We start from the raw sequence: 115,343 nt of genomic DNA, 5'->3' as shown, positions 1-115,343 counted from the left end.
TTAGTTAACTCTCGCTGGTGTTGGCTAAAGATTACGTCAATACCTTTTAAGTCAAAGTGCTTGTTATGATGGAGACGACCGTTTAACTTAAATAAGGCTATCAACATCAATAAAGCTTGCTCAACCTCGCTGCACCTTTTCCAAATCGTTTCAAAAATCGATAGGGTAGTAGCTTCAAAGTCCCGAGTAAAGGCTTGGGCATCAGGGATTTTGCCAGTTTTTAGCTCTCGATAAAGCAAAGAACCAGCAATCTGGAGCAGAGCCGGATGTCCACCAGCAATCTCTCGGATCAGCCCCCGTAAGGTTGGGGTAATTGGAATACCAGCCATTAATTGATCAATGTCAGAGTCAGTCAATGGCTTCAGGGATTGGAACAGATAATGGTTGTACCAGGGAGAACTATGGGGATTGAGAGCAGGACCAAGTTCACTGAGACGCCGGAGTGAGGCCACAATCATGGATAGATATTTCCTCTCCCGAGAGTGATAGGCAATACTGCGACACTCCGTGACAAAGGTTTCCATGTCAGCATGACTATAGTGCTGGTTTTCCAGCAGTGCCCAATCATAGTCATCCACTAGCAACAGTAAGAATTTGTGGCGTTTGCCAAGCTGCTTTAATACTTGGCGCATGCCCCTGCTGGTTGCTTTTCCCTGGTCCAGCAATGTCTGGATCTGTTCCTGGAGGTCTGGCTCACTGTGTAATTCCTCTTGGAGCAGATTAAAGACTTCTTTCCAAAACCTTGGAGCTGTAAAGGGTTGGATACTCTGGCAACTCAGGAGCACGATCACAGCCTGGGATGGGTCTTGTCCATAGTGTTGCCAAACTTGGGGGGAAGCCAGGAGTTCCAGGAAAGAGGTCTTGCCCATGGCTGGCCCTCCCCAAAGGGCTAGGTTACTACGGTTATAGATTTGATCAAAGGCCGCCTGAATTTCTGATCGTCGTCCCACAAAACGCTCTAGGGAAACTGGCTGACCGTAGGTAAAAGGATTTTGCATCATCTTGGCTTCCATATTCAATTTTCAATTTGCATTAATAGGACTCACAAAGTTTAGTTGCTTTTGCCCCCCTAACCCCCCAAATCTGGGCAGGGCTGTTTCAAACTTTAGTAAGTTAACGATTATTGGAGATAGGGGGATAGGGGGATAGGGGGATAGGGAAATAAACTAAAATTTACCGAAAAATGCCCAAATTTAGTCATTAAAATCTGACGAATTAACCGCCTTCAATCAACTCAAATCACTAACAATTTGTTAACGGCCTTGGTGTAAGGGAACGATAAATTTGCCCAAAATCCCGAGTATTAGTCCAAAATTCTCCCCATCTCCCCATCTCCCCATCTCCCCATCTCTTTTTTGCGAGAATGAAACAGCCCTGCCCAAATCTGGGGGGGACAAAGTCACGAAAGTCCCCCAAGTTTGGGGGATTTAGGGGGCAATGGGTAAGTCCTAATTAATTAATCAAAGAATTATTTCGGGCTTCAATGCTCCCCTTTATTGGTTCAAAGTCGTCACAAAATGCACCCATTGATTACCTAATATCGATAACTTGTGAACGTTTGGGGCAAAACTTGTGAACCCTATAGGTCTCTATGACTTTGTAGGTAAAATTTTGTAATAGTTATAAAACTACTATAACACTACAGTGATGTATGTACTTAGTTTGTGACACTAACCTTAATGGTTTGGTGACTGGAATCACGTAACCATTCAGCTATCAGCTATCAGCTCTCAGCTATCAGCTCTCAGCTCTCAGCTAATGCGCTACTTGAGGTGCTTTTGAATAAAACAGGTACGCATTGGTTTAATCTCTGTTACGTCAGCTGACCGCTGAACACTGACCGCTGAATGCTTACGGAATCACAGTAGCAGTTAGCTCCTATAAGGTAACCATTCAGCTATCAGCTGTTTAGGAATCAAGGCTTTTGGTGGGTTACTCCTGTTATTAAAAGTGTGGGTTTTATTATAAACAATAAATCGAATTTTGATAGTACCCATGAGGGTACTTGTGTTATGGTATTTTTCTGATCTGAACAGAGGGATGAGGTGAAAACGGCTGTAAGTTTTTTTGTACTGGTGCCAGATCTCAGCAAAATGCGATCGCACGCTAGCCCGAAGAGGGGGATGATCAGGGCAAGCCCGCCCCTAACCCACCCTACGCCACTTGGTATGCTAGTAAACAACTAACTATTTTCCCGACTCCCGACTCCCGATTCCCCACTCCCGATTCCCTACCCCCTACTCCCTACTCCCTACTCCCTTTCTTATATGACCTCTGCTAAATCTCTTGTGCTTCTGTGGTATCGTTGTCTAGGAATTTTCCTGGCTGTGAGTTTTGCGATCGCACTGCCTGGCTGTAGCATCAGCCAATTTGAAACCAAGGCAGCTGACGTTCCCCACATAGTCCAGAGTATTCTCAGTGACATAAATACCTTTAACTATGCCCTCAACCAAAGTGCTATCAATATTTTTGGTCTTACCTTTCAGGGTTTAGTAGACACTGATGGCATCACCGGGGAAATAATCCCGGGTTTAGCGGAATCCTGGCAGATTTCCGAGGATAAACTTAAAATCCTATTTACCTTGAGGGAGGGGCTAAAGTGGTCCGATGGTGAGCCTTTAACCACTGATGATGTGGTCTTTACCTACAATGACATCTACCTCAACCCAGAAATTCCCACTGATTCTAGAGATATCCTCCGGGTTGGCAAGAGTCGAGCGTTACCAAAGGTCAGGAAGATAGACCAGCGTCGGGTGGAATTTTCTGTCCCTGAACCCTTTGCTCCCTTTCTCCGCAGTACTGGCTTACCAATCTTACCCGCTCATGTGCTCAAAGAATCGGTAAAAACCAAAGATTCAGAAGGGAATCCTACGTTTTTGACCATGTGGGGAGTAGATACAGACCCAGAAGATATTATTGTCAACGGTCCTTACAAACTTAAACTCTACCGCACCAGTCAGCGGGTGGTTTACGACCGTAATCCCTACTACTGGAAAAAAGATGAACAGGGAAACCAGCAACCTTATATTGAGCGGGTGATCTGGGAAATTGTAGAATCAACGGATTCATCCTTTCTTCAGTTTCGTTCCGGCGGATTAGATTCTCTTGGTGTATCCGCTCAATTCTATTCCCTGCTCAAGCAAGAGGAAAAAAAGGGTAACTTTACCATCCACATCGGTGGTCCTACCCTCAGTTCCAGTTTTATCTCCTTCAATCTCAATACTGGTAGCCGGGATGGACAGCCTTTAGTAGACCCGATTAAGTCCCGTTGGTTTAATACCCTCGAATTTAGACAAGCTGTTGCCTATGGCATAGACCGGCAAAGCATGCTGAATAATTTGTATCGGGGGTTAGGTGCGCCGCAATATTCTAATATACCCGTGCAAAGCCCCTATTATCTGTCACCAGAACAGGGGTTACCAGTGTATGACTATAATCCCGAAAAAGCCAAAAAATTACTGTTAAAGGCGGGCTTTAACTACAATGACGAAGGGGAACTGCTCGATAGCCAAGGAAATCGAGTCCGTTTCACCTTAATGACTAATGCTGGGAATAAGCTGCGAGAAGCCATGGGAGCACAGATTAAGCAAGACCTCAGTAAAATTGGCATTCAAGTGGATTTTACTCCCATTGCCTTCAATACCCTAGTAGACAAACTCAGCAATAGCTTAGATTGGGAATGCCATCTGCTTGGTTTTAGTGGCGGTGGCTTTGAACCCAATAATAGTTCTAATGTCTGGTCTGTGGATGGGCTATTGCACAGCTTTAATCAAAAACCGTCCCCTGGTCAATCCCCCATTCAAGGTCGTAAAATCGCCGATTGGGAGCAAAAAATAAGTGACCTTTATATCCAAGGCGCTCAAGAATTAGATGAAAACAATCGCAAAAAGATTTATCAAAAAGCCCAACGGATTAATTTAGAAAACTTGCCTTATATTTATCTGATTAATCCTCTCTCCATGAACGCAGTTCGTAACTCCATAGAAGGCATTGAATATTCCGCTCTAGGAGGCGCATTCTGGAATATTGATGAACTGAAAATTTCAGAATGAATGGGGAGATAGGGAACAGGGAACAGGGAATAGGGAACAGGGAACAGGGAATAGGGAACGGGGAACAGGGAACAGGGAACAGGGAACAGGGAACAGGGAACAGTAGAAAAGAAATACGAGGAGTTTTTGATGTTATGATCAATAAGGATTAGAATTCATGATATATTTAGAAATACTATATAGCGTTTATTGCATGTATAAGGTAAAACTATAAACCTCAAAGTCCCCCTTATTAAGGGGGATTTAGGGGGATCCATTTGCACCTCATGGAAAAGAGAATTGCTATAAATCGTAGCTAAACATTAAACCTTAAATTTGAAACATTAAACCATTAAAACTTCTTCCCGATTCCCGATTCCCGATTCCCGATTCCCGATTCCCGATTCCCGATTCCCGATTCCCGATTCCCGATTCCCGATTCCCGATTCCCTACTCCCTACTCCCTACTCCCTATTCCCTATTCCCTGTTCCCTTAAAAAAGAAAATGACTCAACCCGAAGCATTAAAATCTCTACTGGAAGCGGTTGCGGCTGGTGACCTTAGCCCAACTGTTGCTTTAGATAAACTGAAGGATTTTACCTACGAAGAAGTGGGTGATTTTGCCAAAATTGACCACCACCGCACCTTAAGAACAGGATTTCCTGAGGTAATTTGGGGAGAGGGCAAAACCCCTGACCAAATTGCTCAGATTATGGCAGTAATGCGCCAGCGGAATCCGGTAGTAATGGCCACACGGATTACACCAGAGGTGGCAACGGAGCTAGAGTCAAAAGTCCCAGAGTTACAGTATTATTCCACAGCTCGGATTTGTGCGATCGCACCATCCCAGCTCGAACCTAAGTATGCCGGTATCATTAGTCTAATTTCTGCAGGCACATCGGATTTACCAGTAGCTCAGGAAGCCGCAATAACCGCTGAATTATGTGGGTTTCAGGTCAAGCGCCTTTGGGATGTGGGGGTAGCTGGTATCCACCGCTTGCTGAATAATCGACAGGTGATTGTCGAGGCCGATGTCTTAATTGTCGTAGCTGGAATGGAAGGAGCATTACCCAGTGTGGTAGCTGGCATGGCCGATTGTCCAGTGATTGCCGTTCCTACTAGTGTCGGCTATGGAGCCAGTTTTGGTGGTATGGCACCCCTGTTAACCATGTTGAATTCTTGCGCACCAGGGATAGGAGTAGTTAATATTGATAATGGCTTTGGTGCTGCTGTCTTAGCTGGACAGATTCTTAGGACTGGTCAGAAGTTGCAGGGTTGATAGAACAAGGGAATAGGGAATAGGGAACAGGGAACAGTAGCAAAGAGCTCAGAGGATTGGGTGCATCTCATTAAAGCTGTTTGACCCGGTGGTGCGTTACGGGACTGATTAAATAGGGATCCGTGTAGGAATTCTGAGAATTTTTGATCCTAAGTTCCCTTTGCCCTACTCCCTACTCCCTACTCCCTACTCCCTAATCCCTGTTCCTTTTGTTAAGAAAAATTACAAAATCCCTACCCCATGAGTAAACGATAAAACTCACCCTGATAAGTAATTGGAGGGAAAAGTTTGAGACCTTGATTCCTTCCACTAGTGTTTCAAAGAGGTGATTATGAATTTTAAACTAAGTACGGCAACTCTTTGTATCAGTGGTGCAGTTTTTGCTATGAGTCTGGTAAATCCCACCTTGGCAAAAATCCCAGACTTTCTTGGCAATGGGGCTAATCGCAACTCCGCCACAGTCCCTGAACTAGAACAGAAAAGTAGCTTTGACCAAACATCCTCACCGGACTTGGTAGCTCAAGCGGTTGCAATTAGTCTGACTGGTACCTGGCGAGCCAATGATGGTGGCACCTACTATATTCGGCAAGTAGGTAATGAACTCTGGTGGTATGGTCAAAGTTCTAATAATGGCCGAACTTTCAGCAATGTCTTCCATGGCTACATTGGTAAGAATGAAGTTGCTGGTAACTGGGCAGATGTACCTAGGGGTCGGACTCGCAGCTCTGGCGAAATGGTAGTCAGAATCGATTCAAACCGCAGGCTAACAGCAGTTCGGAGAACAGGTGGCTTCGGTGGTAGTGTTTGGACTCGCTAGGTAAGCATTCATCCGTCAGCTATCAGCTATCAGCTAATGCGCTACGCGCATTAGCTGAATACTTACTGGCTAGTTATAGGAAATAGAAAAAAGTATGCTACAGATCAGATTAATTGTCGGGACAGACAAATTCAGATCAGGAAATCTAAAATCTTTGGAAACGTAGCACCAATTTAACTATTTCATAGTAGTCTGATTAAAGACTCAAATTTTCGAGGCATGAAACCATGATAATATAGGGTTTTCAAGCCTTTTCAGGTTATCATAGTAATGAGCGACACAGAATTTTTTCCCGACTCCCGACTCCCGACTCCCAACTCCCGACTCCCGACTTCCATCAACCCAGGAGCAAAGTACCTCACACAATTGAGAACTGCACTATACTGAAAATAGTGCCACAAGAGTTAAATCCAGTCATAAACGTTTCCCAAAATCGTTGTTGTCATCAGAGTAGGAACTACGAGAAAAATGAGCAAAAATCTACTTAAAGATACTGATTTAATCGAAAACAACTTAATTAATCTGCCCGAGCCCCCGCCCTCCTCTCCCCCTTCTTCCTACACTCCTCCCCCTGCCCAGACTCTACCCATACTATTCCCCCTATTCCCGATTCCCTGTTCAACACTTCTGAAATAATTACTGATTGAATTACTAACTTAGTTCCAATGCCAAGCAATCCCTTCATTGTCGGGAAGCCAGTCCCCCCAGAGCGTTTTGTTGGACGAACTGCTTTGATTGAAACCGCTTTCGATCAAATATCCCATCGCAGTAACCTATCAGTGTGGGGAGGTCCGGGCATTGGAAAGTCTTCCTTTCTGGAATTACTCACTTGGCCGGAAATCTGGCGAATACATCAGACCGACCCATCGCAAGCAGTGATTGTGTTGTTAAATTGCCTCAGTATCCATCCCTTCACTGGGTCTGGCTTCTGGGGAAAAGTCTTGAGCTTGATTAAAACTAAACTGGACAGCAATCCTGGGCTGCAAGCAGATATTGATGGATTCCTGCAAGACGGAAAAAGCACTGCTGAAAATTTTCGAAAAGTCTTGGGTAAGCTGGGAGCACACAATAAATTCCTAGTATTGCTAGCGGATGATTATCGGAGTGGGAGAGTTTGAGAGGGCGAAGAATACCCCGACCTAAGAGGACGGGGATGAATTCACCCTCTCAAGTGGCGTAAGCCACAATCCATTAACTAGGTAGTGTCCCAGTTTTTCCCAGCGACTCTAAATACTCTGACAGGCTTAAACCTGATTTAGCTGCCAATCTCTTTAATCCGTTCCAAGCTGTGTTTGTCGCCTTAATAGTGTGTGTTGTTTTGGGTGAGCCGTGAAGACAGGGGCGTCCTACTTTTATTGGTTTTTGTCTTACCATTCTCTTGTCAGATCAATTTCGGTAATATATAATCAAGATAGCACCGAAAAAAAAGGTCGATACTATGCAATTGGGTTACGTCTATAAACTAATCCCAAGCTCTCAGCAAGAAGCTACAATGAACCGATGGCTAGATATGCTATTGGCTCAGTACAACTACTTGTTAAGAGATAGAAATGAGTCCTACGAGCAGGTTAAATCACCAAAACTTGGTAATTACTGCGATTTGAAGACTCATGGAGAGGCGTGCCCATTGTCCTGTTCGGTAAACAAGTCAAGCTCGATAGGTTATCCCTGGAAAAAGAGTCAAAAGAATCCTCGCCGGAGTGCTTACGAGGTTCAAAGTTCAAGTCTCCCCTCCCTCAAAAAACAACGACCTTGGTACAAAGCGATCAATTCGACTGTTCTACAGCAAATGTTAAGACAGTTGGATGTAGCCTTTTCAAAGTTTTTCAAGGGAGAAGCCAAATATCCAAGACCTAAAAGGCGATCTCGTTTCCGGAGCCTCAAGTATGCTCCAGGCCAGGTAAAACTAGATGGTAATCGAATCTATTTACCAGGAATAGGGTGGATGCGATTCCATAATTCCCGTCCCATCCCGGATGGTTTTACCATGAAATCTGTAACCGTTCGTCGTCAATCACGGGGATGGTTTGTTAGCATTCAGATCGAGGATAAATCGGTACCAGTTCCACCAGTAAAAACTAAACACGAGATTAGACCTGATCGTGTTAAAGGATGCGATCTAGGAATCAGAAAACTCCTTAGTATTTCTGATGGAGAGATAGTTCAAAACCCAGCCAATAGTAAGAAGTCCAAACGCCAAACCAGACGTTTAAGACTAAGACAACGAGCTGCGAGTCGAAAGAAGAAGGGTTCAAACAATCGCAAAAAAGCCTTTTCCAAAGTAGCCTCGTTGCACGAACGGGTTACCAATAAACGTTCTGCATACCATTGGGAAACAGCAAAAAATCTAAGTAATGGAGCAGATGCTCTGGTGTTTGAGGACTTGAACATCAAAGGGATGAAGTCTCGCTGTAAACCCAAGCCCAAGGATTTGGGTGGTTACGACCGTAATGGACAATCAGCCAAGAAAGGTCTTAATCGTGTAATTTCCGACGCTGCCTGGGGTGAATTAGTCAAAAAGGTTGAAGTCGTGGCTGCAAAGTCAGGCATTCCAGTCATCAAGATTAACCCCAAACATACATCTCAGCGATGTCCAAAGTGTCACCACACTAGCGCAGACAATCGAAAAGGAGAAAAATTTGTTTGCACTGAGTGTGGGTACCACGATGACGCTGACATAAATGGTGCAGTAAACATCAAAATGCGGGGTCTTAAGAAACTGGGAATTAACCCCACCCAGCTACCTTCGGTGCGAAGGAAAGTCACGCCCATGGATATAACAGCCGTATAGGTTGTGCCTGGGAATCCCCATCCCTGCGACAGGTGGGGTAGTTCAATTAAAGGTGCTCCTAGCCAAAAAGTTGGCTTGCTCAGTGAACGAAGTGCCACAAAGTTAATTACTAGACCTCTTGCAAAAGTATTTTTCTGATAGTGTTTGCGTCAATTCTTCTCCACTGTTCCCTGTTCCCTGTTCCCTGTTCCCGACAACTGCCGCGAAGTCTACTGAACCAGCTCAGGGGTCTTTGACCTATGACTCAGAGGCAATCGATGCTATCTTAGCATTAACATCAGGTCATCCCTATTTCACTCAGGTCCTATGTCATGCACTGTTTGCTCAAGCTAGAACTGAACAAAAGTGGCAGGTAACTCGTGATGATGTGACTAGAATTGTTGATGATGCCATTGAAATTGGTGAGGGAGGATTAACCTGGTTTCGGGATGGATTACCGATTCCGGAACGAGTGATATTTTCGGCAGTAGCAGAGGCTCAAAAAAAAGCTGAAAGAAATTATACTCAGGTTGTGCAAGACCCGTTGAGTTTACTGGAAGAGTATGGCGTTACCATCACCGAGTCTTTGACTCAAGCTAGGGAAAAACTAGTTGAATCAGGTTTCTTGGGGGTTGTAGACATAACTGATCAAGTTTCATCCTATAAAGAAAAATCCTACAAGGTAAAAATAGAATTAGTCCGCCGCTGGTTAATCCAACGTTACCCATTGCGGCGAGAGATATTTGAATTGGAAGACCTCGATCCAGAGGCTAAGGCTAGTTATCAACAAGCAATTGAACAAACTGATCAGGGGGATGTATGGCAGAAAGTAAAACCCTATGAACAGATTTTGAAAGCCAATCCCAATCACTTTCGTGCTTTATTCGAGATCGCAAGGATATATTTGGAAGGTGACGTATTTGATAAAGCAGTAGAATACTATCAGCAAGCATACCTAGTTGATCCAGTCCGGAATCAGGATGGATTAGTGCGATCGCATTTAGGTTATGGACAACACCTCATGGAAGTAGGGGAAGTTATCCTAGCCAGGCGGCAATTTGACCAAGTGCTAAGGATAGAGCCAGAAAATCAACAAGCTTATCAATTCTATAACCAATTAAACAATCCTTTCGTTGTAGGCGCACCAGTTCCCCCAGACCGTTTTGTGGGACGACAATCAGAAATTCTGGCTGGTTTTAATCAAATCTCGAACCGCAGTAACTTAGCGATTTGGGGTGGTCCAGGCATGGGTAAGACCTCTTTCCTGGAACTCCTAGCTTCCCCAGACGTTTGGAAAGAGTATGGACAAGACCCATCACAGGCAGTGATGGTGTTACTCAGTTGCGAAAGTATCCAACCGTTTACAGCTTCCGGGTTTTGGCAAGAAGTCCTAACTGAGCTGATCTATAAATTGGATAGTGAGCCAGACCTTCAGACTGAAATTGAGACATTGCTCGACCACGGAAAAGCAACTGCCAGGGCTATGCCCCAAGTATTGCGCAAGCTTGGGAAACACAACAAGTTCTTGGTGTTGCTAGTGGATGACTATGATGCGGCTTTGCGGGAAAACCCACACTATACTCAAGCTGACATGGAAGCCTTTCTAAGTGAGTGTCGTAGTATTGCCTATCACTCTCGGGAGAGGAGATATTTATCAATGATTGTCACCTCACTCCGCCGTCTCAATGAACTTGGGCCGAGTCTAACCCCAGATAAATCCCCGTGGTACAATCACTATCTGTTTCGGTCCCTGAAGCCATTAACGGAAACTGAAGTGGAGCAATTGATGGCAAGTATTCCCATCACACCAGCATTACGGAATGTCATTAAAGACAGGGCTGGTGGACATCCGGCGCTGCTACAAATTGCTGGTTCTTTGCTATTTAGAGCATTAAGAACTGGGAAGTTACCCGATACTGAAACTTTTATCAAGGAGTTTGAAAGTCAAACTAGACATATTTTCCAAAATATTTGGCAACGGTGCAGCGATGTCGAGCAAGGGCTGTTGATACTGATGGCTTGGTCGAAGTTAAAAGGTGGTCTTGAGCAAAAGATTACTATTGACTTAAGTGACATTGACTTAACTAAAATTGACGTAATCTTTAGCCAACATCAACGAGAGTTAACAAACCTAGTAGAACAAGGCGTCATTATTGATCAAGATCAGGAGCAGTTAGGTAACGGTAGATATTCCTTTGCTTCCTTAGGGATGGAGCAGTGGGTAATTCAGGAAATTCAGACTAGTGATCAAGCATTAGTACAAAAATGGCAGACTATTTTGCTTAAGCTAATGAACCCCTGAGGAGCTCATATAGCGCAGGGAGTAGAGAGTAGGGAGATGGGGAGATAGGGAGATGGGGAGATGCGGAGATGGGGGGATCGGGAGTCAGATCAGTTTTCCCGATTCCTGATTCCCAATTTCCAATTCTAAATTCTAAATTCTAAATTCTAAATTCTAAATTCTAAATTCTAAATTCTAAATTCTAAATTCTAAATTCTAAATTCTAAATTCTAAATTCTAAATTCTAAATTCTAAATTCTAAATTCTGACGCTAAGCGTAGCGCTATATCAACCGAGCCAGAGTTCCCTCCATGACAGCGGTGGTTTGACCAGAGACAGTGAATACCAAAGCTTCGCGATAGACTCGCTGGGCAGCATGGTGTTTGTAGTTAGCAGCACCACTAGACACAGTCACCGCTGCTTGAGCACATCGTCCTGCTAAGTTAATTGCCCAAGTCCTCAGTTGTAGTCGTTGTTCAAAGGTCTGGGAATCGGCTTTTACTGCTTGGATCATAGCTGTCTGGCAGCGAATCAATTCCCCATTGAGGGATTCAAAAGCATTGAATAGAAAATCCAGTTGCTTGGTTTTGGCAGCCGCTTCTACAATGTCGAGTCCAGCTTGGGCACATCCTAGGGCCAAAAAACCAGCAGACAAAACTTTTTTCTGGTCATTTCCGTGAATTGCACCTGCTTTAGCAATCGAGACCACACCTTCTTCGGGTAAGAACCAATCCGTAAGGGTAGCACTAACCGTATTGGTGGATTGCATCGCCGCCAATGCCATGGGTTTGCTAAAGGTAATAGTACCACCTGCATCTTGGGAAGTTGGAGTCAATGGCACCGTACCGTAAACTTCTCGACCATCAGGCAATACTGCACCAATGACAAACTCTTGAAACAAGCTAAACCCAGTAACCCAAGGCACTTTTCCGCTGATCTGATATCCACCATCTACCGGAATAGCTTTCACCGGTGGGTTACCTGTTCGTCGCACTTGGGAAAAGCCGATACCAACTAGCACTTGACCCTTGGCTAATTTGGGAAGATACTGCTGCTTCAACGATTCATTCTCAGAGAAGGCGATCATTGCTCCAGCACTCTGGTGTTGCATTTGCAAGAATGCCAAAGCACCGGAATACCGTGCTACCAGTTGCTGAAAGTATGGAAAGGTGGTGCTACTGACTTCGACACCTCCCCAGGATTTGGGAATCCGTAGCCCTAGCAAAGTGCGAACGCTCATCCCCTTGAGAGCCTCTCGTAACACCTCAGGAGCACTATCAATCTCATTAGCCAAGGGAGCAACGGATTCCCTTAGGTAAGACTCTGCTGTCTCTAATAGGCTTTGTTGGTCATTATCGGGATACTTTTTGATTACCTGCATCAACCTTTCTAGTTAATCTAAATCTATAGCGGTTTCTAACCTAAAGAGGTACACAGGATTTTTTCCCAGATCCGCTTGCTACATAAATTTTAATCCCGATACTTTTACCATTCGCGACTGCATCAAGACAATGATCAAAAATATATTTGAAGATATCCTCTTATCCAAAACTACTTCTTCCCTCCCCACACTCCCCCCTCTCCCCACACTCCCCACACTCCCCACACTCCCCACACTCCCCACACTCCCCACACTCCCCACACTCCCCACACTCCTCCCTCTTCAAGCAGTTGCGCTGGTGCTATCTTGTCTATTGACCCTTACAGGTTGCCATCCGAACCAGTTTAAGACTCAAGCAGCTCAGGTCTCTCAACTAGTGTTAGCTACTCCTAGTGACCCAGCTACCTTTAACACTATTGTTAATACCTCTCCCTTTGGTGTATTTGGTTACATCTACGAAGGATTGTTGAGTGAGAATGGCATGACAGGGGAGTTGGAACCAGCACTAGCTGAATCTTGGGACATTTCCTCAGACCGACAGCAGATCACCTTCACCCTGCGGGATGGGCTAAAGTGGTCTGATGGGGAACCCCTGACGGTGGATGATGTGATCTTTACCTATCAGCAGCTTTACCTGAATCCCAAGATTCCCACAGTTTCCCGAGATTTCCTCAAGATTGGTAGTACTGGTAAGTACCCATCGGTGCGCAAACTAGATCAGCAGCGAGTTGAGTTTACCTTACCACAACCCTTTGCGCCATTTGTGAGATCCGCAGGAACCCTAGCCATTCTACCGGCTCATGCGTTACGAGAGTCTGTGCAAGCCACTGATGGTAATGGCAATCCCCAGTTTCTTTCAACTTGGGGCACTAACACCAATCCCCAAGACATTGTTAGCAATGGTCCGTATCGACTACAAAAGTATACCCCTGCTGAGCGAGTCATCCTACAACGCAACCCTTATTACTGGCGTGCTGATGCTCAGGGAAATCCCCAACCCTACATTCAACGGATTGTCTTACAAGTTATCCCATCCTCTGATAACCAGTTACTCAGATTTCGCTCTGGGGAGTTGGATAGCCTCAGAGTGAATCCCGAGGCGTTTGGGTTACTCAAACGAGAGGAAAAGCGGGGGAAATACACCATTTACAATGGCGGACCGATGCCTAGCATTAGGTTTGTCGGTTTTAATCTCAACAAAGCTCGCAATGCTCAGGGAAAACCTTTCGTAGACCCAATCAAGTCTCGTTGGTTCAATACCTTGGCCTTTCGACAAGCGGTAGCCTATGCTATTGACCGGGAAAGAATGAAAACTAATATTTATCGGGGACTGGGTGAAGTACAACATTCTCCCATTGCTGTCCAAAGTCCCTATTACCTGTCCCCAGAAGATGGGTTAAAAGTCTACAACTATCAACCCCAGAAAGCAAAACAATTACTATTAGAGGCTGGTTTCAGGTATAACTCCCAAAATCAGCTGCTGGATTGGGATGGCAACCGGGTACAATTCACTTTGCTGGTGAAATCAGACGATAAATCCCGAGTAGACGCAGCAGTTCAGATTAAACAAGACTTGAGCCAAATTGGGATAGAAGCAGATTTGCAGGTACTCAGCTTTAACCTTGTGCTCAGAAAGCTCCTATCGACTCGAGATTGGGAGTGTTATGTGGGTGCCTTTGGAGCAGGAGTGAGTGAGCCTCACAGTGTATTTGTTTTCTGGTATAGTGGAGGCTCGTTTCATCAATTTAATCAAGGTCCTCAACCCGGACAACCACCACTAGAAGGATGGGAAGTGTCTGACTGGGAGCAAGAGATTGACCGTCTGTTCAATGCTGGGATAAAAGAACTTGATCAGAGCAAACGCAAAGCCATTTATGATCAATTCCAGGAAATCGTTGCCGAGGAGTTGCCCGTGTTTTTCCTGGTCAATTCACTAGACTTTCAGGCAGTACGCGATCGCATCGAGAATATCAAATTTTCTGGCTTAGGGGGACCGTTATGGAACATTGATGAGCTGAGAATTGCGGAAAACTAATCAAGTCTTGGGTCTTGGGGGATGGGGAGTGTAGAGAGTGTGGGGGGTGTGGGGAGATGGGGAGATGGGGAGATGGGGAGATGGGGAGATGGGGAGATGGGAAGTGTGAACGCTAATAATTGGTAGAAAAAATAGCTGGAATTACCCTTAATTTGATGATATTAATTTTGATAATTGCCAAAAAAAGTGCCTATAGAGCATAGAAAGAAAGGGGTTGATAAAAAATGCGATGCTAAGCATTGAGCCCCTACGGAATTGACCGTTCGCGCAGCGTCGGGTTTTTCCCGAAAGGTCACGCTAAATGCGATCGCATCAGTTATTTGACTAGGTGATAGCGATCGCTATCCCATCCTGTAGGCGCGAGTATAGCGAACGCGCCCCGCGTGACCAAAGGTCGCGTAGCGTGGCCTACGGCCAATCGCTTTCTTTGTTAACTTAGAGTAGGTTAAGTCGGACTAGAGGAAGTAAAGAACCATGAATGATCATAATCAGATTCAGGACAACCAGTCAACTGACCAGTCAGACGAAAAATTATTCCGACAATGGTATCGCTTTATTGAGGATCATGGATTCACCTGGAAAGGAATTCTTTCTCGATATAAGGGTAACGGAATTCTTGATAAAGTCCTTGATTCCACAAGAAGATTTACTCCTCTGGCAGATGCATCTCAACTTGAGCATTATCTATGTTTTATTAACCAAGACGACCCCTCGGAAGTCCAAGAAAATACGTGGATTATTGAGAAATGCGGTCCAGGTATCTCTCACCCCATCGATCTGAGTTCAACCACGATGTTTTCATCTAAATCCTCTGGTGTAATGAGCAGACCTCTTAGGAAAGACCAGGCCAACTTCACCGAAATTTACCTGTTCCAAGGGAACCGTCGTATCAGCGTGGTAATTGGCTATTTCCCCGATCGCTCCAAGGAGTCAGAGAATCGATGTGTACTCTCCGGGATTTCCTTGTTTCGCGAAGTGAAACTTGACGTTGTCCCATTTCCCTGGTCTAATCAGAGACCAGAGGTAAGTAATCGGGATTATCCGAGCATTAAGGCCATAGATACCCTGGTATTACGATCAGGCACATTTGATGAAATTCCCCTGCCAGATTACCCTGCCCATTGGCCGAAAGACGGTCGATTAATATTTGATTTTCCCGACGGGATTTCCATAAACGTGCCAGAAACCCTTGAGCCTGGTCACGATAGCACTCTCATCGTCAGTTGGAGATACAGCCCTGATAGAATCAAGAGAGGGGTTGCTCACTTCACGGATGATACCCGCGCAGCTGATTTGATTACCCAGGAATGCCTGATTGTCTAACAATAGGGTGGGCAATGTCTAGCAAGCCTTAGTACTAGGATTGACATTAGACTTACTAAAAAGATTACCGCAACATGACAGTACCCACCAATAATCCCAAGGAATTTAGACAATTTGAATATTGTGGATGGCAACAGTCAGTAGACCAATATCATTCCTCTTTTTCGTCTCTAACTAGCCAAACTATCGAGTCTCTGCTTGATAGTGTAAATGCGGGAAGGGATATGGAATTACTTGATATTGCCACTGGTCCTGGCTATGTGGCTGCCCAGGCCCAGAAGCGAGGATGTAAGGTAACGGGGGTAGATTTATCAGACGCTATGGTTGCCAAAGCCAAGCAACTCAATCCCCAGATTGACCTACGGTCACGCTACGCGATCGAATTTTTTCAGGGTGAAGCGGAATCGTTACCCTTTCCCGAATCTCAATATCAAGCAGCCGTAATGAACTTTGGAATTTTGCATTTGGCTGAACCAGAAAAAGCATTGGGTGAAGCATTTCGGGTAATTGCTAGCCAGGCCAGGTTTGGGTTTACTGTGTGGAGTAAGCCAGAAAAATCGATAGCGTTGAAGATTATGAATAAGGCGATTGAGACCTATAAAAATACAGATATTACTCTTCCAGAAGGGCCGCCATTTTTTCTGTTTAGTGAACAGGATTATTGCTTCAAGTGTTTGCAACATTTAGGATTTAAGAATCCTTCTGTGCAGGAAATTCCTCTACTCTGGGAACTTAGCAGTGCCGATGAACTTTTTGATGCTTTTTATAAAGGCACCGCCAGAACAGGTGGGATACTGCGCGCTCAAACTAGTAAATCCCTTGACAATATACGGGCAGCAATTCACCAGGACACTGCAAGCTATAGGCAAAATAATCGACTGCTTCTGCCTATGTCAGCCATAGTTGTATCTGCTCAGAAACCTTGAACTCTTCCCCAACTGAAGTAATACCAATTCTTCAAAGTAGGACTATAGATCCAGGTAGGGAGATAGGGCCCGGGCGTGGGGAGTCTCGGCCCCGGGCGCAGGGAGCGTGGGAGGTGATCCCAGGTCTGGGAGGTGTGGGGATAATACAGAATTTTATTGCTGATCAAACTCTGATTAATTGCCAATTAACTGGGAAATCATTTATTCTGACTCCTGACTCGAAGCTCCTGACTCCTGGATAAAGTTGGTTATGTCGAACTCAAGCTAAGTAGGATTTTTTAGTGCATCGGTGCGAACAAACACGCTAGTAGTCTGCTTACCGCGCCTTACTTTTATCTCTAGTACCTTATTTACTCCACTATTTTCAACAAGGCGCTGTAGTTGTGTAGCATTAGTAACAGGTGTTCCATCAATTTGAACAATTATATCCCCACGACGCATACCAGCATCAGCGGCTGGTGTATCCGGCATTACTTGAACTACCAAGACACCATTGATTTCTGGTAATAGGAAAACAGAATTGGGGTCATTGTTGTTCTCTTGTGCTAGTTCCGGGGTTAGGGTTGTCATCCGAACGCCGATATATGGATGGACAACTTTTTGTCCTTGGGCTAGTTTGTTGGAAATCTCTTTGACTTTGTTGATGGGAATAGCAAAACCAATTCCCATGGCATTAGCCCGAATAGCAGTGTTGATGCCAATTACTTCCCCTGTCGCATTCAACAACGGACCACCAGAGTTTCCAGGATTAATAGCTGCATCGGTTTGAATAAAGTCTAGTCGCTTGTCAGGAATACCTGCCTGAGCACTGGAGCGTCCTATGGTGCTGACAATTCCCAAAGTCACTGTATTATCTAGCCCTAGGGGGTTACCAACAGCAATAGCCCAATCTCCAACCTGAACTTGGCTCGAATCCCCTAGAGAGGCAATCGGTAAGGAAGTACCGTCAATTTTGACAACAGCTAAGTCGGTGAATTCATCCACACCCTTGACTTTACCATTAAACTTGCGCCCATCCTTGAGGGTAACGGTTACTTTATCTGCATCTTCCACAACATGGGCATTGGTCAGTAGGATACCACTATTGTCAATAATAAAGCCAGAGCCTTGACCTTGTAAACGTCTTTCTTGGGGAATTTGGGTTGAAAAGTCATCACCGAAAAAGCGCCGGAAAAAGGGGTCATCAAAAAAGGGATCCACACGCCTGGACACTGTCCGTTCGGTGTCAATACGCACCACTGCTGCTCCCACCCGATTCACCGCTGCTGTTACAAAACTGCTATTAGTAGTTTGCTGTGGATTCAGCAGTTGTTGGGCGATCAGTGGGGGAGTTACTGAGTCTGTGCTGGGTACAGGAGCAGCCTTGGAGGGAGATACACGATAAACGCCAACTGTCAATAAGACTCCAAGTAAGATAGCCAAGAGATAGTTACTAATTGAGCGAAGCCAAATCGAAAATTTAGTTGATGACATAGTATTATCGTATTCTTCTGGTTAATTTTGGGGAATATTATTGCTAAGCCAATCCCACCACCTTTAAGCATGGGATTTACTTGGCGGCTAGTGGTTACTAGTCAGTTGTTGCTGACCCTTAGCATTAACCCCTAACTCAAGTCTAGCTTCCCTGAGATTCCTCCCACCCACAGCCAGGAGTGGGTTTCGAGGCAGATTTTTAGGATTGTAGATTAGTTGCTACAAGCATCTAATCGCTCTTTTAAGAGTTATTCCTATGACGTTGGTACTACCTGGGCTAGTTCCAGAAGATTGAGAGAGCTTGACCTCAAGGGGTGATCAGCCCAAGAGACCCGAACAAGTTAGGCTAAGAATTATCAATAATGATATACCCAGGAAGTTGGTTAACCTTGGACTAATAAAACTAATAAAACCGCTATGATCTCGAAAGATAGGGAATATGCCCTGACTCAAGAGCTGAATCACAACCATAGTCAACATACTCATGGTCACGTCCATGATGAAGAATCTCTGAGGCGAATTATCAATCGCCTGTCTCGAATCGAGGGGCATATTCGAGGGATTAAGACTATGGTGCAAGAAAGTCGCCCCTGTCCTGATGTTTTGGTACAGATTGCTGCAGTTCGAGGGGCTTTGGATAAAGTGGCACGAATTATCCTGGATGAACATTTAAGCGAGTGTATCGGTCGAGCCGCTGAGCAGGGCAACATTGAGGTAGAAATTGAGGAGTTGAAGGCGGCTTTAGATCAATTTTTACGTTAGGAGTCAGAGGCTCTATGCTGCTCTACAAACTGACGTAGCCTCAGCAAACTTAAGGTTTGACCCCAATTCAATGGTAACAAAGACACCCCTTCGAGGCGAGATTGTACCCAACCATCTCCCCAATACCATTCATGATAACCATCAATTCCCTGACTCAAGAGCAGTCTTAAACAGTTCGACTGAACAAGCTCAACGTTGTGTTGTACTGCTACTGGCCCGATGGAAGAAGTAAAGGTCAATCCTAAATCTAGCTGTTCGGGTAACTCGGAAGATAAATTCTCCGGCCACAACCACTGGTGCAGTTGCTCCGTATAGAGCAGACTGTCCCGGATAACAGTGTGTGGTGCTTCGACTTCAATCCTCAGATGACTTTTTTGAAAGATTCCTAGCATTTTGGTTAGATCGTCCTTATTCGTAGGAAATATTTGTGATTAGTGTGAATGAACAGATGGGATAAATCCCGTCTGTTGTTTTCATCCCTAGGCTAAAGGGATAGGGCAAGCAAGGGGCTCGATACTTTCTCGATAATTTGTAAAATAAACATTAATTATATTAAGAAGTGTAAGAGTTTTCTATGGCTGACCAGTTAATTCGCGCCACAGCAGCTTCAGGGGGTATTCGCGCAGTTGGTGTGATTACTACACGCCTGACGGAAGAAGCTAGACAACGTCACCAACTATCCTATGTGGCAACGGCTGCCCTAGGTCGTACCATGTCTGCAGGTCTTCTGCTCGCTTCTAGTATGAAGCGAGCCGAGTCGAGGGTCAATATTCGGATCAACGGCAATGGTCCACTGGGTGGAATTCTGGTAGATGCAGGATTAGATGGTAAAGTTCGGGGTTATGTAGACAACCCAGAGGTGGAACTGCCACCGAATAAGCAGGGAAAATTAGATGTGGGTGGTGCTGTTGGTAGGGATGGTTTCCTATACGTGGTTCGGGATGTGGGTTATGGCTATCCCTATTCCAGTACAGTAGAGTTGGTTTCTGGTGAAATAGGTGATGACATCGCTAACTATCTGCTAAATTCGGAACAAACCCCGTCAGCGCTGGTAGTTGGTGTATTTGTAGGTGCTCAAGGGGTAACTGCAGCTGGGGGGATTTTAATCCAAGTTATGCCTAAGGCAGCAACGGATGAGGCATTAGTTCAAACCTTGGAATCTCGCATTACTAAACTATCAGGTTTTACACCGCTACTGCAAGCTAACCAGACCTTACCAGAGATTTTTGAACAGTTGCTGGGGGATATGGAGCTAGTGATTTTTCCAGAAACCCAGATGCTCCATTTTAACTGTGGTTGCTCCTTTGACCGGATGTTGGGGGCTCTGAAAATGCTCGGAAAAGAGGAACTTCAGGATATGATTGAAAAAGACGGTGGCGCTGAGGCAACTTGTCATTTTTGCTCAGAGGTCTATCATGCCAATCCCGATCAACTTTCTCAATTGATAAAAGAATTGTAAATTGAGTAGCTACTGTACTTCCTACTGTAACTGGAAGATGAGAATCCTGACTTGTAAAGGATTGCAAGAAATATGGATCAGCATATAAACTCAACCAGAATTATAAGAACACTACTATAAGATAGGGTGTAGACTCTATATGTGTAAGGTGGGTAAAATCTCAACAACTGAGGTTGCTGTAAACAACCTGCTGTCTTCCGGTGTAGGGAGTGTGGAAGTGAATTATGACCAGAAATAGAGAATTTCCAGACCGTTGGCCAACGTCAAATGGTTCAAGTTCAGGTAAGTTTAATGGATGGCAACCTAACCATAGCGAACCGGTTACTCAACCGAGCGTAAACTATCCTGACCTAGGAAACCCATCGACACAGCCCCCCCAGCAATCTGAAAAATTTGGGGTTGGTCAACCAGTAGCTAACTCTGGATTAAACAAATCACAAACTCCCCCGAGACAAGCTCGCTCAGGAAAAACTACTGGAGTAAAAAACCTCTTGCCTCACAGTTGGCAGTTTTGGTCAGCTTTAGTTGTGTTGCTTTTCGGTAGTGCTGGATTTGCTTCAGCAATGATGTTGTTGAGGTTGCCAGCTGTACCAAACTGCCGTGCTGTGTTTTGGCCAACGGCTTCAGCATCGATGCGCCTATCTTGTGCTCAGGTGGCAGCAAATCAGGAAACTGTCCCCCAGTTGCTAAAAGCGATCGCATTAGTCGATGCCCTGCCCGAAGATCACCCGTTACGCCCACAAGTTAACCAATATATAGAAGAGTGGTCACAGGCAATCCTGGAGATTGGGGAAGCTAAGTTTCAAGCTGGTCAGTTCAATGAAGCTCTTAAGATTGCTAAACGTATTCCTTCAAAATCTGTAGCTGGGGCGATAGTACAAAAACGGGTAAAACGTTGGCAGAAAATCTGGTCAAGGGCAGAGGGAGTTTATGAGCAAGCAGAAAAACAGTTGAGGTTATCAAACTGGAACTTAGCATTTCGCGAAGCAGTACGATTGACCTATGTGGACAATGACTACTGGGCTACGGCTAAGTATAACCAGCTAACGGATAAGATTAAAATGGGACGGGAAGACTCGGCTAAGCTGGATAAGGCTTATGAGCTGAGTAGAAGTGGCAATATAGAGAAGATTCTGAAAGCTATTGAAAAAGCTAAGGAAATCACAGAGCAAAGTTATGCCTACAAAGAAGCTCAGGATTTAATAAAAGACTCTGGCAACAAGCTGGTGGAGATTGCTCAGAACAAGCTAGAGCAAGGTAAATGGTCCGAAGTTCTTGACATTGCCTATAAACTTCCGGAAACCATTAAAGTACCTGAACTCAAATCGGATTTAATTGACCTAGCTCATGCCCTATCTCGTGCTGAGTCCGGTACAACCTGGGATTTAGAAGAAGCGATCGCATCTGCCCAAAAGCTCGGATCAGAACGTCCCCTATATAAGAAAGGGCAGCAATTAATTAGCCGTTGGCAACGAGAAGTAGAAGATGTGGCGCGACTAGAGCGAGCCCGAACCTATGCTACCTCGGGTTTAGCCAGTGACTTAAGACTGGCAGTGGCTGAAGTGGAACAGATCCCTCGTGGTAATCCCCGCTATCAGGAAGCACGGGACGAAATTCGAGATTGGACTCGTCAAATTCAGCTGATCGAAGACAGACCATTCCTGGAGCGGGCAACACAACTGGCTAGTTATGGGAGCATCGATTCTTTGCAAGCTGCTGTTCAAGAAGCCCGTAAAATTTCCCGAGGTCGTAGTCTTTACCAGGAAGCTCAAACTAAAATTAATCAGTGGTCTAGAAGTATCCAGCAGCAAGAAGACCAACCTTATTTAGACCAAGCACGCACTCTGGCAATCCGGGGTGATCTATATGCTGCCGTGGCAACTGCCGAACAAATTAAGGCAGGTCGGGCTCTGTACAATGAAGCCCAAAGCAAAGTCAGAAGCTGGAAGTTAGAACTTGAGGGTCAGCAGCGTTTACGGGAAGCTTACCAAATTGCTGAGGCTGGAACTCCACAAGCCCTAAGAAAAGCGATTCGAGTAGCTAGGCAAGTGCCAACCTCAACCAAATCCCGTAGCGAAGCGAGAACAGTAGTCAATCGCTGGAGTTACAAAATCCTATCCATAGCCAGAAGTCGTTCTGCCTATAACCTCTCTGAAGCAATTGCGATCGCAAACATCGTTCCGTCTGGTACTCGCCCTTACCAGGAAGCGCAACGGCAAATGCAATCATGGCGGAAGATTTTAGCCCCACCTCCTCCACCTCCTGTACCCGTAAGACGACCAAGACCGGTTCCGGTTCCATCTACCCCACAAGTGGTGATCCCGAAACCAGTTCCCTCTCCACCATCAGTGGTAAAACCACCATCACCACCAGCCCGCTCCTTCCCAATTGTGGTTCCACCACCGGAAGTTACCTCACCGTCGGGTATCGTAAAACCACCGACTCAGCTAGAGCCGCCTAGGTTTAATCCCCCCGCTGGTAGGAAGATTGAGTTAATTGATACTGACTCTTAAGAGTTTTCGAGGGTACTACAACCGGCTAGGATAAAACCTGTGGAAATTGGACATTAAAAATTCTTAATATTAAATGGAATAAATTCCATTTAATATAGAATACTTTAACTTGTCATCAACCCTCAAATCCCGTCTTGACCAGTTCATTCACGCTCCCCAAACTGAATTCACCCTCATTCTGCTAATTCTACTTTCGGTAGTTCTAGTGGTTTTTGAAGCAAGTCTGGAGGGTGCAAGTTTCATTCATGGAGTGGTCTATGTAAGCGAAGAGCTACTCACGGGTATATTTATCATAGAACTAACGATCCGCTACCTAGTGGCAAGAAACAAACGTCGGTTCTTGCGTCACTACTGGCTGGATATTATTGCTGTGCTGCCTTTGTTACGGGCATTCCGCTTATTGCGAGTGTTACGGATGTTAAGGCTGCTCAGAGTCGGAATTTTGGTAAACCGTAACCTCAACCGCATCTCTTCCTCACTCGCTGCCAGTATTAGTGCTCAGATTGGAGTTTTTCTGATTATCGGCTTAATTACATTAGTCGGTGCTTTAGGGATTTATCTACTGGAGGGAGGACAGAATGAGTCATTTGCTTCCCTAAGAGACTCTTTATGGTGGAGTTTTTTTACCCTAATCTCAGGAGAACCTATTGGTGGTCAACCCCAGACTGATGCTGGACGTCTGATTACCCTCATGGTAGTAATTGGGGGGTTAACCATGTTTGCCGTCTTCACCGGTGTAGTGTCAGCCGTGATGGTGCAACGACTTAGAACAGTCATGGAGGTGAAATACTTGGAACTAGATGAACTGCGCAATCACATTGTTATCTGCGGCTGGAACCGAGGTGGTCACCTACTAATTGAGGAACTCCAGGCAGACTCTGAGCTCAAGCACTATCCAATGGTGGTTGTGGCAGAGTTTACCGACACACCAGAGTCGGAACTCAAGGGAGTTAACCGTTCCCAAATATATTTCTATATTGGTGATTACACGACTATTGATGTCCTCGAAAGTGTGGGGATCTATCATGCCTCACGGGCAATCCTCCTGGCTGATTCTACCCATCCTCGAAGTGACCAAGACCGGGATGCACGGACAGTCCTAGCGGCCTTGACCATTGAAAAACTCCAACCCGGAATCTACACTTGTGCTCAACTCCTTGACCGGAAAAACAATGTCCAACTGCGAGTAGCTGGCGTTGAAGATGTCGTTGTTGTTGATGAACTAGCCAGTCACTTAATTGCTACCTCAGCTCGGAACCTAGGGGCTGTGGACGTGCTGTCAGAGTTGCTAACTGTGCAAGTGGGAAACCAATTCTACAAAATTGTTTTACCACAGAGGTGGGTTGACATTTCGTTCTGGGAAGCTGCTCAGCGGTTGAAAGAGGAGTTTGATACAACTTTGATCGCCATAGAGCGCAATAGCAATGGAGATCGGGAAACCCTAATTAATCCCCCCAAAGATCAAACACTACTGTCTGGGGATCACTTAGTGATTATTGCTCGTAGTTTGCCGAAAATTGGGGTTCCAGTCCGGTGAAGTCTCAACTTTGCGGCAGGTTCTTATGGTGCGATCGCACGTTCGGATCGCCCTAGGGTTCACCATGAGTGGGAATTTTCAAACTAAATAGCCATAATTAATGACCAATGACTAATGTAACAAACTACCCAAAACTTCAGAGCTGCTTCGCTAAACTAACACCTAAAAACCAATTTCCAGGTGCTTGCACATCCTCACTATACAAAAATTGTTCGAAGATTTGTTTGAACTCATCTTTATAAATAGAACTATCAAGATTGAGCTCGAGAGTTTCAAAAGCTTCCTCTATATGAGTTGTATCGATTTGGTAAGCTTGATAAAATAGTCTAAGTTCATCTATCACAATTTTGCCATCTTCATTGCCATCAATGAGCTTGATAAAGGCTTCAGAAAAATCATAATCCAAACGCTTATCGAGGCATTCTAACCATTCACTGAGTTCAATCTGACCATTCCCATTTAAATCAACCTAAGTACAGGACAAAAAATGTAAAGATTGCCGAAAGTCGGCACTGGTTCCGCCGAGTGAGAAGCGAAAAGTTTTGACATTAGTTGTTTACAGAGCATATCGAATTGTGAATAACTGCGACCAAGATATGCCCACCTCCAAAATGCCTAACTTCACCGCAGGCACAATCTTTGTGGTAAAATGAACTCGTACACAGTTGTGTACTAACCAGTAGACATCAAGGGTTCTTTGAAGGTTTTTGCGAGATTAACCCATAGGTGTTGGTTTTACGCCGAAAGGCGCTCGTTACGATGTCCCCCAGAAGCATTGAAATTTGCAACCCCTTTGGTGGACGTCCCGGTCGCCCCGTGCGGATCACCTCATGGCAGATCTCAAACAGCAGGTTGCCATATCGTCGTTCTCCATCGGTTAAGAGATTGAGGCTTCCGGTTTGGTCAATCACCAACGCTCACGACTTTCAACCCCTGCTCAAATAACTGTTGGTCTTTCGGTCCACAGTGCAATTCCCATAGAAATCGACTGCCTCGCTCCATCAAGACCATTGTCCATCCGTGGTGATTCTGAAGCAGGTAGGTTTTTATCTACAATCGTCAACAGCTCATCTCCTTCTATCTCCTGATGAATAAACTGATGGAGCAGGGCATAAAGCATCAGGGTAGGTTTGAGACCCGCTAAACGTCTTTTCCAATCAATTACACTATTTTTTGACACACTGAAGGTTATAGCTGTGGCATTCAGCCCCATATTGACCCTTATGGCTTTAAGAATCACGGATTACCGACTCAGGGGAGTGGTCAGACCCGCCAGTGGCGGCTGCTATGGTCTCGCTGAAATAGATGTCACACTCTCGGCAATGATAAATCGTACGGAAACCATGGTTTTGAGTACTATAGCGGTGGTGAGGGTACACATCCTCACTCCCACATCCAGGACATGGGTAGGAAAATAGTTCGATCATACAACCACCATTGAGGAAAGGCTTCTATTAACTCCAGCATGCCCCTATTTCATGACCTGCAAGGCAAATCTCCTTCACATTCGACGGAACCAGTACCATTACGTCACATTTTCCAACTCTGCGGACAGCGCAGCGAGATCAAGTCCGAACTTTGGTCTACTCCTCCTGTTAATCAGCTAGTCTTTATCGGTTATCATTTAGATACCGATAAACTTCGCCAAAAGTTAAATAACTGCTTGGCTACTTCTGTTACTGTTTAATTTCATCTAATTCAAATTCATGACCTTAGGTAAGTCCGAACCCAACCAGATTGATAAAATTGATCGCAAATTACCAAAACTAAATACCACCCAACAACCTCTCGTTTCTGAAGAAGAGATGCGCCAAGCGGTACGGACTTTACTGTTAGGATTGGGAGAAGACCCAGACCGCGAAGGCTTGAAAGATACTCCTAAAAGAGTGGTCAAAGCCTTGAAATTTCTGACTTCTGGCTATCATCAATCTTTAGACGAACTCCTCAACGGGGCAGTATTTCACGAAAATACCAATGAAATGGTCTTAGTTCGGGACATTGACCTATTTAGCTCCTGCGAACACCATATCTTACCTATTCTCGGTCACGCTCACGTCGCTTATATTCCCGACGGTAAGGTAATCGGACTGTCAAAAATTGCTCGTATTTGTGAAATGTACGGACGACGTTTGCAGGTACAGGAAAGATTAACTGCCCAAATTGCCGATGCCCTTCAAGGATTATTAAAACCAAAAGGGGTGGCGGTAGTAGTGGAAGCAAGCCATATGTGTATGGTAATGCGAGGAGTCCAAAAACCTGGTTCTTGGACTGCCACTAGTGCGGTTAGAGGTGTATTTGCAAATGATCCAAAAACCCGTCAGGAGTTTATGAGTTTAATTCACCACAACCCTTCAATGCATTAATTAATTCGCGTGGCAGCATGAGAGATGGGTATAAAGCTCATCTCTTTTTTTGATACAATGATTATCGTCATAAAAAAAAACTGCTTATGATTATTGCTGTCGCCAGTCCTCCAGGTGGCGGTAAAACCCACTGGATTCGTCAACAAATAGTCCAAAGCAATAAACCTGTAGGTTATTTCAGTCCTCAAACCGATTCCGTACCCATTGATGCAATATATCTCCAAAGTGAATACCCTCAACTAAAACTTTATCAGACAGGGGAAGAAGCGGAATTACACAAAACCATTACTTATCTAGAGATTCCCTGGTATTTGGATTTAGCCGGAATTGAACCTTTACTGCAAACTTTTAACCCCCATCGAGTAGCCATAATCCCCGGCGATACAGATAGTACAGAGTTAAATACTTGGGCGGATGAAGTTATTCCAGGAAATAACATCACTAAGCCAACCACAGCTTTGCAGATTCATCGGGGGGTTTTGACGGGGGAAATTTTAGATTTTGATAGTTTAGCTACTTTTTGGCTGGAACTTACTCAAGGTGCTTACGGTGAGGTAGCTCGGGTAAAAGGACTTTTCGACCTAATGGATGGACAAATTTATTATGGTGACTTCATACTAGGGGAATCCGAATTAGCATTTACACCTTTAAAATTACCCCGTTGGTTAAATGGTAAACCAGATCGTTTTAGTGGTTTTGAAATAGTAGGTAGTAATTTAGATAAAGCTGAAATTGTTCAAACTGTCCAAGATTGCTGTCTTCCCGAATCGGCAATTGATTATTACCAACAACAAGTAAAAGAGTCTTTAGAAAGTGAAGTAGAGGTAGAAGTGGTATGAAAATAGCAGTGATATCTTGTATCCATGGTAATTATGCAGCTTTAGATGCAGTTTTACTGGATATTGACGAACAAAAAGCAGAAAAGATTTATTGTCTGGGGGATTTAGTGGGTTATGGTCCCTATCCTAATGCAGTGGTGGAACAAATTCGTTCTTTAGATATTCCCACTGTACAGGGTTGTTGGGATGAAGATATTGTAGAAGGACTAAATGCTTGTGAATGTAGTTATCCTTCCCTGTTGGCGGAAAAAAGAGGTAAAATCGCCCACGAATGGACAAATAAGCACGTCAATCCCGAAGTTAGGGAATATTTAGCCCAACTACCCCATACCTACAAAGAAGATAATCTCTGTTTCGTACATGGTAGTCCTAATAGCAACCACGAATATTTGTTACCCGAAATGGATGCTTTCACTGCTTTAGAAAGAGTTCTCTCCAGCGATGCAGATATATTATTTTGCGGACATACCCACTTTCCCTATGTCCGCACCCTAGATTCTGGACAATTACAGGTTAAAGTTCGTCAACCCAGTAGAAACGAACAACCAACCATAAGTTTTAATAGTCCCCTGAAGCGAATTATCAATGTCGGTTCGGTAGGCGAACCCCGTCATGGTCGTCCCAATGCTACCTATGTTATCTATGATACGGAAACACAAGCAGTAAACTTGCGGGAAGTGGAGTATGACTATCAAACAACCTGCGCTGCCATCTTAGATGCTGGTTTACCACCGATTTTCGCTTGGCGTTTGGCTAGAGGTTTGGAATTTGCTGAAAAAGCCGACGATCCGACTCATGTGTGTGAGAGGTAAATTAAATTACTTAAATATTTAAATTGAAAATCAATGTGGGCAATTTTAAGCGGAATTGAAGGAAATATCGCAGCTTACGAAGCAGTGTTGGCAGATATCAAACGCCAGCGCTTTAAGGTGGAAGCATTGTATATTCTGGGCGATATCGTAGCAGCTAACCAAGATAGCGAACAAGTAATTAAACGAATTCAGAATCCTTTACCTAGAGAATTAGAACCCCAAGTATGCGTAGGCTGGTGGGAAGAACAATGCTTTACTTTACACGGTTTGGGTTCGACACCAGAACCGACAGAATTAATCGAGCGCTTTGGTAAAGAAACTGCTAAACTTCTTTGGGATTCGGTATCTCGCGAAACCGTACAGTGGTTACGCAACTGTCATTTTGGCTTCTTTGAATTAGATTGTTTGTTAATTCACGGTAGCACTGTTAGCGTCAGCGATGAGTTAACCCCCGAAACCCTACCCTGGAAAATGCTAGACCGCTTGCAAAGAGTCCAGGCAAATTATCTCTTTTGTGGTCGTTCGGGTCAAGTATTTGAATATCAACTACAAGGAGGTTCAGTAAATAGTTCGGTGATGACTTTAGATCGCCAGCAACCCGTGCAAACTATTACTACACCAAAAAGAAGAGTTGTTGGTGTAGGAAATGTAGGCAAAGAACCAGGAAAGGCTACTTATACGCTTTATAGTCCAAATACCGATTTTCTAGAGTTTAAAACAGTTTTTTATGGTAAGAAAAAGGGATATGGTAATTAGTTTAAGGTTGCTAAAGGTATTGTTAAGTGCAAAAACAGGTAGTCGGAGACAACTTTATGGTAAATGGGTCATCTCATGGCGTTGCTGATTTAGGGGGCTGTAATAAAATCAGATAATCGCGCATTCATTCCTTAATTCAGCAACGCCCAAACGTCGCTGATAATTGCTATAGTAAAAAATATTAGTGCTTAATTGGTGACGGCTTAGCAGCTACCTTGATTTGGAATTTTGAAATCAGCCATGAGAGCAACCAAGGCATGTGACGTTTGATCAGGACAATCAGCTTGGCATAGTTTGTTATTACCTGTTCCCGTTGTCGTCGGGAAATAGCTTTAACAATTTGTTTGGCAGTTTGATCAGCAGAAATCAGAAGCCTGGGGGAAATAGGATCCTGCCAGTCTGAATGCCAAATTCCCTGATTGTCTAGCTGACGAATTTCAGTGGCAACGTATCCTGGACAAATGTGTGTGACCGACACCCCATGGGGAGCCAACTCCTGAGACAACGACTCACACAAAGCCCGGATAGCAAATTTACTCATACTATAAGGAGAATCGCCACTCAAGGCAACGTAACTTTTTACGCTACTAATAATGACCAGTCTTCCTTGAGTTTTCTTGAGGTCATCTAAGGTCGCGTAGATGGTACTCAGTACCCCAAAAACATTGGTTTCCCACAGACGTCGATAGTCATTCACCCTGAGGTTTTCCACATTACCCTTCAAAGACCAGCCAGCATTAGCAACAACGATATCAATTTTGCCGAACTTACTACGGGCAAAGGTTGCCGCTTGATCAAGCTCACCATCCTTCGTCACATCACAGGGGATAGCAAGTACACGTTGACCATTAGGATCAATTTGTGAAGCTATGGCTTCTAATCGTTCTGCTCGCCGAGCTAGGAGTACCACATTGGCTCCTTCACGGGCTAATTCATGAGCAAGAGCTGCTCCAATGCCAGAGGAAGCTCCTGTGATTAGTGCCACTTGATCCTTAAAGTTGCTCATCTATTGCTTGCTGAAAGTTAATTTCAATATTTTGAGCTGGATTGTATTAAATAATAAAATTTTACTGTATAATATTAAATCCTAAGATAAACACTCGCCTAGTTGAGCTTCAATCGGGTCGCGAACAATCTAACGATATCAGCCCCAAGTTACCGTCCCTAGTATAAGGTCTAATGAATTTCCCTGCTTTTAAGGGTTAAATAAGTTAAATATACCATTTATCCCTAAGTCCTAAAAAATTTAGTGCCAAGGACTTGACACATTTGTAATATACATGTAGTATAAAAGTAAGGTTAAAGAGAAAACATCGCGCTACAAGGAGGGATGCCCAATGATTCATGTTCGGTTTGAAGGTCGTTCCTACGACATTGCTGAAGGTCAGCTGGGTATAGCCAAAAGTATGAACGATATTGCTGTTAAACAGCAACTCGCGAAGTACTTTGATGTAGCCCCAGAGCGCTTTACCTCTTATGTCATTGACCGCAGTACCAACCGCAATCTGATTATCAGACCTGAAGCGGTTTATGGTTAAGGTTTATGGTTAAAAGGTGTTAGGTTAAACCTTTTGTCCTGTGCCCTGATCTCAAGAAGCCTACAAAGCTTTTGTTATAGCAGTCGCCAGGGCAGGCGCGGACATGACAAAAGTCTCAAACCTAAGTAAGCGCAAGAGTTTGACTTCTGACTTCTGACTTCTGACTTCTGACTTCTGCTATAACTTGCACAGGAGCAATTGTTCCAAATTTCCCCCCGCGCCCTAACCGCTGAAGCTTACATACTACCGACTACGAATCGGAAGGTTATAGGTTCGAATCCTATCAGCGGCGCTATTTGCCGCTGTAGCTCAAATGGATAGAGCATCATTTTATTAAAAGCTTTACTGACTTGCGCGGGGACCCTAATTCTAGTGGAAATCAGCTGCTATAACCAAACAACTTTAAAATTAACTGAGTCACTTTCGCGCCCTGACCCGGAAAGCTTTCATACTCGCCAAATGGAAAGGCACTTGACTCTAAATCGAGAATATACGGGTTCAAATCCCGTGTGTGATACAACAGCTTTCTGAACTTGCGCGAATTGATTCAATCTTTTATAGCAAAGGGAACAGGGAATAGGGAACAGGGAGTAGGGAGTAGGGAGTAGGAAGTAGGGAGTACGGATTAGGAAACAAAATTATCACAATTCATTCATTTAGGATTCCTAAATTACTAAATCATGACACATCTAATTAGTTATTAATTCTTGTTTTTTATTAGCTTAATATCCCCGATTAATGAGTTAAAGAAGCTAGTATTAGCTACCATTGTTATAATTATTATTGGCCTTATTTATTCTTGACTGGATGTAACTATGTCTGTTAATAATTTATCTTTATCGAGTATTTGAATTTGAGAAGCCGAAACAAGGCTACTAAACTAGTGGATAATATTTACAATATTTAAGGTTGATTTTTAGTAAACCTTCAACCTTAAACCAAACAACCTTCAACCTTAAACCAAACAACCTTCAACCTTAAACCAAACAACCTTCAACCTTAAACCAAACAACCTTCAACCTTAAACCAAACAACCAAACAACCAAGTAACTTATAAATTTATCAAGAAATTACATAGGACCATAGGAGGTGAATCCTATGAAAACTGAAGAGCGTGACCTGCGTTTAGAATTACTAAACAGTTTATTGACTACACCCCATCGTAAGCTGGAGCAAGTAACAGAATTGCACCAACTGATGGTAGAAATTGACCCAATTTTTTATGGTCACTTAGCCGTTTGGTACGAAAATCACGGGGATGTCCGTGACCACAAAGAAGTGTTTTTAGGTCATTTGTTGACTAGCAATTTGACTGAACACCGAGATGCTGGCTTTGTGATGCTGCAAAAATTCCCACCCTACCAGGTGGCACGAGTAGTGGATTTTATGAAGCAGCAGCGCAATAAGGTGCCTCGTTCGGCTCGGACAGCAGTGCGGCGCTACCTTAAAACACGGGAAAAGACTCCAGCATTGTTTGACCGAGCAGCATTGCGGGGTCGAAAGGCGATGAAGCATCTCTATGCTAGTTTACATATTAAGCCTAGCCCTAGAGCAGATGCAGTCTTATTTAAGGATCATCCTCCAGAAGGTTCTTTAGCTTGGATACTCAAGCAGTTAGCGAAAACGGAAACTGCTGCTGAACAGGCGCAATTGATTGTTGAACATAAGATTCCCTACACCATCGCCATTGGTGCTGTGCGCTCTGTCACTCCTACGGTGTTGGTAGCACTAATCAATTCCATGACACCCCAAGAGGTAATTAATAATCTCAAATCCCTCCAAGGGCGGGGTGCGATGGAACACCCACAGGTCAAGGAGTTGATTGAGGCAAAGCTAGAACAGGCACAGACAAGCGATCGCGTTTCTGCGTTCAAGGCACAAGTTGCTGCTGAAGCTGCTCAGTTAGATACTCAAACTCTTGCTAAGTTAGAACAAGTTACCAATCAGCAAGTAAAGCGCAAGGGTACCATTACCAAGCCCACTGCTCTACTAGTGGACAAGTCCGGTTCAATGGACAAAGCCATTGAAGTTGGTAAGCGGCTGGCAGCCCTAATCTCTGGTATTACTGAAGCTGAGCTGTTTGTCTATGCCTTCGATAATATGCCTTACCCAGTTAAGGCTCAAGGAAAAGAGTTGAGTGACTGGGAACGTGCCTTCAGGCACATCAAAGCAGGGGGTGGAACTAGCATTGGTTGTGGTTTAGAAGTAATGCGCTCTCGAAAGCAGGCGGTTGACCAGATTATCTTGGTTACCGATGAAGGTGAAAACACAGCACCTTACTTTGGTAAAGTTTACAAGACCTACTCTCGTGAATTGGGATTGATGCCCAATGTGATTATTGTCCGAGTTGGTTACTCCTACGACTGGGTGGAAACTACACTGAAGCAGCAAGAGGTGCCAGTAGAAACCTTTACCTTTGCTGGAGATTACTATTCTCTACCAAACCTGGTTCCACTGATGACTCGTCCGTCACGGCTAGAGTTACTGATGGAGATTCTGGAGACACCGCTACCGGTGCGAAATGATAAGTAGTCGTGATTAAATGATAAGTAGTCGTGATTATTTGAATAAATTTTAACGACTTGTGTGCCCTAACAGCCAGAGCTTACATACATTAGTACGAGAGGAATAGTACCGTTACTCTAACGTAGCGGGCGTGAAGCGAGGAAGGCGCAAAGAACCCGGAATGTGGGCTTAGAAGTAGCCATCATTTAAAGAGTGTGTAGTAACTCACCGGCGGAGTTCCTTCTAAGTGACGAACGCTTTGGCTCTGGCGACTTGCACATTGCGATGCAGCGCCCCCAAAGGGGGTTTCCCCCATGAGCGACTGCATCAATACAATATGTATACAATAGAGCAGGATCTTGATACTCCCATCGCTAAATCAAGCGATTATAGCGTTCGCGTAGCGGCTCCAAAGGAGCTGGGATTCTTAAGAGTAAAAACTCTTAACGGCTGAACCAAACAGCCTCTAGACTCTCCGATCAAATCATTGAGCTTACTTGTATTTTGGTCTACGCTTCTAGCAGGGGCTTTTCAGCTTGCGCGCAAACCGGCACCTAAAAGGCGCATTAATATTCCTTAATCCTAGCATAGATTATCAAAAAGCGCAACAGATCCAGTCTCCAATTCCCCTCCCGCGCATGAAGCGCGGGTATAACGGTAGTCCCCTTGGAGTTGAATGATGGCAAATATCCTCGACCTCATCAATCAAATTGCTGCAAAGGAAGCGCAACTGAGTGACAATCAATTCCTCGCTCCCTGTGTACGTGGGGGACGGGTAAGAACTCGTGTTGCTGGAATGATTTATACATTTTCCCCTAAGCCTCGTAACTTTGAAGGATGGGGTATTTTTCAGCCAGTCAACGAGAAAGTGGCAACTGTGGTGGAAGAGCCAGATGTGTTTCAACTTGATGAGTATTGGCAACTGCTCCAACCGTTGCGTTTACGACTAGCTTATCAATTGTCGGGAAAGACCTGGCTAGGATATCCGGTGAATGAATCCGATGCTCGTCAGCGCTTTGGCACGGTTAAACCTATTCCTATCCATCTGGTAGAGGGCGGGGTAGCCTTTGAACAAGTGGTAGCTCGTGGGGATGGTAAGGCTTGGTGGTTTCAGCAGCTTGACCGTAAGGGAGATCCTTTACTAGCAGAACAACTTAGAGAGCAGTTAAAGCAAATAACACCACCTGAAGAACTGGATGTAAAGGGGCTGACACCAGAAATGAGAATAGTTTATGACTTGGTAACACAACAGACTAAAGATTTTAAAGGTAAAGCTCTGCATCAACGGGATCACAGAAGGCTGGAACAAGCTTTGGAAATGGGTGGGGGAGCACTGCAACAGTTCCATGACCGGGGAGAATTCTGGCAGGTGCGCTGGAGCACTGCTGACGGTAAACACCACATATCAGCGATATCTAAACAGGATCTGACTGTAATCAGTTCTGGGATTTGTCTGAGTGGACGCGATCGCGATTTTGATTTACAGTCCTTGGTTGGGGTGATTGAGGCACGAGATAATTGGGATTAGGATGATGTCAATTTTTTTCCACGAACAACTCTACCGTACCTCCGAAGTCATGGCCCAGTTACGTGACTACCCCGTGACCGTGTGTGGTGCGGGAGCACTTGGAGCCAATATTACCGAAAATTTAGCTCGTTCAGGGTTTGGAAAGCTAAAGGTGATTGATTGCGATCGCATTGAAGAGCGCAATCTTTCTACCCAACCCTACTACCGCTCTGATATTGGTGCCCATAAAGCCAAAATCCTCGCCCATTCCCTCTACCAAGCGGTTGGGGTAAAATTGGAGGCTAAGGTCAAGGAATTAACCACAGCTAATACCAAACAATTACTGACTAATTCTACTTTAGTCATTGACACCTTTGATAACAGTGTCGCTCGTCAAGCCGTAAAAGATTACTGTGATAATTCCCAAACCCCTTGTCTTCATGTTGGGTTAGCAGAAGACTACAGTGAGATAATTTGGAATGAAAATTATCGAGTACCTTCTCCAGTTAATGATGATGTTTGTGATTATCCATTAGCTCGGAATTTAGTGCTGATGACTACAGCAGTTGCTACTGAAGTCATCATTGAATTTATTAGCACAACCAAAAAACTAGATTTCACCTTCACCTTGAGAGATTTAACTATCAAGGCCATAGATCGCAGTTCTTAATTGGGTGATGGACTTTCATTCTAGGGAGTAGGGAGTAGGGAGTAGGGAGTAGAGGGAGTAGAGGGAGTAGAGGGAGAGGGTTTTAGCACTGCATCGCTTAAAACCCTCTTTGCTATTGCCTATTGCCTATTGCCTCTTGCCTTTTGCCTCTTGCCTCTTGCCTTAAAAGGATAAGTAATATCCATAAAATGTTGCTGAGAATTGCTATATCTCTATTAATTCTTTATCCATCAATTTAGGATTAGTATCAACTAACTGTCTTTCAATTTCATCCCGGACAATTTGACGATATTCAAGAAAGTGTTCGTTGTGAGCGCATAGAGTAAGGTAATGTTCCCACACACCTGGATTATGCCTGAAAATACCAAATAAATGATGCCAGAATTTCCAGCGAGTACTGCGCTTAAACCCTTGCCGCCAAACTACAGTCGCCAGAGCTTTCAAATCTACCAAATCCGGCATTTTGAATGGGGCTTTGCATTTAGGGGGGCCAAGCTTTAAAAAACATTGATAGGCACGGTCTATATACCGTTCAGGTTCGTATAGCGTCCAGAATGCTTCGATGTATTCTTGAGCAATCTCCTCAATGGGACGAGTAGGAACAAAGTTCATTAGGGTGGTTTGATTGATATCTTTTTTAGTGTTATCTCGCAAACGCCCTTCTTTTTCTAAACGATTCCACAGAGCAGTATTGGGTAAAGCCTGTAACATACCAAACATGGCTGTAGGGATAGCAGCCTGTTCAACAAAACTAATAATACGGGAACCGGCTCCTTGTTTCTCTCCATCAAAACCAATAATAAACCCTGCCATTGGTCGCAATCCCGCACGAATTATTTTGTCTACACCATCCGTTAGAGAGCTGCGAGTGTTTTGGAATTTCTTAGTTAGTTTAAGGCTTTCTTCGTCTGGTGTTTCAATCCCTAAAAATACAGCATCAAAGTTAGACTCCACCATCAAGTCCATCAATTCGGAATCCGCAGCTAGGTCTACAGATGCTTCAGTATTAAATCGGAAGGGATACTGATGCTCTTTCTGCCATACTTTTAGCTCTTTCAGAAGTAGTTTAACGTTACGCTTATTCCCAATAAAGTTGTCATCCACCATAAAGATACCACGCCGCCAGCCTAATTCATAGAGATAATCCAATTCCTTGAGAAGCTGGGCTGGTTCCTTTGTTCTAGATTTGCGGCCATAGAGAACAATGATGTCACAGAACTCGCACTGAAAAGGACATCCCCGCGAAAACTGTACTGACATTGAATCATAGGCATCAAGCTCTAACAAATCATAGCGGGGAATCGGGGTTTGAGTGACATCGGGTTTCTCTGTAGTGCGAAACGTTCCACTAGTTTCCCCTCGCTTTAAAGCTTCTACAAACATAGGTAGGGTGATTTCTCCTTCATCTAGGATTAGAAAATCCACCCCTGCCTTCTTTGCTTCTTCGGGTAAAGAGGTAGGATAAGGTCCCCCAAATGCCACTAATTTACCACGTCGTTTGGCTTCCTTAATTTGGTTTAGGGCATCGGTTTTTTGGACAATCATCGCTGAGATTATCACCAGATCTGCCCATTCAAATTCTGCTTCGGTTACGTCTCGGATATTGCGGTCAACAAGTTTAAATTCCCAGTCTTGAGGTAATAATGCAGCAACAGTAATTAGACCTAAGGGTGGCAATAAAACTTTGCGATTAACTAATTCAAGGATTTTGTCATAAGACCAAAAGGTTTTCGGAAATAGCGGATACAGTAATAAAACTCGCATTTAGAGAAATCCTCACACACGTGGCCATAGAGCCTATAGCGATCTTACATCTTAATTAAGTAAGCTATCAGCTTATGCGCTACGCGCACGCTACGCGAACAGCCATCAGCTATCAGCTTATGGGTTAGGTCACAGCGTCGTTCGCACAGCGTGGCCATTCGCGTAGCGTGGCCTAAAGGCCAAGGCCAAAGCCTGTGCCACGCTACTTGAGGTGCTTTTGAATAAAATGACCATGATAGTTGACCACTGACTACTGACTGCTGACTGCTGACCGCTGACCTAGGGTTTTAATGACGGCTCCAATTATTCACTACACCCCAAACCCAGTGCCAAGCTCTGGCTCCACACCCTTACGAGCTAAAAAGGCTGCTTGTTACCCCCTGAGGCTTAATTACTGACTCTGGTTAGTCTCCTGGTAACTCAGCCAAGAAAGTTTTACGATTCCCAAATTCCGCAATAAATTGCTCCTGCGGTTCTGCTCAGAGTTTTTCCCGTCAGAGGGGTTCTGATCAAAGCGGTTGATGTATGTGAGGATGCGATCGCATTCTGTGGTGCTAACTATACTACAACCCTGGCTCAGTAAATCATCCACTGAAGTAAATCTACCCTTAGGAGTATACCAACTTGACCCCAATTTGGCAGTCTGACCGTTGGGATAATTCCAAGATGACCCCAATTTGGCAGTCTGACCGTTGGGATAATTCCAAGATGACCCCAATTTCGCTGTTTCCCCATTTGGCCAGTTTAAAAAAGAGCTCTGACCTTGCCTAGGAAGTTTACAGGGAACTTGCCGTAAACTTTTAATCGTACCTACAAAATTTCTTCCCTCTTCTGTCATGCTGGCTAGTTCTGCCATTACAGTTAGGTTGAAGCAATCTTCAGAAGAATTTAGTCGTGACTCAATACTTGATGAAGGTAAGTTACTATTTCCACAGTACTTAGATTCTAGGGTAGCTAGATTATCCCTATCTAAGTTTTCGCGAATCGCCAAGCGACGGACAGCACGAATCTCCCTACATTGATTAGATTCAGCAGATACGTTATTAGTTCCTAAGCCAATAGTGCATAAGGTTAAGAGTGATAATAACACTCGAATCGGATATTTCATGGAGATGAATCTTCCTGAACACATCAATAGTCTGAACAGCCAAGATTATCAAAGACCCTGACTTCTCACTGGCTAGTAGAGACGTTGGATGATATCAAAAGTTTCACCATTGAAATAATCTTGGTCGCGATTCAATTTTAAGGATTGAGCTGTCAGTTATTAGCTATCAAAAGTTATGTTTAGGGACTTATAGCAGTTCTCAATAAATCTAGTCTAGGGTTTTAAGTAGGTGGGCTTAATTATTCAGTAAACCCTACACCCAGTGGCTAGGAACTCAAACCCTTAGGAGCTAAAAAGCTGCTTGTTACCCCCTGAGGCTTAATCAGCTACTCTAGTCAGCCTGTCAAGAATTTGCATGATTGACAAATCCCGCAAGAAATTGTCTCTGGTCTCGGTTTCATAGCGGTTCTGGTCATAGCGGTTCCGGTTATAGCTGTTCCGGTCAGAGCGGTTGATGTGTGTGAGGATGCGATCGCATTCTGTGGTGCCAACTATACTACAACCCTGGCTCAGTAAACTATCCACTGAAGTAGTCTTACCCTTAGGGCTATACCAACGTGACCCCAATTGGGCAGTCTGACCGTTAGGATACTTCCACGAACCTGATGACCCGAATTTGGCAGTCTTTCCGTTGGGATACTTCAATTGTGACCCGACTTTAGCAGTCGTTCCGTTAGTATACTTCCATTTTGACCCGAATTTGGCAGTCGTTCCGTTGGGATACTTCCATTTTGACCCTGATTTGGCAGTTTCCCCATTTGGCCACTCTAACGAAGACCTCTGACCTTGGCTAGGACCATTGCATATAACTTGCTGTAAACTTTCAATCGTACCCAAAAAGCTTCTTCCCTCTTGTGTCATGCTGGCTAGTTTTGCCATGGCGGTCAGGTCGAAGCAATCTTGAGAGGAATTTCGTGGTGACTGAATACTTGATGAACGTCGGTTACTCTGTCCACAGTACTTATATTCTAGGGTAGCTAGATTATCCCTATCTAAGTTTTCGCGAATCGCCAAGCGACGTACAGCACGAATCTCCCTACATTGATTAGATTCAGCAGATACGTTATTAGTCCCTAAGCTAATAGTACATAGGGTTAAGAGTGATAATAACACTCGAATCGGATATTTCATGGAGATCAATCTTCCTGAACACATCAATAGTATGAACAGCCAAGATTATCAAAGACCCTGACTTCTCACTGGCTAGTAGAGACGTTGGATGATATCAAAAGTTTCAGGGTTGAAATAATCTTGGTAGCGATTCTAAGGTATAGCAGTCGCTAGGGTAGTTAGGAGATGACAAAAGTCTCAAACCTAAGTAAGCGCAAGAGTTTGACTTCTGACTTCTGACTTCTGACTTCTGACTTCTGACTTCTGACTTCTGCTATAAGCATGGAGCTCTCAGAAAATGCTGTTGCATAAAAAATTACCAAAAGGCTGAGAAGTATATAGCCATGTGTCCAACACTGAACTTTTGCGAGAGGTCAAGGGTACTAAGTATGATGCTAGTATCAAGTGTTAATTCAAATGTTAGGTGCGCTCTTACCATTAAGAATTAAATTCGCCACGGGTCGCAGCTGAAGTTAGCACACATCATCCTCTCATAGTTCATTACCAGGACTTATGCCAAATTGGTTACAAATGCAAATGCACTTATATAGTATGGTGTGTTATCAACGCACCCTAGCGGCAGAGTTTATGGGTAAGTCCTGAGTAATTGACACAATTGACCGATTATTGCGGTAATCTGGAGTGACACGAAACATGCTGAAAACTATACTTATCAACTCTCAAACCAACGAGTTACAGGAAAAAACCCTGAAACCGGAAATTGGGATTCAAGGTGAGTATCTGATTGGTCGTCACCCGAGTTGTGACCTAGTTCTGGATAGTCCTGTAGTGAGTCGTGTACATGCCAGAATCCTATGCCAAGGGGGACAGTATTACTTTGCTGACCTTGGTAGCACCGATGGCTCTCGGATCAATAATGAGGAGATGGATGTTAACCAGAACTGGCTCCTGAGGGAAGAGGATATTATCCGCATCGGTGACTTTGTGCTGCTGGTCAAAACACTACAGCAGTATGATTATAAGCAGCAACAAAACCTAGTGGTAGATGGCAATAGCACTGGGATGAAGCGGTGGACTAAGGGTGAGATTACTGTCCGCTGTGTGCAGATCATTGATCAAACCCATGATGTCAAGACCTTTCGCTTTGTGGCGGATCCGCCAATGTTGTTCAGCTACAAGCCAGGTCAGTTTGTCACTCTGGATTTGGAGATTGATGGCAAGCCAGTGAAGCGTTCCTACTCCATCTCTTCGGCCCCCTCACGTCCTTATACTTTGGAAATTACCGTCAAGCGAGTGCCAGCACCAGCCGATGCTCCTGATGTACCAGCCGGTTTGGTGTCTAACTGGTTGCACGACAACATCAAAGTTGGGTCCGAGGTGAGATTAAATGGCCCAATGGGGAAATTTACCTGTGCTGACCATTCTGCTAATAAACTGCTGTTCATTTCAGCAGGTAGCGGGATTACTCCGATGATGTCGATGTCTGAGTGGCTTTGTGATATTGGGGCTGATGTGGATGTGGTCTTTGTTCACAGCGCTCGTAGCCTAAAAGATATCATCTTTCGTCAGAAATTAGAGTTGATGGCGGCTTTGCACCCCAACTTTAAGCCAGCTATTACCACCACTCGTCCAGAACTTGACCAAGCTTGGTGGGGTTATACCGGAAGACTTAATCAAGCCATGGTGCAACAGATGGCTCCTGATTTTCGCGATCGCATTATTTATGTCTGTGGTCCGAATCCCTTTATGGCAGGGGTGAAAGCCATGCTAGCCGGTCTAGACTTCCCGATGGAGAACTACTATGAAGAGAGTTTTGGTGGCAAAAAGTTGTCAAAAAAGACAGCAACAGCAACAACAACTCCTACACCAGTCACAGCCGAAGCTCGTCCTAAACTACATTTAGTGAAATCACCATCAACCTGTTCAGAACCAACTGTAGTCTTTGCTAAGTCTGGGAAAGAAGTCACCTGTGATGCAGAGGATGTGATCCTAGATGTGGCGGAACAAGAAGGGGTGGCATTACCGAGCGGTTGCCGCATGGGAGCCTGTGGTGCTTGTAAGCAAAAGCTTCTAAAAGGGAAAGTCGAGTATGACGAGGAACCTGATGCTCTCCAAGAGGATGAACGGAACGAAGGTATGATTTTGACTTGTGTGGCTCATCCTGTAGGACAAGTGGTAGTTAGCGCATGAGCTATAGCAGTTCTCAATTGCTGTGAGGTACTTTCGTTCTAGGTTTTAGGGAGTCGGGAGTCGGGAGTCGGGAGTCGGGAGTACCTTATACATTATCTGTTTTTTTACAACAGTCATCTTTTCCCTTTTTGTTACATAAGGTTAATTCTTTATTGGCGCACTTTGCATGTAGTTTGGCGCAACTTGCTAGTGAAATTTACCGTTTCCTTAGTATAAGATCAAACTGAATCGACATTCAAGCGTGAATTGTCGTCGTCAAATCACAAAAATTAGTTTGAAGCCAAAATGAGTAAGACAATTTTAATCACAGGAGCAAGCAGCGGTATTGGAAAAGCAACTGCAAAATTGTTCCAGGAAAAGGGTTGGAACGTGGTTGCGACCATGAGAACTCCAGAAAAGGAAACAGAACTAACCACCCTTGATAATGTGTTGGTGACAAGACTAGATGTTTTAGACCAAGATTCAATTACAAAAGCCGTTGAGTTAGGCATTGAAAAATTCGGCAAAATAGATGTTTTGGTAAATAATGCTGGTTATGGTGCTTTTGGTACTTTAGAAGCAACCCCCAGGGAAAAGATAACAAGACAATTTGATGTTAATGTTATTGGGCTTTTAGATGTAACCAAAGCAATCCTACCCCATTTTATACAAAATAAAGATGGTATTTTAATTAATATTTCATCGATTGGTGGCAAAAGGAGTTTTCCATTATTTTCATTATATAACGGGACTAAATTTGCTGTTGAGGGGATTTCCGAAGGTCTGAGTTTTGAAATGGAAGCAATTGGCTGCAAAGTGAAAATTGTTGAACCAGGAGTGATTAAAACCGATTTTGCTGGTCGTTCCTTTGACTTTAACAACGATGAAAGCCTAACTGAGTATCAAGAATTAATTGGTAAGGTGTTCAAATCTATGGAATCTTTACTTGAGAATGCCTCCGAGTCTAGCGTTGTCGCTAACGTGATTTATGAAGCAGCAACAGATGGCACTGATAAATTGCGATATACTGCTGGCGAAGATGCCAGGATGATGGTGGCTAATCGAAAAGAATTGGATGATAAGACGTTTATCCAAGGTATTAAAGAGCAATTTGGCATCTAGTTCAAATAGATGGTTTATCCTGAAAAATTTACGAAATAGTCTGTAATGGCCTTGCTTAATAATAGAAGGGTTAAGCAAAAAAGTGATTTCAGTAATTTCTTCAGTAAAACATACATCTTCTAAGCGTGAACTAATTGTTTTTACCCAAACTATAGGGAATACAGAGAATGTTTAAAGGTATTTGATTAGTTGTCTCTAGCTATGATAAATAACGGCCTCTAATCCCCTAACCACAATCAATTCAGCGGGTGCATCTCATTTTTGCTGTTTGACACCGTGGTGCGTTACGGGCAGCAACATAACCAAAGGCTAGAGGCGGAAAATGAGGCCCCCCTAACGCACCCTACCCAACTTTTTTACAAATATGAGATGCACCCAATTCAGCCGTTTATTCTCACCGCCACTTTTTTTGGTGCAAGATCTGAGTTTTACCCAATTAGTATAACAGTAGCGCTAGATACACATAAGTTTTCCTGTGCTGCAACTAAGGCAAACGGTTGTGATAAAATCATATTGGCTTAATAAAAAAAAAAGGAAGTATTTGATGAAACGTCTTTTTTCCTTGCTGCTGTCAGGAATCCTGATGGTCTCTAGCACGCTATTGTTGGGTATCGCCGTCGCTGAGGGCGTTGCCCCCGGTCAAGCACAAGCACTGGTTGAAGAAAGTCAGACTGAAGAAAGTCTGGCTCAGTGTTTTTACAGTCGAGTGAGTAAGGGTAAAGATGTGAAAGAATGTGACTCGGCTTTAGAAAAAAAGCGGAACAAACTCAAATCTGTTGAATGTCAAAAATCTGTTGAATGTCAAAAATCTGTTGAATTTCAAAAAGCTCGCTGTTCTAAACTCCAAAAGATGGTGGAAACAAACAAGCCTGAATATCTGAGGCTTTATGACGTGAGGGATTGCAATTTATTGATAGAAGACAGTCCGTTTTGGACTAGTATTTACTATGGCGATGATGACTCTCCTTGTCAATACGATTCGCTTTATAATGAGTACGTCTGCGAATAATTGTTCGTCCGATCGCACTACTGTCTGTGTATCAGATAAAACCTAATTTGTGGGCAGATTATCTCAGTCAAGAGCTTAAATATATCTCGTTAAATCTAAAATTAATTTAGCTTTTTAATTCATTAGATTTTTCGACCTCAGAGTTAGAATAAGTTTGGCTTACTCCCTTGAAAGTTTTCATGGAACAGCCAAAATTTATTAGTGGGTTGTCGGGAACTTTGGACAAGGTAACTTCGGCTCAGGGTAAAAGAATTGACCCAAACAGGATCAGAAACGGGTTACCAATCGGTAACCCATCAGTTACCTATCGGTTGGGATCATGCCACCTTCAGCAATGACTCCTTCAAGCGAGTTTGGTCAAACCCGCGCTGATGAAGCAGTACCCAGGATTCAATCAAATCAGGACCATTGACATCCCCAGTTAGTGCAGCACGAAGCGATCGCATAACCAATCCTTTCTTGACCTTTTGCGCTTTTGTGACTTGGTTAATAATCTGCTTAGCTTCCTCTGGACTCAGCTGTTGGTAATTACCGAGTTGCTCAAGAATAGCTTGCACCACCTCACTAGCACCAGCTTTTTTGAGCTGCTCTACTGCCTGCTCAGTGTACTCAACCGACTCAGTAAAGAACATCCGAGTCATATCTACTGCTTCTGGCAAGCGAGTCAAACTTGGCCCAATCATAGCAGTCAACTGTTCCAGCCAAGGGCGATTTTCCACAGGATCACAGTTGTGCCCAGCACTTTCCCAGTAGGGAATCAGCAAGTCCACTAACTCAGATGCACTCATCTGGTGGATATATTGACTATTAATCCAATCCAGCTTAGCCCAGTCAAACTTTGCCCCAGCTGGGTTCACCCGTTCAAAACCGAACTTTTGAGCGGCTTGAGCCAAAGTAAAGATTTCCTGAGTAGAGTCAGGGGGAGACCATCCCAGCAATGTCATATAATTAACCATCGCCTCAGGGGTAAAGCCCATGGCTTTGAAGTCAAAAATAGAGGTTACACCATCGCGCTTGGATAGCTTCCGTCCCTCATGGTTAAGAATCAGAGGTGTATGGGAAAATTCTGGCACTACACTCCCTAGGGCTTCATAGAGCAAAATCTGTTTAGCAGTATTAGCAATATGGTCTTCACCGCGAATGACATGGGTAATATGCATATCAATGTCATCCACCACCACAGCTAGGTTGTAGAGAGGCTGACCGATACCATTATCTTGAGATGCCCTAGCAATGACCATATCACCTCCAAGGTCACTGCCTTTCCAGGTGACTTTACCTCGGACGAGATCATTCCAAACAATCTCCCGGTCATTATCAATCATAAAGCGGATCACCGGCTTGCGCCCTTCCGCCTCAAATGCTGCTTGTTGTTCTGGTGTCAAATTGCGATGGCGATTGTCATAGCGGGGTGCTTCTTTTCTAGCCTTTTGAGCTTCCCGCAGTTGTTCTAGTTCCTCAGCTGTGGTGTAGCAGCGATAAGCCAATCCCTGGTCTAAGAGTTGTTGAATAGCAGCACTATAAAGGTCAAGACGTTGGGATTGGAAAAATGGTCCTTCGTCCCACTCCAGTCCCAGCCAACTTAAACCATCGAGGATGTTTTGGGTATATTCCTCTCGCGATCGCGTTTGATCGGTGTCTTCAATGCGCAGAATAAACTTACCGCTGTGGCGACGGGCAAATAGCCAGTTAAATACAGCGGTTCTAGCGGTACCAATGTGTAAATTTCCGGTTGGACTTGGGGCAATACGGACTCTAACTGTCACAGCTGATTGCTAAGAACCTAATTACTATTGTCTTTTCGTCTCTATTGTACCTGCAACAATCAACTACCCTAACTAGATCATCTTTAGGATCATCTTTATGAGCAGTCGATAGTATCCTACATTTTTTCTACGGGACTGACGGGGCTCGAACCCGCAACTTCCGCCGTGACAGGGCGGTGCTCTAACCAATTGAACTACAGTCCCAATCTCCGAGCCATTTACTATTATTATGTATGACTGGTGTATTTGTCAAGGCTTTTTTTTAAAAAAACCGAAAAATACTTTGAGCAGTCACCTTAGACCTCTGAGCTCTCAGCCGATTTGCCTTGAGCTTACCCTCGACCAATGACCGAAGGCTCAGTTTATGGCTGGAACCAGTATAACCTATCCCAGCGCTAACGCAATAGGGTGGGCTAATCACGCACCCTAGGGCTCACTATTTTTTTTTCAAAACCATAAACCTTATATACTGCTATTGCCGAATCACCGTTCTGTGTTGGTGTTAGAGACTTTTGAGATTAAGATTGCCTCTGAAGCCGTTCTGCTGAATGGATAAAATCGTTCCAGGCTAAGAATTAATAGGAGCATCAAAACCTGTACTGGCCAAGGTGCCATAGCAAAACCAAATATTAGACAGACAATGGTACTGCCTACTCCCAATAGGCGAGGGATTTCGTGAGAGACTCTCAACGATATCAAGATGCTCCCTAGGGCAGTTACCAGAAGAATTAGAAAAAGTGGAAGCATATTAATCACCTCTTATAAAAGAAATTCTAGACCTCTAAATTCCAGACCTCTAAAAATTCTAGAGAGGGCTCCCCTCCATCCAATGATGGCGAAAGCCCCCTTTAGATTTAATTTAGCATCTAGCTATACATTGTGTGTGTAAGCTAGAGCACAAAAGCTAATAACTTAAAAAATCGTTGCATAACTTCATGCTAAGTTTTGAAAGTTAATAGTGTTGGGCAAAGTGTTGGGCAAAGTGTTGGGCAAAGTGTTGGACAAAAAGTTGACTAGCCACTGCTTGAGGTGATATGTAGCGCGGCAGTCATCTTCATTGTAGCGCTGGATAATTTCGAGAATAGAGTGATTGCCTGTTTTTAACCACTGGTCATACAAACACACACATTCGGAGCCAGTCATATCCGGATCGCGCCACTCAAACCCCAACCATCTAGCCAGATTTTTCAGAGAATAACTCTCCACTGGCATGGTCACAGTATCAATAACTATTTGATGAACATCCACGAAACGATCTAGCAGGGGTCTAACTATATGTCGTGGAGTTTGGTAAAGGGTTGCTAAGCGCTTGACCGTATCAACTTCATACTTGGAAAAATGGAAGATTGGGGCATCTGGATAACGCTCAACTAAGTCTAGAAATTGTAGCCAGATGAATCCTTCTTGCCAAGAATGTTCTGCGAATAGGTTATGGAAGGTCTCAGTTTCAGTGCGTCGATCAATCACCAACACCCCTAGCAAATACTCCAGGGGCAAATCAGGCTGTGCTTCAATATCAAAATAAAGCTCAACAGATGCTGTTGGTAAAGAGTTTTGATTCGGGAGGTCTGCCGAGATTTTGGCATTACCATTCCCTCGCTCTAGTTGTTGGTATTCAAGTATACTAAAGTAGTGTTTGGGATAGAGCAGCACCCGGTTTTGTACCTGAGATTGGGCTTGCTGCACCAGCTGGAAAGCTACTAAGCTACCAAAGCTTGGCTCTAATTCACTAATTGTGGACGTGGCTAAGGATTCGATTGTGGTTACTCCCAAAGCCTTCAAATCCCGATAGCGGCTGGGTGTTACTCCAGGCAATAGGGAAATGTGCTCTACAGATTTAGCGATCGCATAACAACTGTGATACCAACAGCAAAGACTACACCGCTGACGGGAAATGAACACCTCTGGTTCTTGTCGCTGCAATAGAGTCTCAATACATTCCGATAGCAGTTGTTCCATCAGTGGTACCCATCGTTCTATTACCACGGTGTAGGACTTTTGGTTACGCAAAATTAATGAGGCAGTGGTCGGCCACTGTCCTTGTACTGCTGCTAACAGCTGAGCACGAAAAGCGGTAAGGATTTTATACTCTGGCTTGGGCCGTTTGCTGAGCTTAATGGTGGTGGGAACATAGATCCAATCACCAAAATTAGAACGTCCCGGCTGTTTGACCAGCAAATCAGGAAAACATAGCAATGTCACCCCGTCACCAGTTGGCATCAACAGTACCCCTCCAGAAATGTACTCTGTCCCTTGTTGCATTAGTTTCAAGGTGGCCTGTGCAGCAGCGTGCCAATCTGTTCTGGGGTAGCGGGGTGAGTGGTGGGGCACAGTAGCCAGAATCTGTTGTTTATGGTCTCGGCTTTTCTGTTGCAGTTTCAGCCGAAAATCTGAGGGTGGGTCTTGCTCTGTGGGATCTCCATAAATGTCCAAAAAAGCCCGACGCCGACAGCGTTTGTAATCTAAAAGTAATGCGTCCGTCAGCAGCATAATTATAGTTTCAGGTGACATACTCCCACACTCACCTTGTCAGGTTGATTGTGGGCTTCTTACCAACACCAGCCATCGCTATCGGGCTTTGCCCGACGCTACGCGAACGGTTACTCGGTAAGCTTTATTAACGATACGGGATGCCCCTCCGCACCGGAACAATTAAAAAAAGTTCTTTTTTTTACTTAGCAGGTGGCGGTTAGCTCTTAATTTGTTTTCCCTACTATTTATAGTATAACGTTTTTCAGGCTGTTTATCAGAGTTCCTGTCCGCGATTCATCCCTGGAGACGAAACCTTAGGATAGTGGAGCCTTAATCAAAAAGTTTTAACCCTTTTCGCATAACCGACTAACCATAAAGGCGACCCTATCCTTACGGTAACTTTAAACACTCATGGCGTAGCATTGAGGTGTGGGGCATAAGAGCGGAGGAAGCTAACCCCTCATGGCTAGTGATACTCGCCGCTCCGGTAAGATGTCACCAGCCATGCAGGATGAATCAATCCGGTCAACCCGGATTGATTGATCAATCCAGGGTTTATCCCGCTTTTATTAATTTATGTAAATTTACCGAAACATTGACTGAGCAACCAGGGATTACTTAACAATTATTTACATAAAGGCTTGATTTAATTTTACCGAATCCCACCGCCCAAAAGTCTAGTAATCACGGGCTTTGGCTTTCTAATCAAGGGGAATCAAAGCAAGACTGGCAACGGAATCGACTCTGGCAAAAAAAACTAATTATGACACCGCGCTGGTAAAATCTTTATAAAAGATTAAATCTTTAAGAGATCACTGTAAGAGTCTATCAAAAACAGGAGAACACAAATTGACTTACTCAATCTTGCTTGCTGCTGCATCTGCCGTTCCCAACACCCTGGAATGGAGTCCGACAGTCGGAATCATCATGATTATCTGCAATGTCCTAGCGATTGCATTAGGAAAAGCTACTATCCAGAATCCTAGCGCAGGGCCAGCGTTGCCTATGCCTGAGTTCTTCGGTGGCATGGGTTTTCCCGCATTACTAGCAACCACTAGCCTCGGTCACATCATAGGACTAGGCACTATCTTAGGATTGGCTAACATGGGGATTATCTAGAGCTTAGGAGCTCTAGGGTATAGGGCGAACTGGGATAGTGATGATGGTCAGGTTGATCCAGGGCTGATAATTCACAGCAGATTCTCACCCAGTCACTCGGTCATGCAGTAATCCTAGACACGATTACCCTATACCCGATCTTCTAACAGGTATCCCTGCTTGGCCAATAGTGCTGTACCATAAGCAGCCGCTGTGTGAATAGATGGCAACATCGGTACCATGAGCTGACGCTCTCGAATCCTTGTCCAGGTAGGATTTTTGGCACCACCACCAGCAGTATAGACACAGGTTTTGGGACTTGCTCCGAGCTGTTGTAACAAACGATACCCCCTAGCTTCAATTCGGGCTATGCTTTCAAGGATTCCTTGGAGAAATTCCACGGAATTATCGGGTTTGGGTTCCAATCTTGGGGGGAGATCCGGGTCATTAATGGGAAAGCGATCGCCTGGTCTAAGTAAGGGATAATAATCCAGGGGACTTTCTTGCTCGGGGTCGATTTGAGAGCTGAGACTTTCTAATTCTCTGTCACTGAAAAAGTGTCGTAGTACTGCTCCACCGGTGTTGGATGCGCCACCGGTAAGCCATAAATTTCCCAATCGATGACTGTAAATGCCAAATTTGGCCTCTTCTACACGAGTGGTACTCAATAGTTTAAGTACCAAGGTAGACCCAAGGGAGGTTACCGCTTCACCTGGTTGTTTGGCACCACTAGCGATAAATGCGGCAATACTATCGGTGGTACCTGTACAAACTAGACAATCTGGTGATAATCCCAAGCCGTGAGCTACCTCAGGGGTTACAACTCCAACTGGTGTACCGGGAGCCAAGACATTGGGTAGCATAGATGACACCGGTAGCTGTTTGATCCAGTCGGGATAGCAAAGATTTTCAGGATTATAACCAAGCTTTAAGGCATTGTGATAGTCACTAATGCCTAATTTGCCATGCAATAGAAAGGCTAACCAGTCCGCTTGATGGAGAAAGTATAGGGGATTAGTTTCAGCACAGCTTTTGCTGATTAGCTCTGTACAGTGATACCACCAGAGAAGTTTGGCAAGGCTGGAGGTAGCACTTAAAACGACATGGTTGGGAGGAGCAATGGTTCTAAGTTGTTCCATCACAGCTACTCCTCGTGGATCGTTGTAAAGGATTGGTGCATCTACTGGTTGACCGATGCGATCGCATAACAAAACTGTTGCGGAAGTGCCATTAATTGCGATCGCATTAATTTCACCCTTGATTGACTGGGGAATTTGCTCAATCAGGGAAAATAATACCTTCTGCCACTGTGTTGCGGTATCAATGGTGATGGCTTGGAGTGGAAACGGATATTGAGTCTCGGCAAAGATAGTACCAACAGAGTCTATCACTACTGCCCGTGCGCCAGAGGTTCCGAAATCGATGCCTAGATAGACAGTCATTAGGGATTATGGATTATGGATTATGGATTAGATTATGATGCAACCGTCAACATTCAACCTACCCTAAACCGAGCGCCAAGGGAACATTCAAGCTACCCAGGGTAAACGCATCTAATTTTATGAGTCCTATATATTTCTTTTTATTAAATAAGCACTATATGTTAAAAATGCCTTGTTAACAAGGACAATCAGCCAGGGTTTATTGAGAACTATCCCAGCAATTCTCATTGACCGGTTATATGTATTTCCATAGTTGGGAACATCTGCTCACTTTCATGCTCCAGGGATTGGAGTTAGAACTCCCTCCCAACACTAGTTGATATTTCATACTGAGACTTGCTCGAACTATCCCCGGTTTATTGACAAGATGCGTTTCCCCTGTTAACCTTTATACCTGAAAATCTAAGTAGGTGGATTTAATGATCCCTAAAATAGCGATTGATATTCAAAATGATGAAAACAACTTGAATACAGGCTTCCAGCTTCATTCTCGGATTCTGAGTTTTAAGGTTTATTTATGCCCACCTACTTAATTGCTGGAGAGGTCTAATCTACTCAACTATCATTTTTATTGGAACACAGCAAGGTGGAGACTGCTTTAACACGTAATCCAAATCTAGATCTAACTACACTCTTGTCCCCTAACCTGAAGGGTAAGAAAGACCCCACAGATCCCCTGATTGGGCCCCGTCCAGATTGGTGGTGGACTGGGCTGCGACCTACAGAAGTCCTACATGCCATGCCGATCCCAAATCTAGCCACCTGCACGCGCCGCGAGATTCTGGACTACTTCGATAATGGCTGGCTGATGACCGAAGTTTTGTTGTCAGCACTACAGGGAGAACGGGCATTCCTCGACCCACCCTACCACCAACTTCGTCATCCTCTAATCTTCTATCTATGCCATCCAGCCGTGCTTTACATCAACAAGCTTCGGCTAGCTGGACTAATCCATGAGTCGATTGATCCATACTTCGAGCAATTGTTTGAAACTGGCGTTGACGAGATGTCCTGGGACGATATGTCCAAGACTGAAATGGATTGGCCGTCAGTCCGTGAAGTAGTGGAGTACAGACGGAGTACCTACAAGATTGTCCGAGAATTGATTGAAACCTTGCCCGCCCTGGAAGACGGCCATCCACCTATCACTATGGACAATCCCGCATGGGCACTATTCCTAGGATTTGAACACGAACGCATCCACATCGAAACCGACAGTGTCTTGCTACAAGAGTTGCCACTGTCGGTTTTGCGTCAGCCAGAAGCATGGCCAAACCTGCATCCTTCAGCATTTGCAGAGAGTCAGACCGTTGAGAACGAGTTAATCGCCGTTTCCAGCAAGACCGTGACCTTGGGTAAGCCTTGGGAAGAACCCTCCTTTGGTTGGGACAACGAGTATGGTTCACGGCAGGTAAGGGTTCGGAGTTTTCAAGCCAGTCGATACTTAGTCACCAATCGTGAATTCTACGAGTTTGTTGTCGCTGGCGGATACCAGCAACCGAAATACTGGACAGAAGAGGGCTGGGCCTGGAAGCAAAATCGCAATACTAAATGGCCGACCTTCTGGGTGGCTGATGGGCCAGCAGGACTGCACCAGTATCGACTGCGGACGCTGTTTGAGGTGGTGGATCTACCTTGGTCTTGGCCGGTTGCTGTCAACTGGTATGAAGCGAAAGCCTACTGTGCTTGGAAGACTGAGCAGGATAACAGCCCCATCCCTTACAGACTTTTAACGGAAGCCGAACATCATTGCTTGGGCGGGGGCAAGGAGCCAGTTAATTTGAATCTAACTTGGGGATCTCAAACCCCAGTGAATGCTCTACTGCCTAACGAAGCTGGATTTTACGATGTTTTTGGCAATGTCTGGCATTGGTGTGAGGATGATTTCAATCCTTTGGAAGGGTTCCGGGTCCACCGGCTCTATGATGACTTTAGTACCCCTTGTTTCGACGGTGAACATAAGATGATTCTCGGCGGGTCTTTCATAAGTACTGGTGATGAAGCGACCCGGTGGGCAAGGTTTCACTTCCGGCCTCACTTCTTCCAGCACGCAGGATTTAGGCTAGTTCGATCTGATGATGGTGACGCCACCTGCGATGCAGTACTTATTAGTAGCCAAAGCAGTGGGGTTAAAGCCTATGAAGGTGATAAAATTCTAGCAGAAAACCTGATGCTGCATTATGGGTCGGCTGATGAAGCAATGCCCTACAACTTCGGACCGAAGGATGCCGTGGGATTTCCTCAAAGCATTGCCACACTAACCTTGGAGACAGCCGAACACCTGGGAATCAAGACCAATCGGGCTTTGGATGTTGGCTGCTCCGTTGGCGGCTCAACCTTCGAGCTGGCCCGGGGATTCGAGTCAGTGTTAGGGATCGACCTCAGTGCCACCTTTATTGAAGCTGCCGAGACGCTACGTCGCAAAGGCAGACTGGTTTATCGTCGCCGCGATGAAGGGGAAAACACGAGCCAAGCTGAAGTTTGCTTGCCAGAAAACCTGGATCGCAGTCGGGTGACCTTCCGCCGTGCGGATGCCTGTGCGTTGCCCCCTGAACTCGTTGGGTTCGATGTGGTGTTAGCGGCTAATCTGATTTGTCGTCTACCGAGTCCTAGAGCATTTCTCAGTCGGTTGTGCGGCGCACGCGGGCTAGTAAGGTCAGGTGGACTACTGGTACTAGCAACACCGTTCACCTGGGATGAGCGTTTCACGCCACGGGATGCTTGGCTGGGCGGGCATGATGGCAAGGCTTCCTTTGCTACATTACAAGCAGAGCTAAACCGAGATTTTGAATTGCTCGAAACACAGGATATGCCCTTCCTGATCCGGGAACACGCTCGTAAGTTCCAGTATGTTATCACCTTAGTCAGTTTGTGGAAACGGCGTGACAGTTAAAAAATCTCGGAACGTTGGGTCTTCGGTACTTACTGTTATAAATTGATAGTCTAGCACAGTAAGTACCGAAGACAAAAAAAATTTAGAGGATCTTATAAAAATGAACAAATTCAAAGCGATAATCGACAGGGCTAGCAATGAGGCAGATGAGGAACTTAAAACCCTACAGGATCTTGAAATCTTTGTTCTAGATAATTCTGTTCGTGAAACTACTGTGGGAACTGCTCGTGGTCATGTTCTTGAAGATAAAATCAACATCTTAAAGGCTATTGCTGAAACTGAACTCAATGAAGTGATTCTTGGCACTTATGGAGCTAACAGAAACGTTGATGACCAAATTCCAAAACATTGGATTGAGTTGGGGGGATCCTTAGATAATATGTGGGGATTTAGCGAAGCTTACAGTGCTTTAGATAAATATGGAGTTCCCATTGATGAGCCAGCAGATGGATTGTTGGAAATGGTCAACGATCATAAGATGAGTAATGCTATTATCGAAATAGATTTATGTAGTCCTGCCATCAATTATGAGCAGTTCGATCTCAACCAGTTCATTTTAAACCAAGTGGAGTGGGCTAATAAAAATTTGATTCCACGTGGTGAAAAAAAACTCCCTCCACGCATTCTTGTAAATTTAAGAGATTTCGCAAATTTTGAAACCGATACAGAGGGTTTGACCAGAGCTCTACATCTGATTGAATCCTTGGGCAATCTGCCCAGTAATCAGCGTCCCTTTGGACTGATGATTGAGGAACCAACCGGTTTTTTGCTTCCAGAAACTGTAAGCAAACTGACTCGTATTATTCGTGAAACCATGATTTCGGCAAATTGGTCACATGGTAAACTACTGGTTCACGTACATTGTGGTTTTGGCCTTGCAGAGTCAACAGTTTTAGAAGCATTGGCGAATGGTGCTGATGGGATATGGAGTGCCGTTTGCAAGGCCGGGGCAGCTTTAGGGCATTCATGCTCAAGTATTACATTAACAAATCTAGCCCGGCTTGGCAATAAATTTGTAACTCGTACATACAACCTGCCAGCCATTATTAAAGCTGCCCGCAAAGTACATACCATTGCATCAAAAGAACCTGTTCCTAGGGATCAAGAAGTTTATGGTAAGGAAGCCTTCGATCTCGTGTTCGGTGGATGGCATGGATTCATGGGAGATAAAATGGGTGCTGTTGCTAGAATGATTGGTGTTAAGCAAACTATTAGAATCAGTGATTTTGCCAATGCTGAAATGCTAAATCAAGCTATGATTGAACGATTCGGCGAACCAGAAAAAACCGGATGGGATGAAAACTTATGCAAAAAGATGGAAGAAAAAATTGATGAGCACTTACTTCTAGGAAACAGCTTTAACTACAATACCATCATTGGGTTAGCCCAACTGTATGAATATAGTGGAGGATGTATTTCATCATCCATGCTTAAAATTATCACTTCAGATAGCGATATTTCTGATGAACACCCACTTATCATTAGTCTGAAACAACGATGGAAAAAATTGTCAGAAAAAATAAATTCGCCGTCTCATAAAAATCAATAATAACTGACTTCAAATTATAGCATATTTTGGCAAAATCCAGAGATTACTAAAACGATGGAAGAGATACCCATCCATCATTTTCTTGATGATATTTTCACAGGTGTTAATGTCACAGAAAAACCAAGGGAGATGATTTGCAATTTGTTAGATGTTGACGGTAACGGTTATGTATCTTGGCAAGAGTTTGTCTTTCGTTTGAAATGGGCTATACAACAGAAGGGTCTACTCTACTACCCAACACCGGAAGCATTAATTTTGGGAACTTTTGAATTCATCTTACAGGACTTTTCATAGGGATGGAAAGGTGCGCTTGACCCGTGGCGAATTTAATTACGGGTCAAGGGCACCTAAATTGATAATTTATAATTTGGAATTATACTTCATTCTAAATTCTACCAAAATTAAATCTTTAGCCCACTGCAAAACCTGTATATTGCCGTACTTGAGGATGGCGGAAACCAAGTACAATATCGTTTGCGGGAATACCTGCTTCCAGTAAATCGGTAGCAATCCCCTCTTCCGTATCATCGTATTGAATCCAAATTGTGTCACCAATTAAATCTAGGTGAATTGGTGTAGCGTGTAGGTAATAGTCATCATTCCAACCGATGTCTAATACTAAATAGTGTCCTCGCTGATCATCGAAAAGCACTTGAGAGTCATAGCTGTCAGGTAGGGAAGCACGATAGTCAGCGTGTTCCATTAATACTTTTTTGATGATGTCTTGGTAGTTTAATCTGGTATCCATTCAATGAAGGTTTCACTGTGGAGTTGAGGTTGTTTCTTTCAAATTAAGCGATCGCGTAGCGTAGCCCGAAGGGCTACGCTACGCGATCGCATCAAAAAAGCCATTGCTCAAACATCCCCTATAACTGACCCACTGAACACTAAGCAATAAGCACTAAGCACTCAGCAGTCCTTCCTGTCGCGGGTACTCCTGTAAAACCTCCTTCAAATACTTCCCGGTATAGGACTTAGGATTGTTTGCTACCTCCTCTGGTGTTCCAGAGGCAATGACTTCTCCCCCTTTATCCCCACCTTCTGGTCCTAAGTCTATTACCCAATCAGCACAGCGAATCACATCTAAATTGTGTTCAATCACCAAAACAGAATTTCCTTTATCTACCAACCGCTGCAATACATTCAACAAGTGATGAACATCATAAAATGACAATCCTGTTGTCGGTTCATCGATTAAATACAATGTCTTTCCCGTTGCCCGACGTGACAATTCTGTTGCCAACTTCACCCGTTGTGCTTCTCCACCAGATAATGTCGGTGCTGGTTGCCCTAAGTGGATATATCCTAACCCTACATCTACTAAAGTTTGTAACCGAGATGCTGCTCTTGGAATATTCTTAAATACCTCCAATGCTTCTGCCACTGGCATATTTAAAATATCAGCAATGGAATATCCTTTATACTTCACTTGCAACGTTTCTCGATTATATCGCGCTCCCTTACAAACGTCACATTGTACATAGACATCGGGCAAAAAATTCATCTCAATGATATTCACCCCCTGTCCCGAACAAGCTTCGCAACGTCCCCCTTTGACATTAAACGAAAATTGCCCTGGCTTGTAACCTCTAGCTTTAGCTTCAATAGTTTTAGAAAATACCTCTCGAATTGCATCAAACACTCCTGTATAGGTAGCAGGATTAGACCGGGGAGTGCGACCAATGGGAGATTGATCGATTACGATTGCTTTATTAATAGCGTTGAGTCCCTCAACTTGATCCAATTCTTTGGGAAAGGGTACTTTACGAGTCATATGATGTTGTAATGCCGGGTAAAGTAATTCATTGACTAAGGTAGATTTCCCAGACCCAGAGACACCTGTAATGCTAACTAATTTCCCTAGTGGTATCTCTACCTCAATGTTTTTAAGATTGTTACGATGAGCATTTTTAATCACAAAAGAACGACCATTACCCTCTCGACGTTTACTAGGGGTTTCAATTACTTGCCGTTTTGATAAATACGCTCCCGTCAGGGAATTATCACTTTTGATTATAGTCTCTAAATCCCCTTGAGCAACAATTTCTCCCCCATGAATTCCAGCTTTCGGACCAATATCGACAATATGATCGGCAGTACGAATGGTTTCTTCATCATGTTCTACAACAATCAAGGTATTGCCCAAATCCCGCAATTTGATTAGGGTAGTCAGTAACCGTCCATTATCTCTTTGGTGCAATCCAATACTTGGTTCATCTAATACATACAGAACTCCAGTTAAGCCTGCTCCAATCTGAGTCGCTAGGCGAATCCGCTGAGCTTCTCCACCGGAAAGGGTCATGGCTGGACGGTCAAGGGTAAGATAATCTAATCCTACATCAATTAGAAATTGTAATCGGGCTTTAATTTCTTTGAGGGCAAGGTCTCCAATTTGAGCTTGGCGGGGGGATAGTTGTAAGTTATCAATCCGTTGACGACATTGGCGAATTGAGACACTAGTTAAATCATCAATATGATATTGTCCTAACCGCACGGAGAGTGCTTCTGGTTTGAGCCGTTTACCATGACACTCTGGACAGGGTTGATAAATTAAATACTGCTCTAGTTTTTGTTTTGATGCTTCAGAGCTAGTGTCTTTATACTGTTTTTCTAGAATCGGGATAATGCCAGCATAGCGCTTGTAGTATCCTTTTTCTTTGCCATAAGCAGAATCATTTTGAATATAAATTTTTTCGTCGGTGCCGTAGAGCAGAATCTCTTGTTGTTCAGAGGTTAGCTGATTCCAGGGAGTTTTGATTTCAAAACCATAGGCTTCTCCTACGCTATAGAGTAGGGAAATGTAGTAGGTGTTGTCTTTTTCTGACCACGGGGCAATAGCACTATATAATGGTTGAGTAGGGTCAGGTACTACTAGTTCTGGAGAAAAGGTTTGTAAATTACCGATACCGTGACAAAATGGACAAGCACCATAGGGGGAATTAAAGGAAAATAATCGGGGAGATAATTCTTCCATTACTGCCCCATGTTCTGGGCAAGCAAAGTTTTCTGAAAATACGATTTCTTGAGGAATGTCTTGGTCAGATGAACTGCCATTTTTTGGAGGAGTACGTCTATAATTATGATCAGATTTGACTTCTGCTGACTGTGCTGATGTATTATCTAAAACTTGGATAACTGCAATTCCAGTAGAACGTTTTAGGCAAGTAGCAAGGGAATCGGTAATTCGTTCTTGAATACTAGGCTTTTTGATGAGACGGTCAACCACCACTTCAATGTTGTGGGTATAATTTTTATCCAGTTCGATGGTATCGGAGAGGTCAAAGGTTTCACCATCGACTCTGACCCGCACAAATCCTTCCGTGGCTAAGCTGGATAATAGTTTCTTGTGAGTGCCCTTTTTGCCTCGGATAACCGGAGCCAGGATATGGAAGCGAGTCCGGTCAGGGAGTTCCATAATGCGATCGCACATCTGGTCGATGGTCTGGGGCGCAATATTGCGATCGCATTTGGGACAATGGGGTTCACCAGCCCGTCCAAACAGTAATCGCAGGTAATCGTAAATTTCCGTAACTGTACCAACGGTGGAACGGGGGTTATGGGATGTAGATTTCTGGTCAATGGAGATAGCGGGGCTTAAGCCTTCGATGGCATCCACATCCGGTTTATCCAGTTGTCCGAGGAATTGACGAGCATAGGCACTCAGGGATTCTACATAACGGCGTTGTCCTTCCGCAAAGATAGTGTCGAATGCCAGGGAGGATTTGCCGGAACCGGAAACACCAGTAAAGACAATAATGCGATCGCGTGGCAGTTCCAGATCAATGTTTTTCAGGTTATGCTGTCTAGCCCCCCGAATCCGAATGGTGTTTTGAGCAGAGTTAGGGGTGTGGTCCTGGGTGTGGTTGAGGTTAGAGGATTTTGGCATGACCGACAGCGGCTTTAAACTCCTTAACAATAGTAGCGCTATCCGTTCCCATAGTAATGTTCAATAAGCATTCAGCCGTTTGCCGGACGCCCTCTAGCTTTCAGCTTCAGCGATCCCAGACTTCAATTATATAGTTTTTGTATAGTTTTCAGTAAGCTCGCGCACACTCCAAAGCCCACTCCCGAGCTCCTGAGCCCCCCTGCCGATTCAATCTATAAATTATAGAGAATAGATACAGCGTTTTTCATAACTATGAGCTACACAGGTTTTTTGCCCTGTTCCGAAGTCCCTGTTCCGAAGTCCCTGCTCCCTGCTCCGAAGTCCCTGCTCCCTAAAATCTATAACGAAAGTACCTCACCCAATTCAAAACCGCTGTATTATAGTTACTTAGAGCTGATTCGTAAAGTAAATCTTAATAAGTCTGAAAGCCTTGCTATGATTGTCTTTTCGGTATTAAATAGTTCAATTGTTCTATTTTAGCGCAAGCCTTATCCTACAAGGTTTAGTGCGAGTTTACGAATCAGCTCTTAAACCGACATGAACTGACCATTACGTCTAAGTCAAATGATATTACTATGGAATCGAAAATTCTGGAACTTTTTGCGCAGTGAAAACCTTGATAAAGTAATGGGGGTTATTATAATAATCATTACCATTAACACCATCACTATATCATGGCTGGAACCAGATATCTCAAAAGCAGATGCTTTCTGGTGGAGCATCGTCACCCTAACAACTGTTGGCTATGGTGATATCACCCCTGTCACAGTTGGTGGTCGCGTTATTGCTATTCTCGATATGTTTGTGGGGATTGGATTCTTAGCCATCTTCACCGCTAGCCTCGCTGGTATTTTTGTCGATCAAAAACTCAAAAATGATCTAGGTATGGGATCTTATAATTTTAACAATCACTTGATTATTTGCGAATGGAATTCTAGAGCAAGATTTATCATCAATGAGTTGCGAAGGTTTCCTAAAACTCAAGATGAGAAAATTATTTTAATTGCTAATATAGACCGGAAGCCTATCGAAGACAATAATTTGTTTTTTCTTAAAGGTAATGTAAGTGATGAAACCTTGATTCGAGCCAACTTGATCCAGGCTAGAACTGTTATAATTTTAGGGGATGACAGTATAGATGACACAGCTCGCGACGCAAAAGTTATACTATCTACCCTGACAGTAGAAAGTATTAATCCCAAGGCTTACACAGTTGTGGAGCTGGTAGATGAAACTCATGTTAAATCCTGTCAGCGGGCTAAGGTTGACGAAATAATCGTTAGTAGTGAGTTAAGTAGTATGCTCATTTCCCAAGCTGCTCTTAACCATGGAATTACCAAAGTTGTCTCTGAAATATTAAGTACTCAAACTGGGAACAAGCTTTATAAAATTGCGATTCCTGACTCTCGGGTTGGTAGTTCCTTTATGGAAGTATTTACGTATATGAAGCAAGCCTATCAAAGTATTGTCTTAGCGGTACAAAAAGGAATTGAAGGAGACGTTATCTCCAATCCACCGACAGATTATAAACTTGAGAATGGTGACTATTTAATTGTCGTTTCTCAACACGAACCACGACTGCTAAAGAAATCTTAAACGAGAAATCTTAAACGTAAGTGTGACCTGTGAACTGTGACCTGTGATGTGTTAAGTAACAATTTGAAATTTGAAATTTGAAATTTTCAATTGACGAATACCCTTCCAGGATAAGTAGTCAACCGCAACTAATATCACGTCGTCATTCCAGGCTGATAGAGGCTGGAAATTATCAGTAAATTATCAGCAAATTTTCAGCCTCTGTTCAGCAACAACTAAACCAAGAAACCAATAATCCTAGTCAAGCTACTAACCTAAAATTATCCACTTGATGGGGTGCCAGCAAAATCAGTTTTGAACACTAAGTTTTGAACACTAAGTTTTGAATACTAAGTTTTAAACACTTAGCTGATTAACTCTACGGATAATGATGTAGCTACATAGATAGTTGAGCAACACACTCATTGACAAATCTACCATATTGATATCATTGATCAGGATCACCATGAAGCATTCAATTATTAAATCACTCAAAATCATCACCATGGTTACGGTAACCTCTACACTAGCCATGGCATCTAGCGCAACAGCAGCTACCCTCAAGGTGACAATTCAAAGCCTGGCACCGGACAACGGCACGTTATTGACTCCAGTCTGGGTAGGTTTTCATAATGGTCTTTTTGATATTTATGATCGGGGTGAGGCAGCTTCACCAGGACTTGAGCGCATTGCTGAGGATGGCAATGCAGCAGTGCTTAGTGAAGAGTTTTTTGCTAGTGGTGCGGGTTCAGTTGATGGGGTAATTCCTGGTCCAAATGGTCCAGTTGCTTCTGGGGATATTGCCCAAGCCACATTTACTGTAGATTCTACTAGCCGTTACTTCAGCTACGCAGCAATGATTCTTCCCAGTAATGATGCTTTCATTGCTAATGGCAACCCCTTGGCTATTGAGATTTTTGATGAAGAAGGTAATTTCACTGGAGCTGACTTTACCGTTCTCGGTTCTCAAGTTCTGGATGCAGGTACTGAAGTTAACGACGAGCAGGAGACGACTACTGCTTTCTTCGGTCAAACTATTCCTGATACCGGTACACCAGAAAACGGAGTTGTCACCCTGCATCCAGGTTTTATTCCAGGTGGACCGATTTTATCAACTCCGGCGTTTGCTCAAGCTGACTTCACAGTGGATGGCTACCAGATAGCACGTATCAAAGTCGAGAAAGTGCCAGAATCTTCTACTACTGGAGGATTACTTGCTATCGGTGGGTTGTTATGGCTGGGTAGCCGCTGGCGTCAGAGTCTTAACAGATTCGCCTAAATCCCTTTGGCAATTGACCATTGACAATTTTAAATTGTTTTCCCTTCTTGATTAACAACACTACATAACTAGTCAACATAAGTAGTGCAACATTTAACCTGTACAAACCTACTCACAAGCAGATAGGACGATGGTATAGCATTAGTTTTAACTAATGGTTGTTGCCGACAAAGCAATGCCAAAAGCATTGCGCTATTTTTATTAATGGAGGCTCTTCTGCCTACTCTCAAACCGCACTGTAACTTCACTCAGTCCATTATTTTACGTCGCTTAACTTACGACCAGCTGCCAAAGCTTTTAGTTCTTCGTTGGGCGGTAGTCTTCCCTTGTTAAACAAGTTACTAACTTATTTGATTATAAAACAGTAGATAATGTTTGACAAGGTTTAGAGAGCTATAAGGCTAATAGTTGCACCTCAACTAGACTCAAGTTGACACTCCCCGGTCATTAGACGCGGGGATTCTTGCTTGGCCGTAGGCCACGCTACGCGAACAATGAGTCAACTTAACTTGCTCAACCAGACCGGAGCCAGGAAGAGTAGAGATCGATTCTCCACAAGCGTTTAGATCTTTCACGTTCGCGTAGCGTGACCTACGGTCAATCCAGGTTCCAGTGTGCCGGAAACGAAACCTTAGTAGAGGGTCGCCTTAGTTAATAAGTTTTGACCCTTTTTCTCATAGCCAGTCCCCTGTAAAGGCGACCCTCTACTTACGGTAACTTCAAACCCCACCGTACCCAAGGCTGTTACGGTCGATGCCTGGTATTATCCAGGGCACCTCCGCTTTCGGCTAAGGCCGACGCTGCGCGAACAGAACTGGACGTGAGACTTTCACCTCATCCAGCTCCTAAGTAGACCTCTCCAAAAACTTGAAAGGGGAGCATGTCACTTATGCAGCAACATTAGTACGCTTATCTGGGGAATGGGGAATGGGGAATGGGGAATAGGTAATAGGGGGAGCATGGCGAGCAGGTCAATTTGGTGAGAACGCTTGAACTAGAGTGTTTTCAGGGTTTGAATAGCGTACATGAGTTATTTTAGTACTAATGTTGCTGCGAATAAGACATGCTCCCCAATGATCCAATCTCCGCGTCCCCGTGTAAAATCTTATTTGTTTGACAATAAAAAACTTATCGTTCCGAAAATTTTATCTAAATCGGTAATAGTAATTCTCAACTTGCTTTTGGTGAATTCATCGGANAAAGAGGTATTAGAGCCCTAAGCCGTGATGCCCGTTGGCCGGTTTGGTCTGCGTTGATGCTCTATCAGAAAATTCTCAATGTGATTGAACACAACCATTACGATGTATTTAGCCAAAGAGCCTATGTGCCCAAACTCCGTAAGATGTTATCCTTACCGATAGCCTGGCTGAGGGCACAAGTTCTATAGCATGCGCCATGGCAAATCCTTAATGGAAAATCTGTCAAGAAATCCCCATCCTACATATCGATGGGTTTTTTTTTACCGTTGACCAAGGGCAGCAAAAGAGTGGGATACAAAAGGAAAATACTATCAATTCTATTTAATGGTGCTACAAATGCTTGGGATTGGAAAAGGAGAAGGTGGAAGGGGGAACATCAAAGGGTTTGTAACAGTTAAAATAAATGTTAATAAATCTAGCATTATTTACCAAATTGTGTTAGATTTCAAGGATGGCACTCATCCCAATCCGTAAGGCGGTCGAACTTACGGGACTTTCTCCGAACACTTTAAGGAAGTACGCAGATAATGGCACACTCAAATGCGAACGAACCCCTGGGGGAACTAGACTCTTTGACTCAACAGATCTTCTCCGTTTTGGAAAGGCTCCAAAGTCTAACAGATCCCTTTGTCACACAATCTGTTACTGCCGAGTCAGCAGCACAAAACAACGAGACGATCTTGCCCGTCAAGTCGCCTATCTGCACTCCCTCTTCCCTGAAGCAGAAATCATCAAAGATATCGGCTCCGGCCTCAACTACAAAAGGAAGGGGCTTAGAACCATACTGGAGCGAATTGTCTGCGGAGATCAGCTCACGATTGTTGTTACCTGTAGAGACAGACTTACCCGGTTTGGGTTTGAACTCATTGAGTACTTGGTCGGTCTCAACGGTGGAAAAATCTTGGTTCTCGACCAACCTGAAAGCTGTCTTTGATCCGAACTTACCGCAGATATTCTCTGAATCATTCACGTCTTCTCCTGCCGGGTTCACGGACTCAGGAAATACGGTCAAAAAATCAAAGAAGATTCGACTGTTCCTAAATCCTGACCAGCGTACGCTTATTCGCAAGTGGTTCGGAGTGTCCCGTTATGTGTTTAATGAAACCGTCAAAATCCTTCAAGCAGGCGTTGTAAAAGCCAACTGGAAAGCAATTAAGACAGGGATATTAAACGACCTTCCTGATTGGTGCAAGGAAGTACCTTATCAAATAAAATCGATAGCGATTAAGGACGCCTGTACCGCCGTCAGGGAGGCCAAGAAAAAGTACAAAAAGACGTCACAGATTAATCGGGTAAGATTCAGGTCAAGGAAAAATCCTATTCAGTCTTGCTATATTCCTAAATCAGCAGTTTCTGAGACAGGGATATACCAGACAAAGCTGGGTAAATTGACTTATACCGAAAACTTGCCCGTAGACATCTGCGACTGCCGACTAACTAGTAATAATGGCGACTACTATCTAGTAGTCCCTCACCAGGTAGCTATATCATGTACCGAAAACCAAGGTAGAGTGGTGGCTTTAGACCCTGGAGTTAGAACTTTCGTCACTTTTTTTAGTGAGGCATCTGTAGGGAAGATTGGGCACGGAGATTTTTATCGAATTCAACGTTTGTGCCAGCATTTAGATAATTTGCTGTCTAAAATCAGCAAAGCTAAGCGTGAACAAAAGCGTCGGATGATAAAAGCCTCTAGGCGAATGGTTGTCAAAATTCAGAATCTGATCAATGAACTTCATCATAAGACAGCTAGGTTTCTGGTTGATAATTTTGATGTGATTCTACTTCCCACCTTTGAAACATCTCAAATGTCGAAGAAAGGAAACAGAAAAATCCGATATAAAACCGTTCGGAATCTGCTCACCTTTGCTCATTACCGCTTCAAGGAATTCCTGAAGCATAAAGCTCAGGAAACTGGGAAGGTAGTGGTAGATGTCTGCGAGGCTTACACCAGTAAAACTGTTAGTTGGACAGGTGAACTGGTAAGTATAAATGGAAGTAAGACTATTAAGTCAAAGGTTGATGGGCTTTGTCATGGATAGAGACATCAACGGCGCTCGTGGTATATTTCTGCGGGCTTTGGGAGATACCCCCTGGCTGCGAAAGCAGCTTGCATTAGTGAGCCAGAATCCGCCTTTGGTAGATTATGGTAGCTAAAAAGTATCGGCAAGGGGTAAAGGAAGATATTTATTACCCTTTAAGATTTACTGAAACTCTTCCTATTGGCAGCAAACATTTATAGAGGTTTCTAATTAGCGCGGGTTACAAAGCGCGATAAGTTTCTTCACAAGGGATGTACTTCAGCCGTTGAAGTGCTATATACAATTTCTGAACTATGGTCGATTACACGAGCTTAAAACTGAAGGCTGAGGATGGATAAAGGTATCGATACGTCGTATAATCAGCAAGTCCAACCACTTTTGTCATATAGTAAGGAGATGTTCATGTTTGAACTGGATGTTGTTTATTTGGAATCCGAATACGCCCACAAGAGTCCTCAGGAAATCCTGAAACTGGCTCTTGACAAATTTGACAACATCGCGATCTCTTTCAGTGGTGCGGAGGATGTAGTTCTTGTGGATATGGCATCCAAGATTAAGCCAGATGTGAACGTGTTCTCCCTCGACACGGGTCGCTTGCACTCCGAGACTTACCAACTACTTGAGAAGGTAAGACAGCACTATGGAATTCCACTGGAGGTGATTTTCCCGGAAACGGATGCAGTGGAAGCACTGGTTAAACAAAAGGGGTTGTTCAGTTTCTACCAGGATGGTCACAAAGAGTGCTGTGGTATTCGCAAAGTGGCTCCCTTGCGTCGCCAACTGGCTAAGCTAGATGCTTGGATTACGGGTCAGCGAAAGGATCAGAGTCCTAGTACTCGCGCTAATATCCCTGTTGTCCAGGTAGACAAGGCGTTCTCGACCCAAGAACGAACCCTGATTAAATTTAACCCCCTAGCTAACTGGAGTTCTGAACAGGTGTGGAAATACATCCGCACTAATGATGTGCCTTACAATCAATTGCACGCTAAAGGTTTCGTTAGCATTGGCTGCGAACCCTGTACTCGCCCAACTCTCCCCAATCAGCATGAACGGGAAGGTCGCTGGTGGTGGGAAGGGCAGAAAGAAAAAGAGTGTGGCTTACACAACACTACAGAACAGGGAATGACGAAGAAGGAACACCAAACAGTAAGGGTTTGAGCAACCCTCACTGAAATAAACAGACTAGGTAAAAAAATTCAGTTCAGGTACTTAAGCGTTGCGGCACAATCAAGCTTGTTGCGGTTGAAATCCTAATTTTTAGGTAGAAGTGGGGAGTGGGTTGTGATAATTTCTTTATTACGCTTTTGAAAAATAACTCAGTATTAAATAATACAGAATGAAAATCACGTTAGTTAAAAAAATCAACAAGGACGGTAATTTCTGTCGCAAGTGCGTCAATGTGGTAGAAAAACTTGAAAAAAAAGGACTGATGGGTCGAATAGACCAGATTGTGGTTGCTGATGAGCGTCAGCCATCTAGCGAAGGACTAAATTTAGCTGTAAAGCACGGGGTAGAAGCAGCCCCTTTCTTCATTGTTGATCATGAGGACGGATCGACCCAAGTCTATAGCACTTATGTTCGTTTCTTCAAGGAAATCCTGAATCAGAAGACTTCTGAAAGGGAAGAGGTATCGGAGATCATGGATCGATACCCTGAACTAGATTTCATCTAAAAAACTGATTGCTGTAATTGTGACACTGGGGTGATCAGGTGATGTTAGCGTAGCTCGACGAAGTCCGGTGATGGAAATATATCGGTTCTCGATTGGTTCTCGGTTAATTCCCAAAGCGGGATACTATAGTCGCAGCTCGCTGACAATTCAACCAAAAAAGACCATTTAAACAAACAACTAGGAGTTGATGATGAAAAAAGTTGTAGTTTTAGGCGGTGACGGATTTTGTGGTTGGCCCACAGCTCTCCATCTATCTGATAGTGGTCATGACATTGTAATTGTTGATAACTTGTCACGACGCAACATTGATAATGAGTTGGAAGTGAGTTCCTTAACACCTTACCAGCCGATGTCCACTCGTCTGAAGACATGGCGTGAGGTTTCTGGCAAACAAATCCAGTTCTATAACTTCAATGTAGCGAAAGACTATGATCGCTTACTGAATCTATTCCTAACCTATCAACCGGATGTGGTGATTCATTTTGCGGAACAGCGGGCTGCACCTTATTCGATGAAGTCATCTAGCCATAAGCGCTACACGGTAGATAATAACTTGAATGCGACTAATAATCTGCTAGCTGCGATTGTGGAATCGGGTTTGGATATACATGTGGTTCATTTAGGAACCATGGGAGTCTATGGTTATGGTACTGCTGGGATGAAGATTCCGGAAGGGTATTTAGATATCCAGGTGACTACGGATGAGGGGAAAATGGTACAGCAGCAAATCTTGTACCCAGCCAATCCGGGCAGTATCTATCACATGACCAAAACTCAGGATCAGCTGTTTTTCTATTACTACAACAAGAATGATCGGGTGCGGATCACTGACCTGCATCAGGGGATTGTTTGGGGAACTCAGACCAAGCAGACAAAGCTGGATGAACGGTTAATTAATCGCTTTGATTATGATGGAGACTATGGTACAGTTCTAAATCGGTTCCTGATGCAGTCAGCAATTGGTCATCCGTTGACGGTACATGGCACAGGGGGTCAAACCAGGGCATTTATCCATATTCAAGATACGGTGCGGTGTATAGAGTTAGCGATCGCAAATCCTCCGGCTTCTGGGGACAGGGTGAAAATCTTGAATCAGATGACCGAAACCCATCGGGTGCGGGATTTGGCCCAGATTGTGTCTGATATCACTGGAGCGGAAATTGCCTATCTAGAGAACCCTAGAAACGAATCAGCAGAAAATGAACTGGCTGTGGAGAATAAATGTTTCTTGGAAATGGGTCTGAAACCAACCACCTTGGTTAAAGGTCTGATGCAAGAGGTAATCGAGATTGCTGCTAAATATGTCGATCGTTGCGATCGCTCGAAGATTATCTGTACATCACTGTGGCGGCAGAAGGGCAATGGGGTGAGTATGGCTGACGAAACTTCTGCTCAAACCACATCCGACAAAACGGCGGTGGGTGTAGGTGCCAGTTAAAAATTAGGTAGCGCGCAGGTGGGAGCATATTTTACCTTGAGCGGTCAGCTTTTTATGGTCAGTCTGGTTCTGTTGGCCTTGCAACTAATAGCTGATCACAAGGACAGCATGGGCGTAGCACCATTACTGACTGCTCAAAGTATCTGAAACTCTGGCAATCTTAATAAGTTCATCAGTAGTGAAACTTCTTGCTACCCTAAAACTAGTTGATCCGATTGTCTGTTATGTATCAAACTGACCCCCCTCGTCCGGCCAAGGAAACCCTACCGACGATGTATGATCTCCCTAGTGAAGATCCAGAGGAACCAGGTTTGCCAGACGAGTTTCATGATTTTCAACCTCAGCTATTACGGGAGACATTCTCTCCACCGAGTTACCCAAGGGATCAGATCTTTGTGGGGACTGACTTGAATCTGTACTATGATGTTCGTCATCCTCAATGGTACAAACGACCGGACTGGTTTGGGGTAGTTGGGGTGTCTCGGTTTTATGAACAGCGAGACTTACGATTGAGTTATGTGATGTGGCAGGAAGGGGTCAGTCCATTTATCGTAGTGGAGTTGCTCTCTCCAACGACGGAATCAGAAGATTTAGGGCAAACCCTACGGGATATCGATCAACCGCCGACTAAGTGGGAGGTTTATGAACGTATCCTTCGTATTCCTTATTATCTGGTGTTTAGCCGATATACCAATGAGTTAAGAATTTTTGAGTTGAAAGGGTTAAACTATCAACAGGTAAGCTTGGACACCGACAGATTCTGGCTGCCAGAATTAGGGCTGGGCCTAGGAGTATGGTCTGGGTCATACCAAGAGGTGAATGGAGGATGGTTACGCTGGTATGATGAATTAGGGAACTGGATTCCCACAGGCTCTGAACAGGCTCAACAGACTCAGCACCAGTTGCGGCAGACTCAGCACCAGTTGCAGCAGACTCAGCAGCAATTGCAGGAGGCTGAACAAGAAGCTCAACTCGAACGCCAGGAAAAGGAATTGGCTCAACAGCAGGCAGCGAGATTAGCAGAACGTCTGCGACAGCTGGGGATTGACCCAGGAGAGGTGTAAAAGGTGCCGTTGGCAGCAGAATAGAAAAGGCGATGCTCGGTACGATCCGCTACGCGAACGCATATAGCAATACCCGTCTCATACCAAATCCTGTTCCCAAACCCCCCTTATCTGCATAGCCATAGATTCGTGGCATACAAAGATTTGGTCGATTTTTATAAAAGGGTTTTGACAAACGGATTTGATATAAGTCCACTTATACGCTTAGTTCAGTTCTGGAGTATTTAGTTTGATTATTCTAATTATACGTCCAGGGTTGTTTTTTATCCATTTGCTCTCGCAACGCCCTATAGCGACGTAAGGAGTTTAGCGGTGGGAGGATGTCAATCATGGTTTACCACTGCCTCACCAATATTGTTTGTTAGAAAGCTAGCTTTTTTTTATAGAATGATTATAATTGTCATAAAGTATCTATTCGAGATTGTCTGCTGGTGAACAAAACTAACGATCGTTTTGAAGTTGTAATTGTGGGGGCTGGGGCTGCTGGAATTGGCTGTGGAGTAGTCTTAAAAGATTTAGGAATTGAAAACTTTGTCATTTTAGAACGACATCAAGTAGGGGCTTCTTTTAGGCGTTGGCCTGAAGAAATGCGATTCATTACGCCGTCGTTTCCCAGTCATGGTTTTGGATTGCTGGATCTCAACGCAGTAGTTTTAAATACTTCTCCTGCCCTCAGTTTCAGAAAGGAACATCTTTCGGGGAAAGAATATGCCCTATATTTGGAGACTGTAGCAGAGCATTTTCAACTACCTATAAAAACCGAGACAAATGTGAAAACTATTGCAGCTTTACCTCAAGGCAAAGGCTTTGTCTTGGAAACTTCTAAAGGCGAGTTGCGTTCACGCAGTGCCTCAGCTTCGCTGAGATCGCAGTTTGTGATTTGGGCAGCAGGAGAGTTTCAATATCCCAATCTTAATCCGTTTCCAGGAGCAGAATTCTGCATTCATAATTCCCAAATACGTTCTTGGACAGAGCTTAAGGGGAAAGAATTTGTAGTTGTGGGAGGCTATGAAAGCGGTGTAGATGCAGCGTCAAATTTGGCAGCATTAGGGAAAAAAGTAAAGTTAATCGATCGCCAGAGTAGCTGGTCAAACTTAGACTCAGATCCTAGTGTTTCTCTGTCTCCTTATAGTCTAAAACGTTTAGAAAGAGCTTATTCTATGGGTCGGGTCGAACTAATTGGAGAACAGAACATTGAAGCAGTCAAAGCAGTAAAAAAAGGATATGTGGTGGAGAGCGAGTACGAACAGTGGTTTAGTTCCACACCGCCAATTCTCTGTACGGGATTTAACAGCAGTTTAAAACAAATCGCACCTCTATTTGACTGGTCAAATGGCTATGCAGCCCTGACTGAAGAAGATGAGTCTACCCTAACTCCAGGATTATTTGTCGTCGGTCCTTCAGTGCGTCACGGCAATCTAATTTTTTGTTTCATTTATAAATTTCGGCAGCGATTTGCTGTAGTCGGTAATGCGATCGCTCAACGTCTGGGAATCGATACAACGACCTTGGAAGCCTATCGCCGAGAAGGTTTGTTTCTAGATGACCTTTCTTGCTGTAATAACGATTGTGTTTGTTGAAAAGTAAAGTGAATATTTTTACGCCGTCAAAATTAGAGCGCGATTGTATCGTGGTTATTGGTAAAGAGAGTACGGGCAAGTCCCAACTAATTGCGGCTCTTACAGGACAGACTCCCTATAGTGCCAATTTTCGGGGTTCTACAGTGACTTGTGACACTTATCAATCTGAAGCCTATACCTTTATCGATACTCCAGGAATTCTCTATCGTTCCGACAGCGTAACTACTAAGAAAGCTTTAAGAAAGCTAGAAGAAAATGACACCGTGCTACTGATAGTCAAGGCGACCGACGTAGATCGAGATTTAGCCGATATACTGCCTTTAGTAGCAGATAAACGGGGCATTGTGGTGATTACTTTCTGGGATAAGGTATTATCGACGGTTCATACTCAACAAGTGGTTCGGGAATGGAGAGAAACTTCTAACTTGAGCATTGTCACTGTAGATGCTCGCCACCTGACAATAGAACAAAAAGACTATATTTTGGCTTCTCTGCAAGAACCTCATCCTTTTCCCGCGCAATGGATTCCTACAAGGGCTGGCTGGTATATTCAACCCCAACCAACGCTTTTAGAACATCCTCGACTAGGCTGGTTATTGGCGATCGCCCTATTACTTATTCCTGCGATTATTGCTGTCTGGGGTGCTAACTCCTTTGCGACTTTAGCAGATCCTATAGTACAAAGTGCGATCGCTCCTGTTATTAAACCTTTATCCCAACTCCCAATCTGGTTAAGAGAAATACTGATAGGTCAGTATGGACTGATAACTATGAGTCCGTTGCTGTTTATTTGGGCGATGCCCACAGTAATTCTCTATGCCCTATTCTTGGGCGCATATAAAGCTAGTGGGTTAATAGAACGAATTACCATTGCTCTCAATCCTTTACTCCGTCCGTTTGGGTTATCGGGACGGGATTTAGTGCGAGTAATTATGGGTATGGGGTGTAATGTTCCTGCGGTGATTAGCACCCGTGCCTGTTCTAGTTGTTCTAGGGGAACTTGTATTTCCGCGATCGCTTTTGGTTCGGCTTGTTCTTATCAGTTTGGCGCAACTTTAGGGGTCTTTAGTGCTGCTAAGTTACCTTACTTGATAATTCCTTACCTGCTGTATCTAACCGCAACCACCTTGATATATACCTACATCATTTCTTCCCCTACAGCTAAATCGAATCAGAATCCCCTAGTAATCGAAGGAAGAGCATTTTTAGAATTTCCTCATTCGTCAGTAATTTGGCGCGAAGCTAAGTCAACCATTAATCAATTTTTGTTCAATGCAATTCCCATCTTTTTAGTTATTACCGTTATTGCTTCTGTGTTTAATTGGTTAGGAACGATCGCAGCTTTAGCCAATATTATTAACCCTTTGATGGGATGGTTTAATTTACCCCCTGAAGCCTCATTGCCTATTGTTTTAGCTTCTATTCGCAAAGATGGACTGCTATTATTTGCCGAACCAGAAACCTTGGCTATGTTAACTCCATTGCAGGTTTTGACTGGGGTGTATCTAGCAGGAGTATTGCTACCTTGTTTAGTTACTCTGTTAACTATTACGCGAGAACAGTCTCTTCGATTTGCCTTATTGCTGTTAAGTAGACAGGCGATCGCTGCGATCTTTTTTTCTCTATTACTTGCTTGGGGAGGATTATTAATCAAGTAATAAGTAATGGGCGATCGGTAGTTTCGGTACGAAAACGTACGGTAAGACCACTTGAGCTGCTGTAAGAATCCTTTAAACCCTGATTAATACCAAATCCGGATAATATACTCAATACAAAATCAGAATGTCAAATGCCCAAAAAAGCTTATTTAGCTGACCATCTGAGTAATGGTGAACTGAAAAAAAGATACCGATAACAGTCCAACAATTACGAGCACAATTTTCCGATCGCGTAGCGTGGCCTACGGCCTTTGCTCAGATAGAGGTCTGGTTTTTTGATGAACACAGAGTCGGATTAAAGCCAATTATCAGAAAAATCTGGGTTCCTATAGGAGAAAGACCTACAGCAGTAGTACACCATAGTTATGAGTGGAGAGGATGTTTATGGATTTGTTGAACCAAAGTAAGGATTCAGGTAGGGGATTGACTTTGCTTGGGGTGGGGTCGCAAAATTACTAAAAGAATGTGTAGCTTCGGACTTTCCCATAAAATGGCTCAATACGACCAGTTATCATAAGAAGAACTGGTAGAGATTATATTGGAACTTTGGAAGCAGCATCAGCAACAGCAGGCTAAGCGTCAAGAAGCTCACCCTCGAAATCGAACGACTCGTGATCAGCCGAGACCTCGATAGTCAGACTTCATCCAAACCGCCATCAAGTGACTTGCTCAAAAAGTCCGAAAAGAAACCTTCACTCGTCTGCTGAATCCAACACTTCAGCTAAAAGAAAACCTGGAGGACAGCCCGGACACAAAGGAAAGACTCGTAAAGGTTTTGGACGAGTAGACCGCTGTGAAATGCTGCGTCCTTTACAATGCTCTATCTGCGGTGTGGTAAGCATTCAGCCGTCAGCCGTCAGCCGTCAGCCGTCAGCTTATTTTATTCAAAAGCACCTCAAGTAGCGTGGCCATAGGCCAATGGCTGATAGCTCAAAGCTGATAGCTCAAAGCTGATAGCTCAAAGCTGATAGCTCAAAGCTGATAGCTCAAAGCTGATAGCTCAAAGCTAATTGCTGAAAGCTGATTGCTGAAAGCTAATTGCTGAAAGCTAATTGCTAATTGCTGATCTCTCAATGTATAGTGACCATACTATCCGTTGAAAGAAAGAGCATTTGAGGCATCTGGCTCAGAAGCTGCCGAGATAGTAGCAGCATTTTGTTCCGCCTCCAGTTTCGGCTTCAAGTACAAATTTTCTAGTACCAGAGCTGCACCAGCTACCCAAGGCGGAACAATCAAAGCACCAAGAATCCCCAAAACCTTTGCACCACCTAGCACTGCCAACAACTGATATAAAGGGTGAACTCTCACAGAAGACCCCACCAGTAGGGGGTCAAGAATGTAGGTTTCCAGATTCTGAATAATCACAAATAGCAGCAATACCCACAAGAAAGTCCATCCCCCTTGAGCAATTGCCACAATCAATGCTGGAATTGCTCCCAAGACCGGACCAAAGAAGGGAATCAAATTGGTCACCCCAGCAATCACACCCAAACCCAAGGCAAACTCTGATAGTCCCAAAAATTTTAAACCAACAGTAATCGCCATGCCTAAAATTCCTGAAACCACCACTCGCCCCTGAATGTAACCCCCCATCCGTTGGCTGACTGGCTTGACCTGGGCTGCCAATTTTTCATCCCAGGGTTTAGGAAACAAACTTACCCCCCCTTTAATCAATTGTTCAGACCCAGCTAACATATAACCAGACAGCAGTGTTGCCAGAATTACGGTAAACACTCCAGCAATAAGATTCCGTGTCAATCCATAGGACTGCACTAGCAACTGCTGAGAGGAACGAATCACCCAAGAGGTAACGGTGCCAGCATCAAACATTTTACTCAGAGCTAGTTCAGTCATCCCTAGGCGAATCGCTAAAGCATCTAACAAAGAGGTTAAAACCTCCAAATACGTTGGCAGTTTCCGAAATAAACGCTGAATTTGCTGAGCTACTGTTGGTCCAATCACTAAGCCGATCCCTGTCAAACCAGCGATTAAGCCTAAATAAACCAGAATAACCGCTAGCCAGCGGGGAATCCTTAACTTTTCAGCACTATCAATTATTGGTGCTAGAGTAGATGCGAGCACTACTGCAATCATCAGTACTACTAGCAAAGCTCTCAGTTGCCATAGCAGGACGATTGTCAAGCCAGTAGCAACAATAAGCAGTAAGTTAGCTAAGGAGATTTTAAGGCGTAGCATAGACTTCCATTTGCATGTTGAGTGCCTGCAAATAGTCTACAGAGAAAACAGCTGAATTAGTTGAAGGTTGCAGGTACGGTTGAGGGTTAGATGGTTTAAGGTTAGACGGTTGAAGGTTAGACGGTTGAAGGTTAGACGGTTGAGGGTTAGATGGTTGAAGGTTAGACGGTTGAGGGTTAGATGGTTAGATGGTATTGAGTAAGGGCTAGTTTAGTTTCAACTATCGTCCTAAAATCGAGCTATGGAAGACCACCAATAACCAATAACTAACCCTAAACCGGACGCCAAAGGCGAACAACCTTGGCCAATAGGCCACCCTACGCGAACAACCCCATAACCTTCAACCCCATAACCTTCAACCCCATAACCTTCAACCTTCAACCTTCAACCTTCAACCTTCAACCTTCAACCTTGATCAATCCAACTCTTCTTCACCCACATCATCAAGGGCTGGAGGAGCATCACCGGGTGTTCGCAACATTTCCACCATCTCCTGAATTTCTGCTGGAGGTGGGGGTGTCAGGCGAGAAACCACTACAGTCACGATGAAATTAAGCACCATCCCTACGGTACCAATCCCCTCAGGGGAAATACCGAAAAACCAGGGTGTCATACTATAGAACTTCACCCCAATGATGTAAACGGTGGTAAAAATTAACCCTACCACCATGCCAGCAATTGCCCCTTCTCGGTTGGTTCGCTTATCAAATACCCCTAACAGAATCACTGGGAAAAAGCTGGCAGCGGCTAAACCAAAGGCAAAGGCTACTACTTGGGCTACAAATCCAGGGGGATTGATACCAAAGTAACCGGCAATGGCAATGGCAGCAATTACCATAATTCGACCTACCATCAATCGTTGAGACTCTGACGCCCTAGGATTAATGATGCGGTAGTAGACATCGTGGGCGATTGAGCTAGAAATCACTAGCAGTAATCCTGATGCAGTGGATAGAGCGGCGGCTAGTCCTCCTGCTGCTACTAGGGCAATCACCCAGGGAGCAAGTTTGGCTACCTCTGGTGTGGAGAGTACGATGATATCTCGGTCAATCTTTATTTCATTGGTGTCTTTGTCCGGTTTGAGCTCAATCTTGCCATTGCCGTTTTTATCGTCAAACGCCAATAAACCAGTATTTTCCCATTTCGTTGCCCAGTCGAGCTGACGCACTTCCTCAATGGTATGGTTATGGAGGCTATCAATTAGGTTATAGCGGGCAAAGGCAGCAACGGCGGGAGCTGTGGTGTAGAGTATGGCAATGAATAATAGCGCCCAGCCAGCGGAATAACGAGCAGCTCTAGCATTGCGTACGGTGTAAAAGCGTACAATCACATGGGGAAGTCCAGCAGTACCGACCATCAAGGCGATGGTGATAAATAAGACATCCACCATGGACTTGTTGGCAAAGGGTTTAGTGTATTCCTGGAAACCCAGATCTACCTGAATTTGATTGAGTTTGGGGATAATGTCACTGAAGGTGAATCCTAGCTGGGGAATCGGGTTGTCGGTCAGTAGAGTTGCGATCGCAATCGCTGGAATCAGGTAAGCCACAATCAACACGCCATACTGGGTGACTTGAGTCCAGGTAATTCCTTTCATCCCCCCCAGGACGGCAAAAAATGCCACAATTACCATGCCAATCACTACACCCTGAACGATATCCACTTGCAGAAAGCGACTAAATACAATACCTACCCCTCGCATCTGTCCTGCGACATAGGTTAAGGAGACAAAAATAGCAGCAACTACTGCTACCAACCGAGCAATATTCGAGTAATAGCGGTCTCCCACAAAGTCGGGTACTGTGTATTTTCCAAACTTCCGCAGGTAAGGGGCTAACAATAGCGCTAGTAGCACATATCCCCCTGTCCAACCCATTAGGTAAATTGAGCCATCATATCCTAAGAAAGAGATTAGCCCTGCCATAGAGATAAAGGAAGCAGCAGACATCCAATCCGCCGCTGTAGCAGCACCATTAGCAACAGCGGGAACACCTTGATCTGCTACGAAAAACCCTTTACTATCGCGCACCCGAGAGCGCCAACCAATGTAAAGGTAGAGAATAAACGAAATAATGACCAATACACTGGTCCAAGCTTCAACTGTCATAGATATTTCTTTGTCTAAATAATTGCTATAGCGCTGCGCGCAGGGAATCGGGAATCGGGAATCGGGAATCGGGAATCGGGAAAAAATCCTATGTACATCATTACTATGAGAAACCCCATATAGGGATTGTTAGTAATTAAAAAACGGTATTTTTTTTTTATACTATAGAATTACCCTATGACAATTACTGAATTTTCAGTGCTAATTGCTAACTATAAACAACTATAATTGATCTTATACCTTAGAGGATATCTGAAAAGTTTTTTATACTGAATTTTGCCCCCCTAACCCCCCAACTTTGGGGGAAGAGTCAATTTGCTTGTAAAAGTCCCCCAGAATTGGGGGACCCACGGGGGCTTGGATGTAGCAAATGAGACTTCTCAGACAACCTCTTAGTTAAGCAAAGCCATTTATTTCCCAATTTAGTTGCCAATAGTAAACATTACTTTTTGTATTTACGGTCAATTTTATCCATCTGTATAGCGTAGATAAAAATTAGGACGACAAAGGTAAAAATACTACCTTGTTGTGCCATCCAGAAGCCTAGGGGAATATTCCCTACACTGACATTGTTTAGTAATGTTACTAGCAGAATGCTGCATAAAACGGATACGAATGCCCAAACAATTAGGAGATTCCGAATTAATGCAATGTTGGCACGCCAGTATGCCTGACGCTTGTTCTGGTTCATAGTTTTATTAGTAATGCACTAAATGTACGATTTGCGTTTGACTAGTTTCTGGATATAGAGCAACCACCAATAATTGCCCGTCAGCTATCAGCTATCAGCTATCAGCTATCAGCTATCAGCTATCAGCTATCAACTTACACGTTAGTTCCCTCGCCTGAGCGAGGAATTCATAGTCTTTGGCTTTGAGTCCGTTGAAGTCGTCAGCTAGATAGTTTGTTTTAAGCTGACGGCTGACGGCTGACGGCTGTTAGCGCAGCGTGCGCGTAGCCCATATGCTTACAATTGCCTTAACATGGCGTATCGGTATTTCAAAATGTGCTAATATATACAGAAAATTTGCGAGAGCTTAGGGATAGGCTACACCAAAGGTGAACAAAAACCGTCTTTTCGGGGTTTTCTTAATAAAACTAAACAATTATGGGGATTTACTGGTGTCTTTAGGGCATGGCATTGGGCGATAGGCACCAGCATAGGCTAATCACATCTGTGCAATTTGCCACTGCCCCAGACCGCTTTTCCCGTTGTTTAAAGAAATATTAAATGAATTGTGAATATTATTTCGTCAAGAAATGTAAAGCTTAGAGCCAGATTATGTTAAGTTTCGATAAAATAAATCGTAAGTTGATCAGCAAAAGCGATCGCTAAAATTCAACCTCCCCATCTCCCCATCTCCCCATCTCCCCATCTCCCCACCCTCCCTGTAATTATAGGTATTCAACCTGAATTGATATAAGAGTATCCCTATTGATGGATACTACCATCGGGCATGATGGTATTGCTTAAGTTCGCCCCCTTGAGGTTGGCACGGTAAACTTTGTTGGGAGAACCCCAATCAGTAAGCTCCAAGGTATAGTCTAGTTGTGCTCCCTTGAGGCTAGCGTCGGAGAGGTTGGCATCGGAGAGGTCAATTCCCCTCAAGTCAGCCTGTTCAAGATTCGCTCCCATCAAGTTAGCCCCCCTGAGATTGGCACTTATTAAATAGTGATCGATTGGCAATGAAGCACTTGTATTCAGATAAGCCAGATTTGCTTCTTGGAGATTCGCTTTCTCTAGGTTAACTCCACTAAGATTAATCCCGACTAGATTGGCTTTTGATAAATTAGCTTCCCTGAGGTTAGCTCTTTCGAGCTTAATTGTTTTGGCGGAAAGATGTGATAAGTTTGCTTCTTGCAGATTAGCTTGTTCTAAGTTAGCTTCTGTTAGGTTGCTCCAAAAAAGGTCAGCTTTTTTCAGGTTAGCTCTACGGAGATTAGCCCCACTGAGATTAGCTTTTTTCAGGTTAGCATTTTCTAGGTTAGCCCCTTCTAAGTTGACCCCTACCAAATTCGCTTTTTCTAGATTAGCTCCCGCTAAGTTAGCCCCTTCTAAATTAGCCTTTTCCAGATTCGCTCCTTTTAAATCCTCTCTGGAAAGTTCTAGCCCTGCTAAATTACAGTTTTGACAATTTTTTGTTTCCCGTAACTGGTCGAGAGGATTGTCTCGATTCATAATCAGCCAAGTAATTCCCAAAAGGGCAACCAATCCCAAGGAAATTCCCAAGATAAACGATTGTCTAAGTTTCATTGATGTGAGCTATGGTAGTTTTGGCGTTGCTGAATAATGGAATGATTTTAAGGGTTTTGTAGAATGGGCATCTTGCCCGTTCGAGATCTGGTCGGGCGGGCAGGATGCCCACTCTACTCCGATTCATTCAAAAATTCAGCAACGCCGTAGTTTTTGCTATCTCTGTTTTATCAAACTTGCTTTAAACCTTGATTTTTGCTGCTGAAAAGGCCGACTATTGACTATAGTTTAGGACTTACGAAGTTGAGTTAGTTTTGCCCCCCTAACCCCCCCAAAATTGGGGGTAATGATGTCAAAGTACCCCAGAAGTGGGTGATTTAGGGGGCTTTGCGTCAGTCCTGTTGTTGTTTTTGTATAATCCATGGCAGACTATAAGCAAGCACTGGTTAAAGACGGTAAGAATCCAGAAGGTCTAATTGTCTTTCCAGCTTTCATTACCCAGAAGGAAATGGATGCCCTTAAAGACTTTAGAGTGGGGGATCGGGATACCTTTGTTGTCGCCTATCCTAAATCTGGGACAACGTGGATGGAGCAGATTGTTCACTTGCTTGCTAACAATGGAGAGCAAGGGGACAAAGTATTGAGTGAAGCAGTGCCTTGGTTAGAAGGTGCAGCAACTCGTTATGGAGGTTTAGAGAATCTGATTAAAACTCCTAGCGATCGCCGTTACTTTCACACTCATTTACCCTTGTCTTTGATGCCAATGTTTGGGGAAACTAAAGCAAAGTATATTTATGTTGCTCGCAATCCTAAGGATAATGCTGTATCCTATTATTATCATGCATTGAGCAAAATGGGATACGAGGGGAGTTGGAGCGAATTTATTCAGTTATATACTGAAGGCAAGGTCGCCTATGGCTCAATATTTGATCATGTATTCGACTGGTGGAAAGCGAGCCAACATTCAGATAATGTCATGTTTGTTAAGTACGAAGACATGAAAAAGAATTTAGCTCAAGTCGTTACGGATGTTGCTAGCTTTATCGATATTCCTTTAACCTCAGATTTACTCGATACTGTGGTTGCTGCTAGTGACTTTTCGGCAATGGCAATCAATCCCAAAGCTAATCTGGATTGGGTGCCTCAGCGAGAAGGTATCCCCAAACATATGCGAAAAGGAATTGTAGGAGATTGGAAAAACCACTTTTCTTCAGAAGAGAGTAGTATTTTTGATACTCTATATCAATCCAGAATGGCACATTTTGGTCTGGAATTTGAATTTGAATTTGAAGGGAGTAGGGAGTAGGGAGTAGGGAGTAGGGAATATGGCATCAAAAATTGTCACCATTGATTTAGGATTCCTATAGTAGTTTGCCAGCTTAGCTTTGTTAACATCTCCATCAATTGTGAGTGCTGAGTTTGAGTGCTAAGTCTGGTTGACAGTCAACCTTCAACTTTCAACCTTAAACTTTCAACCTTGGCCTTTGGCCACGCTACGCGAACAACCTTGGCCTATTGGCCACGCTACGCGAACAACCTTGGCCTTTGGCCACGCTACGCGAACAACCTTGGCCTTTGGCCACGCTACGCGAACAACCTTGGCCTTTGGCCACGCTACGCGAACAACCTTCCCTACACCAAGCACCAAGGGCGAACAAGTTGTTACTTTCACAATTCAGCTGCCGTCTTCACAATTCAGCTTTAACTGTCCGGCAAAAGAAGTCCCACATCTCTATGCGCAGGATGAGTGCTTAAAGTTACCGTAAGATAGTGGAGCTTTTATGGTTAGTCGGTTATGGGCAAAAGGGTTAAATCTTTTGTAATAAAGCTCCACTATCTAAGGTTTCGTCTCCAGGGATGAATTTTGCACAGGGTCTCTAGGATCAGGGAAGCGAGCTATCAAACTTCTCAGTAATTCGGATGGAGTCATCCCCCTCCTGTCAGCTTCTTGTTTTAGTTGCTGTTTTTCAAAGCTGGTTAACCTGATCACAAATCTTTGATCTTTCATTTTAGTGTTGACACTTGTTACAACATATGCTATCCTAATAATAGGTCGAAAAACATGATATGGCAACAATGATATCAGCTTATCAGTACCGACTAAGATTAACTAAAAAACAGGAAGCAGAAATCGAAAGGTGGTTAGATATGTTGCGCCACCAGTACAACTATTTACTTGCTGAGAGATTTAGTTGGTACGAGCAGAATCGTTGTTCCATTAACTCTTGTCCTTTGGTATGTCATCTACCAGAATTAAAAAATAATCCCGATTACTTTTCACAGCAAAATTCTCTGCCTCAGTTAAAGAAAGACAGACCCTGGTACAAGGTAGTTCAGTCTCAAGTTTTGCAGAACTGTGTCAAGAGAGTCGATCTAGCTTTTAAGCGTTTCCTGAAGGGCGATAGTAACGGTAAAAAAAGCGGGAGACCTAGATTTAAAGGGAAGAACAGATACAAATCTTTTACGTTTCCCTCTCTTGGCAAAAATCCTATAAGTGGCAATATACTGACTCTTCCAAAATTTGGGAAAGTCAAAATGATTTTCCATAGACCTATCCCAAAAGGTTTTCAAATTAAGACAGCCACCATAACTCGAAAGGCTGACGGGTACTATGTTACGTTATCCATTCAAGATGATTCTGTGCCGGATATTATCCCAGTAGATAGCGTCTCTAGTCCTGTTGGGATAGACATGGGTCTCAAGTCTTTCCTGGTCAAGTCTGATGGTTCAGAGGTACCAATCCCTCAATACTATCGGAAAGCTCAAAAGCGACTAAAAAAGATCCAAAAAGCTGTCAGTAGATCCAAAAAAGGAAGCAACAATCGGAAAAAAGCTGTAAACAAACTAGGTAAAGCTCATAAAAAGGTTGCTGACACTCGAAAAGATTTTCATTTTAAAACTGCTAAAAGCTTACTAGACAACCATGACTTAGTTGCTCATGAAAAGTTGAATATAAAAGGTTTGGCTAAAACTAAAATAGCCAAATCTATTCTTGATGCTGGGTGGGGTCAATTTTTGTCTATCTTGTCAAACAAAGCCGTTCGCGTAGCGTGGCCTACGGCCATAAATGCTGGTTTGATTACAGTTGCAGTGAATCCCCGTAATACTAGTCAAAACTGTTCTAATTGCGGAACGAAAGTACCCAAAAAGTTGAAAGATCGCATTCATTATTGTCCTCACTGTGGGTACACGGAAGACCGAGATGTAAATGCGGCGATCAATATATTGAAATTGGCGGTGGGGCATCCCGTCAGAAGTAAAGCTGTGTGATTCGTTGGCTATAAACCTTATCCACAAAGGATTGGGGAGACTAGCCACAAGGGTTAAAACCTTGATAACTTGATAACCATGTTGGTGAAATACCAACCCTCGTGAAATCCGAGTGACAGCCTTACCCCTATCCACTGAGAAATAACAAGCTCTAGGATAAAGCGGGGTCGAACAGCGAAGCACTGTCAGCCTAAAGACGGTGTTAGTAGCAGGCAAAGAGCTCATGAGTACCAAAAGGAAGATATGCCAAACCATCGTAATTCCGACGTAGCGAAATAAAAGGCTGATACGCTACAGACAAATAGTCAACGGAATAAAACAGGATTATAAGGTTAGCTTTCCTTATAATGATTTCCCTAAATTCCCGGTGGAAAGTATCACTCTAAAAGCTCAACAGAATGGTTGTCAGGAACGAAGTAACCCCCATAGGCACTCTTGAAGAGGTCGGTCTTCAAGTAGGTAGTTAGCCGCAAGTCCTATGAGGGAGAGATTGAGTCAGAAGCCAAAGCCTAGAGTAATGTCTAGGATAAGCCAACAGACTCACGTGATAGGAAAAGGTATAGCTATGAGTAGCAATCAATATGTCTAAAGCTAGGGGGTTCGCCCCACAGTCGGAATGGAATCAGGTCAATTGGCGAAAGCTAGAACGAACTGTGTTTAAGTTGCAAAAACGGATATACCAAGCCTCTCAACGTGGTGATGTTCGAGTGGTAAGAAAGCTGCAAAAGACTCTGATGAAGTCCTGGTCAGGAAAAATGCTAGCGGTAAGGAAGGTAACCCAACAAAACAAAGGCAAAAAGACTGCCGGAATAGATGGGAGAAAAGCTTTGAAAAATAAGCAGCGCCTAATCTTAGTAGCCAGCCTTAAAATTTACAAAAAACCTCAACCAACCCGCCGAGTTTGGATTGACAAGCCCGGTCGAAATGAAAAACGTCCGTTGGGAATACCAACTATATACGACCGAGCACTACAAGCCTTAACCAAACAGGTATTAGAGCCTGAATGGGAAGCACGCTTTGAACCAAACTCATACGGATTCAGGCCAGGAAGGTCATGTCATGATGCCATCGAAGCAATATTCACGGGAATCGCACAGAAACCCAAATGGGTATTAGATGCCGATATCTCCAAATGCTTCGACAAAATCAACCATGAAAAACTTCTCACAAAATTAAATACTTATCCTTCCATGAGGCGATTAATCAAAGGATGGTTGAAAGCCGGAGTAATGGATGAGGGAACATTCTCTCCTACTATAGAGGGTACCCCACAAGGTGGAATAATATCTCCACTTTTGGCGAATATAGCCCTTCACGGAATGGAAGAACGAATTAATAAATACGCCGAAATGTTACCCGGTAGAAAAGCGAGAAACAAACAAGCGTTAAACTTCGTCAGATATGCAGATGATTTCATCATTATGCATAAATCCAAAGAAGTGGTAGAAGAATGCCAGAGAATTATAGAAATATGGTTAAATGACATTGGCCTAGAACTAAAACCAAGTAAAACGAAACTGGTTCACACCACAGAAGGATATGACTTCCTTGGTTTCAATATCAGGCAGTATCCGGTAGGTAAGAACCACTCAAAACAAGGTTTTAAGACCCTCATCAAACCATCCAAGAAGAGAGTAAAGGAGCATTGGGAGCAGCTATCAAAAGTCATAGACAAATACAGAGCCGCTCCCCAAGAAGCCCTCATCAGGCGACTCAGACCCATTAGAAAAGGATGGTGTAATTACAACCGCTCTGTGGTCAGTAAAGAAACCTTCAAAGGGTTAGATAACAAGCTCTGGAACAAACTCCAAAGATGGGGATACAGAAGACATCCAAACAAATCAAGAACCTGGGTAAATAAAAAGTACTGGGGGACTAAGGTTGAAAAACCAAAGAATCCATGGGACGCACCAAAGAAAGATAATTGGGTATTCATGACAAAGGAGGATAATTACCTACCTAAATACGCAAAGACAAAAATCGTCCGACACGTAAAAGTCAAAGAAACCCGAAGTCCCTTCGATGGTGACCTAACGTACTGGAACAACCGAATGGCAAAACACCCTGAAATGACTAGCCAGAAGGGAAAACTTCTGAAAAGACAGAAAGGGAAATGCTCACATTGCGGTCTTACCTTCAAGGAAGGAGATTTAATGGAAACGCATCATATAATACCACGCGCACAAGGTGGAAACGACCAACTCAGAAATCTTGAGCTACTCCACCTACATTGCCACGACGAAAAACATAGAATGAAGGTCAATTTAGATGACAACCCATTCTAATGTAGAGGTACCACTGACAAGAGATTCCGTCGCGAGGAGCCGGATGAGGGGAAACTGCGCGACCTGAACTGGTCAAGTAAAGCGGGGAGCCGACTCCCCAGGGTAATTTACACCACCTACCCTCACGTAAAACAACCTTTTAGGTTGGACTCAATACCTTTTGGTAACAAAAGGGAAATATGCCTGGACTTTTACGTCGGTGAACGGGATTTGTTAGGTCTTGGTTTCTCTGACAATGTCATCTTCCGCAAACAATACTATATTCAGGTTCTGATTGCCAAGACACCTATAGAACTCTACCTCCATACCGATGAAAAATTTGCTCAGCCAGATTTTACCCCCAATCCCGCTGATAAGATGAAAGAAGTGGATGGTGCCTGGGAATTTCAAGTGCAAGACACTGGATTTGAAGGGACCTTCCAGATCGAAATCGATTGTGTTCCTGAACAGGGACATCCAGAACCGTTTCTTTCCGGGATAGGATAATGGGTAATGGGTAATAGGTAATGGGTAATGGGTAATTGGTAGTTGATGATTACCGATTACCCATTATCCTGACCCAAAAATCGAACTACTATTTGGTAAGTGATTAACCGGACTTGTAAATAGATTGATACTAGATTGAACCAATGGCTTCATCAAAATCAAAACGTAATGCTTCTGACGCCAAAACCTCTGGCAATCGAATTGCCTACCAGGAATTTGGCACTAGCAATGACGCTGCAGTTGAACGAGGGATTCAGGAACTTCCCCCAAATCAACAAGATTTGCGGATACAGGCATCACGGAAAGGACGTAAGGGAAAAACCGTTACAGTAATTAGTGGATTTCAATCATCACCAGAAACCTTAACCAAGTTACTTAAACAGCTGAAAGGCCAATGTGGTAGTGGTGGTACAGTTAAAGATAATACTATTGAAATTCAAGGGAATCATACTGATAAACTAGTGCAAATAATGATTAAACTGGGCTACAAAGCTAAAGTTAGTGGGGGGTAATGGTAAACTAGATAAACCTGGATGTTTAAACACGGATAAACGGATAACCTAAGATTAGTTTATCCGTTTTAATTACTAATTTAAATTACTAGATTTAAATGACTAGTTTGGTAATCCTCAAAACATCGTGATCGGAACGAAGGTAGGGAACTGAGGTACTTCTGAATCCAGTAACAAAGGGTCGATGATACAACTTCCAATAAATGGGACTCAGGTCATGAGCGATCGCTTTTAGGGCTTTGAGTTCTTCTGCTAGTTCCGCTGCCAGTTCATTAATCCGTTCAGCGTGGTCATAAGCTTGTTGTGTGGCTTGTTCTATTTGGTCTTCTAGGGTTAGGGGTTGACTGATAGTAAGTGCTGGCTGTAACTGCTGCTGTTTTTGTTGCAACTGGGCTTCTAAGGCTGCGATCGCATTATCGATTCCTAGTATCTCTACCGATCGTTGGGCGTTTTCACTGGCTTGACGACGGTAGGCTTGAGCGATCGCTTCTGGGGACTGGTCTTCTAGGATGATTTCCTGGCGGGTTAGGGTATCACGTTCAGCACGTAGTGCGGCAATGCTCTGGCGAATTGCGTCAATTTCTGAGTGTATTTGCTCCATTTTTGCCTTTAGCTATGAGTTTTATACTCTTTTTATATTGAACAGTCAACAGCCTCATCCACAAGGGGATCGGGCTTGTAACTAACAGGACTTACGCCATAACTATACCAGTAAGGTGCGTTATTAACGCACTCTACTATAGGGTTTGTATTTGAGATGTAAACCTAGGAGGTCTTGTTTTTTTGTCAAATAAAACTCCGGAGCTCTTGCCCCTCTTGGTTTTTCTCTAACTTCTGGTAATCTCTTGGTGTATCAATGTCAATTACACCTAATGGAAAAGAAATACTAAATACTTCGTTGTAGTATTTGTTAATTATTTTTTTTGCCCCCACGGTCTCATCTAAGGTTGCTAGTTCAGAGAAAAATCTATGTTTAAACAAAACAGGTACACCTAATGTATCTGCATATTGGCAAGCAACGATGGGTTTTCCCGTAGCATGATAGGCTGCAACTAGATGATTAATAATTTCAGGAGAAATAAACGGCTGGTCACAAACAGTAATTACTGCTGCGTCTATGGTTTCATAACAACTTCCAAGGGATAGAATTCCGCTACGAATTGAGGAACCCATTCCCAAATTCCAATCTGGGTTTTCAACTACCGTTACAGAAGGTTGGTTAACTTCAGAATATATCTGTTGGGCATTTGCTCCTAAAACCACCACTACAGGCTTGCAGACTGAAGCCATTGCCTTCTCTATGGTATGGCGAAGTAAGCTGCATCCCTGATAGGGTAAGAGTTGTTTAGGTTTACCCATGCGGGTTGATGCACCTGCTGCTAGGATAATAATAGCAATATTTGATTCAGTTGGTTTTAGCTGTGAATGGGTTATTTTCATTTCATAATTCAAAGAATCAAGAGTCAAACTTCCACAAATTTTATAGTTTATCAATTGGGATTTCCTTGACTTGAGTTCGTTCGTGAATTGGTTCCATGCGGTGTTTTAAAAAGCCACCACCACGGTTTGCTAACACGGCTTGAATCTCAGCAATGATGGATAATGCGATCGCTTCTGGTGAATCTGCACCAATATCAATACCAACAGGAGTATATAACTTTTCTAGCTGTATGGGTGTACATGCTACTCCTGCTGCACGTAAATCTTGCAGTAACTTGGCAGTGCGTTGCTTTGAACCCAAACAACCCAGATAGCTGATTGCAGCAGGGATTAGCACTTTCAAAATTTCTAAATCATCGAGGTAGTTATGAGTCATTACCACAGCAATGGTGTCATCATCAATAGATATTTGCTTGTCTAAAATTTCCCTGCGGGTGAGAATCACCTGATCAGCCATGACAAAACGCTCTTGAGTTACCTCACTCCCTCGACAATCAACAATAGTGACTCGCCAACCTAAGGCTTTAGCAAACTCTGCTACAGGTAGACTATCACGACCTGCACCAAAAATTATTAGGTGTGGCGGGGGTTTAATAAACTCGATAAAAATATCTACTTTACCGACTGCTAATTGGTATTGATGGAAACTTGAATGTTGATTTTCCAGAGCAGCTTGAGCATCTTTGAGCAAAGCAGCAGTCAAATATTCGTCTTTAATATCAGTATTTACACGATTATTTGATTGCAGGATTAAACGCGCCCCAACCTGAACATTAACCTTACCTTCTACAGCAATAACAGTGGCAATAATACCTGGTTGCTGGTTGTGGAAACATTGATTAATAAAAGCTAAGGGATTAAGGGGATTACTTTGATTTAGAAGCTCAATCAAGACGTTTACCACACCGTTACAACCCAGGCCAAATCCCCAGATAATGTCTTCATCAGCAGTGGTATCATAAGTGACGACTATGGGTTTTCCGTCTGGCATTGAGACGCGAGTATGCTCAAATACATCATTTTCCAAGCAACCACCGCTAATGGTTCCTACCATTTTACCAGTTGATGTGATCAGCATCCGCGCACCAGGTTGGCGATAGGTAGAGCCTTGAACATTGACAACAGTAGCAAGAAATACTTGTTGATCGTTGTGTTGACTGTCTCCGAATGCTGCTAGAATAGAATTTAGATCTTTCATCTTGGCTGCTGGACACTCCTGTTATAGCCAAGCTTAACAATTTGGGCTCAATGATGTAAAGTAAAAATTTTTGTGGCTTTTGTGGAGATATTTGATGACGAGAATATTGTATTATCACCAGCAATCCAACTTTTCTATGAAAATTCGCATATTGTTAGCTGAAAAAAAATGTTATTCCGTACTTGTTATGCTAAATAAACACTTTGGCAAAGGGAGCAGGGAGCAGAGAGCAGGGGAAAGAATTCGTCTTCAGAAAATTTTGCTAGTTAAATAGCCTAATTTACCTTGTACCGTAAGCTTTATGAGTTTTTTAACTGTCGGTTTAGTATAAAATGTACTGAAGAACCATTAGTGACTGAAAAACCATTAGTGATAATTATGAGTATCAACGAATCAGTAAATAATTTAATTCCAGTTGTTAAATCGGCAATTACTATTAAAAATTTTATTGAGGGAGGAGAAGTAAAAAAAATGCTAAAGGTCTTTGGTGATATTCATACCGATGCAGCTTTGTATCAATTACAAAACATTAGTAAAATGAAACCTGAAGATAGAACCATTGTTGTGAAAATGGCTTTAAATGATTTAACTAAAGCACATTTAGCATATTATAGAGGACGATTCAAAATAAACGAACCTCTTAGCTGGTTCCAATATATTGTCTTTTTTAATTGTATTAATGATCAATACAAAGATTTTAGGGTTTGCTGTTTGATAGCAATTTTTCATGCTTACTTAAATGATGATATTACAATAGTACACCGAGCATTAGTTTGGGCGGCTTGTGCTATGAAAGATATTACTATTGAAGAAAATGGTCTTGGTAATTCGTATCTTATAGCTTCAAGATTACAACGAATTAGTTCAGTATTTGCCGGGTTAATTGGTAGACTATTTGGTTTTGTTATTATGATAAACCCTTTCTTTTATAGATATCTATTATTTGAGGCAAAAGAATTGGAAAAATCTGGAATAGTAGTGATGAGTGAAAATGATTTTTTAGAATTTAGTGAAAATTTAGGGTTTTCTAAGTCTTCTATGGAAGAACTGTTATTAAATTTAAAAAAAGAAATTTCCAGGGTTGCAGCTCTATTCCCCTGGGATTATACAGAATAAGCTAAAACCAAGACTCTCTCAGCGATCTAGCCATTATATCTCGTTGATAATACTTTCGTTTATTATGATTTAGTCTCATTAAGTCAAATACTAATTTATCCTTGATCGCTTCATTTATGTAAAAATATAATCAATTTTTATATTTTAAATTAAAATAAAAATTTAGAGCTGAGGGGGTGACAATGAACCTGAAAACGCTTTATTGTAAGCTATTAATCTATAAATTCTGCCATTAGAGAAGCTTTAATTGGAGACGGCAAACCCCGCTATTTAGTAAGTATGTCTTGGCGTACTGTTATCAAATGTAACCAAGAATTACTGAATCCCGGTGAACTCGGGTTTGTGAAAGGTAATCAAGAATTTATGTACCTCCTAAATGTCGGTGATGGGCATATTTCCTGGCTATATCGTCAGTTATCACCGGATTATACCCTTTCCCAAGATGCGGCTGAGGTCAAATCTCGGCTTCTCAATCAATTAGCAGACTGGGGAGAATCATTGCGATCGCTTGTGGAAGCAACACCAGCAGAGCGAATTTTGGACGGACCAATTTGCGATCGCTTACCCCTCAAATCTTGGAGTCAAGGTAGAGTTACTTTGTTGGGTGATGCCGCTCACCCTATGGCTCCTGCTTTGGCACAGGGAGCAAATAGTACGTTTGAAGACGCATATGAACTAGCGTTGTGCTGTTCCCAAGCATCCAGCATTGAAGAAGCTCTGGCTCGCTACGAACAGCGTCGTATACCCCGTAGCCAACTGATGCAAACCCGTAGTGCTTTGGGTGAAATGCGTTACTACACAACGGACAGGGAGGCTGCTAATCAGCAAATGCAGGAGCAGTCACAGATGACTAGCGAAGAATATCAAAATTGGGTTTTTAACTATAAGCCTGAGGTTAAATTCGATTATAATTATTCTAGTCTCTAAAAACAGGAACTTTTATGATTATCAAAAATCCATTAAAACAAACACAATATAACTCCAGACTAGGATTGGAAGTCCTTCCAGGATGTAACTTGCTTAATCTGACAGATTCACAAAGACATCAATTAAAACAATCTCTATGGGAACATGGTGTTATTGTTGTCAAAAATTTTAAAATAATCTGAGTTTTGGTTAAGCCGATTAAAGTAAAAACCAGTCCAGATGAAGACTGGGCTTCTTTGATGGGTGACAATATGTAATCAATAAACATAATATATTTACAGCGGTTTGCAATTGGAACAGGTACAAATTATTTTGTTTTAGGTACTTCATAACTGCGATCAACTCTATATGTATGTTTATGTATGGTCTCTATATCTGCCTATTTTATTATCCAAAACTCAGGTCACATTAAGTTTCAAAAGCTAATTTATCACCAAAGACTTGTTGCCAATCAGTATTAAATTGTTCAACGGCCAAAGGTATAGCCGGATGTAAAACCATTTGTCCCACTATACCTACAGGCAAAGTAATCGCACCAACCCCTGCTTGTAATACCTCTAAAACTTGACGCGGATTTTTAAAACTAGCAGGTAATAAACAACAACTTAGCTGTTGTTGTTGGATAAGTTGTTGAAGTTGCTCCACAACTGTGACACCATTTCCCCCAAAAACATCAATTCGATTTACATAAGGAGCTAAATAATCTGCACCTGCTAATGCAGCTAAAAAACCTTGTTGAACTGTATAAATTGCCGTAGCTAATAGAGGTATCTGCTTCTGATGTAACTGTTTTATTGCCACCAGACCTATTTCCGTGGCGGGAATTTTAACCACAATATCATAGGGTAAAGCTGTTATTTTATCAGCTTCAACGATAATTTAATCTACAGATTGACTAATAACTTGAATGTGGAAACGTGCCTCATTCCCTAGTATAGTATTTACTTCTTTAAGTAGTTGATTAACACCTATGTTGGCTTGAGCCAGAATACTGGGGTTAGTTGTTATTCCTTTAATTGGTAAGCAAGAGTGAAAACGTGCTATTTGTTCAACATCGGCACTGTCTAAATATAGTTCTAACATTATTAATTCCTCTTTACTGAATAAAAATGCTCCGCAGCACAGTCATCTGAGCGTTAGGGTAAACTTTTTGATATTTAACACCAGATGATGCCAAAACTACATATAGCGTTTATTGCATTTATGAGGTACACTTTTCAACCTCAAAGTCCCCCTTTTTAAGGGGGATTTAGGGGGATCCCTTTGTACCTCATGGGAAAGAGAATTGCTATAGTTATGATTTGATAATAAAAGTGATTTGGGGCAGCAAATTGCGTCCGCTCTTGCTGAGCCAACCTCCAAGCAAATCATATAATTAGCCATAGCGCAAGTCCCCAGAAAGGAATAAATCGAAACCAGCCAATTCTGCTGTTAACTGCACCCAAAAGTAAAGCCTGAAAAAGGGAAAAAAGTACTAAATCTACACAGAAAGCTAATGTAAGTCGGTTCGTCATCAATTGCTCGCCAAAATAGTTCATTCTCTCGACCAAATCTCCAAACTCTGGTCGGCAAAGTACCCCCCAAAATAAGGCAATTATCCCCACTATCATTCCTGTCCAACCAAATACACGAGCTAATATTCCCTTGTTCGTTTCCTCCTTTACTGGAGGAATTGGTGTATTATAGCGCAGTGCCATATAAGGGGTAAGAACAGCATTGGTTCCGAACATCGCCAGACTCCAAATCAGAATCTTGGGGAGATGAGTTGTCCTTCTATCGACGAGGAGTAGAGGTAAAAACATGAAAATCCAAGCTTCGGCAAAGTTGAAGAGTGCTTCTAAGGTAGGATGAACCACTGGTGCTTCTAAATAATTAATGCCTACTCGGTTAAAAAGGGGTAAAATAAAGAAAAAATTCAGAGATTCATTTACTATTTCCTCTATAGTTTCTGGTTGAATAGCCCAAGCGGGTTCCCCTGGAATAAGTTGCCCTGGTGGAGATAGCAACAGAATGTAAATATAGGCGATCGCTATTAACCCAAATACTAGAGGAAGAAAGCGTTGACTTTTTGGAATCCCTTGGCCTAAGGGAGAGATTTCCATGGTACTTTTATCTTGCCGATCTTTCAGCAGTATCCGTATCAGCGGAGATACTAGTCGGATGATAAAGAATGCCGCCTTCCCTGGTTTTATGGGGGGTTCAACCAGATCACGGGCTAAAACTAACTTGCCAGTTACCTCAGAACAACGATAAAAGCTAACACCTCGTCCGTTGGGAAAGGGAATGCCGTCTAACTCAACGTGCCATAGTATTCCTACTGCCAGGGGATCGCCTGTGGTGATATCATCAATTACGAATTTTAACTCATCCGGGATACCTTGACAGGATTCTTCCAGAAGTTGTCTGACAGCTTCCTTTCCTTTGAATGGTTGGGAAAAGTTGAGATCCTCGTAAATACACTGGTCGTCTATCCACTCCATCGCAGCGTTAACATCCCTACGATTGATGGCTTCATAGATGGACTGGATGACATTATGGGCAGGTGTGGTCATGAGATTTGAAATTTTAGATTTTAGGTAAGGATTTAGTGGAAAACCTGCATGGCAGGGATTAACATAAGCACCTTTCCAATAATTAAGTGATCAGCAATTCTATGATCGCTCTCCGAAGACATACAAAGCATTGCCCTAGTTGTCGGCAATCTCTAGTGTTGATAGATAAATTCTAAAGATTATTGTCTAAATTTTACCGCAGTCTTGGCAATATTAGTCTTGTTACTAATACTAATTAATCTGAATATAAGACTAGTTTTGGTACCAGCTATGTTGGGAATATTGAGTTTAATTTTCTCCTATAAACTAGGCTGAATTCGGTAAAGATTTATCAGCAGCATTCCCAAAAAAGGTTTACCCGTGGTTGACTTATATGAAAATTAACATCATCACAACATAAACATCATCACATAACAGAAGAGGCGTTGAATGGAACGCCTCTTCTGTTATGTGTGTCACAACAACTTATCCGGTGTAATTGGTAAATCACGGATACGTTTACCTGTAGCATGGTAAATAGCATTAGCGATCGCAGCCGATACTCCTGTAATCCCAATTTCACCCAAACCCCGCACCCCTGCGGGATTAAAGTTATAGTCGGGTTCCCCTACAAATGTCACCTGAATCCGGGGAATATCTGCATGACTGGGATAATGATAGGTGGCCAGGTCGTAAACCACAGGATAGCCAATATTGGGGTCAAAATCACAGGCTTCCATCAAGGCGTGCCCAATACCCATAATTACACCACCCCGTATCTGAGACGCTGCAGTTTTGGCATTCATTACTCGCCCAATATTCATCACAGACACCCAACGGTTGACGCGCAAGCGGGCAATGTCTTCATCTACGCTGACTTCACAAAAATGTGCCCCCCAGGATTGGAATGCCCATTTCTTCCCCTCTTCACCGGCTGCAGAAGAGGCTGTCGCTTCAAACGCAGCTTGTCCCGACTGATGCAGGGTGGCAAAGGCTTCTTGGGCTGTTGCGGCATGAGCCGTCTTGAGAACTGCCTCACAAGCCGCCATCACTGCTGGTACAAGGGTTGCTGTCATTTGGGAACCACCCGCCATCCCACCATTTGGCAGTAAGGAGTCTCCCATCTCCACCCGTACCTGTTCGACGGCTAGCCCCAATACCTCGGCTGCTGTACCTGCAACAATGGTATATGCACCAGTACCCATGTCATTAGCACTAGTGAGGATATGGGCAGTACCATCGGCTAACAACCGTACTGTGACTGTGGCTGAACTCCGTAAAGCGGGGAAGGTTGATGCCGCCATGCCCCAACCAATTAGCTTACCATCACGGGTGAGGGAGCGCACCTGTTTTGGTCGATCTTGCCACCCAAATTGTTGCGCACCCAGCCGCAAACATTCTGCGAAATCCTTGGCAGAGAACGGTAAACCCTGGCGCTGGTGTTCCTTAGTTTCATTTTTTAACCGCAGTTCCACTGGGTCGATTTTTAACTCCCACGCCAATTCATCCATTGCTGATTCTAGTGCCCATAACCCCGGATTTTCCCCTGGGGCACGCATGAATGCGGGTGTCCCAACGTTCATGACCGCCAATTCCTGACGGGTTCGCAGATTGGGTGCAGCGTACATAACTGGTGTGATGCCTGTACAAGGTTCAGTAAAAATCTCAACTGGTGAGGTACAGGATTTAACCCCATGGTCTATGGCCATCAAGCTACCATCAGCATTTGCCCCTAAACGAATCGTTTGTTCCGTTTCAGACCGGTGTCCGGTGTTGGCGGTCATTTGCCGACGGCTGAGAACAACTTTCAGGGGACGTTGCAGTTGACGGGCTGCTGCTGCACCAAGAATGGCATGGGGCCAAGGGAAGGCTTTAGAACCAAAGGCTCCACCAATAAAAGGTGTGATAATACGGACTTTTTCTGGGGCAAGTCCAAACAGGTCTGCATAAGTACGCTGACTACCGATTACCCACTGGGATGGTTCGTAGACAGTCAGGGTGTCTGCATCTTGCCAGTGAGCAATGATAGCATGGGGTTCCATCGCTGCGTGTAGTTCAGTGGAAGTTGTGTATGTTGCTGTAATCTCGGCTCCTACACCTGCCATGGCACTGGCAAAGTACCCAGCAGCAACATTCCCCTTCTCAAAGGTCATCTGTTGCCCAAGCATGGGTGGAGCTTCGTTAAAGGTAGCTTTGCTGGTTTCTACAATTGGTTCTTGGGTGACGTATTCTACCTTAACTAAATGGGCAGCGTGACGTGCCCGTTCAAAGGTATCTGCGACTACCAAACCAATAATTTGCCCTGCGTAGTAAATTTGGTCATCTGATAAGGGTAGTCGTGCCTCGTAGATTTTCGAGGTTAAAAAATCGTTAGCTGGTTTAGATACAGTCGGCGGGTTTTTATGGGTGAAAACTGCAATTACCCCTGGTGCTGTTGCTGCTGCTTGGGTATCAATACTTTTAATCTGCCCATGAGCAATATTAGCAGTCACCAGATAACCATGAACTAAACCGGGAATTTGATGTTCAGCAGCGTAGGTTGCTGTCCCTGTAACCTTTGCTCGTCCATCCTTGCGGTTAATACTAGTACTAGTTACTTGATTCATGCTACTCCTCCTCCTTGAGCAGAAACCATGAGGGCGCGACGAATCGCCCGCTTTGCCAGTTTGACTTTATAACCGTTGTCAGTTAAAGGTTTCGCTAAGTCCAAGGCAATTTCTGCCGCCTCGGTAAATGTTGCTACATCCGCCGACTTACCAATCAAAAACTCTTCTGCTGCTGTTGCTCGCCAAGGCTTGTGTGCTACCCCACCCATTGCCAAGCGTGCAGCTTGGATTTGCTCCCCTTGCAAGTTTACCGCCGCCGCCACAGAAATTAAAGCAAAGGAATAGGAAGCGCGATCGCGTATTTTCAAATAAACCCCAGATTTCCCAAAGGATAAGGTCGGCAGAATCACAGCGGTAATTAACTCCCCTGGTTCTAAATTAGTGTCTTGCTCGGGTCTATTTCCCGGTAGACGGTGGAAATCTGTAAACGGTATCTGCCTTTGCCCTTGGGCACTTGCTACTTCCACCACCGCATCCAATGCAGCTAGGGCAACACACATATCTGACGGGTGTACTGCTACACACTGCTCGCTGGCACCAAGGATGGCATGAGTACGGTTAATTCCCGTGATTGCGGGGCAGCCTGTCCCTGGTTGCCGTTTATTACAAGGAAAGGCGGTATCGTAATAATAGGGACAACGGGTACGTTGCAGCAGGTTTCCCCCCACTGTAGCCATGTTGCGAATTTGCTGAGATGCGCCAGATATAATTGCCCTAGCTAACATGGGATAGTTGCGGCGAATATCACTATTGTCTGCCACTGCGGTATTACTAACTAGCGCTCCCAGACGCAGACTACCATCAGCCATCGGTTCAATGTTATGCATCTGTAACCGAGAGATATCAATCAGTTGCGATGGCTGATCTAAGAATACTTTCAGACGGTCAACTAAATTCGTTCCACCAGCAATAAACATGGAGTGTTGGTCAGCAACTGCCTGGTTCACGGCATCTGACAAGGAAGTGGCACGGGTATAGGTGAAGTTATTCATGATCCTTTGTTATTTCCATATTCACTGACCATCACCGCTGCCACAGGAGAAGGTGGTTTTTGTCCAATTACCTGCTGTACGGCTGCCACAATACCATTGTAAGCACTGCATCGGCAGAGATTCCCACTCAGTCGTTCCTTAATTTCCGCCTCGGAGAGTTCAGCTAGTTGTGGAGGACTATGCAAATCTGGTGTCACCGCGCTAACACAACCCCGTTTAACTTCCTCCACAAGAGCCACAGAAGCGCAAATTTGCCCTGGGGTACAATAGCCGCATTGGAAGCCATCATTGTCAATAAATGCCTCCTGCACCGGATGGAGAGTATCCCCTGTTGCCAAACCTTCAACGGTAACAATTTCCTTACCTTCTTGCATGACTGCCAAAGTGAGACAGGAATAAACTCGCTGACCATCAATTAAAACAGTACAGGCTCCACATTGTCCATGATCGCACCCCTTTTTACTCCCGACTAATCCCAAATATTCACGCAGAGCATCTAGGAGTGTTACACGGGGTTCAATGGTGAGGGTGTGCTGTTTACCATTTACGGTAAGAGTCACATTCATTTTGGCTTGGCTTCCTTGTACAGTAGTCTGACAGAGTCCCTACAGGAACGCAATTATATTATCATTACTTCCCCAATCTTGGATAAAAATCCCATAGCGGGACTTAAACAGAAATCAAGATATAAATCCAGTCTAATATCGCTACCTTTGGGCATTTTGGCGCGAATTTATTCATAATTTCGAAAGGGATACAGCAATAGAACAGGGGGTTTTCTCCCCTCGCGCTTTTCATAAAAACAGTGAGATGCACCCGGTTTGTTGGGAGCATCTCATTTTGGCAAATATATCGTTTTATTTCGGCGGTAGAATCACCATGATACAGCTATTTGGGGTATGTTTCTTCCAAAGTGGGATGCACCCGCTTTGTTTGGGGCGTTCTTTTTGTTTAACTCCCGCTAATCAGTAACAGGAAGTACTCAGTAATTGGTAACCCCAAGAATAGGTTGAGGATTTGTATTAGGTAACTGTGGCGGTGTGAAGGTACCAGAGTATAGAGGTGATTCCTCTTGAACAATCACTGGTAAGGATTGGCGCATTTGAGCAGCAACCGCTACAGTTTTCACATCATAGGTTTGAGTGACTAGCTTCGGATAAAGACCGATGCCAATAATAGGGATTAACAGACAAGCGGTAACGAAAATTTCGCGAGGCTTGGCATCCCCTAGGTATTTCTCAATAATTATTCCAGAGTTATATTTACCGAAAAATACCTGTCTGAGCAGTGAAAGCAGATAAATCGGAGTTAGGATTAATCCCACTGCGGCTAATAGAACGATGACGACTTTGAAAGATGAGCTGTAAACACTGCTAGTGGTGACTCCAAGAAAGACTGACAACTCACCAACAAAACCACTCATTCCTGGTAAGGCTAGGGATGCCATGGAACCAGCAGTGAAAAGGGCAAATACTTTGGGCATGTCTTGTGCCATTCCTCCCATTTTCGCCATCGCTAGCGTATGAGTACGTTCGTAGGTGACACCAGATAGGAAGAATAAGGCAGCAGCGATTAACCCATGGGAAAGCATCTGTAAGATAGCTCCATTCATTCCTAATTCAGTGAACGAAGCAATGCCAATCAACACAAAACCCATGTGGGAAATTGATGAGTAAGCTAGTCGTCGTTTGAGATTGTCTTGGCTAAAAGCAAGCAAAGCACCGTAGATAATATTGACCACACCTAATACTGCTAGCACTGGTGCGAAGTAAGTATGGGCATGAGGAAGCATTTCTAGATTCATGCGCATCAGTCCATACCCACCCATTTTCAATAAGACCCCAGCTAATATCATCGAGACTGGAGCAGAAGCTTGGCTGTGTGCATCTGGTAACCAAGTATGTAGCGGAAAAATCGGCAACTTGACACCATAGGCAATTAAGAAACCCGCATAAGCTACTAGTTCCAAAGCTATCGGGTAATTCCGATTCCCTAGGGTTTGCATGTCAAAGGTGACTGTATCTCCAGCAAACGCCATCATTAGCGCGGCGACCAGGATAAAAACTGAACCTGCTGCTGTGTAAAGAATAAATTTGGTTGCGGCGTAGAAGCGTTGTTTTCCTCCCCATATAGAAATGAGCAAGTACACTGGCAGCAACTCTAATTCCCACATTAGGAAAAACAACACTAAATCTTGAGCTGCAAACACCCCGATCTGGGCGCTATACATGAACAGCATCAAGCAGTAAAACAAACGCGGTTTATGGTTAATCTTCCAAGCCGCAACAATAGCTAAGGTAGTGACTAAGCCACTTAACACAATCAGAGGCATCGATAAGCCATCGACTGCTACAGACCAACTAATGCCAAGCTGGGGTATCCACGTATAACTTTCCCTGAGCTGAAAATCGGAGTTTCGGAAATCGTAATGATGCCAAAACCCATAGATCATTAGGACAAAATCCAGAAGGGCTACACCTAGGGCATACCAACGAATCATCCTCAGCCACTTGCTGGGAATGATCGGAATCAGCAGAGATGCCACTAGGGGCAGCAGAATAATCGTCGTTATCCAAGGAAAATTTACGGAGACCATAGCTAAGAATAAATACCTATTGCCACATGATTTCAGTATATTAAGTAAAGTAAAGATTTGCAAAGGGTATTTACCAAAAAAACACAAAAAAAATTTTTCAGTAGCCATTGCTACCAAAAAATTAAAGAATTGTTAAAAATTTAGGTTAAGGTGGGTCACCCCCAGAACCCTTCTGCTAAGGGGTAAGAGATTTTGGGTAATCAGCTAGCAATTACCAACTATAACCAGCAGGGGGTCATACCATCGGATGTGGTATTAGCTAATTAATTCCAGAGCAATCTTGGTGCCGTGGGAATCTAGAGAAAGCGATCGCACTTGAGCCTCAATCCCGGCATCGGTCCAAGCTACCGCCATTGCCTCCTGAACCGCTGGTGCTTGGGACTCACTCACCAAGGCCAACAAAGTAGGACCAGCCCCACTAATCACCATGCCATAGGCTCCAGCATCCAAAGCTGCCGCCTCCACAGCGTCATAACCAGGAATCAGCTTTTGGCGATAAGGCTGATGTATCCTGTCTTGCAAACCGACCCGTATCCAATCCCCCTTACCAGACTCCAAACCCCGCAACAACAACCCCAAACTGGCCACATTCAACACTGCATCAGCACGGCTGTAGCTATCAGGCAACACCTGCCGTGCCTCCTGTGTTGAAAGCTCGAAATCTGGAATTGCCACCACCGGAACCAGATCAGAAGACCAAGCAACATCACAAACTACCCAATCCTGTTCTTTTGCTTCGGGTCTTTGGGGTCTTTGGGGTTTCATCGCCAAACCTCGACCGGTCAAACGACATCCCCCCAAAAGCGCTGGAACCACATTATCAGGATGCCCCTCAATTGCGATCGCTAACTCCATTACCTCCTGATGAGAAAGAGGTTTACCCGCTAACTGATTTGCAGCAATCAATCCTCCAACAATCGCTGTGGCCGAACTCCCCAATCCTCGTGCCAAAGGCACCCCCAAATCAATCTCTAGGTGTACCGGAGGCGGAGTTTTTCCCAGACGCTCATATAAGGTCACAAACGCTCGATAGACAAGATTACTCTCATCTCTACTCACCTTGTTGGCTTCCACACCAGTAACATCAATCTTAAGCTTGACTGATCCAGAATTTACCGACTCCAGGCGAGTGACTTTAAACTGGTTATACACAGTTAGCGCTGCGCCTATGCAATCGAAACCTGGTCCTAGATTAGCGGTAGTACCGGGCACAATAACCCTGACCGTAGAAACAACAGACATTTGACAATATTCTGAACTAAATAATCTTGCCCTAAAAATTGCTCTCCTGTCTACCGGGTTTAGTATATTTATTTACAGTTGGTTGCACGTAAGTGATTTTCAATTGAATAAACGACACCCAGACAGAAGTGAGAACGATTAATTATCTATGGTAATCATGAATCAGTGTATTCTCAGCCTGTGAAAAATTCGATAAGTCCTGACTGCAGAGCGTGCTGATACAGCATGTTTGAAATCATCAAAGGCCGATCAGCTGCTAGGGGAGTTCTACATTAATAAAACCTGTTACTCCAAAGCCAAACTATTAAACACCTATAAAATTACAAAATTTTATAAGATACCAAGTTTTGTTAATCACGAACTCAATATAGCGCTTTTCAATTGGGTGAGGTGCATTTGTTTAGGGAGCAGGGAGCAGGGAGCAGGGAGCAGGGAGCAGGGAACAGGGAACAGGGAACAGGGAACAGGGAACAGGGAACAGGGAATAGGCAAAAAATAATGTGTTCCTCATTAGTATGGAAAACGCTATATAGCTGAGCGCTTTTTGATAATGGGTAATAGGGAATAATAAATTACCTAATTAAATATCAAAAAATATAATAGCGGCTTGGGTGGTTAACTATTAATTGTTAAACATTGTTAAACGTTGTAGGTAAACCATAGACCCACAAATAAAAGGGAGTCGAGATCTATTATTTTGTTGCGGTCACAAAAAACTGAGTGCAGGCAGTAGCGCGATCGCTCGTCCAAATAAATACCTTCTAAGGCTTGATCAAATTTCTCTCTAATTTCCGATAGGTTTTGACTTGCCGCAGACGCTCTAATGGCGGATAGAGAATCATCACACCTAAGGGAACTGCTGTCACTAAAATGGCGATCAGTACCAACACATTTAAAAATCCCAGCTTTAAACCGATACCTAAACTAATGCCCAAGGCTACCGATAACACAGGCACTCCCAGGGCTAAGATTTTACTAAACCCACGCTTTCGGCAGCTTTGAGCGACTCCTTCCCCTTCAAAGGCTGCCATAAACACTACCGCATCCACTGCTGCAAAGGTAGCAATCGCGCTATCGGTAGCGCGAAACTTGGCACCAAATCCAGCTACCAACAGGGCTGCTACTCCAGCAAAAAACACTGCTGCTACGGTATCCATAGCCTTTAACGGAATACTAAACCTGGCTCTGAGTCTTGCGACCAGTTTCGAAATCACCCCAGATGTCACAGCCGCAGTCAATCCCAGCATTGCCACCAAGACTGAAACAAAAGTAGCGATCGCAATCCCGATTGTCCCACTGTTACTCACAATTCCCTCCCAAGCCGTAGTTTCAACCCACGTAGCTGTAGTAGCTAAGCCAATCAATAGCGCTAGGGATAGATAGGGAAGTTTTTTCGTGGCAATTGGTACCGGAGCAGTATGGATTTTCAGGGGTAAAACCTGAGTTGACTGTTCAGCATTAGTGTGAATTAATACCTCTCGCTCATAGGTTTGGTCTGCCATCAGCTTACTGGTATCTATAGTAATTTGGCACAACCCTTGATTACCATTAACATCAGCTGTGTCCAATCGAATCCAGTCATGGAAGTAGGGAGTGTGGGGTGGGTCACTCACATGGGGAGCAATTTGCCAGCGGCTTTCTAAGGCTGTGTCTGGAACTGTATTACAAATGGTGATAGTTTTTGTCAGTTTTTCCCCTAATTTTTTAGCCCTCAATTCTAGATACGATTGGGATAGTTTTGCCTCTGGAATCCGGATAACGTAGATTGGCTTAAGAGCTTCTAAAGCCGTTTCAGCATCAGGAAAACGGTCCTTAGGTTTGAGTTCTACCATCCTTTGCAGCCACTGCAGCCAACCCAAACTTACTTGAGGTAGACGATGCTGAAAATTGAGACAATAGTCTTCATCAATTAAGGTATTAATAGTAGTCGATCGAGTACCAGTCAGTAAACAAATCAAGGTCGCTCCTAACCCATATAAGTCTGACGCTTTACTTAGGGCTTTATCAAATAACTGTTCCGGAGCCATAAACCCGATAGTGCCTTTGGCTACAGTACTCACCGCTAGTTCACTATCACCAATCCGAGCCAACCCGAAGTCTACCAAAAAAACATTGATCGTCTCATCTACTAAGATATTTTCTGGTTTGATATCTCGATGAATGATCGGAGGAATCCGATGTTGTAGGTAAACCAGAATGTTGAGTAACCCAACCGCGATTTGCTTAATCTCCTCCGGGTCAAAACTACGAAGTACAGCCAGGGAAGGAGCATGTTTGTATTCCTGTACCAAACAACAGCCCCTAGTGGTTTGAAATGACCCTAAGTAACGGGGAATACCGGGATGATTCAGTCCCCTCAACACTTGAATTTCCCCTTCTATGGTCTCATAGTCTGACCAGTTACTGTTGCGTTGAGCAAACTGAAACTGCTTGATCACTACCAATTGGTGATTGACCTGGTTTCGGGCTAGGTAGGTCACTCTCCCACCAGCGCGATTATGACCCAATTCCCTGATCACTTTGAAATGGTGACTGGATAAGTCTGGAAAATTGCTCATTAATCTATCGGGTACATCAGAATCAAGCTACGCAGCAATGGGCAAGTCTTAATCCTTTCGGTTAGGCTGGGCTTACCGTGCTTCTATTTACGATAGCTTTAGGATTGGGGAACGAGAGCGACTAGATAATTTTTTTAATATCGTGGTAATGACAGGCGTTTCTACTTCTAACTGGGTTTTCCCTGATGTCTTATGAAACTGATCAAACGCACTACGCTCCATTATCAAGCTGATAACTCAGATAAAATCTACGAAGTCGATCTGTGTGATCTCGGTAACGATCAGTATATCGTTAACTTCCGCTATGGACGCCGTGGCAAGACCTTGAAAGAAAGTTCAAAAACTGCTCAGCCGGTAGCTTTGGCTAAAGCACAACAAGTGTTTGATCAGTTAGTGGGCTCAAAACTCAAGAAAGGCTATCAAGATGTAACTGAGCCATCAAATAGTGAGACTCAAGAAGAGGTTAATGACTTAAATAGCAGTAACGTAGTTAGCAACGACCCACGCCATCAAGCCATTCTCAACGCAATTGCAAATCCAGATAATAGTAAAGGCTCTAGTAAATGGTCCCAAACCCGAGCGATCTGGCGGGCTGGAGAACTTAAAATTCCTGAAGCTACGCCCTTAATTATCCCTCTGATTGGGACTGATCAACCCTTAAAAGACTACTGCATTGCTTGGGCTTTGGGATGGTGTGGTGATGAGCATGTAATTCCTCACCTCCAACGCTTGTATGAAACCCCTTCAACTCCAGACTTTGTCAAGGGGATTGCTTGGGAAGCCTGGATGAAACTCTGTGATCAATCAACTCAAGAACGGTTGCGCTCTCAACAGATAGAGCAATTGCCTGCCGAATTGCAATCCCATATCGAAACCGATAATCCTGCTGACTTCTCTAATGCCCTAGTTACCTATCTAGACAGTAACGACTATACTCGTTTTGGTGTCCTCGATACCCTATATCAAATTAATAATGCTCAAGTGCGTCCAGCACTACTAAACATCTTACGCACTGCTCCCCTACGCCCCAACTACTTCAAAGCCATTCGCCACATATTCAAGATTGCCGAATATCGGCAAGATGCGGAAGTATTTGGCATTATCGCCTACCGCCTAGACACCGAGCCACCAATGTTTCGTCAGTCTTATTGGCATCGATATTACTGGGACAGAAATAGTCGCAAATATATTCCCCGTGCCAATTACCTCGGTAGTCCTGATGCTAAACGCGCTTACAGCAACGTAACTCGTGACTATCTACGGCGGCGGGTATGGCGGACTCTCAGGAAATTGGGTGAAGAATGCGATTGCCTTTGGCACGGCAAAGCCGAACGCAATTACATAAATCTAGCCCTAGAGATATTACTCCAATATTCTGATTCTGATGGGGTGCCCGCCAGAACATCAACCTTCTATCGCTGGAACTACTCGAACTGGAGTCGCACCAGCTACACTCGCAACTGGGACAGCTATGCTGGTTACTTAACCTTTAACCATATTCTCTATACCAATAGTCCCCGTTACCAATTAATGCCCAACAGCCAGGCATGGCGTTGTCGAGACAACTACAAACCCGGTGATCCAGAACCAGATGTGCGAGAAGAAGCCTTTCCTAAACTTTGGGAGCAACATCCAGAGGCACTGCTACAGTTACTATTAGAAAGCCATTGTCATCAAGTTCATGAGTTTGCCGCCAAAGCCTTAAGGGTATGTCAGTCATTCTGTAATCAAATCGATACAGAGACTGTAATCAGACTAGTTAACAAACCCTACCAAGTAACCGCTCAACTCGGCTTTGAACTAGCAACACAAAAATATAATTCCGATAATCCCGACAATCCTAACCTAGACTTATTACTTGCCTTAGCCAACTGCCAGTTTCCACCAGCTCGTACTCAAGCCCATCAGTGGATACAAGCAATACCAACTCACTTGATTACCGGCAGCCAGCTGATCATCCCTTTAGTGATCAGTCAACACTCCGATACCCGTACCTTTGCCCGTCAGTTACTGACTCAATCAATAGTAAGTGAAGCAACAGCTAAAGTATTAATCGGGCGAATTATTGCAACAGTACTCGCACTAGAAGCAACTCAAACCGATATCGCCAAAGACACTGCTCAAACCCTGCTTCTAGGTTTTACCCCCCAACTCAGGACATTGGGTATGGGAGTAGTACTAGATCTGCTCCAACACCCCATGCCAGAAATCCAGGAATTGGGAGCAAGAATCCTATTCAATCACGAAACTCCTGCCGCTGACTTACCACCCAAATTAATTGAATCACTCCTCAACGCTCCCCATCAGTCAGTGCAAGGGATTGGGGTTCAGATTTTCGGTCAACTTCCCGATCAACGGTTGCTACAAGACTACGACTTAGTATTAGCGATCGCAACCAATCAACAAGCACACTTGCGTCAAGCTATTCGTCCAGTAATTCAGCGCTTAGGACAATTATATCCAGAATTTGTAACTCAGCTAGCAACAGAAATCATTACCCTATTGCAGCTACCAGAAAGACATCAAGGTGTTCACCAAGATTTAGTCCAACTGCTACGAGAAGACTTACCCAGCTGGATGACTAGGATTACCAAAGACAACGCGATGGAACTTCTCCAAGCCAAATCATCAGCCGCTCAAGAATTAGCAGGATTAGTACTCCAAGCTAACTATACCACTTGGGTATTAGAATTAGAAACTCCTGACATTGTCAAACTAGCCAATCATGAAATCCTATCCGTCCGTCAAGCCGCTTGGACAATGATTGAGCAAATCATCAACCGTATCCGTAGCAATTCTCAAGACATGTTAGCGGCAGTGCGATTACTAGAAGCAAAATGGCAGGATTCCCGAGAATTTGCTACACAACTGTTTAGCCAACAAATTACCGAACAAGACTGGACACCTGAAGTCATGGTCAGTATTTGTGACAGTACTCGGGATGATGTTCGTCAATTTGGGCGGGATTTAGTCCTACGTACCTTTCAGCAGAGTTATGGTCAAGATTATCTCCTCAAATTTAGTGAACATCCCAGTCAAGACATGCAGCTATTTGCCACTAACTATCTAGAACAGTATGCCCTAGATAATCCCGACCGTTTGCAAGACTTAATTCCATACTTTATCAGTATTTTGTCTCGGGTTAATCGCGGACGAATTGCTAAACAGCGCGTGTTTGCATTTCTAGAAGCTGAAGCCCAAAAAAGCCAAGCAGCTGCTAAAATAGTAGCAGAAATATTAACACGACAATCCATCACAATGGCTATTGGTGATAAAGCCCGTTCAATTCAGATTATGCTTAAAATTCACCAAAACTATCCTACTATTCCTCTTCCTATTAACGTTAAACCAGTCTCCGAAGTAAGAGGAGTGTAGGGATTTATCAATTGTGGATTGTCGGGAATAGGGAGTAGGGAGTAGGGAGTAGGGAGTAGGGAGTAGGGAGTAGGGAGTAGGGAGTAGGGAGTAGGGAGTAGGGAGTAGGGAGTAGGGAGTAGGGAGTAGGGAGTAGCGATAGTACGAGAAACCCTATACCATTTTCAAATATATCCTGATAGCTCATGAAACAAAATACTGATTCAGTATAACACCAAAAACTATTATTATCTATTTCCATTATCTATTTCATAATTTTCCCGATTCCCGATTCCCAATTCCCGATTCCCGATTCCCGATTCCCGATTCCCGATTACTAATTCCATTATTAACAATTAAAAAAATACTTCAATTCCCTAAAAACCATGGAATTTAACTACGCCTATAAAAATAATACAGCAGTTAGCGATCGCGGCAGCAGCACCCAAATGTCCTTCTCCCCAGACACCAAGCGTCCTCCCACCTACTTCATTGGTGAATTAGGGAAAAATGTAGCCTTTCGAGAAGCCATCAGCGCCCTACATGACGTAGTAGTTTCCGATTTACGCTTCAAACCCAAAGACAGAACTGAGTATAAACAATGGCGTGCCAACCAAGACCAACAAGACTGGCAAATCATAGCCGCACAACGCCAAGACCTCGCCAATAAAATTCAACCCTTACAAGCAGAACTAACTCAATTAAATCAGAACCGATATCAACGATTATCCACCTTTTATAAAGCCAGACAGCAGTACTACAATTACCTTTATGAGAAAGACCGTGATGCCTGGTTTGTCCTCGATCCAGTAATTACCGTTCATCCCGATGAAGTCTTCTTTGAATGTTTCAGCCAAGATGAATCCAGTTATGGCCGACTAGGAGCCAGCTACGAAGTCTTTAAAACTATCAGCGAATTCGCCTGCGGTACAACAAACATAGACTACTCCGCCGCCCTATACAACGAATTTCAAAAAATCCGCAGTTACAAGACAACCCAATTTGAAATTGACCCCTCCGGTTTTGAAGTAAAAACCACCCATGAAGCAGCATTTAAAGAAGTCAAAATTGACCTACCAGACAGTTGGGTAAGAGGATTTCTACAAGTCAGTTCCGCCATGGCCTTACCCGCCACCACCTTTGACTTGCAGCCCATGGATATTCACAATATCTGTTTTGTGTTGCGTCGCCACAAAGAAAAAACTGGCCCACGGGGAATGCGTTACCATCTCAAACCAGGAGAACCCGTGCGAATAGTATTTGAGCCTTGGAACATCGAAGTAGTCTGTTCGCGATCGCCCTATCAAGGTTCATCAGAACAGATCATCCGAGTGTGGGGACGCCGCCGCCTCCACATCCTAGAACGTCTGATTCCCATTGCCAACAAATTTACCATTCACCTACTCGGAACCGGCATGCCATCCTTTTATGTAGCTGACCTAGGGGATATGTCCTTTACCCTCGGTTTATCAGGATGGACAGCTAACGATTGGTCCCAAGCTGGGAACTTTGACTTAATGGCACCCCGTGCAGATGTAGATCAGTGGACTCAACAACTCATTTTTGACGCACTCAGAGAAAACTGGGTAGAAAGTCCCGATAGTCTCGCCCAGCGGTTAGACCTAAGTCCTACTGCTGTCCTAGGTGCCTTAGGAGCTTACACCCAAGCCGGACGAGCCATTTACGACTTAAACAAGCAAGTATATCGAGTCCGGGAACTCTCCCGAGAGCCCTTACCCATGGAACGGTTACGGTTTGCCAATCAGCGAGAAGAAACAGCAACCCGCTTCTTAAGTAACAATGCCGTACAAGTAACCTCAGTAAAAGACGCTGGAGGTACACTCCAGCTACAGGGAAATGTCACAGATAAAAGCAAAACCTATAATCCCGTTTTGACAATTGATCGTGATGAACGTATAATAGCAGCAGAGTGTACCTGTAATTGGTATCAGCAAAATAAGCTGTACAAAGGTCCTTGTGAACACATTCTGGCGTTGCGGATGCAGCACGCTCGTCAGTATCAATAAATCACGTCCATTCCACCAGTTGGTAAACAGCCTTGCAATCTGGGCGGTGGATCGCCGTCCCTGCGATAAGTTCAACCACGCATCACTAGCCTGCTCGTGACTGTGCGGGCTGTCGGGTGCTATCGCTATTACGGTTTCGTTTTCTTAAAACTAATTAGCGATAGCACCCGAGCCCGCTTGAGTTGAGCAGTCTAGTCCGAGGGAGTTTACGAAGGGGTAACCAACGGAGTAGGCGTGATTTTTTTGTATAGAGCTAATCATTAATGGTATCACAAATAACCTTCAACTAACCTTAAAAACTATAGCCTTTTTCCTAGCTATGAGGTACACAGGATTTTTTCCATCTTCCGACTTCCCTCTTCTTTCTTACCTACTCCCTGCTCCCTGCTCCCTAAAACCCAAGAATTTGTACCTTACCCAATTGCAAACTGCTATAAAAACCCATGTCAGACCAACCCCGTACCCGTCAGGAACTCTACGATCGCATCCGCCAAATTGGAAAAGAAGAATTCGTCCTCGAAGAAATGATTCGCTACGGATTTTGGCCAGCACAAGGTGAGATGCCAGAAGATCCAGCTGATGAAATTCGACGGCGGGGAGAACTCCAGCGAGAACTAGCCCAACTGCGTCAAGAAAGTAAGAAACTACAAAACGAACAAGCACTGCGTAAGCGCTTGCTAAAAGAACGGTTAGCAGAGTCCAGGCGTAAGCGTCAGGAAACCAAAGAAAGACGGGAACAACAACGGCTCGAACGTGCCCAAGCGTGGGCTATACGCCAGCAACAGGAAATACTCTATCTCGGTGAGCAAGTATCCCCAGGTCTAAACCATACCGAAAGCGATCGCATACGATTAGAAACCTATAAATTACCCCTGCTTAGCACAGCTCAAGAAATTGGTCAAGCCATGGGGATTACCCTAGGACAGCTACGCTTTCTCGCATTTAATCGCAAAACCGCCACCATATCTCACTACATTCGTTTCAAGATTCCCAAAAAAACCGGTGGAGAGCGATTAATTTCCGCACCCAAACCAAAACTAAAACAAGCACAACACTGGATTCTCAGCAACATACTAGAAAAACTAGAACTAGACAATGCAGCTCACGGCTTTCGACGCGATCGCTCCATAGTAACCAACGCCCAGCCTCATGTTGGTGCTGATGTCATTATCAACATTGACCTCAAAAACTTCTTCCCATCCATTTCCTACCCACGAGTCAAAGGACTTTTCCGGTCATTCGGTTATTCAGAAGCAGCAGCAACACTATTTGGATTACTATGTACAGAAGCCGACATCGAAGAAGTCGAACTAGATAGCAAAACCTACTACGTAGCCACAAGCGATCGCCACCTCCCCCAAGGCTCCCCTGCTTCACCAGCCATTACCAACATATTGTGCCGTCGTTTAGACCACCGACTAACCAACCTAGCCACAGACTTAGGCTTTATTTACACCCGCTATGCCGATGACCTCACCTTCTCCGCCTCCGGTGATAGCCTCCGCTTTATCGGTAAACTCCTAAAACGCACCAGCTCCGTAGTAGCTAACGAAGGGTTTACTATCAATCAACAAAAGACCCGAATCCTACGCAAATCCCAACAGCAAGAAGTAACAGGAATTGTAGTCAACCACCATCTCAATATTTCCAGAAAACAATTAAAACGCTTCCGTGCTACCCTCTATCAAATCGAAAAAGACGGTCCAGACAGCAAACACTGGGGAAACTCCAGTAATGTAATCGCAGCCATTCAAGGCTACGCCAACTTCATCGCCATGGTCAATCCCGAAAAAGCAGCCCCGTTTCAAGCACAAATCCAACGCATCAAAGAGAAATGGTTATCTAATCAGCATTAGGTCTCAGCTTACTTATTTTTGAATTAAGAATTAAGAATTAAGAATTAAGAATTAAGAATTAAGAATTAAGAATTAAGAATTAAGAATTAAGAATTAAGAATTAAGAATTAAGAATTAAGAATTAAGAATTGTGCATTCTACATTCTACATTCTACATTCTTCATTCTGATAGACAACTTTGGCCAAAAGGCCACGCTACCCGAACAACTTACCGCTTACCTCGTAAATTTATCACCTCCTTATGTACACTCATACCAATCTGAAGAGACTGATTCAGTAAGCGACCATACTCACCAGTTTCCTCACTCAGATCAAAAGCCATCAAAGTAGCCAAATTATCATCAAGATTGCTTAACAATGCCTGACGACCTTCAATTAAATTATTATGACTTCTGATTAAATTTTCCACTTGTAAAGCATTAACTAAACTTTTTTTAGTAATAGCGAGAGATTTAATTACTTTTCTCCGGCTTTCAGAGTGCTTGAACTCAGTAATTGAGCCCTCAATTGCCTCTATTCGTTCAGCTAAATCAATCGCTTTAATCACACCATTATAGTTATCAACCTGATCCATTAACCTAACCAAAGACTTAATTCGCTTTCCTTGTTTATAAAGATATACATTACCAATCACTATCCCTGAAACAAACAATCCCACCAGTATAGTAAATAGCCCAGTTATCCCAGCCTGGTCTTCAGGCAAATTGCCTGAATTTTTCATAAAAATCAGGATTGGAGGCAAAAATAAAATTAAACTCAGACCCAATATAAATATCTCAGTTAACAGAATCGATAACATATTCTTAGGCTTCTTAAATATAAACCCCCGACAAAAATCAATAGCCACCAGCTTAGCAAAATTCAGATCTACCAGGTTTCTGATATCCTCTGACGTAATCTCTAAATTACCTAAATTTGATGACATATCATCTCGCTCCTGTTAACCATTTTATGATATCTTGTACCAATCCCAATCACTTGCGTAGGGTGCGTTAGGGGCGGACTTGCCCTTATTTTCAGCCTCGTAGCCAGGGTTGGCATAGTCCGCCCCGTAACGCACCACCCTTGGGCGAGCCCTCATTTTCCCCCTCTTCGAGCCTTGTTCGGAAAGCTCGTCCGGAAATGAAACGGGCAAGATGCCCATTCCACCAAGATGCCCATTCCACCAAGATGCCCGTTCCACCCACCGTGTCAAATAGCTTTAATGAGATGCACCCAAACCACACTGCGAAGAAATCAAGTCCTCTTACTTGCACCCAAGCAATCCCATCCGTTATCGATATAAGAAATAGCGCTGCGCGCAGCGCTATACCTGCCACAAGTGTGGCTTCAAAATAGCAAATCAATAGTAAGCCTTAACCCCAACCCAGCATTCTACCAATTAACTGCAACACATGCATATAAAAATTACTCTCTAGCTCGCGAAATAGGGCAAAAGGTTCCCCAGGAGCTCCGAAGAATGGTCTGAGGGTCCATCCCAATTGGCTACCAACAAATCCATAGAGCACTAACCAAGCTTTAAGAATCCTAGTGCGATATTTGTTTTCTTCAGCTTCTTGCTCAGTGATCAATCCCATGCATTGGTAAAACACATTGACACCAATTAACCCAGTGATGCCAAATATTACTATATTTAAGAGCTGAAAAAATGTATAATCATCAATCGAGAGACGGAAAAAGAGAGTGATAGGAGCAAAGCCAAATAGCATCACACTAATCACAGATGTCGCCGCCAAAAGCAAAGCTAGGTACTGCCCAAAACTACGTTTAGAGCCTGAGCTAATCTCAAAAAAATATAAAGTCGGTAAACAAATCAACAGCGTTAAAAGGTATAGCGCCGGTAATTTGATAGCTGAAGAGATAATCTGGAGGGGGCCACTAAACGAGCCGATAATTGCACCATAAATCCCAAAAAATGCCGAGCTGGCAATTAATAAAGAGATAATCTTGATATCAATCCTAATCCCTTGGTCAACCTCCTTCAGGAATCTTTGGCGATCGCGCAAAAACTCCATAAGCACAGTAAAGTGGTTCATGACCTACTCCTAATTAAAATTTAAAGCTACAAGATACAGCCACCTAACACGTTCAGCCACCTAGGATAAAATCTAGTAATATAGCACTAATTTTTACTAGCATTAGTGCTTACCACAATAATCGATTGATTTACCATTGCCCATGCCAAATTGCCATTGGCAACTAACTCACTGTTATATATATAATTACTTCACGGGATTTGACCTCCTTTCCGTAAAATAAACTGCTAATTAACATGGGATGACCCCATAGGAATCATCAGATTTGGGTCATATACAACTGATTTTGATAACTCAAGGTATCAGCAAATGATTTCCGTTACAATCCTCACTTGCTGCCATACAACAACCCATAACGAATCAACCCCCGGCGATACCCTCGACTCATCAACCCCATCGACAGTGCCGCTTCCACAATTTTCCAATTACTTTTAAGCAACCCTAAAATCGCTTTCGGCTCAAAAGCAGAATCAATCACAATATCCCAAAACGGTTCAACCGCATCTGACCAATCCGCCGTCCGAATAGTTTGGAAATTCAAATTGCCAGCAATTTCCTCATACTCCTGCAACGAAATCACATAAGGCAAACAATAAACCCGATAAATCTCAGCCAAATGCTGCTGTTCATCTGTTGTCAATTGTCCCGTCGCCAAGGTTATCGGACGGTGACACCAAGTTGCCATTAAAAACCTTCCCCCAGGTTTCAGCACCCGATAACATTCTTGAAGAAACTGTTGCTTGTCCGGCATATGTTCTCCACTCTCCATCGACCAGACAAAATCAAACGTTTCATCAGCAAAAGGCATATCCAAAGCATTAGCAACCTGAAACTGAACCCGTGTCGCCAACCCAGCCACTTGCCCTCGTTCAGTCCCTCGTGATGCTTGAACTGGACTTAACGTAATGCCAGTAACATTTGCTTCAAACTGTTGCGCTAAATAAAGTGAACTGCCACCAATCCCACAACCGACATCCAAAATAGTACTAGCTTGCTCCACTTCAGCCCAACAGAGCAATTCATCAATCAAGTCAATTTGTGCCTGATATCGGTTTTTCCTCTCAGTACCCGCCCAGCCATAATAGCCATGGTGCATATGTTCACCCCAAACTGCTTCCCACAAGCCAGAAGAGGCATCATAAAATTCCTGAATCTGTTTTTCAAGACTCAATTTTTCAAGACTTAATGTCATATCTTGTCCACAAGCATCGTTCCGTATCACCAACTATAGCGGTTCTCACTTCCATAAACCATACCCAATTCGACGGGGGCACGCGGTGGGCCGCTACTAAGGAAAAAGGGTCTTGACAGATGGTAAATCACAAATGAACAATGACAAAGACAAAGGACAAAGACAAATCACAAATGACCAATGACTATTCCCCGAACCATTTGCCTTGGATTCCTTTCCGTAATTGCCATCGGAACTGTTTTGCTAATGATGCCATTTGCTGCTAGTGATGGCACATGGACTAACCCCATGGTGGCACTATTCACCTCAACCTCTGCTGTCTGTGTTACTGGTCTAGTGGTTGTCGATACTGGCTCCTATTTTTCCTTCTGGGGACAGTTGATTGTGCTTGCCCTCTTCCAAATTGGCGGTTTGGGCTATATGACCACCACCACATTTCTCATTTTAATACTGGGGCGCAAGTTCAAATTAAAGCAGAAAATCGCCATTCAACAAGCCTTAGATAGACAAGGTTTACAAGACAGTGCAGCATTAATTCGTTCCATCATTGCCACAGCAATAATTTTTGAAATCACAGGGATTTTTCTACTTTTACTAGTGTTTATTCCCGATTATGGATTATACCAGGGACTCTGGTTAGCCATTTTTCATAGCATCAGTGCTTGGAATAATGCTGGATTTAGTCTTTTTCCAGACAGTTTAACAAGTTATCAGTCATCTCTTCTACTGAACCTAGTGATCACAGCTCTAATTATCTGCGGTGGCATTGGTCAACAGGTAATTTTTGAGTTTTATCTTTGGTTGCGCGATCGCATGCTCCGACGACGTCAGTCTCTGGAATTTTCCCTGAATTTTAAAGTAGTCACTAGCACCACTATCTTTTTGTTGATAGTGGGAGCAATCGCATTTTTATTCATCGAATTTAATAATTATAACACTCTAGGACCTTCAACATTATCAGACAAATTTATCAAAGCCTGGTTTCAGTCAGTGACCACCAGAACCGCAGGCTTTAACACCATTGATCTTGGTAAAATGACCACAGCCGGGTTATTTATTACCATTGCAATGATGTTTTTTGGAGCCAGTCCAGGGGGAACAGGTGGTGGCATCAAGACTACAACAGTAAGAATTTTAGTTAGTTCTACCAAAGCAATTTTACAAGGCAAAGAAGAGGTTTATCTATATAAGCGCCAGGTGCCAATTGAGCTAATTCTAAAAGCCATTGGAGTCTTAGTCGGATCATTCGCTACAGTAATTCTCTCAACACTTTTAATTTCCCTAGCTGAGCCAAATATGGATTTTATTGAGATTTTATTTGAAGTTGTCTCAGCCTTTGCTACTGTCGGTCTTTCCACAGGGATTACCCCAGACGTTTCTACCTTGGCAAAGCTAGTGTTAATTGGAACAATGTACATTGGCAGGGTTGGAGTTTTGTTGCTGATGGCATCCCTACTAGGAGAACCCCGTCCCAGTTCAGTTCACTATCCAGAAGAAAACTTACTTGTGGGATAATCCTAGGTAAAAGGTATACTGGCTTGGTAATGGCAAATTGCCAATGGCAATTAACACTTAAAAATCAACAAGGAACAAGTAATAAAAACTTACTATAGCAGTTATCAAAGGAGGCCGAAGTGAATCTATCATTTTTAACGTTTTTGCGTAACCTACCCAAAGAAAATAAACAGTTTGCCGTTATTGGACTAGGGCGTTTTGGTCGAGCTGTCTGTTCCACACTATACCAACTTGGCTATGAGGTTCTGGGTACTGATATTGATGAAAAACTAGTTTGCCAAGTGTTAACCGAAAAAATAGCTTCCCATGCTGTGCAGCTCGATTCAAAAGAACCATTAGCATTGAAAGAAGCCGGGATTTTAGAATTTGACACAGTAATTATTGCCATCGGTAACTATTTACAAGAAAGCATTATCACCACCCTCAACTTAAAAGAAGCAGGAGTTCCTTACGTCATTGCTAAAGCTTCCTCAGAAGTTCATGGCAAGCTGTTAAAACGGGTAGGAGCCGATCATGTAGTTTTTCCTGAGAATGACGCAGGTTGTGCTTTAGCACGCTCCCTCACCAAACCATCCATTTTGGAATGGTTTGACCTAGACTCTAAGCACAGTATTGTCGAGGTCAGAGTGCCAGAAAAATTTGATGGCAAAACCATTTTGGAACTGGAATTGCGCAAG

Annotated in this window: 92 protein-coding genes, 2 tRNA genes, 5 pseudogenes and 1 other annotated feature (2 of these 100 cut by a window edge); of the genes and pseudogenes, 59 read left to right on the top strand and 40 right to left on the bottom strand. The window is 43.7% G+C overall.

Features of this window, described 5'->3' with window-relative positions; translation table 11 throughout:
- Positions 1-1,001 carry the 5' portion of an ATP-binding protein gene (locus F6K53_RS08980; RefSeq protein WP_293024522.1) on the bottom strand. The gene continues 283 nt to the left of window position 1, outside the view, so 1,001 of the gene's 1,284 nt are visible here — the first part of the coding sequence; its start codon is at positions 999-1,001; its stop codon lies off the left edge, out of view.
- Positions 1,002-2,267: 1,266 nt separating this feature from the next.
- On the opposite strand from F6K53_RS08980, the gene F6K53_RS08975 reads away from it, so the two are divergent.
- The 7 genes from F6K53_RS08975 to F6K53_RS08945 all read left to right on the top strand — a co-directional run bounded on the left by F6K53_RS08975 (position 2,268) and on the right by F6K53_RS08945 (position 11,199).
- Positions 2,268-4,052 (top strand): ABC transporter substrate-binding protein, encoded by a 1,785-nt coding sequence (locus F6K53_RS08975; protein ID WP_293080390.1) that lies wholly within the window; start codon positions 2,268-2,270, stop codon positions 4,050-4,052.
- Between the two features lie 484 nt (positions 4,053-4,536).
- Positions 4,537-5,310: a nickel pincer cofactor biosynthesis protein LarB gene (larB, locus tag F6K53_RS08970; protein WP_293071791.1), complete on the top strand. Its 774-nt coding sequence runs from the start codon at positions 4,537-4,539 to the stop codon at positions 5,308-5,310.
- Positions 5,311-5,641: 331 nt separating this feature from the next.
- Positions 5,642-6,127, top strand: a complete 486-nt coding sequence (locus tag F6K53_RS08965) for a hypothetical protein (RefSeq protein WP_293024516.1) — start codon at positions 5,642-5,644, stop codon at positions 6,125-6,127.
- A gap of 468 nt (positions 6,128-6,595) precedes the next feature.
- The gene (locus tag F6K53_RS08960) at positions 6,596-6,763 is read left to right on the top strand and encodes a hypothetical protein (protein ID WP_293024514.1); all 168 of its coding nucleotides are present in this window, start codon (positions 6,596-6,598) and stop codon (positions 6,761-6,763) included.
- Positions 6,764-6,792: 29 nt separating this feature from the next.
- A complete protein-coding gene (locus F6K53_RS08955; protein WP_293080388.1) occupies positions 6,793-7,245 on the top strand; it encodes a hypothetical protein in 453 nt (150 codons plus the stop codon).
- A gap of 374 nt (positions 7,246-7,619) precedes the next feature.
- The gene (locus tag F6K53_RS08950) at positions 7,620-8,918 is read left to right on the top strand and encodes a transposase (RefSeq protein ID WP_293080386.1); all 1,299 of its coding nucleotides are present in this window, start codon (positions 7,620-7,622) and stop codon (positions 8,916-8,918) included.
- A 118-nt stretch (positions 8,919-9,036) separates the two neighbouring features.
- Positions 9,037-11,199 (top strand): hypothetical protein, encoded by a 2,163-nt coding sequence (locus F6K53_RS08945; protein WP_293071789.1) that lies wholly within the window; start codon positions 9,037-9,039, stop codon positions 11,197-11,199.
- A 262-nt stretch (positions 11,200-11,461) separates the two neighbouring features.
- Here F6K53_RS08945 and F6K53_RS08940 read toward each other — a convergent pair whose 3' ends face one another.
- Both F6K53_RS08940 and F6K53_RS08935 read right to left on the bottom strand, forming a co-directional pair.
- Positions 11,462-12,559, bottom strand: coding sequence for an acyl-CoA dehydrogenase family protein (locus tag F6K53_RS08940; RefSeq protein ID WP_293036150.1), 1,098 nt, complete (start codon positions 12,557-12,559; stop codon positions 11,462-11,464).
- Between the two features lie 78 nt (positions 12,560-12,637).
- A complete protein-coding gene (locus tag F6K53_RS08935) occupies positions 12,638-12,829 on the bottom strand; it encodes a hypothetical protein (RefSeq protein ID WP_293071788.1) in 192 nt (63 codons plus the stop codon).
- Positions 12,830-12,872: 43 nt separating this feature from the next.
- On the opposite strand from F6K53_RS08935, the gene F6K53_RS08930 reads away from it, so the two are divergent.
- The 3 genes from F6K53_RS08930 to F6K53_RS08920 all read left to right on the top strand — a co-directional run bounded on the left by F6K53_RS08930 (position 12,873) and on the right by F6K53_RS08920 (position 16,843).
- Positions 12,873-14,594: an ABC transporter substrate-binding protein gene (locus F6K53_RS08930; RefSeq protein ID WP_293080384.1), complete on the top strand. Its 1,722-nt coding sequence runs from the start codon at positions 12,873-12,875 to the stop codon at positions 14,592-14,594.
- A gap of 474 nt (positions 14,595-15,068) precedes the next feature.
- On the top strand, positions 15,069-15,917 hold the full coding sequence (locus F6K53_RS08925; protein WP_293028742.1) for a DUF3598 family protein: 849 nt from the start codon (positions 15,069-15,071) through the stop codon (positions 15,915-15,917).
- Between the two features lie 74 nt (positions 15,918-15,991).
- Positions 15,992-16,843: a class I SAM-dependent methyltransferase gene (locus tag F6K53_RS08920; RefSeq protein ID WP_293036158.1), complete on the top strand. Its 852-nt coding sequence runs from the start codon at positions 15,992-15,994 to the stop codon at positions 16,841-16,843.
- A 264-nt stretch (positions 16,844-17,107) separates the two neighbouring features.
- Here F6K53_RS08920 and F6K53_RS08915 read toward each other — a convergent pair whose 3' ends face one another.
- Positions 17,108-18,316, bottom strand: a complete 1,209-nt coding sequence (locus tag F6K53_RS08915) for an HhoA/HhoB/HtrA family serine endopeptidase (RefSeq protein ID WP_293080382.1) — start codon at positions 18,314-18,316, stop codon at positions 17,108-17,110.
- Between the two features lie 417 nt (positions 18,317-18,733).
- Between F6K53_RS08915 and F6K53_RS08910 the strand changes: the two genes are divergently transcribed.
- A complete protein-coding gene (locus tag F6K53_RS08910; RefSeq protein ID WP_293029489.1) occupies positions 18,734-19,078 on the top strand; it encodes a metal-sensing transcriptional repressor in 345 nt (114 codons plus the stop codon).
- Here F6K53_RS08910 and F6K53_RS08905 read toward each other — a convergent pair.
- Complete coding sequence (locus tag F6K53_RS08905; protein WP_293029485.1) at positions 19,075-19,470, bottom strand: hypothetical protein; 396 nt, start codon at positions 19,468-19,470, stop codon at positions 19,075-19,077. The two genes, F6K53_RS08910 and F6K53_RS08905, sit on opposite strands and share 4 nt — an antisense overlap.
- Before the next feature lie 182 nt (positions 19,471-19,652).
- Here F6K53_RS08905 and hslO point away from each other — a divergent pair, with 182 nt between their 5' ends.
- The 3 genes from hslO to F6K53_RS08890 all read left to right on the top strand — a co-directional run bounded on the left by hslO (position 19,653) and on the right by F6K53_RS08890 (position 24,587).
- The gene (gene hslO / locus F6K53_RS08900; RefSeq protein ID WP_293064790.1) at positions 19,653-20,537 is read left to right on the top strand and encodes an Hsp33 family molecular chaperone HslO; all 885 of its coding nucleotides are present in this window, start codon (positions 19,653-19,655) and stop codon (positions 20,535-20,537) included.
- A 224-nt stretch (positions 20,538-20,761) separates the two neighbouring features.
- On the top strand, positions 20,762-23,050 hold the full coding sequence (locus F6K53_RS08895) for a chromosome segregation ATPase (RefSeq protein WP_293064787.1): 2,289 nt from the start codon (positions 20,762-20,764) through the stop codon (positions 23,048-23,050).
- Positions 23,051-23,159: 109 nt separating this feature from the next.
- Positions 23,160-24,587 carry an ion transporter gene (locus F6K53_RS08890; protein ID WP_293029474.1) on the top strand — a complete coding sequence of 476 codons (1,428 nt, stop codon included), beginning with the start codon at positions 23,160-23,162 and terminating at the stop codon, positions 24,585-24,587.
- A 136-nt stretch (positions 24,588-24,723) separates the two neighbouring features.
- On the opposite strand, the gene F6K53_RS08885 is transcribed toward F6K53_RS08890, so the two are convergent.
- The 3 genes and pseudogenes from F6K53_RS08885 to F6K53_RS08880 all read right to left on the bottom strand — a co-directional run bounded on the left by F6K53_RS08885 (position 24,724) and on the right by F6K53_RS08880 (position 25,767).
- Positions 24,724-24,993: a hypothetical protein gene (locus F6K53_RS08885; protein ID WP_293064784.1), complete on the bottom strand. Its 270-nt coding sequence runs from the start codon at positions 24,991-24,993 to the stop codon at positions 24,724-24,726.
- A gap of 12 nt (positions 24,994-25,005) precedes the next feature.
- A pseudogene (locus tag F6K53_RS45735) lies at positions 25,006-25,056 on the bottom strand (hypothetical protein); the annotation flags it as partial.
- 468 nt (positions 25,057-25,524) lie between these two features.
- The gene (locus F6K53_RS08880) at positions 25,525-25,767 is read right to left on the bottom strand and encodes a hypothetical protein (protein WP_293036173.1); all 243 of its coding nucleotides are present in this window, start codon (positions 25,765-25,767) and stop codon (positions 25,525-25,527) included.
- A gap of 43 nt (positions 25,768-25,810) precedes the next feature.
- Between F6K53_RS08880 and F6K53_RS08875 the strand changes: the two genes are divergently transcribed.
- From F6K53_RS08875 to F6K53_RS08850, 6 genes are all read left to right on the top strand, one after another.
- Positions 25,811-26,005: a hypothetical protein gene (locus F6K53_RS08875; protein ID WP_293064781.1), complete on the top strand. Its 195-nt coding sequence runs from the start codon at positions 25,811-25,813 to the stop codon at positions 26,003-26,005.
- Between the two features lie 47 nt (positions 26,006-26,052).
- Entirely contained in the window at positions 26,053-26,274 is a 222-nt protein-coding gene (locus F6K53_RS08870; RefSeq protein WP_293029468.1) for a GTP-binding protein, read from the top strand.
- Between the two features lie 19 nt (positions 26,275-26,293).
- Positions 26,294-26,950, top strand: coding sequence for a GTP cyclohydrolase I FolE (folE, locus tag F6K53_RS08865; protein WP_293064777.1), 657 nt, complete (start codon positions 26,294-26,296; stop codon positions 26,948-26,950).
- 86 nt (positions 26,951-27,036) lie between these two features.
- Positions 27,037-27,789, top strand: coding sequence for a GTP-binding protein (locus F6K53_RS08860; protein WP_293064774.1), 753 nt, complete (start codon positions 27,037-27,039; stop codon positions 27,787-27,789).
- Entirely contained in the window at positions 27,786-28,601 is an 816-nt protein-coding gene (locus F6K53_RS08855; protein WP_293064771.1) for a metallophosphoesterase family protein, read from the top strand. Before F6K53_RS08860 ends, F6K53_RS08855 begins: the two co-directional genes overlap by 4 nt.
- A gap of 33 nt (positions 28,602-28,634) precedes the next feature.
- Positions 28,635-29,357 (top strand): metallophosphoesterase family protein, encoded by a 723-nt coding sequence (locus F6K53_RS08850; protein WP_293080380.1) that lies wholly within the window; start codon positions 28,635-28,637, stop codon positions 29,355-29,357.
- A gap of 181 nt (positions 29,358-29,538) precedes the next feature.
- Here the strand turns inward: F6K53_RS08850 and F6K53_RS08845 are convergent, their stop codons facing one another.
- Complete coding sequence (locus F6K53_RS08845; RefSeq protein WP_293064767.1) at positions 29,539-30,363, bottom strand: SDR family oxidoreductase; 825 nt, start codon at positions 30,361-30,363, stop codon at positions 29,539-29,541.
- Between the two features lie 331 nt (positions 30,364-30,694).
- Between F6K53_RS08845 and F6K53_RS08840 the strand changes: the two genes are divergently transcribed.
- The 5 genes from F6K53_RS08840 to F6K53_RS08820 all read left to right on the top strand — a co-directional run bounded on the left by F6K53_RS08840 (position 30,695) and on the right by F6K53_RS08820 (position 35,577).
- Complete coding sequence (locus tag F6K53_RS08840) at positions 30,695-30,895, top strand: hypothetical protein (RefSeq protein WP_070393156.1); 201 nt, start codon at positions 30,695-30,697, stop codon at positions 30,893-30,895.
- A 226-nt stretch (positions 30,896-31,121) separates the two neighbouring features.
- Positions 31,122-31,187, top strand: a tRNA-OTHER gene (locus tag F6K53_RS08835).
- An 806-nt stretch (positions 31,188-31,993) separates the two neighbouring features.
- The gene (locus F6K53_RS08830; protein ID WP_293064765.1) at positions 31,994-33,427 is read left to right on the top strand and encodes a vWA domain-containing protein; all 1,434 of its coding nucleotides are present in this window, start codon (positions 31,994-31,996) and stop codon (positions 33,425-33,427) included.
- Between the two features lie 134 nt (positions 33,428-33,561).
- Positions 33,562-33,644 (top strand) — a sequence feature (23S ribosomal RNA rRNA prediction is too short).
- 432 nt (positions 33,645-34,076) lie between these two features.
- On the top strand, positions 34,077-34,928 hold the full coding sequence (locus F6K53_RS08825) for a hypothetical protein (RefSeq protein ID WP_364301037.1): 852 nt from the start codon (positions 34,077-34,079) through the stop codon (positions 34,926-34,928).
- A 4-nt stretch (positions 34,929-34,932) separates the two neighbouring features.
- Positions 34,933-35,577, top strand: a complete 645-nt coding sequence (locus F6K53_RS08820) for a ThiF family adenylyltransferase (protein ID WP_293065033.1) — start codon at positions 34,933-34,935, stop codon at positions 35,575-35,577.
- Positions 35,578-35,781: 204 nt separating this feature from the next.
- Here F6K53_RS08820 and F6K53_RS08815 read toward each other — a convergent pair whose 3' ends face one another.
- The 3 genes from F6K53_RS08815 to F6K53_RS08805 all read right to left on the bottom strand — a co-directional run bounded on the left by F6K53_RS08815 (position 35,782) and on the right by F6K53_RS08805 (position 39,580).
- A complete protein-coding gene (locus F6K53_RS08815; protein ID WP_293064763.1) occupies positions 35,782-37,341 on the bottom strand; it encodes a B12-binding domain-containing radical SAM protein in 1,560 nt (519 codons plus the stop codon).
- Between the two features lie 391 nt (positions 37,342-37,732).
- Positions 37,733-38,449 carry a hypothetical protein gene (locus F6K53_RS08810; RefSeq protein WP_293064761.1) on the bottom strand — a complete coding sequence of 239 codons (717 nt, stop codon included), beginning with the start codon at positions 38,447-38,449 and terminating at the stop codon, positions 37,733-37,735.
- 318 nt (positions 38,450-38,767) lie between these two features.
- Complete coding sequence (locus F6K53_RS08805; protein WP_293064759.1) at positions 38,768-39,580, bottom strand: hypothetical protein; 813 nt, start codon at positions 39,578-39,580, stop codon at positions 38,768-38,770.
- A 621-nt stretch (positions 39,581-40,201) separates the two neighbouring features.
- Between F6K53_RS08805 and F6K53_RS08800 the strand changes: the two genes are divergently transcribed.
- The 3 genes from F6K53_RS08800 (at position 40,202) to F6K53_RS08790 (ending at position 43,820) form a co-directional block, all read left to right on the top strand.
- Positions 40,202-41,710: an FHA domain-containing protein gene (locus F6K53_RS08800; protein ID WP_293064757.1), complete on the top strand. Its 1,509-nt coding sequence runs from the start codon at positions 40,202-40,204 to the stop codon at positions 41,708-41,710.
- Between the two features lie 285 nt (positions 41,711-41,995).
- A complete protein-coding gene (locus F6K53_RS08795) occupies positions 41,996-42,811 on the top strand; it encodes an SDR family oxidoreductase (protein ID WP_293064755.1) in 816 nt (271 codons plus the stop codon).
- A gap of 544 nt (positions 42,812-43,355) precedes the next feature.
- Positions 43,356-43,820: a hypothetical protein gene (locus F6K53_RS08790; protein WP_293064753.1), complete on the top strand. Its 465-nt coding sequence runs from the start codon at positions 43,356-43,358 to the stop codon at positions 43,818-43,820.
- Positions 43,821-44,137: 317 nt separating this feature from the next.
- Here F6K53_RS08790 and gltX read toward each other — a convergent pair whose 3' ends face one another.
- The 4 genes from gltX to F6K53_RS08770 all read right to left on the bottom strand — a co-directional run bounded on the left by gltX (position 44,138) and on the right by F6K53_RS08770 (position 48,097).
- Positions 44,138-45,586 (bottom strand): glutamate--tRNA ligase, encoded by a 1,449-nt coding sequence (gltX, locus tag F6K53_RS08785; protein ID WP_293064751.1) that lies wholly within the window; start codon positions 45,584-45,586, stop codon positions 44,138-44,140.
- A 130-nt stretch (positions 45,587-45,716) separates the two neighbouring features.
- Positions 45,717-45,790 (bottom strand) — tRNA-Asp (locus tag F6K53_RS08780).
- Positions 45,791-46,069: 279 nt separating this feature from the next.
- The gene (locus F6K53_RS08775) at positions 46,070-46,333 is read right to left on the bottom strand and encodes a hypothetical protein (RefSeq protein WP_293064750.1); all 264 of its coding nucleotides are present in this window, start codon (positions 46,331-46,333) and stop codon (positions 46,070-46,072) included.
- 186 nt (positions 46,334-46,519) lie between these two features.
- Positions 46,520-48,097 carry a TM0106 family RecB-like putative nuclease gene (locus F6K53_RS08770; RefSeq protein ID WP_364301027.1) on the bottom strand — a complete coding sequence of 526 codons (1,578 nt, stop codon included), beginning with the start codon at positions 48,095-48,097 and terminating at the stop codon, positions 46,520-46,522.
- An 810-nt stretch (positions 48,098-48,907) separates the two neighbouring features.
- Between F6K53_RS08770 and psaK the strand changes: the two genes are divergently transcribed.
- The gene (gene psaK, locus F6K53_RS08765; protein WP_075899863.1) at positions 48,908-49,177 is read left to right on the top strand and encodes a photosystem I reaction center subunit PsaK; all 270 of its coding nucleotides are present in this window, start codon (positions 48,908-48,910) and stop codon (positions 49,175-49,177) included.
- Positions 49,178-49,305: 128 nt separating this feature from the next.
- Here the strand turns inward: psaK and F6K53_RS08760 are convergent, their stop codons facing one another.
- Entirely contained in the window at positions 49,306-50,598 is a 1,293-nt protein-coding gene (locus F6K53_RS08760) for an FGGY-family carbohydrate kinase (RefSeq protein WP_293064748.1), read from the bottom strand.
- Positions 50,599-51,184: 586 nt separating this feature from the next.
- Here F6K53_RS08760 and ovoA point away from each other — a divergent pair.
- The 3 genes from ovoA (at position 51,185) to F6K53_RS08745 (ending at position 55,334) form a co-directional block, all read left to right on the top strand.
- The gene (gene ovoA / locus F6K53_RS08755) at positions 51,185-53,491 is read left to right on the top strand and encodes a 5-histidylcysteine sulfoxide synthase (RefSeq protein WP_293064746.1); all 2,307 of its coding nucleotides are present in this window, start codon (positions 51,185-51,187) and stop codon (positions 53,489-53,491) included.
- A gap of 100 nt (positions 53,492-53,591) precedes the next feature.
- Entirely contained in the window at positions 53,592-55,040 is a 1,449-nt protein-coding gene (locus tag F6K53_RS08750) for a hypothetical protein (protein ID WP_293017576.1), read from the top strand.
- 54 nt (positions 55,041-55,094) lie between these two features.
- Entirely contained in the window at positions 55,095-55,334 is a 240-nt protein-coding gene (locus F6K53_RS08745; protein WP_293064743.1) for an EF-hand domain-containing protein, read from the top strand.
- A gap of 115 nt (positions 55,335-55,449) precedes the next feature.
- Here F6K53_RS08745 and F6K53_RS08740 read toward each other — a convergent pair whose 3' ends face one another.
- Both F6K53_RS08740 and uvrA read right to left on the bottom strand, forming a co-directional pair.
- The gene (locus F6K53_RS08740) at positions 55,450-55,788 is read right to left on the bottom strand and encodes a XisI protein (protein ID WP_293017336.1); all 339 of its coding nucleotides are present in this window, start codon (positions 55,786-55,788) and stop codon (positions 55,450-55,452) included.
- 153 nt (positions 55,789-55,941) lie between these two features.
- The gene (uvrA, locus tag F6K53_RS08735) at positions 55,942-58,926 is read right to left on the bottom strand and encodes an excinuclease ABC subunit UvrA (RefSeq protein ID WP_293064739.1); all 2,985 of its coding nucleotides are present in this window, start codon (positions 58,924-58,926) and stop codon (positions 55,942-55,944) included.
- 252 nt (positions 58,927-59,178) lie between these two features.
- On the opposite strand from uvrA, the gene F6K53_RS08730 reads away from it, so the two are divergent.
- The 14 genes and pseudogenes from F6K53_RS08730 to F6K53_RS08665 form a co-directional block, all read left to right on the top strand.
- The gene (locus F6K53_RS08730) at positions 59,179-59,406 is read left to right on the top strand and encodes a hypothetical protein (protein WP_293080378.1); all 228 of its coding nucleotides are present in this window, start codon (positions 59,179-59,181) and stop codon (positions 59,404-59,406) included.
- A gap of 147 nt (positions 59,407-59,553) precedes the next feature.
- Positions 59,554-60,522, top strand: a complete 969-nt coding sequence (locus F6K53_RS08725; RefSeq protein ID WP_229415318.1) for a potassium channel family protein — start codon at positions 59,554-59,556, stop codon at positions 60,520-60,522.
- Between the two features lie 445 nt (positions 60,523-60,967).
- Positions 60,968-61,780: a spondin domain-containing protein gene (locus tag F6K53_RS08720; RefSeq protein WP_293017340.1), complete on the top strand. Its 813-nt coding sequence runs from the start codon at positions 60,968-60,970 to the stop codon at positions 61,778-61,780.
- 1,201 nt (positions 61,781-62,981) lie between these two features.
- Positions 62,982-63,167, top strand: a pseudogene (locus F6K53_RS08715) (squalene/phytoene synthase family protein); the annotation flags it as partial.
- 263 nt (positions 63,168-63,430) lie between these two features.
- A complete protein-coding gene (locus F6K53_RS08710) occupies positions 63,431-63,913 on the top strand; it encodes an IS607 family transposase (protein WP_293064658.1) in 483 nt (160 codons plus the stop codon).
- Positions 63,870-65,018, top strand: a complete 1,149-nt coding sequence (locus F6K53_RS08705; RefSeq protein WP_293064655.1) for a transposase — start codon at positions 63,870-63,872, stop codon at positions 65,016-65,018. Before F6K53_RS08710 ends, F6K53_RS08705 begins: the two co-directional genes overlap by 44 nt.
- Positions 65,019-65,420: 402 nt before the next feature.
- Positions 65,421-66,176 carry a phosphoadenylyl-sulfate reductase gene (locus F6K53_RS08700; protein ID WP_364301176.1) on the top strand — a complete coding sequence of 252 codons (756 nt, stop codon included), beginning with the start codon at positions 65,421-65,423 and terminating at the stop codon, positions 66,174-66,176.
- A 178-nt stretch (positions 66,177-66,354) separates the two neighbouring features.
- Positions 66,355-66,690, top strand: a complete 336-nt coding sequence (locus F6K53_RS08695; protein WP_287248102.1) for a hypothetical protein — start codon at positions 66,355-66,357, stop codon at positions 66,688-66,690.
- Between the two features lie 187 nt (positions 66,691-66,877).
- On the top strand, positions 66,878-68,128 hold the full coding sequence (locus tag F6K53_RS08690) for an NAD-dependent epimerase/dehydratase family protein (protein WP_293018840.1): 1,251 nt from the start codon (positions 66,878-66,880) through the stop codon (positions 68,126-68,128).
- A gap of 224 nt (positions 68,129-68,352) precedes the next feature.
- Complete coding sequence (locus tag F6K53_RS08685) at positions 68,353-69,192, top strand: Uma2 family endonuclease (RefSeq protein WP_293064648.1); 840 nt, start codon at positions 68,353-68,355, stop codon at positions 69,190-69,192.
- Between the two features lie 431 nt (positions 69,193-69,623).
- Positions 69,624-70,772 (top strand): NAD(P)/FAD-dependent oxidoreductase, encoded by a 1,149-nt coding sequence (locus F6K53_RS08680; protein WP_293064645.1) that lies wholly within the window; start codon positions 69,624-69,626, stop codon positions 70,770-70,772.
- 50 nt (positions 70,773-70,822) lie between these two features.
- The gene (locus tag F6K53_RS08675; protein ID WP_293064642.1) at positions 70,823-72,430 is read left to right on the top strand and encodes a nucleoside recognition domain-containing protein; all 1,608 of its coding nucleotides are present in this window, start codon (positions 70,823-70,825) and stop codon (positions 72,428-72,430) included.
- Positions 72,431-72,689: 259 nt separating this feature from the next.
- Positions 72,690-72,782 (top strand): annotated as a pseudogene (locus F6K53_RS08670) (IS630 family transposase); the annotation flags it as partial.
- Between the two features lie 111 nt (positions 72,783-72,893).
- Positions 72,894-73,240 (top strand): annotated as a pseudogene (locus tag F6K53_RS08665) (DUF6444 domain-containing protein); the annotation flags it as partial.
- Positions 73,241-73,519: 279 nt separating this feature from the next.
- Here F6K53_RS08665 and F6K53_RS08660 read toward each other — a convergent pair.
- The 5 genes from F6K53_RS08660 to F6K53_RS08640 form a co-directional block, all read right to left on the bottom strand.
- Positions 73,520-74,626, bottom strand: a complete 1,107-nt coding sequence (locus F6K53_RS08660) for an AI-2E family transporter (RefSeq protein WP_293018836.1) — start codon at positions 74,624-74,626, stop codon at positions 73,520-73,522.
- A gap of 415 nt (positions 74,627-75,041) precedes the next feature.
- Positions 75,042-76,733 carry a sodium:solute symporter family protein gene (locus tag F6K53_RS08655; protein ID WP_293064639.1) on the bottom strand — a complete coding sequence of 564 codons (1,692 nt, stop codon included), beginning with the start codon at positions 76,731-76,733 and terminating at the stop codon, positions 75,042-75,044.
- Between the two features lie 442 nt (positions 76,734-77,175).
- Positions 77,176-77,424, bottom strand: a complete 249-nt coding sequence (locus tag F6K53_RS08650) for a DUF4212 domain-containing protein (protein ID WP_293018832.1) — start codon at positions 77,422-77,424, stop codon at positions 77,176-77,178.
- Between the two features lie 741 nt (positions 77,425-78,165).
- Positions 78,166-78,987 (bottom strand): pentapeptide repeat-containing protein, encoded by an 822-nt coding sequence (locus F6K53_RS08645; protein WP_293064636.1) that lies wholly within the window; start codon positions 78,985-78,987, stop codon positions 78,166-78,168.
- Complete coding sequence (locus F6K53_RS08640; protein ID WP_293018830.1) at positions 78,977-79,114, bottom strand: hypothetical protein; 138 nt, start codon at positions 79,112-79,114, stop codon at positions 78,977-78,979. The genes F6K53_RS08645 and F6K53_RS08640 overlap by 11 nt, the downstream gene beginning before the upstream one ends.
- A gap of 234 nt (positions 79,115-79,348) precedes the next feature.
- Here F6K53_RS08640 and F6K53_RS08635 point away from each other — a divergent pair, with 234 nt between their 5' ends.
- The 6 genes from F6K53_RS08635 to F6K53_RS08610 all read left to right on the top strand — a co-directional run bounded on the left by F6K53_RS08635 (position 79,349) and on the right by F6K53_RS08610 (position 85,480).
- Positions 79,349-80,233 carry a sulfotransferase domain-containing protein gene (locus tag F6K53_RS08635; RefSeq protein ID WP_293064632.1) on the top strand — a complete coding sequence of 295 codons (885 nt, stop codon included), beginning with the start codon at positions 79,349-79,351 and terminating at the stop codon, positions 80,231-80,233.
- Between the two features lie 117 nt (positions 80,234-80,350).
- On the top strand, positions 80,351-80,632 hold the full coding sequence (locus F6K53_RS08630) for a hypothetical protein (RefSeq protein ID WP_293064629.1): 282 nt from the start codon (positions 80,351-80,353) through the stop codon (positions 80,630-80,632).
- Positions 80,633-81,003: 371 nt separating this feature from the next.
- Positions 81,004-82,197, top strand: coding sequence for a transposase (locus F6K53_RS08625; protein ID WP_293064626.1), 1,194 nt, complete (start codon positions 81,004-81,006; stop codon positions 82,195-82,197).
- 581 nt (positions 82,198-82,778) lie between these two features.
- A complete protein-coding gene (ltrA, locus tag F6K53_RS08620) occupies positions 82,779-84,482 on the top strand; it encodes a group II intron reverse transcriptase/maturase (RefSeq protein ID WP_364300965.1) in 1,704 nt (567 codons plus the stop codon).
- A gap of 144 nt (positions 84,483-84,626) precedes the next feature.
- Positions 84,627-84,968, top strand: coding sequence for a hypothetical protein (locus F6K53_RS08615; protein WP_293080437.1), 342 nt, complete (start codon positions 84,627-84,629; stop codon positions 84,966-84,968).
- Positions 84,969-85,111: 143 nt separating this feature from the next.
- Positions 85,112-85,480 (top strand): translation initiation factor, encoded by a 369-nt coding sequence (locus F6K53_RS08610; RefSeq protein ID WP_293064616.1) that lies wholly within the window; start codon positions 85,112-85,114, stop codon positions 85,478-85,480.
- A 94-nt stretch (positions 85,481-85,574) separates the two neighbouring features.
- On the opposite strand, the gene F6K53_RS08605 is transcribed toward F6K53_RS08610, so the two are convergent.
- From F6K53_RS08605 to F6K53_RS08595, 3 genes are all read right to left on the bottom strand, one after another.
- A complete protein-coding gene (locus F6K53_RS08605) occupies positions 85,575-86,081 on the bottom strand; it encodes a hypothetical protein (protein WP_075897741.1) in 507 nt (168 codons plus the stop codon).
- A gap of 185 nt (positions 86,082-86,266) precedes the next feature.
- A complete protein-coding gene (locus tag F6K53_RS08600) occupies positions 86,267-86,947 on the bottom strand; it encodes a nucleotidyltransferase family protein (protein ID WP_293080373.1) in 681 nt (226 codons plus the stop codon).
- A 13-nt stretch (positions 86,948-86,960) separates the two neighbouring features.
- Positions 86,961-88,118 carry an XdhC/CoxI family protein gene (locus F6K53_RS08595; protein ID WP_293064610.1) on the bottom strand — a complete coding sequence of 386 codons (1,158 nt, stop codon included), beginning with the start codon at positions 88,116-88,118 and terminating at the stop codon, positions 86,961-86,963.
- Positions 88,119-88,469: 351 nt separating this feature from the next.
- On the opposite strand from F6K53_RS08595, the gene F6K53_RS08590 reads away from it, so the two are divergent.
- Both F6K53_RS08590 and F6K53_RS08585 read left to right on the top strand, forming a co-directional pair.
- Positions 88,470-89,234: a hypothetical protein gene (locus tag F6K53_RS08590; protein ID WP_293064608.1), complete on the top strand. Its 765-nt coding sequence runs from the start codon at positions 88,470-88,472 to the stop codon at positions 89,232-89,234.
- A 279-nt stretch (positions 89,235-89,513) separates the two neighbouring features.
- Positions 89,514-90,161 (top strand): NAD(P)/FAD-dependent oxidoreductase, encoded by a 648-nt coding sequence (locus F6K53_RS08585; protein ID WP_293064605.1) that lies wholly within the window; start codon positions 89,514-89,516, stop codon positions 90,159-90,161.
- 408 nt (positions 90,162-90,569) lie between these two features.
- Here the strand turns inward: F6K53_RS08585 and F6K53_RS08580 are convergent.
- From F6K53_RS08580 to F6K53_RS08545, 8 genes and pseudogenes are all read right to left on the bottom strand, one after another.
- Positions 90,570-91,244 (bottom strand): annotated as a pseudogene (locus F6K53_RS08580) (transaldolase family protein).
- 284 nt (positions 91,245-91,528) lie between these two features.
- Complete coding sequence (locus F6K53_RS08575) at positions 91,529-92,713, bottom strand: nuclear transport factor 2 family protein (RefSeq protein ID WP_293080371.1); 1,185 nt, start codon at positions 92,711-92,713, stop codon at positions 91,529-91,531.
- A 455-nt stretch (positions 92,714-93,168) separates the two neighbouring features.
- Positions 93,169-95,298 (bottom strand): xanthine dehydrogenase family protein molybdopterin-binding subunit, encoded by a 2,130-nt coding sequence (locus F6K53_RS08570; protein WP_293018774.1) that lies wholly within the window; start codon positions 95,296-95,298, stop codon positions 93,169-93,171.
- Positions 95,295-96,290, bottom strand: a complete 996-nt coding sequence (locus F6K53_RS08565) for a xanthine dehydrogenase family protein subunit M (protein WP_293064598.1) — start codon at positions 96,288-96,290, stop codon at positions 95,295-95,297. Before F6K53_RS08565 ends, F6K53_RS08570 begins: the two co-directional genes overlap by 4 nt.
- The gene (locus tag F6K53_RS08560) at positions 96,287-96,856 is read right to left on the bottom strand and encodes a 2Fe-2S iron-sulfur cluster-binding protein (protein ID WP_075898750.1); all 570 of its coding nucleotides are present in this window, start codon (positions 96,854-96,856) and stop codon (positions 96,287-96,289) included. The genes F6K53_RS08565 and F6K53_RS08560 overlap by 4 nt, the downstream gene beginning before the upstream one ends.
- A 416-nt stretch (positions 96,857-97,272) precedes the next feature.
- Positions 97,273-98,886, bottom strand: coding sequence for an NAD(P)H-quinone oxidoreductase subunit 4 (locus F6K53_RS08555; RefSeq protein WP_293064595.1), 1,614 nt, complete (start codon positions 98,884-98,886; stop codon positions 97,273-97,275).
- A gap of 255 nt (positions 98,887-99,141) precedes the next feature.
- A complete protein-coding gene (gene thrB / locus F6K53_RS08550) occupies positions 99,142-100,128 on the bottom strand; it encodes a homoserine kinase (RefSeq protein ID WP_293064593.1) in 987 nt (328 codons plus the stop codon).
- A 761-nt stretch (positions 100,129-100,889) separates the two neighbouring features.
- Complete coding sequence (locus F6K53_RS08545; RefSeq protein ID WP_293018759.1) at positions 100,890-102,686, bottom strand: serine/threonine-protein kinase; 1,797 nt, start codon at positions 102,684-102,686, stop codon at positions 100,890-100,892.
- Positions 102,687-102,878: 192 nt separating this feature from the next.
- On the opposite strand from F6K53_RS08545, the gene F6K53_RS08540 reads away from it, so the two are divergent.
- Positions 102,879-106,061, top strand: coding sequence for a WGR domain-containing protein (locus F6K53_RS08540; protein ID WP_293064588.1), 3,183 nt, complete (start codon positions 102,879-102,881; stop codon positions 106,059-106,061).
- Between the two features lie 7 nt (positions 106,062-106,068).
- Here the strand turns inward: F6K53_RS08540 and F6K53_RS08535 are convergent, their stop codons facing one another.
- Positions 106,069-106,248 (bottom strand): hypothetical protein, encoded by a 180-nt coding sequence (locus F6K53_RS08535; RefSeq protein ID WP_293064585.1) that lies wholly within the window; start codon positions 106,246-106,248, stop codon positions 106,069-106,071.
- Between the two features lie 178 nt (positions 106,249-106,426).
- Here F6K53_RS08535 and F6K53_RS08530 point away from each other — a divergent pair, with 178 nt between their 5' ends.
- Positions 106,427-108,067 (top strand): SWIM zinc finger family protein, encoded by a 1,641-nt coding sequence (locus F6K53_RS08530; RefSeq protein ID WP_293018755.1) that lies wholly within the window; start codon positions 106,427-106,429, stop codon positions 108,065-108,067.
- 443 nt (positions 108,068-108,510) lie between these two features.
- Positions 108,511-109,923: a reverse transcriptase domain-containing protein gene (locus tag F6K53_RS08525; RefSeq protein ID WP_293080369.1), complete on the top strand. Its 1,413-nt coding sequence runs from the start codon at positions 108,511-108,513 to the stop codon at positions 109,921-109,923.
- Between the two features lie 208 nt (positions 109,924-110,131).
- Here the strand turns inward: F6K53_RS08525 and F6K53_RS08520 are convergent, their stop codons facing one another.
- The 4 genes from F6K53_RS08520 to F6K53_RS08505 form a co-directional block, all read right to left on the bottom strand.
- A complete protein-coding gene (locus F6K53_RS08520) occupies positions 110,132-110,848 on the bottom strand; it encodes a hypothetical protein (RefSeq protein WP_293064579.1) in 717 nt (238 codons plus the stop codon).
- A 24-nt stretch (positions 110,849-110,872) separates the two neighbouring features.
- Entirely contained in the window at positions 110,873-111,118 is a 246-nt protein-coding gene (locus F6K53_RS08515; protein ID WP_293080367.1) for a hypothetical protein, read from the bottom strand.
- Positions 111,119-111,278: 160 nt separating this feature from the next.
- The gene (locus tag F6K53_RS08510; protein ID WP_075897757.1) at positions 111,279-111,959 is read right to left on the bottom strand and encodes an actin-binding WH2 domain-containing protein; all 681 of its coding nucleotides are present in this window, start codon (positions 111,957-111,959) and stop codon (positions 111,279-111,281) included.
- 328 nt (positions 111,960-112,287) lie between these two features.
- Positions 112,288-113,151, bottom strand: coding sequence for a methyltransferase domain-containing protein (locus F6K53_RS08505; protein WP_293065028.1), 864 nt, complete (start codon positions 113,149-113,151; stop codon positions 112,288-112,290).
- A gap of 180 nt (positions 113,152-113,331) precedes the next feature.
- Between F6K53_RS08505 and F6K53_RS08500 the strand changes: the two genes are divergently transcribed.
- Together F6K53_RS08500 and F6K53_RS08495 are read left to right on the top strand one after the other, a co-directional pair.
- On the top strand, positions 113,332-114,666 hold the full coding sequence (locus F6K53_RS08500) for a TrkH family potassium uptake protein (protein ID WP_293064574.1): 1,335 nt from the start codon (positions 113,332-113,334) through the stop codon (positions 114,664-114,666).
- 119 nt (positions 114,667-114,785) lie between these two features.
- A protein-coding gene (locus tag F6K53_RS08495) for a TrkA family potassium uptake protein (protein ID WP_293025826.1) crosses the window boundary here: on the top strand, positions 114,786-115,343 show its 5' portion. 138 nt of this gene lie beyond the right edge of the window; only the first 558 of its 696 coding nucleotides appear in the window; it begins with the start codon at positions 114,786-114,788; its stop codon lies beyond the right edge, outside the window.

The sequence above is a fragment of the Moorena sp. SIO4A1 genome, assembly GCF_010672065.1.
Taxonomy (GTDB): Bacteria; Cyanobacteriota; Cyanobacteriia; order Cyanobacteriales; family Coleofasciculaceae; genus Moorena.
The sequence above is the reverse complement of the archived record's forward strand: the minus strand, read 5'-3'. Positions and strand labels throughout refer to the sequence as shown.

What these genes read in the sequence shown, in the direction of transcription:
- F6K53_RS08655 (WP_293064639.1), bottom strand. Translation starts at nt 76,733, where the DNA reads ATGACAGTTGAAGCTTGGACCAGTGTATTGGTCATTATTTCGTTTATT.
- F6K53_RS08720 (WP_293017340.1), top strand. Translation starts at nt 60,968, where the DNA reads ATGAAGCATTCAATTATTAAATCACTCAAAATCATCACCATGGTTACG.
- F6K53_RS08950 (WP_293080386.1), top strand. Translation starts at nt 7,620, where the DNA reads ATGAACCGATGGCTAGATATGCTATTGGCTCAGTACAACTACTTGTTA.
- F6K53_RS08830 (WP_293064765.1), top strand. Translation starts at nt 31,994, where the DNA reads ATGAAAACTGAAGAGCGTGACCTGCGTTTAGAATTACTAAACAGTTTA.
- F6K53_RS08750 (WP_293017576.1), top strand. Translation starts at nt 53,592, where the DNA reads ATGAACAAATTCAAAGCGATAATCGACAGGGCTAGCAATGAGGCAGAT.
- F6K53_RS08730 (WP_293080378.1), top strand. Translation starts at nt 59,179, where the DNA reads ATGAGCTACACAGGTTTTTTGCCCTGTTCCGAAGTCCCTGTTCCGAAG.
- F6K53_RS08610 (WP_293064616.1), top strand. Translation starts at nt 85,112, where the DNA reads ATGGCTTCATCAAAATCAAAACGTAATGCTTCTGACGCCAAAACCTCT.
- F6K53_RS08790 (WP_293064753.1), top strand. Translation starts at nt 43,356, where the DNA reads ATGAAACGTCTTTTTTCCTTGCTGCTGTCAGGAATCCTGATGGTCTCT.
- F6K53_RS08570 (WP_293018774.1), bottom strand. Translation starts at nt 95,298, where the DNA reads ATGAATCAAGTAACTAGTACTAGTATTAACCGCAAGGATGGACGAGCA.
- ltrA (WP_364300965.1), top strand. Translation starts at nt 82,779, where the DNA reads ATGTCTAAAGCTAGGGGGTTCGCCCCACAGTCGGAATGGAATCAGGTC.
- thrB (WP_293064593.1), bottom strand. Translation starts at nt 100,128, where the DNA reads ATGTCTGTTGTTTCTACGGTCAGGGTTATTGTGCCCGGTACTACCGCT.
- F6K53_RS08770 (WP_364301027.1), bottom strand. Translation starts at nt 48,097, where the DNA reads ATGTCACCTGAAACTATAATTATGCTGCTGACGGACGCATTACTTTTA.
- F6K53_RS08595 (WP_293064610.1), bottom strand. Translation starts at nt 88,118, where the DNA reads ATGAAAGATCTAAATTCTATTCTAGCAGCATTCGGAGACAGTCAACAC.
- F6K53_RS08875 (WP_293064781.1), top strand. Translation starts at nt 25,811, where the DNA reads ATGGCTTTAAGAATCACGGATTACCGACTCAGGGGAGTGGTCAGACCC.
- F6K53_RS08895 (WP_293064787.1), top strand. Translation starts at nt 20,762, where the DNA reads ATGACCAGAAATAGAGAATTTCCAGACCGTTGGCCAACGTCAAATGGT.
- F6K53_RS08530 (WP_293018755.1), top strand. Translation starts at nt 106,427, where the DNA reads ATGGAATTTAACTACGCCTATAAAAATAATACAGCAGTTAGCGATCGC.
- F6K53_RS08650 (WP_293018832.1), bottom strand. Translation starts at nt 77,424, where the DNA reads ATGAACCAGAACAAGCGTCAGGCATACTGGCGTGCCAACATTGCATTA.
- F6K53_RS08920 (WP_293036158.1), top strand. Translation starts at nt 15,992, where the DNA reads ATGACAGTACCCACCAATAATCCCAAGGAATTTAGACAATTTGAATAT.
- F6K53_RS08565 (WP_293064598.1), bottom strand. Translation starts at nt 96,290, where the DNA reads ATGAATAACTTCACCTATACCCGTGCCACTTCCTTGTCAGATGCCGTG.
- F6K53_RS08645 (WP_293064636.1), bottom strand. Translation starts at nt 78,987, where the DNA reads ATGAAACTTAGACAATCGTTTATCTTGGGAATTTCCTTGGGATTGGTT.
- F6K53_RS08625 (WP_293064626.1), top strand. Translation starts at nt 81,004, where the DNA reads ATGATATCAGCTTATCAGTACCGACTAAGATTAACTAAAAAACAGGAA.
- F6K53_RS08825 (WP_364301037.1), top strand. Translation starts at nt 34,077, where the DNA reads ATGATGGCAAATATCCTCGACCTCATCAATCAAATTGCTGCAAAGGAA.
- F6K53_RS08540 (WP_293064588.1), top strand. Translation starts at nt 102,879, where the DNA reads ATGAAACTGATCAAACGCACTACGCTCCATTATCAAGCTGATAACTCA.
- F6K53_RS08870 (WP_293029468.1), top strand. Translation starts at nt 26,053, where the DNA reads ATGCCCCTATTTCATGACCTGCAAGGCAAATCTCCTTCACATTCGACG.
- hslO (WP_293064790.1), top strand. Translation starts at nt 19,653, where the DNA reads ATGGCTGACCAGTTAATTCGCGCCACAGCAGCTTCAGGGGGTATTCGC.
- F6K53_RS08775 (WP_293064750.1), bottom strand. Translation starts at nt 46,333, where the DNA reads ATGCTTCCACTTTTTCTAATTCTTCTGGTAACTGCCCTAGGGAGCATC.
- F6K53_RS08605 (WP_075897741.1), bottom strand. Translation starts at nt 86,081, where the DNA reads ATGGAGCAAATACACTCAGAAATTGACGCAATTCGCCAGAGCATTGCC.
- F6K53_RS08860 (WP_293064774.1), top strand. Translation starts at nt 27,037, where the DNA reads ATGATTATTGCTGTCGCCAGTCCTCCAGGTGGCGGTAAAACCCACTGG.
- F6K53_RS08815 (WP_293064763.1), bottom strand. Translation starts at nt 37,341, where the DNA reads ATGCGAGTTTTATTACTGTATCCGCTATTTCCGAAAACCTTTTGGTCT.
- F6K53_RS08820 (WP_293065033.1), top strand. Translation starts at nt 34,933, where the DNA reads ATGTCAATTTTTTTCCACGAACAACTCTACCGTACCTCCGAAGTCATG.
- F6K53_RS08520 (WP_293064579.1), bottom strand. Translation starts at nt 110,848, where the DNA reads ATGTCATCAAATTTAGGTAATTTAGAGATTACGTCAGAGGATATCAGA.
- F6K53_RS08555 (WP_293064595.1), bottom strand. Translation starts at nt 98,886, where the DNA reads ATGGTCTCCGTAAATTTTCCTTGGATAACGACGATTATTCTGCTGCCC.
- F6K53_RS08965 (WP_293024516.1), top strand. Translation starts at nt 5,642, where the DNA reads ATGAATTTTAAACTAAGTACGGCAACTCTTTGTATCAGTGGTGCAGTT.
- F6K53_RS08660 (WP_293018836.1), bottom strand. Translation starts at nt 74,626, where the DNA reads ATGCTACGCCTTAAAATCTCCTTAGCTAACTTACTGCTTATTGTTGCT.
- F6K53_RS08925 (WP_293028742.1), top strand. Translation starts at nt 15,069, where the DNA reads ATGAATGATCATAATCAGATTCAGGACAACCAGTCAACTGACCAGTCA.
- F6K53_RS08710 (WP_293064658.1), top strand. Translation starts at nt 63,431, where the DNA reads ATGGCACTCATCCCAATCCGTAAGGCGGTCGAACTTACGGGACTTTCT.
- F6K53_RS08535 (WP_293064585.1), bottom strand. Translation starts at nt 106,248, where the DNA reads ATGAGCTATCAGGATATATTTGAAAATGGTATAGGGTTTCTCGTACTA.
- F6K53_RS08560 (WP_075898750.1), bottom strand. Translation starts at nt 96,856, where the DNA reads ATGAATGTGACTCTTACCGTAAATGGTAAACAGCACACCCTCACCATT.
- F6K53_RS08585 (WP_293064605.1), top strand. Translation starts at nt 89,514, where the DNA reads ATGTCTTGGCGTACTGTTATCAAATGTAACCAAGAATTACTGAATCCC.
- F6K53_RS08510 (WP_075897757.1), bottom strand. Translation starts at nt 111,959, where the DNA reads ATGAACCACTTTACTGTGCTTATGGAGTTTTTGCGCGATCGCCAAAGA.
- F6K53_RS08840 (WP_070393156.1), top strand. Translation starts at nt 30,695, where the DNA reads ATGATTCATGTTCGGTTTGAAGGTCGTTCCTACGACATTGCTGAAGGT.
- F6K53_RS08855 (WP_293064771.1), top strand. Translation starts at nt 27,786, where the DNA reads ATGAAAATAGCAGTGATATCTTGTATCCATGGTAATTATGCAGCTTTA.
- F6K53_RS08690 (WP_293018840.1), top strand. Translation starts at nt 66,878, where the DNA reads ATGATGAAAAAAGTTGTAGTTTTAGGCGGTGACGGATTTTGTGGTTGG.
- F6K53_RS08850 (WP_293080380.1), top strand. Translation starts at nt 28,635, where the DNA reads ATGTGGGCAATTTTAAGCGGAATTGAAGGAAATATCGCAGCTTACGAA.
- F6K53_RS08545 (WP_293018759.1), bottom strand. Translation starts at nt 102,686, where the DNA reads ATGAGCAATTTTCCAGACTTATCCAGTCACCATTTCAAAGTGATCAGG.
- F6K53_RS08805 (WP_293064759.1), bottom strand. Translation starts at nt 39,580, where the DNA reads ATGAAATATCCGATTCGAGTGTTATTATCACTCTTAACCCTATGTACT.
- F6K53_RS08955 (WP_293080388.1), top strand. Translation starts at nt 6,793, where the DNA reads ATGCCAAGCAATCCCTTCATTGTCGGGAAGCCAGTCCCCCCAGAGCGT.
- F6K53_RS08905 (WP_293029485.1), bottom strand. Translation starts at nt 19,470, where the DNA reads ATGCTAGGAATCTTTCAAAAAAGTCATCTGAGGATTGAAGTCGAAGCA.
- uvrA (WP_293064739.1), bottom strand. Translation starts at nt 58,926, where the DNA reads ATGCCAAAATCCTCTAACCTCAACCACACCCAGGACCACACCCCTAAC.
- F6K53_RS08700 (WP_364301176.1), top strand. Translation starts at nt 65,421, where the DNA reads ATGTTTGAACTGGATGTTGTTTATTTGGAATCCGAATACGCCCACAAG.
- F6K53_RS08760 (WP_293064748.1), bottom strand. Translation starts at nt 50,598, where the DNA reads ATGACTGTCTATCTAGGCATCGATTTCGGAACCTCTGGCGCACGGGCA.
- F6K53_RS08575 (WP_293080371.1), bottom strand. Translation starts at nt 92,713, where the DNA reads ATGACCACACCTGCCCATAATGTCATCCAGTCCATCTATGAAGCCATC.
- F6K53_RS08685 (WP_293064648.1), top strand. Translation starts at nt 68,353, where the DNA reads ATGTATCAAACTGACCCCCCTCGTCCGGCCAAGGAAACCCTACCGACG.
- F6K53_RS08810 (WP_293064761.1), bottom strand. Translation starts at nt 38,449, where the DNA reads ATGAAATATCCGATTCGAGTGTTATTATCACTCTTAACCTTATGCACT.
- F6K53_RS08845 (WP_293064767.1), bottom strand. Translation starts at nt 30,363, where the DNA reads ATGAGCAACTTTAAGGATCAAGTGGCACTAATCACAGGAGCTTCCTCT.
- F6K53_RS08505 (WP_293065028.1), bottom strand. Translation starts at nt 113,151, where the DNA reads ATGACATTAAGTCTTGAAAAATTGAGTCTTGAAAAACAGATTCAGGAA.
- F6K53_RS08740 (WP_293017336.1), bottom strand. Translation starts at nt 55,788, where the DNA reads ATGGATACCAGATTAAACTACCAAGACATCATCAAAAAAGTATTAATG.
- folE (WP_293064777.1), top strand. Translation starts at nt 26,294, where the DNA reads ATGACCTTAGGTAAGTCCGAACCCAACCAGATTGATAAAATTGATCGC.
- F6K53_RS08745 (WP_293064743.1), top strand. Translation starts at nt 55,095, where the DNA reads ATGGAAGAGATACCCATCCATCATTTTCTTGATGATATTTTCACAGGT.
- F6K53_RS08635 (WP_293064632.1), top strand. Translation starts at nt 79,349, where the DNA reads ATGGCAGACTATAAGCAAGCACTGGTTAAAGACGGTAAGAATCCAGAA.
- F6K53_RS08975 (WP_293080390.1), top strand. Translation starts at nt 2,268, where the DNA reads ATGACCTCTGCTAAATCTCTTGTGCTTCTGTGGTATCGTTGTCTAGGA.
- larB (WP_293071791.1), top strand. Translation starts at nt 4,537, where the DNA reads ATGACTCAACCCGAAGCATTAAAATCTCTACTGGAAGCGGTTGCGGCT.
- F6K53_RS08640 (WP_293018830.1), bottom strand. Translation starts at nt 79,114, where the DNA reads ATGAATCGGAGTAGAGTGGGCATCCTGCCCGCCCGACCAGATCTCGAA.
- F6K53_RS08500 (WP_293064574.1), top strand. Translation starts at nt 113,332, where the DNA reads ATGACTATTCCCCGAACCATTTGCCTTGGATTCCTTTCCGTAATTGCC.
- F6K53_RS08960 (WP_293024514.1), top strand. Translation starts at nt 6,596, where the DNA reads ATGAGCAAAAATCTACTTAAAGATACTGATTTAATCGAAAACAACTTA.
- F6K53_RS08915 (WP_293080382.1), bottom strand. Translation starts at nt 18,316, where the DNA reads ATGTCATCAACTAAATTTTCGATTTGGCTTCGCTCAATTAGTAACTAT.
- F6K53_RS08725 (WP_229415318.1), top strand. Translation starts at nt 59,554, where the DNA reads ATGGGGGTTATTATAATAATCATTACCATTAACACCATCACTATATCA.
- F6K53_RS08910 (WP_293029489.1), top strand. Translation starts at nt 18,734, where the DNA reads ATGATCTCGAAAGATAGGGAATATGCCCTGACTCAAGAGCTGAATCAC.
- F6K53_RS08695 (WP_287248102.1), top strand. Translation starts at nt 66,355, where the DNA reads ATGAAAATCACGTTAGTTAAAAAAATCAACAAGGACGGTAATTTCTGT.
- F6K53_RS08940 (WP_293036150.1), bottom strand. Translation starts at nt 12,559, where the DNA reads ATGCAGGTAATCAAAAAGTATCCCGATAATGACCAACAAAGCCTATTA.
- F6K53_RS08525 (WP_293080369.1), top strand. Translation starts at nt 108,511, where the DNA reads ATGTCAGACCAACCCCGTACCCGTCAGGAACTCTACGATCGCATCCGC.
- F6K53_RS08795 (WP_293064755.1), top strand. Translation starts at nt 41,996, where the DNA reads ATGAGTAAGACAATTTTAATCACAGGAGCAAGCAGCGGTATTGGAAAA.